Genomic DNA, 114,941 nt, shown 5'->3' with positions numbered 1-114,941 from the left:
CCGGCGAGGTCCTGGCGCTGGTCGGCGAGTCCGGGTCCGGCAAGACCACCGCCGGGCTCGCCGCACTCGGTCACTTCCGGCGCGGGCTCAAGGTGACCGGCGGGCGGATCACCGTGGGCGACACCGACGTCCTTTCGCTGGATTCCGGGGGCCGTCGGAGGCTGCGCGGCAGCACCGTCGCCTACATCCCGCAGGACCCGGCGCTGTCGCTCAACCCCGCGTTGCGGATCGGGCGGCAGATCGCCGAGGTCCTCGAGACCCACGGGTTCCCGGGGTCGGTCGACGAGCGCGTCGGCGCGGTGCTGGCGGAGGTCGGGCTGCCGTCGGACCCGGCGTACCGGCGCCGCTACCCGCACCAGCTCTCGGGCGGGCAGCAGCAGCGCGTCGGCATCGCGATGGCGTTCGCGTGCCGGCCCGCCGTCGTGGTGCTCGACGAGCCGACCACCGGGCTGGACGTCGTCACGCAGGCGCTGGTGCTGAAGACGATCCGGGCGCTGACCGCCGAGCACGGCGTCGCGGCGCTGTACATCACCCACGACCTCGCGGTGGTCGCCGAGATCGCCGACCGCGTCGCGGTGATGTACCACGGCTCGATCGTCGAGTGCGGCCCCGCGTCGTCGGTGCTGCGGACGCCGTCGCACGCCTACACGCGCCGGCTCCTGGACGCGGTGCCCGACCCGGACGCGGCTTGCGTGCCGCCACCGCCCGAAGATCCGGTGCTCGCGGCGCGGGACGTGTCCGTCTCCTATGGACAGAACGTGGTGCTGCGCGGGGTCGACGTCGCGGTCGCGCGCGGCGAGTGCCTGCTGCTGCTCGGCGAGTCCGGCTCCGGGAAGACGACGCTGTCGCAGTGCATCGCGGGGCTGACCGCGTCCTACGGCGGGACGGTCTCGCTGGCGGGGACCGGACTGGCGGTGTCCACGCGGCACCGGACGGACGAGCAGCGGCGCCGGATCCAGTACGTGTTCCAGAGCCCGTTCTCCTCGCTCAACCCGCGCAAGACGGTCGCGCAGTCGATCGAGGTGCCGTTGACGCGGCTGACGTCGATGTCGCGTTCCGAACGTCGCGCGCGGGTCGCCGAGGTGCTCGACCGCGTCCGGCTCGGCCGCGCGCTGGCCGACCGGCTGCCGGACCAGCTCAGCGGCGGCGAGCGCCAGCGGGCCGCCATCGCCCGCGCGCTGGTGACCACCCCGGACGTGCTGGTGTGCGACGAGGTGACGTCGGCGCTGGACGTCTCCGTGCAGGCGACGATCGTCGAGCTGCTGGGCGAGCTGCGCCGGGAGCTGGGGATGGCGATGCTGTTCGTGACGCACAACATCGCGCTGGCCGGTGAGGTCGCCGACCGGATCGCCGTCCTGCAGGGCGGCGCGATCGTCGAGGAGGGTCCGGTCCGGACGGTGCTGGACGCGCCATCGCACGCGTACACGCGCGAGCTGCTGGCCGCGACCCCGCGCCTGTGAAGGGCGCGGTGGCGCCGGGGTTCGAGCCGGTGCGCGACGCGTTCGCGTCGGTGCTGGCCCGGACCGACGGCGGAGCGGCGTTCAGCGTCGTGCGCCGGGGCGCGGTCCTGGCCGAGCTGTGGGGCGGGCCGGGCTGGACGCGGGACACGCTGGTCGTGCTGTTCTCCGGCACCAAGGGCGTGGTGGCCACGGTGATGGCGCTGCTGGGGTTCGACCCGTCGGCGCCGGTGTCGCGGTACTGGCCGGAGTTCGCCGCAGGGGACGTTTCGCACGTGCTGTCCCACACCGTCGGGCTGCCGTACGTCGAGGCGGAGGTGTCCTTTCTGGACAACCGGGCTTGTGCGCACGCGCTGGCTTCGCAGCGTCCCTTGTGGACGCCGGGTTCCCAGGTCGCCTACCACGCGGCGACGTACGGTTACCTGTGCACGGAACTGATCCGGCGGGCGACGGGCCGTTCCGCGGGGTCGGTCGTGCGTTCCCTGCTGGGCGAGTTCGACATCCATCTCGGCACACCGGCAGCGGAGGACCACCGCGTCGCGCGGTTGACACGGTCGCCGGACTACCGGATCAGCACGTTCCTGCACGACCCCGTCCGGCGCCGGATCGTGGAGAAGATGTACCGCGGGCTGCTGGAGCCGGCCACGATCAACTCACCGGAGTACCGCAGGGCAGAGCTGGCGGCGGGCGGCGCGACGGGCACGGCGGCGGCGATGGCCCGGCTGTACGACCGGATCTGCTCGGGGCTGGTCCCGGCTCCGGTCCTGGCATCGGCGACGTCGACGTGGTCCTCGGGCACGGACGCGATCAACGACCGCCCGGTCCACTTCGGCCTGGGGTACGAGCTGGCCGACTCGCTGGGAACGTACGGCCCGGCGAAGGTGGCGTTCGGCCATTCGGGAGCAGGCGGCGGCCGGCACGGGGCGTGGCCGGAGGAGGAACTGGGGTTTTCGTTCACGACGAGTGAGCTACAGCCCGAGGACACCGACCACCGGGGCTCGCTCCTGTTGGAGGCCCTGGCCGACTGCCTCTGACCCGGGCGGCGCCCGCCCGCACCGGCTCAGGCGACCGTCGCGATCGTCTCCCCCGCCACCGGTGGGCACGTCAGCAACCGGTGCGGCGACGGCTCACCCGCCCCCGGCTCGACCAGCGACGCCAGCAGCCGCACCGCCGCCCGTCCGAGTGCCCGCCTCGGCACCTCGAACCCGCTGATCTCCGGCCCCGTCACCCCACCAGGAGGCCGGCCCAAAACCGCCAGCGAGACGTCGCCAGGCACCGAGATCCCGGCCTCGTCCAGGGCCTGCCACGTCGCCTGGAACACCGCGCCCGTGTCGGTCTCCTCCACCACCAGTGCCGTCACGCGGTCGTCGAGCCAGCCGCGGAACATCGCCGGGGAAAGATCCGGGCCCGGCGTGCGGGTCACCGTCAACGACAGGCCCGCGTCGGCCGCCGCCGCGCGGACTCCGCGTTCGCGGTCCCACGATGACGGCGCGTCGTCCGGCTCGCGCAAGTACCGCACGCGCCGGTGGCCCGCCCGCGCCAGCCGCGTGATCACCTCCGCCGACGCCGACACGTAGTCCGCTCCCACGTGCGGGATGCGGCCGCCCAGTTCCGTCCGGCGTCCGATGTAGACGATCGGGAAGCCGGCGGCCAGCAGGTCGGCGATCGCGTCCACCGGGACGTGCCGGCCGAGGAACAGGCAGCCGTCGGCCAGCCGGGTGCGGCGGATCCGGTCCGGAGCCGCGCTCGACGCCGTGAACATGATCAGGTCCTTGCCGAGTGCGGCCGCCTCGGCCTCCACCCCCGCCAGGATCGGGTAGTACGCGTCGGCGATGTCCGGGAACGCCGGCGTGAACGTGTACACCCCGAGCAGGTTGTTGCCCGTCGACGCCAGCCGCGACGACGTCGGGTCGGGCACGTACCCCAGCCGTTCGGCCGCCTCCAGGACCCGCAGCCTCGTCCCCTCCGACAGCCGGACCCCGGTGCGGTTGCCGCCCAGCACCACCGACACCGTCGCCTGCGAAACCCCGGCCACGCGGGCGATGTCGGCCTGCCGGACCTTGCCCATCGCCACCTCGCCGGGAGTCAGCTGATCCGATTCAGCGTGCGTGCCCCCGAGGGGACCGTCAACCGTTTTGCCCGAAACACCAGCAAACCTGTCCCGACCGTACTAATACGTATTACTCCATTGACCACGCCGTCGGACGCGTGCCACCGTCGCCGGACACGAGACCTCGAAGGAGCGGTCATGACCCTCACCCGACGCGGCCTGCTGGCCGGCGCGGCCGCGCTCGGCGCCGGCGCGCTGATCCCGGCACCCGCCCTCGCCGCCCCCGCCGGCTTCCCCGACTACCGGTACCAGCGGCTCGCGCTCGTCAAGAGCAAGCTGCGCTACAACCCGACCGGCGAGCTGATCTTCCCGTGCGTCCGCGGCACGAAGGACCGCATCCCGAACGCCCTCGGCGCGTACTACCTCTACTACGCGCCCCACGACGCCCCGGGCGGGATCTGCCTCGCCTACGCGAACTCCCTCGACGAGGAGTTCACCGAGTACGCGGGCAACCCGATCATCAAGAACTCCTGGCCCGGCCAGTACTCCGTCAGCCACGTGTCCTCCCCGCACGCGCTGTGGAACGACGACGTGAACCGCATCTACCTGTACTTCCACGGCGAGAACACCGTCACGCGCCTCGCCAGCTCCGCCGACGGCATCCACTTCACCTACGAGAAGGAGGTCCTGTCCACGCGCCTGCAGCCCGCGGGCACCACCGAGACGTCCTACGCCCGGGTCTTCCGCCAGGACCTGCCGTCGAAGAACGCCCGCTACGTCATGGTCTTCATGCTCAACAACACCACGAACCACCGCGACATCGGCTGGGGCTGGTCACCGGACGCGCTGAACTGGACGTTCTCGCAGACGCCGCTCGTGCGCCACACCGACGTCGGCGCGAACGACATCGGCGGCCCGCACCTGCTCTACCGCAACAACAGCACCTACGTCGTCTACAACACCGACATCGCGCACGGCGGGAAGCTGATGATCACCGAGGTCGGCAACGACTTCTCGAAGCGCACCCACCTCGGCACTTTCCACACCCCGCTCGCCGGCGCCCCGGACAACGGCCGGTCCGCGGCCCCGAGCTTCGGCACCTACCAGGGCCGCGAGTACATGATCTACGAAGCCGGTGAGCGGCTGGCCGGGAACATCGCCATCGCCCGCGCGGTCTGACTGTGCCGTCGGTTCCCGATCCGACGGCAGCCACGGCGGAAACAGTTGCCTCGTGCGGATCGGCGGCGGACCGTGTCCGCCTACTTTCGGTCGGATCGGGAACTGGGGTGGCAGGATGCGGCCATGCGCTCCCTGCCCCTCGGTTTGCCCCTCGACGGCGTCACGGTCGTGTCCTGCGAACAGGCGGTCGCCGCGCCGCTGGCCACCCGGCACCTGGCCGACCTCGGTGCCCGGGTGCTCAAGATCGAACGCCCGGGCACCGGCGACTTCGCCCGCGCGTACGACGAAACCGTCCACGGTCAGTCCAGCCACTTCGTCTGGCTGAACCGGTCCAAGGAGAGCGTCACGCTCGACCTCAAGAGCGACGCCGCGGGCCCGGTCATGGCGGCGCTGCTCGACCGGGCGGACGTGTTCGTCCAGAACTTCGCCCCCGGCGTCGCCGAGCGGCTCGGGCTCGGCGCGGCGGCCCTGCGCGCCACCCGGCCCCGGCTGATCACCTGCTCGGTGTCGGGCTACGGCTCGAGCGGGCCGTACCGCGACGCGAAGGCGTACGACCTGCTGATCCAGTCCGAAGCCGGCCTGGTTTCGGTGACGGGGTCCGAGGCCGAGCCGGCCAAGAGCGGCATCCCGGCGGCGGACATCGGCGCCGGGATGTACGCGTTCTCCGGCATCCTTTCCGCGCTCTACGACCGCGAACGCACCGGGCAGGGCACCGAGCTGGAGGTCAGCCTCTTCGACTCGCTGGTCGAGTGGATGGGGTTCCCGCTCACCTACGCCGGCTACGGCGGCACGCCCCCACCGCGGACCGGCACGAGCCACCCGGCGATCGCGCCGTACGGCACCTTCGCCGCGGGTGACGGGACCGAGCTGGTGCTGGCGGTGCAGAACGAGCGCGAGTGGGCGGCGTTCTGCGAGCACGCCGTCGAGCGGCCGGAGTGGGTGACCGACGAGCGGTTCGCCACCGGCAGCGCCCGCGTCGCGCACCGCCCGGCCCTGGAGCGCGAGATCGACGCGATCTTCGCCAAGCTGACCGGCGCCGAGCTGGAGGAGCGGCTCCGCGCGGGCCGGATCGCGCACGCGCGCCGTCGCGAACTGCCCGATGTCCTGACCCACCCGCAGCTGACGGACCGCGACCGCTTCGCGGACGTCTCGACGCCGGGCGGGCCGATCCGGGCCACGCTGCCGCCGATCACGGTGCCCGGCCGCGCGCCGCGGATGGACCCGGTGCCGGCGCTGGGCGAGCACACCGACGCCGTGCTGGCCGAGTTCGGGTTCGACGCGGAAGCGCTGCGGCGAGGTCAGGACGGCGGGTAGCGCAGGGCGATCTTGTGCGGCCGCGGGCGGCCGGTCTCGACGAAGCCGATCCGTTCGTAGAAGATCTTCGCGCGCTTGTTGACGTCGAGGACTTCGAGCACGACGGCCTGCCCGCGCGACGCCGCTTCGGTGACCAGGCTCAGGACGACGTGCCCGCCGAAGCCGCGGCCCTGGTACACCGGGTCCAGCTCGATCCGGCCGAGGACGACGTCGGTCCCGGTGTCTTCGACCGTCAGCGCGCCGGCGTCGTGGCCGTCGACGGTGATGATCTGCGTGTGCTCCGCGTCGAAAGTCTTCTCGTGGAGCTCGCGTTGCGCCGCCTCGTCCCAGCCCCAGATCGCCTCGACGTACTCGCCGAGCGCGCTGCGGTGCACCTGGAAGCAGAACTCGTCGTCGCCGGACCGGAGCCGGCGCAGCGCGACCTTGTGCGTCTTGCGGACCATGCGCTCAGTCTCCCAGGATCCGCCGGGCCCGGGCGAGCACGGGCTTGTCCACCATCCGGCCGTCCACAGTGGACGCCGACTCCCCCGCCGTGAGGACACTGCGCGCCCACTCCCGCTCGGCTTCCGTCGGCGCGAATCCGGCTCGGACCGGCGCGATCTGGCGCGGGTGAATGCACAGCTTGCCGCCGAAGCCCATGCGGCGCGCGTAGCGGACGTCGGCCTCGAGCGTGGCGTCGTCGCGCAGATCGGTGGTGACGCCGTCCACCGGCGGCGCCAGCCCGGCGGCCGCCGACGCGATCACCAGCCGCAAGCGCGCGTAGGCGAACGGCTCCGGGTCTTCGGGCGCGACGCCGAGCTCCGCGGCCAGGTCGACGCTGCCGAACGCCAGGCGCGTCACCGACGGGACGGCGGCCAGCTCACCGGCGCGTTCGACGCCGCGTGCCGTCTCGACGAGGGCCACGACGTCGCGGAAGCCGGCGAGCACCCCGGGCGTCTCGGCTTTCGGGACCACCACCGGGATCCCGCGGGCGGTGATCAGGGCGGCGTCGGCCTCGAACCAGGGCGTGCCCGGGGCGTTGATCCGGACCATGGCTTCGTGGTCCTCGAGCCACGCTTCGACGTGGGCGCGCGCGGAGTCCTTGTCCGCCGGGGCGACGGCGTCCTCGAGGTCGAGGATCACGACGTCGGCCCCGCTCGCGGCGGCCTTGCCGAAGCGGTCGGGGCGGTCGCCGGGGACGAACAGGAACGCGGTCGCGGGCACGGCGCCAGCGTAATGCTCTGCGGGTATCAGAGCGACCGGAAAGGGTCTTGGACGCGGGGGCTCGCGGCGCCGAGAGTCGGAAGGGAACCACCACGACCACGAAAGGTCCCACGATGAAGGTCTTCCTGACGGGCGGCTCCGGGTACGTCGGCCGCCCGACGGTCCGGGCGCTCACGCGGCACGGTCACGAAGTGAGCGCCCTGGCCCGCAGCGACGCTTCGGCGCGGGTGCTCGCCTCGCTGGGCGCGTCCCCGGTCCACGGCGACCTGACCAGCCTGTCCGTTCTCCGCTCCGCGGCCTCGGCCGTCGACGGCGTTATACACCTCGGCCAGCACTACGGCGACGACACGGCGGAGGTCGATCTCGCGGCGGCGGAGGCGATGCAGTCGGGCCTGGGCGACCGCGGGCCGTACGTGCACACGGGCGGGGTCTGGGTGTACGGCGACACGGCGGGCGTCGTGGACGAGGACGCGCCGCAGAACCCGCCGGCGATCACGGCGTGGCGCCGGGCCAACGAGGAACGCGTGCTGTCCCACGGCGGGCACCCGGTGCTGGTGATGCCCGGCCTGGTGTACGGCCTCGGCGGCGGGCTGATCGACACGTTCTTCCGGGCACCGGTGCCCCTCATCGGCGACGGCGAGAACCACTGGGCGCTGGTCCACGCGTCCGACATCGCCGAGCTGTACGCGCTGGCCCTGCAGGCGCCGCCGAAGTCGGTGTACGCGGGGGTGAGCGGCCAGAACGTGCGGCTGGCGGACATCGTCTCGGCGCTCGCGGCGGGCGGCCCGATCACGCACCTCAGTCTCGCCGAGGCGGTGGAGCGGATGGGCCCGATCGCGGAGGCGTTCGCACTGGACCAGCAGCTGACCCCGGCCCGCGCGCGCCGCGAGCTGGGGTGGACGCCCCGGCACCTGGACGCACTGAGGGAATTGCGCGGGTAAGGGATCGCAGCGGGTCCGGAAGTACGCGATCACCCGATGCGGCGGCGGTCCCCTCAGGATGAAAGTGGGGTTCCTCGGAAGAACGACGTGAGGAACGGCCATGCGAGGCGACTGGATCTACGACTGGGTGCGGGTGGAGATGGAGTACCGGGCGGGGCCGCCGCCGGCGGTCCGCGCACCCCGCCCGGCACCCCGGCATTGGGCGGCGTTGTGGGCAGGGTTGTTCACGAGCCACCGCGCCGAGGTGCGACACGGGAGTTCGCCGGCAGGCTGCTGACGGCGCGAGGGCGGATTGCCCGGGCGAGCACGGAGGAACCACACCGCGACGGCTGGCCGCCCGCGCGCGGCAGCCGCCCAGGCTCAGAGGTCGAGCAACCCTCGGCGAGCGCGCTCCAGGTGGTCCCGCATCTCGGCCTCCGCGCTCGCCGGGTTTCCCGAAGCGATCGCCTCCAGCAGCCTCCGGTGCTCCACCGCCAGCTCGGCCGGATCCGGGTACGAGCCCCGCAACCGGGCCAGGCACAGCTGCATCTCCTCCTGGAGCGGCGGGTAGATCCGGCTCAACCGCACACTCCCCGCCGCGTCCACGAGCGCCAGGTGGAACGCCGTGTGCGCCTCCACCCGCTCGCTCCAGCCCGCCCCCGGCGGCAACGCCTCCAGCGCCGACAGCGCTGCCCGCACCCCGTCCAAGGGACGCCCGGCGAGCAGCCGCACCGCCGTCAGCTCCAGGGGCAGCCGGACCGTGAACAAGTCCCGGACGTCGGCGTCCGTCACCACCGGCACCCGCAACGACCGGCCGTCGGAACGCTCCACCAGGTGGCGGGCGACCAGCTCCTGCAACGCCGACCGCACCGTCGGGCGCGCCACCCCGAACGTCGTCGCCAGGCCCTGCTCGGTCAGCGGTGTCCCGGGGGCCAGCACGCCGCTGAGGATCTGGGCGCGCACCTCCGCCACCAGCGCGTCGCGGGTGTTCGTCGTCTGCAGCACCATCAGGACGCGTGCACCCGCTCCACCGTCGCGACCAGGTCGGCGAGGCCCGGCAGCACCGCGTCGGCGATCGACGGGTCGCTCGGGTCCGCGTGCCGGTTGACCCAGACCCGCCGGATGTCGAGCGCCTGCGCCGGCACCATGTCGTGGAAGTGGCTCTGCGCGATGTGGACCCAGTTGTCGCGCGTCGCATCGAAAGACGAAGCGAAACGCGTGAAGTGCGCGTAGCCGGGCTTGTACGACCCGACGTCCTCCGCGGTCACGACCGCGTCGATCGGCACGACGAGCCGGCGCTGGGTCTCGCCGATCAGGTCACGGTCGCAGTTCGTCAGCAGCGCGAGCCGCCAGCCCGCTTCCCGCAACGCCGTCAGCGCCGGCCGGACGTCGGGGAACACCGGCCAGTACGGCAGCCCGGTCCCGAGCACGGACGCGTCGTCGGGCACCAGCTCGACACCCGCTTCGGCCGCGGTCCGCCGCAGCGACTCCGCGAGCACCTCCCGGTACCGCCGCACCGGCTGTTCGGCCTGCACGTGCGGCTCGATCCGGTTGTAGACCTCCAGCAGCTCCGCGCCCCGCCCGGGGAACAGCAGCTCGATCCCGGTGGCGATGCCGTGGCGCCAGTCCACCAGCGTGCCGAAACAGTCGAACGTCGCCCAACGAGTCATACCGTCAGACTGCTATACGGTTATACCGAAAGCAAGTCGGCCATCGCGAAGACGAGCGGCGACCGCCGGGCCGCGACCCACGCCAGGCACACCTCGTTCGGCGGCAGGTCCTCGACCGGCACGTGGGCGACGCCGGGCCGCGTGTAGTACTCCGACGTCGACAGCGGGATCACCGCGATCCCCCGCCCGGCCGCCACGTGCTCCAGCTTCTCCTCGACGCTCCCGAACTCCCGCCGCCGCGGCGCCGTCCCGTCCCGCAGCTCGACCGCGACGTCGCGCCACTCCGGCACCGCGTCCGGGTCGTTGAGCACGTGCTCGCCGGCGAGGTCCCCGACCAGCACCGACTCTTTGCCGGCCAGCCGGTGGTCCGCCCGCAGGACCGCCACCCGCGGCTCCCGGAACAGCGGCCGCAGGCTCAGCCCGCGCCGGTCCACCGGCAGCCGGACCACGCTGACGTCGGCGCGGCCGTCGTGGAGGACCTCGGTCTGGTCGGCCCACGTCGTGCGGAGCAGCTCCACCGTGACGTCCGGATACCGCGCGGAAAGCGAGCGGACCGCGTCGGTGACGATGATGCCCGGCATGAACGCCACGGTGAACGTCCCGCGCGCGGCCGTCGCGACCCGCCGCCGCAGCGCCGACGCCGAAGCCAGCAGCGGACGCGCGTCGTCCAGCAGCTGACGGCCGGCCTCGGTCAGCGACGTGGACCGCTTGTCCCGCACGAACAACTGCGCGCGCAACTCACCTTCGAGGGCCCGGATCTGCCGCGACAGCACCGGCTGCGCGATGTGCAGCCGGGCCGCGGCGCGCCCGAAGTGCAGCTCCTCGGCGACCGCGACGAAGTACCGCAGCTTGCGCAGATCGACGTCCACCCGACCTCCCTGGTACCCCCAGGGTATTACGCGTGCGCGCCGAGGAACCTGGTCAGCGCCGGGTTCACCTCGTCCGGGTGGGTGTAGCTGAGGAAGTGGGCACCGCCGTCGACGACGACCAGGGGGTCGGCCGCGGGCAGCGCGTCCGCCAGCTCCGCGGCCCGCTCCACCGGGTACGCGAGGTCCGCCGAACCGTGCAGCACCAAGGCCGGGCACGCGATCTCACCCACGCGCGAAAGCACGGAGTCCCGGTCGACGAGCGCCCCCATGGTCAGCTTCAGCTGGTCGGGCGCGACCGAAGCCCAGCGTTCCTTCCACTCGTCCACCGGAAAGCCGCCGAAGCAGATCTGCGCGACGCCGTCGAGCACTTCCGGCGGCGCGCCACCGCTCACCCACGCGTCCAGCACCGCCCGGTACCCGGCGGCGACCGCGGGATCTTCCGCGGCCGCCGACGTCCCGAGCACTGCGAGCGCGGTGACCCGCGCAGGCGCCAGCAGTGCCATCCGCAGCGCGACGAACCCGCCCTGGCTCGTCCCGACGACCGCCGCGCGCGAGACGCCGAGTTCGTCCAGTACCGCCAGGACGTCCCGGGCCACGTCCCAGTAGTCGAACGGCCCGGTGGCGGGTGTCCCGCCGTGGCCGCGCTCGTCGACCGTGACGCACCGGAAGCCGGCGAACGCCGCGAGCTGCGGGGCGAACATGCGGCCGTCCATCAGGAAACTGTGCAGCAGCACGACCACCGGGCCGTCGCCGCCATGATCGGTGTAGGCGGGAAGCGTCATCGGTCCTCCGAACTCGTCAGCCGGCGAACCGGCCGATCGCGACGAACGCCGCCAGCACCAGCAGCACGACGTTCATCGGCAGCGCCTTGGTCTCCTTGCGCCGTGCGTGCACGATGATCGCACCGATCTGGATCACCGCCAGCCCGGTGGCGGCCAGCGGGGTGAGCACCGGCGCGATGTCCAAGGCCTGCGGCAGGATCAGCCCGAGCGCGCCGAGGATCTCGACGGCGCCGATGGCCTTCACGCCCGCGTCGGAGAAGTCCGCCGTCCAGCCCATGTTCGGGTTCTCGAGCAGCTTCTCCCGCGGCGTCGCGAGCTTCATGCCGCCGGCGGCGAGGTACAGCGCGGCGAGCAGACCCGCCACGACCCACAGGACGACGTTCACGGTGAACCTCCGGTCCGAGGAAACTGATTGAACACTGCATCAGTTTCCGGAGGCTACACCTCAACTTGGCTGGACCGTGACCGACTGCCCGGGCCGCAGCGAGATCGTGCGACGCCACTTCCCCGCGCGCACCTCCGTCCGGGTCCCGCCGACGCTCCGGACCACCGCCCGCGTCACCTTCCCGTCGCGCCAGGACAGGTCGACCTCGAACCCGCCGCGCGCGCCGATCCCGGTCACCCGGCCCGACCGGGCCCACGCCGAGGGCAGCGCCGGCAGCAGCTCCAGCACCCCCGGCCGCGAGTAGACGAGCATCTCGACCATCGCCGCCGGCGCGCCGAGGTTGGCGTCGATCTGGAAGATCGTGTAGCTGCCCTGGCTGTACATGTCGAAGAAGTTCGGCGCGGTCCCGTTGCCGTTGGCGACCGACGGCCGCATGACGGTGAGCAGCAGCTGGTAGGCCTTGTCGGCGTCCTTGAGCCGCGCCCAGCACGCCGACCGCCACGCGCACGCCCAGCCGAAGCTGTCCATCCCGCGTGCGACCAGCAGCTCGCGGATCCCGTCCAGCAGCTCGCCCGGCGCGGTGTCGGTCGCGATCCGGTCGCCCGGGAAGAAGCCGATCAGCGGGGACAGGTGCCGGTGGGTCGTCTCGCCGAGGTTGTCCGGCGACATCCACTCCTCGAGCCAGCCGGTCGTCGGGCTCACCTTCGGCAGGTACAGCTTCTTCTGCAGCCCGGCGATCCGGTCGCCGTACGCGCGGTCCCGGCCGAGGACCGCGACGGCTTCGCGGTAGTGCGCGAAGAGATCCCAGACGATCTCCTGCGAGTAGGTGTTTCCGCGGGTGTCCTGCGGGCCGTGCTCGGGCGACCAGTCGTGGTCGTCGACGAGCACCTCGCGGCCGTCGACCGTCATCGGGACCAGCCGCGCCTCCCAGAACTCGGCCGCGCCCTTGAGCAGGGGGTAGATCCGCGCGAGGTACGCCTTGTCCTGGGTGAACGCGTAGTGGTCCCAGAGTGAGTTGCACAGCCACGCGTTGCCGGCGGGGTGCCACCACCAGCCGGAGCCGCCGTAGATGTTCGTCGAGAACGCGATCGCCCAGCCGCCGATCTTGCCGCTGGTGTTCCGGAACCGGTTGCGCGGATCGTTGAACAGGCGTTTCGTGTTGTCCGTCCACACGGGAAGCTGCGCCAGGCAGTAGTCGGCCAGTGCGGTGAAGCTCCCGGGCAGCGCCGCGCGGTCGGCCAGCCAGTAGTTCATCTGGAGGTTGATGTCGGTGTGGTAGTCGCTCATCCAGTCGGGCGTGTTGTTGTTCTGCCACAGCCCTTGCAGGCCCATCGGCAGCCCGTCGCGCGAGCCGGTGATCGTCAGGTACCGGCCGAACTGCAGGTAGCTCGCCTCGAGCTCCGGATCCGGCGTGGCGGGGTCGTCGTGGCGGGCCAGCAGCCGCGCCCACGAGTCCAGCGCCCGCTTCGCCGGCGGCGACTGTCCCAGGTCGACGGTCATCCGGTCGTAGAGCCGCCGGTAGTCGGCGGCGTGCGTGGCCAGCAGCGCCGCTCCCCCGGCCCGCAGCGCCTTCGACGCCTTCTGCTTCGCGAGCGCCAGGGGGTCGAGCGACGCGTCGAGGAACTTCCGGGCCGCGTCGGGCACGTAGTTCGTGCCGCCGCTGACGACGATGACGACCTCGCGGCTCCCGCTGAAGGTCACGCCGCCGGCCACCGTGCACGCGTACTTCAGGCCGTTGGCGAAGGTGCCGGTGAACGCCGTGGTCCCGGCCATGGTCTCGCCCCGGGTGGGCTCCAACGAGACCGAGCCGGTCATGGGCCCGCCGCTGAGCCGGATCACCACGACGTCGTCGGGGTGGCTCGCGTAGTACTCGCGGCGGTACCGGACGCCTTGGTGCCGATAGGTGATCAGGACGACGCCGTTGCTCAGGTCGAGCGTGCGGCGGTAGTCCGTCACGCCGGTGTGCGCGGGGACGGAGATCCGCACCTTCGCCAGCAGGCCGAGGGTGCCGAACTTCTCGCGCTCGTACGGGAACTGACCGTCGTCCTCGAGGACGTCGTTGGCGCCGCCGGTCCACAGTGACGCGTCGGCGAGGTAGAGGAAGTCGGCGGCCGGGTCGCCGCCGACGAGGGCACCGATCCGACCATTGCCGATCGGCAGGCCCTGCTCGATGATCTTGTCCTCGGCGGCGGGAGCCGGGTACCACAGCGTCGTCGCCCGGCTGTCGGGAACCAGCTCCGCGTCAGCCGGGCGGACGACGTCCGCGCTTGCAGTGAAAGGAGGAACGCCACTCAGGGCGATCCCGGCGCCGACCGCGCCACCGAGCTTGAGGAAGGTGCGGCGCGAGGGCGGGAGGGAAGGGTTCGACATGTCGGATCCGTTCGGCGTTGAAGGCGGGGACCGGCGTGCAGCCCGCCAAACATATGACCTATCCGGATCCGAGGTCAAGATTCTTCGTAATTAATCCGATTACATACGAGACATCAGCAGTTCCGCGGCGCGGGCTTCCCGGCCAGCCGGTCGTGGACGTAGGCCAGCGCGCCGGGCGCGCCCTGGACCGCGACCGTCACGTGGTCGCCGATCGGGATCCGGTCGTACTGGATCGTCACGCCCTCCGCGCAGTACTTCCGCACGAGCGCGTCGACCGGCGGCGTGAGCGCCAGTTCGTCGAAGATGCCCTGGTAGAAGTACGTCGGTGAGCCCGGTTTCCGGGTGCCCATCACGTTCTGCGCGATCACCTGCCGGACCGCGGGGACGTCGAGCAGCTGCGGGACGGTCGTGTAGTCCGCCATCCGCCGGAACGCCTGCGTGACGCTGAACTGGCTGATGCACTGCTTCCCGACCTCGGCGAAGGCCCGCTTCCCGCGGTCGTTCAGCAGCGTGGCCGTGTCGATCTCGGGGTAGGCCCGGCTGAGCCCGACGGCGGCGCCGATGTAGACGCCCGAGAGCGGCCCGCCGTCGATCCGGCGCGCGACGTACTCGATGTCGGCCGGCACGCCGCCCGCGGCGACCCCGGCGAACGTCAGCTCCGGCGCGTACGACGGCTGCACCTCGTTCGCCCACTGGCTGGCCAGCGCGCCGCCCGAGTAGCCCATCAGCGCGGTCGGCGTCGCCGCCCCGGCCAGGCCGGCGGGCGCGAAGGACTGGGCCGCGCGGATGCCGTCGATGACGCCGTGCGCGGTGTTCAGGCCCGCGGTCCACTCGGACTGCGGGCCCTCGTAGTCGGCGGTCACGACGGTGTGGCCGGCGGCGAGCAGCGGCACCACGAGCGCCAGTTCCTCGGCGGGCAGCGCGGTCCCGGTGGCCAGCACGTACGACGGCGCGCAGTCGAGGCTGAGCCCGTCCTGCGCGGTCTGGTAGGAGACCAGCGTCCGCGGTCCCTTCGGTGGCGAAAGCGGCTGCATGATCGTCGCGACGTCGGCGATCGCGGCGCCCCGGGTGTCCGACGAGCGGTACTTGACCTGCCACGCGCGGATCGGGACGGGCAGGGCGAGCGCCCGGATCGTGATCGGGCGCGAGTCGAGGACCGCGCCCGGGGCGACGTCCGGGAACGGCGAAGGCTGGGCGTAGAAGGGATCCGCGGCGGGGTTCGGCGGCAGCCCGGCGGGCGTCGCGGCGGAAGCGGCGGGTGCGGTGAGCGCCGCGGCGGCCAGGACGACGGCGGCGACGAGGGTTCGGCGTGTGTCGGCGTTGACAGTGAGCACGGGACCTCCCGGTTTCGATACCGACCGGTATCGGGTGAAGGAATTACCACGTGACGCCGATCACGGTCAACGAATCAGCTCCGCGCGGGCGAGGTTGTACCGTTGCGCCCCATGACCGGCCCGCAGCGCCGCCGCCCGAGCCGCGCCGAGACCCGGCGGCGGATCATCGACGCCGCCACCGCGGTGTTCGCCCGCCAGGGCATCGCGGCGACGTCGCTCAACGACATCGCCGCCGAAGCGGGCCTGACGAAGGGCGCCGTCTACTCGAACTTCACCGGCCGCGACGACCTCGTGCTGACGATCATGGAGGAGCACCTGGTCGAGCGGATGGACCGCGCGACAACGGCGTTCACCGACCTGGCCGACCTCGACGAAGCCACCACCGAAGCCGGCGCACGCCTCCTGTCGGGCATCGACGCCGACGCCACCTGGCACCGGCTGCTCCTGGAGTACTGGGGCTTGGCGATGCGCAACCCGACCGTCCACACCGGACTGGCCGAGCGCCGCGCCCGCCTGCGGGAGGCGGTCACCGCCGCGATCAGCAAGGCCGCCGCGTTGCACGGGGTCGACCTTCCGCTGGCACCGGAGCACCTGGCGGTGGTGGTGCTGGCGCTGTCCAACGGCTTGGCTGTCGAACGCGGCGTCGATCCGGCGGCGGTTCCGCCGACGCTGTTCAGTGACGTGCTCAAGCTGCTGGTCACGCCCCGCGGCGAGAAGCCATGACATCCGGAGTGGGCGGTCGGCTCCTCGAGTTCCAGGCGACCACCACGTGGACGGCGGCGGTCGCCTGGTCGAGGTGGCAGACGACCGTCGCCGTCGAGCCGCGACGCCTGCTCGACTTCGAGGAGCGGGATCCGGTGACGGCAAGCGCGCTACCTACGACATCGCGCGGGATGAGCAGCACGACTTCGCCGACGAGATCGAACGCGACATCATCGAGTTCCTCGACAACCTGAGACAGGGAGCTCTTCTGCGCGGGAACGGCGGGGCGAAGGTCGTGCTCGCCTCTCCCCTGGACGGTTCCTGACCGGTGCGTCCAAGCACCCCGGTCTCGCCTCCGCTCAGCTCGGTGGTGACTACATCCCCGTCGAGTGACGGTTCCGGTAGCGCAGCACGCCCGCGTCAGCCTGGCCGGCCAGGTACTGCCCGAACGTGATCGTCCCGTCGCGGTGGTCCGGTGCCAGGTGGCCGCCGCCGGCGTACGCGCGGAACGTCTCGCCCGGCACGCTCACCGGCACGATCTTCCGTCGCCGGCCGCTCGCCTCCGCGACCGCCTGGGCCAACTCTGCCGCCGCGATGATCTCCGGACCGCCGAAGTCGTCCACCCGCCCCGCCGGCTCACCCAGCGCGAGGTCGGCGAGGCGCCCGGCGACGTCCCGGACGTCCACCGGCTGGAACGAAAGCCGCGGCACAGGCAGGACCGGCAACCGGGACGCGCCGGCGAACAGCGTCCGGACCAGTGCGTGGAACTGCGTTGCCCGCTGGATCGTGTACGGCAGCCCGGACGCGGCGATGAACTCCTCGGTCTCGAGCTTGCTCCGGTAGTAGCCGAGCGGGACCCGGTCGACGCCGACGATCGAGACGTACACCAGGTGCGGGCCGCCCGCCCAGCGCGCCGCCTCGGCGAGTGTGCGCGCGAAGTCCGTCTCCCGGCCGAAGAAGTCGGTGGCGCAGTGGACGACGACGTCCACCCCCGCCACCGCGCTGTCGATGCCGCGGCCGGTCCGCAGGTCGCCGGGGACGACGCCGGGTGCGGGCCGCCGGCTCAGCACGCGGACCTCCTCCCCCGCCGCGCGCAGGCGGTCCACGATCGGTCTGCCGAGCTGTCCGGTGCCACCGGTGACCAGGATCCGCACGAGCCGCCTCCCGCCGTGAAGCCGTCCAGGCCACCTTACGGGTGACACGCACCCGCAAGGTGGCCCGAGCGTCAGTTGCGGTTGATCGTGAAGGTGGACGTCGTGTTGCGGATGTCCTGGTCGTTGTCGCTCAGCGTGAGCCCGGTGAACGTCGCCGACCCGACGGCCGGGCCCTGACCCGGTTCCGGCAGCTCGTTGGCCCAGATCCCGATCCCGGACTTGGCGTCGAACTGGTCACCGCTGCGGTGGGCGCCGGTGATCGACACGTTCGTCAGCACCGTGTCCTGGACCGTGTTCTGCGGTTGCCCGCCGACGTAGTTGGTCTGGAACATGATGCCGCTGTAGGTCGGGCTCTGGATGTCCACGTCGGACACCCGGATGCCGCGGAACTCCTTCGACGCCGAGAACAACCAGATCGCCGGGAACGTCTGCTGGCCCCAGAAGTGGCCACCGTCCCGGACGAGCGAGGCGTTCTGGACCGTCGTCTGCTGCGGCCCGAACCCGAGGAACGGGTAGCCGAAGTCGAGGGAGCTGATCGTGATCGCCGAGTACGTCAGCGTGTCCGCGATGTAGAGGTTGCGGAAGGTGTTGTTGTACCCGCCGTAGACCGCCAGCCCGGCCGCGCGCCACGGAGTGAGCGAAGTCAGATTCTCGAACACGTTGTCGTACTGGTTGCCCTGGTTGATGTCCGTGGCGGCGAACAGCGCGAAGCTGTCGTCCCCGGTGGACCGGGCCTCGACGTTGGTGACGTGGTTGCCGGTGCTCCCGTTCGTGAGGTTGATCCCGTCGGCGAAGGTGTCGCGGATCCGGGAGTTCTTGATCGTGGTGTTGTCCACGTTGGTGCCCCAGACCATGACCACCTGGTGCTCCACCCAGATGTTGTCGATCGTCAGGTTGGCGACGTTCGCCAGGTTGAACACCTTGCCGGGGCCGTCGATGCGGGAGGTGTAGTTCCCGAACACCGCGAACCCGCTGATCGTCGAGCCGTTCGCGGTCGCCTGCACGTCGATGCCGATATCGGTGTTCTCCTGACCCGAAGGCGCGGAGAACTTCGTGAACCACGGCCCGGCGCCGGTGACCGTGACGGCCTTGCCGTAGACGTTCAGCTTGCTCGACAACGCGTAGTTCCCGGCCGGCAGGTAGACGCCGGTGAGCGTCGTGTCCTGCCGGACCTTGTCGAGCGCGGCCTGCACGTCCTGCTGCGAGAACCCGGCCGGGACCGCGAAGTGCGCCGGGTCCGGGTTCGCGGTCGCGGTGGCCTGCTCGAAGTTCACGAAGTCGATCGCGTAGTTCGTGCTGTTGGCCGCGTCCTTCTGCAGCTTGATCTTGTGCCCGGCGGGCACGGTGGTGCCGAGCATCGCACTGGCCTCGTCGTAGATGTGGCGCGGCCCGGCGCCCGGCGAGTTGCCCGGACCGGTTTCGGCGCCGTAGAGCCACGCGTAGTGCGAGGTCAGGTCGATGGCCTTGAGGAACGTGCCGTCGACGTAGACGTTCAGCGTCGAGTTCTGCCCGCCGCCGCCCGCGGAGTCCGGGATGGAGAACCGGGTGACCAGGGTGTTGGTCGACGCGCGGGTCGTGAACTCCACCGACGAGCCGGTCGAGTTCAGCGTCACGGCCTTGCGGCCCGACGCCTCGCCCGCGAGGTCACCGATCGTGCGGTTCGGCCCGACCACCGACGCGCCGCCGGCGACGACGCCGTCCTCGGCCTCGTACATGTCGTAGGGCATGTTCGCGCCCCGGCCGACGAACAGCGCCTGCGTGCTGGTGTTGTTGGCCTGCTTCACCGGGAGCTCGTTGGCGTCGTTCGCGACGACCGTCTTGACGGTGTACCGGCCGTTGGCCGCGGTCCAGGTGCCGACGTTCACCGGCGAAGCGGTGGCTCCGGCGGCGATGGCGCCGGTGTACGTCCCGCTCAGCGTCTTGACGACGGTGCCGTTCTGGTCGGCGATCGTCACCGTGACGCCGTGGGCACCACCCGCCGAAGCGACCGTGCCCTGGTTGCGCAGGGTCGTGCTGAACGTGACCGTGTTGCCCGCGGACGGGTTGTTCGGCGACCACGCCGTGGCCGCGACGAGGTCGGAGCTCTGCACCGGGCTGACGACCAGCGCCGTCGACGCGGTGTAGGAGTTGTTGGCCTCGTTCTGCTCGATGACGGCGTTGGCCTCGTCGACCTTGGCCGTCAGCTGGTAGCTGCCCGCGTCCCGGGTGCCGATGTTCGCCGACACCGTCGCCGACGCGCCGGCGGCCAGCGCCCCGACGTTCGCGGTGCCGACCTTCGTCGTCCCCAGGTAGAGGTTGACGTTCGTCGCGCCCGAGTCCGCCGTCCCGGCGTTGCGGACGGTCGCCGACGCCGTGATCGCGTCGGTTTCGACGGGGTTCTGCGGCGACCAGGACACGCCCGAGACCGTCAAGTCGGGGTTCGGCGCGGGGACGCCGAAGACCTGGAACTCCGCGGCCTGCCCGCCGCCGGCACCGGAGTTGGCGGTGACGCGCAGCCGGACGTCGGCGGCCCGGCCGCTCAGCGGGATCGTCACGGTGTTGCCGGACGACGGGTTGAAGCTGTAGGTCTGCGCGGCGGACAGCGTGGTGAACGCGGTCCCGCTCTGGTCACGGCCTTCGACGGCGATCGTCTGGGTCCGCGGGCCCCAGGACGCGTCCGGGTTGAGCTTCACGACGACCTGGTTCAGGTCGGCATTGGAGCCGAGCGCGACGGTCAGGAGGTTCGGATACGTCCCGCCGCCGCCCTCCCAGTAGGTGCTGGTCGAGTTGTCGTTGGCGTTGGCCGCGACGAAGGTGAACTCCGTCGAGGACGCCGTGATCGGCTTGCCCACCGCGAGGTTCGTGCCGGCCTGAGTGCCGGTGCGCGTCACGGTGTTGCTGGTACCCGACTGGTTGCCGGCCGCGTCGCGAGCGCGGACGTAGTAGGCGACGGTCGTGCCGTCCGGCTGGCTGTCGGTGTAGGTCAGGACGGTGCCGGCGACGCTGCCGCGGAGCTGGCCGTTGGCGTAGACGTCGTAGCCGGCGACGCCGGTGTTGTCGGTGGACGCCGACCAGGTGAGCCGGATCTGGCCGCTCGCCGGCTGCGTGTAGGCGAGGTTGGCGGGCGCGGACGGCGGCTGGGTGTCCCCGCCGGCCGGGCCGTGCACTTCGAACTCCGACAGCTGCGCGGCGGGCCAGCCGGTGTTGGCGCTGACGTTCAGCCGGACGTACCGGGTGTTCCCGGTGACGTCGACGGTCACGGTGTTGCCGGTGGCGGGGTCGAACCGGTAGCCCGCCGAGGCCTTGAGGTCGCTGAAGGTGGTGCCGTTCGTGCTGCCCTGCACGTTGAAGGTCTCGGTGCGGGCCTCCCAGCCGGCCGGCAGCTTGAGCACGAGCTGGGCGACGTTCGTGGCCGCGCCGAGGTCGGCCTGGACCCACTGCGGGAACTGGTTGTTCGCGCTCTCCCAGTAGGAGGCCTGGTTGCCGTCGCCGACGTTCGAGACGGGGTAGCCGGCGAGCTGGCTGCTCGCGGTGTAGGTCGCGGCAGCCGCCTCAACAGCGACACCGGTGGGAGCGGGCGTGGCGGCCGGGGCGCCGCTCGCGGCCACGGCGGGGGTGGCCAGCAGGAGGGACAGGGCGGCGTAGGTCGCCGCACGCGACAGAAGTCGCTTCGTTCTCATGGGTTTCCTCTGATCCGGGGAGGAGGGAGACGCGTCGGGACGGCACAACCGGGGAACGGGACACGCGCGGACCGGGTCCGGGGGCGCACGCGGGCAGCACGGAACAGCCGTCATGGGCACCTCTTCGTCGAGGGCTGGGCGGGATCTTCCTGACGCCTGCCGCGATTTCTCGCTCGGCTGTCAGGTTCTTGCACTGATTCGTTCAAGAGTTACCGTGACGGCGGTCTCAAGTCAACGCCCAAACGTCGAAAAGGCCTCCTCGCGGGGGATGCGAAGAGGCCTTTTCGGAGAACGAGGTCAGTGCACGGCACCCAGCCGGATCGCGTGGGTTCCCGGCGTGTTGACCGGGTCGCCGCAGTGGGCGCAGACGGTCGCCGGTTCCAGCACCTCGCCGCAGGCGTGGCGCCACAGCGTCGGCGGTTCGCCCTGGTGGACGTACTTGTCGCCCCAGGCCATCAGGCCGAGCAGGATCGGCTGCAGCGCGCGGCCGGCTTCGGTCGGGTAGTACTCGTGGCGCGGCGGGTGAGCCTCGTACTGGACCTTCTCGAGCACACCCGCGTCGACGAGCTTGCGCAGCCGCGCGGCGAGGATGTCGCGACTGGCCCCGGTGTTCTCGGCGATCTGGTTGAAGCGCCGCTCCCCCAGCATGATCTCCCGCAGCGCGAGCAGGCTCCAGCGTTCGCCGACGACCTCGAGCGCCTCGGCGACCGAGCATTCGCGACCACGCCGGACCATGCCACCTCCATGGGGTTGAAAATCCAACCTAGCACGTCAACCTCCTGTGACGTGCCGAACAGGTCAGTTGTGGTATCCAACTCACCCGGCGTATACCGAACGTATCCCCGATCTGCGAGGAGGCAGACGCCATGACGGACGCGGTGATCGTCGACGCGGTACGGACCCCGATCGGCAAGGGCAAGCCGAACGGAACACTCGCCGGGGTGCACCCGGTCGACCTGCACGCCCACGCCCTGCGCTCGCTCGTCGAGCGCACCGGCGTCGACCCGGCCCGGATCGACGACGTCATCAGCGGCGCGGTCGGCCAGATCGGCGAGCAGAGCATGAACACCGCCCGCTGGGCCGCGCTGGCCGCGGGCCTGCCGGAGTCGGTGCCGGCGGTGACCGTCGACCGGCAGTGCGGCAGCAGCCAGCAGGCCGTCCACTTCGGCGCGCAGGGCGTCATCGCCGGCGCGTACGACGTCGTCATCGCCTCCGGGGTCGAGTCGATGAGCCGGGTGCCGATGGGCAGCCAGGTGGCCGGGCGCGACCCGTTCGGCCCGCAGGTCGCCGCGCGCTACCCGGACGGCCTGGTCCCGCAGGGCATCAGCGCGGAGCTGATCGCCGCGAAGTGGGGCTTCACGCGGGCGCAGCTCGACGAGTTCTCCGCCGAGAGCCACCAGCGGGCCGCGAAGGCGTGGGCCGACGGGAAGTTCGCCGGCGAGGTCGCGCCGCTCAAGGCGCCCGGGCCCGACGGCGTGCTCGTCGACGTCACGACCGACGAGACGGTCCGGCCGGGCACCACCCCGGAGATCCTCGCCGGGTTGAAGCCGGCGTTCCGCGCCGACGTCTGGGAGCAGCGGTTCCCGGACCTCGGCTGGCACGTCACCGCGGGCAACTCGTCGCCGATCAACGACGGCGCCGCCGCGCTGATGATCACCAGCAGCGAGACGGCGAAGGCGCTCGGACTGCGGCCGCGGGCCCGGATCCACAGTTTCGCCGTCGTGGGCGACGACCCGCTGTACATGCTGACCGGCGTCATCCCGGCGACCCGCAAGGTACTGGCCCGGGCCGGGCTTTCGGTGGGAGACATCGACGCCTTCGAGGTCAACGAGGCCTTCGCGAGCGTCGTGCTCGCCTGGCAGGCCGAGATCGGCGCCGACCTGGCGAAGGTCAACGTCAACGGCGGCGCGATCGCCCTCGGCCACCCGCTCGGCGGCAGCGGCGCGCGGCTGGCGACGACGCTGCTGTCGGTGCTGGAGCAGACCGGCGGCCGCTACGGCCTGCAGACGATGTGCGAGGCGGGCGGCCTCGCCAACGCGACCATCATCGAGCGCTTGGACTGACCGAGGTACTCCCGCAGCGCCGCCACGGCTCCCCCGGGATCCGCGGCGGCGACCGGGAAGACCTCGTCGTAGCCGGACGCGAGCAGGTCCGCGCGCGGGCGGTCCAGCCGGCCGCCGAGCACCACGGGCAGCCCGGTCAACGCCGGGTCGGCACGCACGCGGCGGAGCACGTCGAGCCCCGAAGCGCCCTGGGTCGTGGACAGCACCAAGCAGTCCGGCCGCTCCCGGCGGCACGCCTCGAGCGCTTCGGCCGCCACGCACACCTCGTGGCCCGCGCGTTCGAGGACCACCTGCAACGCGACCACGCTCCACGCGGCCGCGTCCAAACCGGACAGCACGATCTTCACCTCGGGCAGATCCGCGAACCCGCCCGGAAATACGTCAGTCTTCGGGCGGTTCCTCGACGCCGTCGCGGTCGGCCCACTCCAGCAGCGGGTCGAGGGAGAAGACGGCGTCGTCGATGCCGGCGTGGAGGTCGCCCAGCTCGGCGAAGCGGGCCGGAACGGTGGCGATGGTGAAGTCGCCGGGCTCGGCGGCGTCGATCTCGTCCCAGCGGATCGGCGCCGACACCGTGCCTTCCGGGTTGCCGCGCACCGAGTAGGCACTGGCGACGGTGTGGTCGCGGGCGTTCTGGTTGTAGTCGACGAACAGCAGCCGCGGGTCGCGGTCCTTGCGCCACCAGGTCGTCGTGACGTCGTCCGGGGCCCGGCGTTCCACCTCGTGCGCGAAGGCCAGCGCCGCGCGCCGGACGTCCTTGAAGCCCCAGTTCGGCTCGATCCGGACGTAGATGTGCAGGCCGCGGCCGCCGGACGTCTTGGGCCAGCCGACCGCGCCGAGCTCGTCGAGGATCTCGTGCGCGACGTGCGCGACCCGCCGGACGCGGTCGTAGCCGCAGTCGGGCATCGGGTCGAGGTCGATGCGCCACTCGTCCGGCTTCTCGGTGTCGGCGCGGCGGGAGTTCCACGGGTGGAACTCCACTGTGGACATCTGCACCGCCCACGCGACGTGCGCCAGCTCGGTGACGCACAGCTCGTCGGCGTGCCGGTTGTAGCGCGGGAAAGTCACCCGGACGGTTTCCAGCCACGGCGGCGCGCCGTTCGGGACGCGCTTCTGGTGGACCTTCTCCCCCGCCACGCCGGACGGGAAGCGGTGCAGCATGCACGGCCGCTCGCGCAGGGCGTTGACGATGCCGTCGCCCACGGAAAGGTAGTAGTTGACCAGGTCGAGCTTCGTCTCGCCGCGGGCCGGGAAGTACACCCGGTCCGGGTTCGAGATCCGCACCGTGTGCGGGCCGACCTCGAGCTCCACCGCCGCCGACTTCTGTGCCATGCCCCAGACGCTAGCCCAACTCCGGCGTTACGGTGGGAATCATGAGCCTGCCGCCGGACGGTCACGTCCACACCGAATGGTCGTGGGACACGGTCACCGGCTCGATGACCGGTTCGTGCGAACGGGCGCTGGAGCTGGGACTGCCGTCGGTCGCCTTCACCGAGCACGCGGACCTGACCCCGTGGCTGATCCCGGAGCCGGTCCGGCCGCTGCTCCCGGACCACTTCCGGGTGCGGCTGCGCGCGGACGGCGTCCTCGAGCCGCCGGATCTGGACGTCGCGGGGTACCTGGCGTGCGTCGACGAGTGCCGGCTGCGGTTCCCGTCGCTGCGGATCCTGTCCGGGGTGGAGCTGAGCGAGCCGCACTGGCATCGCCCCCGCGCCGACGCGCTGCTCGCGGCCCACGACTTCGACCGGGTGCTCGGCTCGGTCCACTCCCTGCCCGGCGACGGGCACCACCACCACGAGATCACCGTCATCTCGGGACGGCCGCCCGGCGAGCTCCTGCGGGCGTACCTGGCCGAGGTGCTCGGGCTGGTCGAGTCGACGGCCGACTTCGCGGTCCTCGCGCACATCGACTACGCGCTGCGCTCGTGGCCGGGCAAGGGACCGCCGTTCGCCGCGGCGGACTTCGAGGAGGAGTTCCGGACGGTGCTGCGCGCGCTGGCCTCGAGCGGCCGGGCCCTGGAGGTCAACACGAAGGTGCCGCTGCCGGGCGAGGTGGTCCGCTGGTGGTTCGAGGCCGGCGGCGACGCGGTCGCGTTCGGCAGCGACGCCCACGAGCCGGGACTGGTCGGCCACGGCTTCGCCGACGCGGCGGCCATGGTCGAGGGCTGCGGCTTCCGGCCGGGCCGCACACCCCACGACTTCTGGCGCCGCTGACCCGCGGGTCAGGCCAGGGCGTGCCGCCCGTGGGTCCGGACCTCCGCGCTCTGGTCCAGCAACCTCGCGGCGACCCGGCCGATCGCCGCGTCCAGTTCGGCCCGGTTGCCCGTGCCCCAGTCGCCGAGCCGGTCCGCGAGCCAGTCGTGCCACGCGCCGACCACCTTGCCGAACTCGGTACGGCCGGCGTCGGTCAGCTCCCAGTGGTCACGGGCATAACGCAGGTGACCGGTCAGCTCCAGCCGGTTGAACGCCGGTTCCAGCACCGACGCCGGCACGCCGAAGTACTCGCCGATCGCCTTGAGCGTCGCCGGCTCGCCGCGGCGCCGGCGCAGGTGGACCTGCAGCAGGCACCAGATCCCGCCCTCGTCGAGGTCCGACCCGGCCCGTTCGACGATCGCCGGGGCCACCTCGCGGCGCTCGCGGAAGAACAGCGTCGCGACGGCGCGTTCCAGCTCGCGGTCGTCCGTGCGGGCCTCCGGCATCGCGAAGCCGTCACCGAGGTCCGGTGCCGCCGCCCGCGCCGTGTCGCGCAGCGGGACCTCCTTCAGGAAGAACGCGAGGACGAACGCGACCAGTCCGACCGGCGCCGCGGCGAGGAACACCACGTGCAGGGAATCACTGTAGGCCTGGATCACCGGCGCGGACACGGCGTCCGGGAGCGCGTGCAGGGCGGTGGGCACCTGGATCGCCCGCGGGTCGACGCCCGGCGGCAACGGGTGCGCGGCCGCCGCCGCGGCCAGGTTCGGCGTCAGCTGGTTGGCGTACACCGTCCCGAAGATCGCCGCGCCGAACGAGCTGCCGATCGACCGCAGGAACGTCACGCCCGAGGTGGCGACGCCGAGATCGGCGTAGTCCACGGTGTTCTGCACGGCGATGGTCAGCACCTGCATGCCGAGCCCGATCCCGAGGCCGAGCACCGCCATGTACGCCGACGCCTCCCAGAACCCGGTGTCGGTGTCGAGCCGCGAGAGCAGGTAGAGCCCGATCGTCATCCCGGCCGCGCCGACCAGCGGGAAGATCTTGTAGCGCCCGCTCTTGCTCACCGCGTTGCCCGCGGCGATCGACGCGACGAGCAGCGCCAGCACCATCGGCAGCAGCCGGACCCCGGACGACGTCGCCGACGTGCCCTGGACGTACTGCATGTACGTCGGCAGGTAGGACAAAGCGCCCAGCATCGCGAAGCCGACGACGAAGCTCATGATCCCGCCGACGGTGAACACCGGGTTCCGGAACAGCCGCATCGGCAGCATCGGTTCCGCGGCTCTGAGCTCCACGAAGACGAACGCCCCGAGCAGCACCACCGAGCCGATCGCCATCCCGATGATCGTCGGCGAGCCCCACGCGTACTGCGTGCCGCCCCAGCTCGTGACGAGCGTCAGACCCGTCGCGGCGAGGCCGATGAGCAAGATCCCGGCGTAGTCGATCACCGGCTTGATCGCCGCGCGGGCGTTCGGCATCGCCGAGGACGCGACCACCAGCACCACGATGACCAGCGGGATGTTGACGTAGAACGCCCACCGCCACGACAGGTGGTCGACGAAGAACCCGCCGAGCATCGGGCCGGCGACGGTCACCACGCCGAACACCGAGCCGAGGACGCCCTGGTACTTGCCGCGCTCGCGCAGCGGGACGACGTCGGCGATGAGCGCGGTCGAGGTGACCATCAGCCCGCCGCCGCCCAGCCCCTGCACGGCGCGCCAGATGATCAGCCAGGTCATGCTGTCGGCGAAGCCGGCGCAGAACGAGCCGATGCCGAACACGACCACCGACAGCTGGAACATCAGCTTGCGGCCGAACAGGTCGCCGAGCTTGCCGACGACGACGGTCATGATCGTCTCGGCCAGCAGGTAGGACGTGACCACCCAGGACAGGTGCCCGGCACCGCCGAGGTCCCCGACGATGGTGGGCAGCGCGGTGCCGACGATGGTCTGGTCCAGCGCGGCCAGCAGCATCCCGAGCAGCACGGCGCCGAACACGGCGTTGACCCGCCCCTTGCTCAGCGGGGCGGGCCCCGGCTGGTGGGCGACCTCCGCGGTGGCCGTCATCCGCACCCTCCTCGCTCGGCCTCCGAGGCTAGTGCGCGTAGTCCACTGTGGATAGCCACCCGTTCCGGTGGTCCGGGCCGGTCAGAGGGTCCAGCGATCCGGCGGCGGTGACTCGAGGACGAGCTCGCCCTCGACCGCCGCGGCGATCTCCTCGACCGTCCAGACGTCCTGGTGCAGCACCGGCCGGATGATCGCGGGCTGGCGCACGGCATGCAGGTGGCCGTCCGCCAGCCGCAGCACCTGCCCGGTGATCCCGGCGGAGAGGTCGCTGAGCAGGTACGTCACCAGCGGCGCCACCCGTTCCGGCGGGTGCGCGTCCGGGTTCCCGTGCGGGTCGGCGGCCATCAGCCGGGTCCAGGCGATCGGGCTGACGGCGTTGACGCGGATGCCGCGTTTGGCCAGGTCGGCCGCCCACGAGTACGTCATCGACGCCACCGCGCCCTTCGACGCCGAGTACGCGGCGGCGCCGCGCTGCCCGATCATGGACCCCGAGGTCACGTTGACGATGACACCGTTGCCCTGGGCAACCATCACCTTGGCCGCCGCCGTGCCGCAGTGCAGCGGGCCGAGCACGTTGGTCTCGACCAGTGCGCGGGTCCGCTCGGCGTCGTCGTCCTCCCACGGCCGGGCGTGGTAGCCGATCGCGGCGTTGTTCACCAGTCCGTCGAGCCGGCCGAACCGGGTGCGGCACAAGGTGATCAGCTCTCGCGCGTACACCGGGTCGGCCACCGAGCCGACGCTCACGACGGCCGTGCCGCCGTCCGCTTCGATGGCGGCGACGGTCTCGTGCGCCGGGGCCGCGTCGACGTCGTTGACGACGACCGCGGCACCGCTGCCGGCCGCGTGCCGCGCGAAGGCCCGCCCCAGGCCGCGGCCGGCCCCGGTGATGACCACGGCCCGGCTGTCCAGGATTCCCATGGTCCCAGTGTGGACCGGGAAAGGTCCGGACCGCAGCACTCAGGCCGGACGCGACAGCCGCATTTCGAACGGCCGGAAGCCCTGCGCCCGGTAGAACGCGATCCCGCCTTCGTTGCCCGCGTACGCCTGCACGACCAGTTCGTTCGCCCCGCGCTCGCGCGCCCACTCCACGAACGCGGACACGAGTTCCTCGCCCACCCCTTCGCGACGCCGGTCGGCCGCGACCCGCATGCTCTCCAGCGCGGCCCGCACCCCGCCGGGACGCAGCGAGCTGGCCGGCAGCATCCGCCCGATCAGGTGGCCGGCCCCGGCCGGGGCGAGCAGGCACAGGCAGGCCGGATCCGTGACCAGGTCGCCGTAGTAGGCCGCGCCTTCCCGGGCCGGCCAGCCGAGGTCCATGAGCGGGTCGTGGCTCCCCGCGTCTTCGGCGAACAACGCCTCCGCCGACTTCACCAGTTCCGGAACGTCTTGGACGGTACACACGGAAACAGTCATGTCTTCGACCGTAACCGCGTGTTTTTTCGAAGTAAATGCCGACTTCAGAGCTTCAAATGGGCCAGGCTTTCCAGGGCGAGCTGTTCCAAATGGCCTGCCGCGGCGGCACTTCCGCCCGCCGCGTGGAACGACGTCGCGACGGTTTCCGCCGCCCGCCGGTACGACGGCTCGGTCAGGACCTCCTCGACCGCCGCGGCGATGCGGTCCGCGCCGGCCCGGCCGAACCGCAGCCGGATGCCCGCGCCCGCGGCCACCACCTGGGCCGCCACGATCGGCTGGTCGTCGCGGATCGGGGCCACCACCAAGGGAATGCCGTGCCACAACGCCTCGCACACCGTGTTGTGCCCCGCGTGGCACAGCACCGCGTCCACCCGGGGCAGCAGCGGCAGCTGCGGGACCCGCGGGCGCACCAGGACGTTCGGTGGCACCGGTCCCAGCACCTCGCCGGGGTCGACGACGATCGCCCGCGCCTCCATCCCGGCGAACGCCTCCGCCGCGGTCGCGAGGAAGCTCGCCCCCGCTTCGGTGTTGGCCGTGCCCAAGGAAACCAGCACGGTCGGCCGGAGCGGGTCGAGCCACTCCCACGGGAAGTCCGTTGTGGACGGACGGGAACCCAGTGCCGGTCCGACGAGCCGCACCCGCGGCGGGAGCGCGGTCGCGCCCAGCAGCTCGCGGGTGGTGAACGCCAGCACGCCGTGCGGGGAGAACCGCGGGTCCGCCGAACCGCGGCCGTCGGCGATCCGCGTCCGCAGGCCGTCGACGAGCGAGCCGACCCACTCGGCGACCTTCGGCATGCCGGAAAGGGGGTCGATCAGCTCGGCGGACGTCGTCGCCGAGGTGACCCACGGCAGGCCGCGTGCCTCGGCCAGCAGGCCGCCGGCCAGTGCCTGCTGGTCGGCGACGACGACGTGCGGCGCGAACGCGTCGATCGCCGCGGCGACGCCCGGGGCCATCGCGTCGGCCAGCGGGACGAGGAAGTCCTCCCAGAGGAACCGCAGCGCGGCCGGTCCCTTCAGCCCGGCCGGGCGCGCGGGGGCCCCGGCCGGCAGGGCGCAGGAGAAGACGAGCGCGTCCGGGCCGGCCAGCTGCCACAGCAGCTCGTCGTGCCCGGCCCAGGCGACTTCGTGGCCGCGCGCGGCGAGTTCGGCCGCGACGCCGGCGGCCGGGTTGATGTGCCCGACCAGCGGCGGGACGACGAACAGGAACCGGGCCACTACCGCACCCGCAGCGGGACGCGCGAGGTGTCGCGGACCCAGTCGAAGATCAGGTCGATCGTCTCGGCGGTCCGCTCGACCAGCACCGAGTGGCCCTGGTCGGGCAGCACGACGCAGCGGCAGGGGTCGAGGTGCGACTCGAAGTGCGGCACCTGCTCGGCGAGGCCCGAGTCGCCGCCGAAGATCGCGAACACCGGGCAGCGCACGGCCGAGAGGTCGGCGGCGATGGTCGCGCTGCGCGGGATGTCCTCGGCGATCGTGGTGGTCTGGAGGATCTTGTTCGCCGCCTTCGACAGCCGCGCGGTGTGCGCGCCGTGGTTGTCGGCGATCCAGCCGATCACCTCGTCGATCGCGAGCCGGGTCTTGGCGTCGGCGAGCCCGTCGGCCATGTGCCGCGCCCACTCTTCGGTCGGCGGTTCGCCTTCGATCACGATGACGCTGGCGACCCGGTCGGGCCGGGCGGCGGCCAGCCCGAAGGCCACGGACGCGCCGAACGAGTTGCCGACGACGTGCACCGGCCGCGTGACCCCGCTCGCGTCGAGGACCGCGACGAGGTCGCCGACGAACTCCTCGAGGTGGTAGCCGGACGCCGGGCGCGTCGTGCGGCCGTGCCCGCGCAGGTCGTACATCAGCACGTCGAGCCCGCGTTCGGCGAACGCCGGGCCGAGGGTGAAGTAGTAGCTGGCGAGACTGTCGGTGAGCAGCCCGTGGACGCACACGACGATCGGCGCGTCGCCGTCGAGCGGGACGTCCGGGGAGAGTCGCTGGACGTGCACGTCCAGCTCACCGGCACGGATCTTGCTCACGCCGTCGCCCGCAGGGAGGCGACGATGTAGCGGACGAGCTCGCCGACGGTCAGCGCGATGATCTCCTCGAGGTCGCGCTCGGCGATGAACGTCGCGAAGTTGACGCGCTCGCCGTAGTGCTCGCGCAGCTGCCCGGACAGGGCCACCAGGTCGACGCTCTCCAGCTCGAGGTCGTCGTGGAACGTGGTGTCCATGGTGATCTCGGCGTCGTCGAGGCCGTACTCCTCCAGCAGCTCCTGCAGCATCCCGCTGAGCCGCGCGAGCACGGTCGACTCGTCCGTTGCCGTGGTCTCGATGCTCATTCCGCGGTCTCCTTCATCTCTTCGGTCCAGGCGACGACGTAGTGGCGCGGTGGCGCGCCGGGCAGACTGTCGACGTCGGCGCAGTGCACGGCGTGGTCGGTTCCGGCGGCGCGCACGGTGAGCGCGTCCGCCGCCGCGGCGACGACTTCGAAGTTCCGGGGCTCGCCGCGCAGGCCGGTGCCGAGCAGCTTCGCCACGGCTTCCTTGGCGGTCCAGAACCGGGCGAACCAGCGTTCCGGGTCGCCGGTCAGGCCGGCGAACAGGGCCTGCTCGCCGTCACCGAGTGCGGCGTCCACAGTGGACTCCGCGCGCGGGGCGACCTCTTCGACGTCGATGCCGCAAGGTCCATTGCGGGCGATCGCCACGCCGACTTCGCCGCGGTGGGCGAGGGAAACCGTCAGCGGGGGCAGCTCACGGCCGTACGCTCCGGTCGCGTGGGGACGGCCCGCGTCGTCGTTGCCGATGCGCAGCTCCGCCGGGAACATCTCGGGTTCGCCGCCGGCCCAGAGGAACTGGCGGACGGCGTCCTTCGCCGCGATCCGGCCGAGCAGCCACTGGCGCCGTCCGCGCGGCGGCCGCTGGTCGTAGGCGTCGCGCTCGGCGCCGGCGAGGTAGTTGCGCATGATCAGCTCGCGGGTCGCCAGGTCGGGCCACTGCTCGTGGACCAGCGCCCAGCCGCCCGGCTGCTCCCGCGACAGCGTCGAACGCTCCGGCGTCCGGTCGGCCTGGCGGATGTGCGGGGTGCTGTCGAACCGGCGGTCGCGCCAGCCGGTGAACTCGGCCCAGACCCGTCCGTCGTGGACGAGCTGCATGTCGGCGTCGAGGAACTCGCCGGTCAGCGCCGTGATCTTGACCAGGCACTCGAGCCGCTCCCCCGGCGCCGGCCGCGGGCCGTGGAACCGGATCTCGCGCATGCCGACCGGGAAGACGGTGGTGCGTTCGGCCAGCCGGGACATGATCCAGTAGCCGAGCACCTGGCCGACGTTGTCGAGCAGCGCGCCGGGCGCGGCCGGCGTCGTCAGCACGGCGCGGACGTGCCGTTCGCCGACCGCGGTCAGCTCGCTGACGCCCTGGAAGAGCGGGCCGTGGAACATCCAGCGTTCGTCGTACAGCTGCGCCGCCGTGGTCTCCGGCACCTGCTCCGCCGACGCCGGGAACCGCCACGGCGCGGGCGCGTCCGCCGGGTAGGCCGGGGCGAGCTCGACGGTGGCCTGGGAGTACCCGTCGACGACCGCGAGCACGCGGCCGGGGCCCTGCGCCCGGACGCGCACGCCGACGGTGACCGCCGGCACGGCCGTGATCCACTTGGTCAGCCGGACGTCGTGCACCGCGACCGCGCGGCGGCCGGGCGCGGCCTGCTCGGCGAAGCCCATCAGGTGGTCAATGACCGTCGTCGCGGGCACGACCGGCCAGCGGTCACCCGGGTCGGCCTGGGCCGGCTGCTTGAAGAAGCAGTGGTCCAGCAGGTACGGCATGGTCTCGATGGACACGGCGAGCGTGGTGTCGAGGTCCTTCGGCGGCGGGAGCTGCTTCTTCGGGGCAGAACGGCCGGAGAGCACGGTGGACGCCAGCTCGGCGGTGTCGGCGAGCAGCGCGGCGAACTCGGCGGCGAGCGGCCCCTTGCCGGCCAGGCTGTCCACAGTGGACGTACGGGTGGCCGGCAGCGCGATCCGCGCGCGGACCTCGTCGTCGAGGGAGATCAGGCGGCCGCCGAGGTCCAGCTTGACGGCCCGCTGCGGGGCCGGGCGGTCGCCGGGCAGCCGCGAGAAGTCGATGTCGGCGCCGTCGGCCCACAGCGCCGTCGCGACCCGCCGCAGCTGGGCCAGACCGGGCCGGTGCGCGGAGTGCGCGGCCACGACGAGATGGTCTTCGCCATGCAGGGTGTCGCCGACCAGTGAGCCGAGCTGTCCCGCGCCGACCTGCACGAACGCCCGGAACCCGGCCGCGTGCAGGGCGCGCACCAGCGGCCGGAACCGGACCGGTTCCAGGAGGTGCCGCACGAACAGGTCTCGGATGTCCGCTTCGGCGACCGGGTACTCCGCCACCGTGGTCGCCGACCAGATCGGCAGCGTCGGCGGGTGCAGGGTGAACCCGGCGGCGGCCTCACGGATCGGGTCGAGGTAGGGCCGCAGCATCGGCGTGTGGAACCCGGACCGGAATGGCAGCACCTGGGCCACGATCCCGGCGTCCCGGAAGCGCGTCACGAGCGTGTCGACCGCCGCCGCCGGACCGCAGACCATGGCCTGGTTCGGCGAGTTGTCGTGGGAGAGCACGACGTCGTCGCGGCCCGCCAGCTCGTCGAGCACGCGGGGCGCGGGGGCGCCGATCGCGGCGAAGGCGAGGCCGGGGACGACGAGCGCGTCCGGGTCGAACCCGGCGAGGAACGCGTCGACCTCGGCTTCGGCGTGCAGGCCGGCGACGGCCATCGCCGTCCACTCCCCCAGGCTGTGGCCGGCGACGGCGTCCGGGGTGACGCCCAGCCGGCCGAGCGCGGAGTTCAGCAGGCGGCCCAGTTCGAACACCGCGGCGCCCTGGCGGCCCACGTCGCCGACCTCGACGTCGTCGTGGTCCCACGGCAGCCCGAAGTGGCGGGCGACGTCACCGCAGTTGAGCGCCAGTTCCGACTCCAGGCCGGGGAACAGGAAGGCGACCTTGCCGCCGCCCGGCCCGAGCAGCGGGCGGTCGGCGAACCAGACGTCGTTGCGGCCGCGCCAGGGCCGGCCGCGGGCGATCGCCTTGCGGGCCAGTGCCAGCCGCTTCTCCGTCGGGTCGACGATGCCCAGCCGGACCGGACCGTCGCCCGTCCCGCGCGATCCGGGGCGGTCGAGCAGGTCGCGCAGCTCGTCGACGCTCCGGGCCGCGAGCCGCAGCACGCGTTCGGGCTCCCGGACGACGACCGGCGTCACGCGCCCGGGCGCCTGTTCGAGGACGACGTGGGCGTTGATCCCGCCGAACCCGAACGCGTTGACCCCGGCCCGGCGCACGTCGGCGTCCCACGGGCGCGCGGTGTCCAAAGTGGAGAACCGGGTCTTCGCGAGCATCGGGTGCGGGTCGTCGCAGTGCAGGGTGGGCAGCAGGACGCCGTGGTGCACGGCCAGCGCGGCCTTGACCAGGCCGGCGATCCCGGCGGCGGGCATCGTGTGCCCGATCATCGACTTGACCGAGCCGAGCACCGCGGCGCCCGCGCTGCCGAAGACCTCCGCGAGGGTCGCGAGCTCGGCCGCGTCGCCGGCCGGGGTCGCGGTTCCGTGCGCTTCCAGGAGCCCGATCGAGTCCGGCGCGGCCGGGTCCAGGCCCGCGGCCGCCCACGCCTGGCGCACCGCCCGGACCTGGCCGCCGGAGTCCGGGTTGGCCAGGCTCGCGGTGCGGCCGTCGGAGGCGACGCCGGTGCCGCTGATCACGGCGTAGACGCGGTCGCCGTCCCGTTCGGCGTCGGCCAGGCGCTTGAGCACGACGACGCCGGTGCCCTCGCCGATCAGCACGCCGTCGGCGTCGCGGTGGAACGGCCGGATGCGCTCGGACGGCGACAGCGCGCCGAGCTGGGTGAACACGCTCCAGAACGTGATGTCGTGGCAGTGGTGGACGCCGCCGGCCAGCACGACGTCGCAGCGGCCGGTGGCGAGCTCCCGCACGGCGTGGTCGACGGCGATCAGCGAGGACGCGCAGGCGGCGTCCACGGTGTACGCGGGACCGCGGAGGTCGAGGCGGTTGGCCAGCCGCGACGCGGCGAGGTTGGGCACGAGCCCGATCGCGGACTCGGGGGCTTCCGGGCCGAGCTGGTCGGTGAAGGCCTGGCGGACGGCGTCGAGCCGCTCTTCGTCGAGATCGGGCAGCAGCTCGCCGAGCGTGCGGACGAGCTGGCTCGCGGTCCGGACGCGCTGGTCGAGCCGGACCAGCCCGGGCGTCAGGTAGCCGCCGCGCCCGAGGACGACGCCGACTTTCGCCCGGTCCGCAGGGAGCCGGCCGGGCCCGCCCGCGTCCGCGATGGCCTGCGCCGCGACCCGCAGCGCGATCAGCTGGTCGGGTTCGGTGGCGGACACGGAGTTCGGCATGATCCCGAACCCGGTGACGTCCACTTCGGCCAGTTCGTCGACGAACCCGCCGCGCCGGCAGTAGACCCGGTCGGCGCGGCGCTCGTCCGGCGCGTAGTGGACGACGTCCCACTTCTCCGGCGGCACCTCGGTGATCGCGTCGACGCCGCCGGCGAGGTTGCGCCAGTACGCCGCGAGGTCGGGGGCGCCGGGCAGCAGCACCGACATCCCCACGATCGCCACGCGCATGTCCGTCACCAGCCTGAAGCGGTGTGGACGACGGCGGAGACGTCGGGGCGGCCCCAGGCCAGCTCGCGCAGCAGGCCGAGGGTGCCTTCCTCCGGGTCGATCAGCTCGATGCCGCGGCGGGCGTAGTCGCGCATCAGCGCGGGGGTCACCATGCCGTCGTGGTCGCCGGTCGGCGCCCACGGTCCCCAGTGGACGGTCACCGCGCGCCCGGCCGGCCACCGCCGGCCGAGGGATTCGAGGGCGTCGTTGGCGGCGGCGTAGTCCGATTGGCCGCGGTTGCCGAGGGTGGCGGCGATGCTGCCGAAGAGCACGACGAACTTCGGCTCGTCGGGCAGGTCGGCGGTGGCTTCCAGGAGGGTCCTGGCACCGTCCACTTTGGTGGTGTAGACGCGGGCGAACGACTCCGGGGTCTTGTCGGCGAGGAGCTTGTCCTCGATGACGCCGGCCGCGTAGACGATGCCGTCGAGCCGGCCGTACTCGGCGTGGATCTCCTTGACGGCGCGGTGCACGGCTTCGGCGTCGAGCATGTCGACGGACTGGTAGCGGACCGGGCTGCCGAGGGCGTCGAGCTGCCGGAGGGTCGTCCGGACTTCGCGTTCGCTCTCGATGCGCCGGACGGCCTTCTCGATCTCGGCGGGGATCTTCAGCCCGGCTTCGATGAGCGCTTTTCGCAGTTCTTTGGCGTCCCTGGCGTGCGGGTATGCGTCCTCGTCCGGCGGGACCAGCGTCCGGCCGAGAAGTTCGACGCGGCAGCGGGTGGCGGCCGCGAGGGTGCCGGCGAACCGGGCGGTGATGCCCTTGGCCCCACCGACGAGCAGGACGACGGAGTCACGGTCCAGGCCGATGGCGGCCGCTTCGGCGGCACCGTCGCCGGCCGGGCCGGCACCGCTGCTGCCGAGGAGGCCGAGATCCTGGGCGGCGGGCTCGAGTCCGCGCCGGGCGCGGCCGTCCCGGATGACGACGGGCTCACGGTCCACAGTGGACAGTTCGGCGACGAGTTCGGCGGGTCGTGCGCCTTCGACGACCCGGGCGAGGGTGTCGGGGTACTCGCGGGAGACGCTGCGGTAGAAGCCGCGGAGTCCCTCGGCCGGCCCGGCGGTGAGCAACCACCGCGGCCGTTGGGCGAGGGCGGCTTGGTACAGCGGGAAGGCGGCGGGCAGGACGGAGGTGCCGTCGCCGTCGGGGAGGTGGAGGTAGCCGTCGAAGCCGGGCCGGACGTCGTTGCCGAGGTCGGCTTCGGCCCCGTGGGCGGTGAGTTCGGCCTGGAGGGCTTCGGCTCGCGGGCCGGTGCCGAGGATGAGGAAGCGACGGCCGTCGATGTCGGGCGTGGTGGCGGGGGCGAGATCGACCTCGGTCATGAGGTACCGCTTCGGCGCGACGATCACCGGCTGCGGTTCCGCGGGGTTTGCGGCGGGCTCGCCTATCGCCGGAGGGGGGTTGGGGACGTTCGCGGCGGCTTCGCCGACATCCGACCGCGGGCCGGAGCCGTTGGCGGCGTCCCGACCGACTTCCAGCCCGGAACCGTTCGCGGCGACCCTGCCGACCACCGGCCCTGCACCATTCGCAGCGGCCTGGCCGACCGCCAGGTCGCGCCCGGCACCGTTGGCGGCGGCCTGGCCGACCACCGGCCCGGCGCCGTTGGCTGCGAGCCGGCCGACCGCCGCATCCGTCGCGGCGAGGTTCGCGGCGGAACCGGCGCCCAGCAGCTCGGCGATCCCGGCCGCCGTGCGGGCCTTCGCTATATCCTCGACCTCGCCGATGCCCAAGCGGATCGTCAGCTCGCCCGCGATCTCCGCCCGCTTGATCGAATCAATGCTCAGATCCGCTTCCAGATCCAGGTCCGGCTCGATCATCTCCACCGGGTAGCCCGTCCGCGACCCGATCACCTCGACCACGGTGCCCAGCACCGACGGCGCCGCCTCGGCGGGTTCCTCGCCGATCAGCTCCGCGATCGCCGCCGCCGTGCGGGCCTTCGCGAACTCCTCCACGTCGCCGCCCGCGAGGTCCAGCCGGGTCGCCAGCTCGCCCGCGATCTCCGCCCGCTTGATCGAGTCGATGCTCAAATCGGCTTCCAGATCGAGATCCGGCTCGATCATCTCCACCGGATACCCGGTCCGCTCCCCGATCACCTCGACGATCGTCTCCAGCACCGACCGCCCAGTCGAAACCGGAACCGGAACCACCGCTGGGACCGCCGAAGCGACCGGAAACGCCGGAACCGCCTCGACGACCCGTGCCATCGGTGCCTCGCTACCCAGGAACCCGAGCAGCACGTCGCGCTGAGCGGCGATCATCTCGCGGCTCGTCCGCAGGAAGTCGGTGACCATCGACTCCGCCGTGCTGTCCGCCGGTGCCGCGGGCAACCCCAGGGAAACGCGGGAAGCCGGCTGGAGAGCGCCCGCCGGGATCGATCCTTCCGCCGTGCGGAGGAGGTGACCGTCCACCGTCCACCCGGGACGCTTCGCCCGCGGGACGGAAGCCGCGTCGACCGCGTCGCGGCCGCGGAACAGCCAGCCCGTCTCGACCGGGACCCCCGCCGCCGCCAGCTGGGCCAACGCGGTGAGGAAGCCCGGCAAACCACGACGGCCCGGCTGCTCGAACCCGACCGTCCGGTGCGGACGGTCGCCGAGGATCGCGCCGACCTGCCTGGCCAGCACCGCACCCGGCCCGGCCTCCACGAACACCCGCGCTCCGGCCGCGTACATCGCCTCGACCTGCTCGACGAACCGGACCGGCGAGCCCACCTGCGCCGCCAGCTCGTCGCGGATCGCCTCCGGCAAAGCCGGGTACGGACCCGCGGTGCGGTTGCCGTACACCGGGACGACCGGCTGGACGACGCCGATCGCCTCCAGCGCACGCCCGAACGCCGGGCCCGCCTCGGCGACCAGCGGACTGTGGAACGCGCACGCGACCGAGATCCGTTTCGCGCCGAGCCCCGCCGCGCGCAGCTGTGTGACCGCGGCCTCGACGTCGGCCGTCGGGCCGGAGATCACCGTCTGCTCGGGTGAGTTGTGGTTGGCGAGCACGACCGCGGACGACGTGAGTACCGCACTTACCGCGGCCGCCGACGCCGCGACCGCCGCCATCGCGCCCGGGTCCCCGGCCGGGATGGCGTCCAGGATCGCCGCCGCCCGGGCGTGGCTCGCGTGCAGCAACGCTTCCGGCGTGAACGTGCCCGCCGCGGCCAGCGCCGTCAGCTCGCCGTAGCTGTGTCCGCCGACCATCGCCGGCCGCACCCCCGCGCGGGTCAGCAGCCGGAACGCGGCCAGCCCGGCGAGGCCCAGCGCGGGCTGTGCGACGCGGGTGTCGGTGACACGGTCGGCCAGCTCCTGCCGCGCCGCCTCGCCGAACACCGCCGGGCCGAACACCACGTCCGCCGTCGGCGGGTCCAGGCGCAGGTACCGCTGCAGCTCGGGGAAGGCGACGAACAGCTCGGCGAACATCCCCGGCCGCTGGCTGCCCTGGCCCGGGAACAACACCGCGACGTCGCCGGGTTCGCCGCCGCCGGCGCGGTGGAGGCCAGGCGCGTCCTCGCCCGCGAGAGCCTGCCGCAGCAACGAAACCAGCTCGTCCACAGTGGACGCCACGACGGCGAGCGTGACCGGCCGCCCCTGAGCGCGCACCGACGCCGACAGCGCCAGGTCGCGCAGCCGCCACGGCTGCCGGCCCGCCGGGACGTCCGAGGCGAGCGAAAGGAGGTCGCGGACCGCCGCGTCCGTCGTGAAGAGGAACAGCTCCGCCGGCCATTCGTCGGCGGACAGAGCGGGCGGGACGCTGTCATGCGCGCCGAGCACGACGTGGAAGTTGGTGCCACCGAAGCCGAACGCGCTGACCCCGGCGATCCGCTCGGCGGCCGGCGCGGCCCACGGCCGAGCCTCCGTCTGGAACACGAACGGGCTGCTCGACGCGTCCCACGCCGCGTTCGGCGCCGTGAGGTGCAGCGTCGGCGGTTTGACGCCGGTGTGCAGGGCGAGCGCGGTCTTGATCAGCCCGGCCAGGCCCGCGGCGCACTTCGTGTGCCCGATCTGCGACTTCACCGAGCCGACCGTGCAGCCGCCCGGCGCGGCGCCGGCCTCGGTGAACACCTTCGTCAGCGTGCCCAGCTCGGTCCGGTCGCCGACGACGGTCCCGGTGCCGTGCGCCTCGACCAGCCCCACGTCCGCCGGCGACACCCCCGCGTTGCGATAAGCGCGGGTCAACGCGTTGTGCTGGCCTTCCGGCCGGGGCGCGGTCAGCCCGAGCGCCCGCCCGTCCGACGCGGCCCCGACGCCCTTGATCACGGCGTAGACGCGGTCGCCGTCGCGTTCGGCGTCGGCGAGCCGCTTCAGCGCGACGCAGGCGACACCCTCGCCGAGTGCGATGCCGTCGGCCGCGCTGTCGAACGTCGCCGAGCGCCCGGTCGGCGAAAGGGCGTGCGCCGAGGCGAACAGGAGGTAGTCGTTGATGCCGTTGTGCAGGTCCGCGCCGCCGCAGAGGACGAGGTCGCTGGTGCCGGCGGTCAGTTCCTTGCAGGCCACGTCGACGGCGGTCAGTGACGACGCGCACGCGGCGTCGACCGTGTAGTTCGCGCCACCGAGGTCGAGCCGGTTGGCGATCCGGCCGGCGATGACGTTGGCCAGCACGCCCGGGAAGGAGTCCTCGGTGATCCGCGGCAGCCGGTCGTCCAGTTCGGACGGCAGTTCGCCCACATAGGACGGCAGCACGGTGCGCAGGCTCATCGCGTTCGACAGGTCGCTGCCCGCCTCGGCGCCGAACACCACCGACGTCCGGGCGCGGTCGAACGCGCGGTCTTCGTAACCGGCGTCCACCAGAGCGCGGTGCGCGGCCTCCAGGGCCAGCAGCTGCACCGGCTCGACGCTGGCCAGCGACGACGGCGGGATGCCGTACTTCAGCGGGTCGAAGCCGATCTCGGGCAGGAAGCCACCCCAGCGCGACGGCGTCTTCTCGCCTTGGCCTTCGGGGTCGTAGTAGAGGGAGGTGTCCCACCGCTGCGGCGGGACCTCGGTGACGGCGTCGGCGCCGGCCAGGACGTTCGCCCAGAACGTGGCCAGGTCGGGGGCCTGCGGGAACATGCAGGCCATGCCGACGATCGCGATGTCCAGCGGTTCGGGCGCCGGGGGCTCCGGCGTCGTGATGCCGAACGCGGCGGCCCGCTCGCGCAGGACGGCGTTCGCGCCTTCACCGACGGCGTGGTGCAGGTCGGCGATCGTGGTGACGGCCGAGCGCAGCACGGCGACCTCGCCCGCCATGAACATGCCTTCGGCGAGCTGCCGGTCTTCGCCGACGTCCCGCAGTTCGGCGCCGACGCGCTCGATGCCCTTGCTCGCCAGGCGAAGCCGGCCGACGTTGAGCTGTTCCAGCCGCTCCCAGGCGTCGCGGCTCGGCACGCCCCGCTCGGCCAGGTCGGCCTTGATCGCCGCGTACTCCTCGGTGAACGGGCTGCGGACGCACCGCGTCGCGTGGCCGGGCGCGGTTTCGAGGAGGTCGGTGTGCTCGGCGCCGAGGAGGCTCCGCTGGAACAGCGGGAGCACGGCGCCGGCGTCGACGGCCTCGCGCGTGAAGAGGTAGGCGGTGCCCATCAGCACCCCGATCGCGGCACCGCGCGCCGCCACCGGTGCGGCGAGCGCGGCCACCATCGCGGCCGAGCGCTCGTCGTGGATCCCGCCCGCGAACAGCAACCGCAGGTCCGCGGCAGCGTCCGGAGTGGACGCGAGGAAGTCGGCGAGGACGCCGAGCTGCGCCTCCCACAACGGGAAACTCGTGCGCGGCCCGACGTGGCCGCCGCATTCCGAGCCTTCGAAGACGAACTTGCGGGCGCCGGCCTCGAGGAACTGCTTCAGCAGTCCCGGCGAGGGCACGTGGAGGAAGGTGGCGATGCCGGCCTCCTCCAGCGCCGCGGCCTGCGCGGGGCGGCCGCCGGCGATGATCGCGTGCGTCGGGCGCAGCTCGCGGATCACCTCGAGCTGCGCGGCTTTGACGTCTTCGGCGGCGAACCCGAGCACGCCGACACCCCAGGGCGCGCCGCCGACGGATTCGCGGGTCCGTTCCAGGACGTCGCGGGTCTGGTCCGGGCCGGACAGGGCCAGCGCGATGAACGGCAGCGCGCCGCCCGCGGCGACCTCGGCGGCGAACGCGGGCTGGTCGCTCACCCGGGTCATCGGTCCCTGCGCGATCGGCAGCGCCGTGCCGAGCGCGCGGCTGCCCGCGCTGCCGGGCCCCAGCACCGGAACTTCGACGCGCAGGGCTGCTCCGATCGCGTCGCGGAGGCCACGCACCGCGGCGGTCACGTTTCCCCAGCGGTCCCGGAAGCGGGTGGCGAGGAAGACGTCCTGGCCGGCTTCGACCGGCTCGAAGCCGTGTCGGGCGAGGCGGCGGACGCCGTCGACCACCGTCGTTTCGGAGCCGTCCAGCCCGGTCAACGCGCGGGTGAGCGCGGACGGGAGTTCGGTTTCGGGCAGGAGGGCGAGCTGGGTGTCGACGACCACGCCGGCCGCCCCACCCGCGATCGCGGCGGCCGCGGTGTGCGGGCCGATCCCGCCCGCGGCCCACACCGGGACGTCGACGGAAGCGAGCAGGGCCTGCAGCAGCACGAACGTGCTCAGCTCACCCGTCCGGCCGCCGCACTCGTGACCGCGGGCGATCAGGCCGTGGGCACCGCCGGCGACGGCTCGCGCCGCGGACTCCCGGCCGGTGACCTCCGCCAGCACCCGGCGGCCGGGGAAGTCCGCCGCGGTGCACGGGGAGTCTTCTGTCAGCAAGACGGTCGTCGCGGCTTCGGGCAGCTCAGTCGCCGGGCCGCTCACGCGGACGCCGAAGGCAGGGACGCCCCATTCGCCGAGCAGCGCGAGCTCATCGTTCTGGAACGGACTGGCGGCCCCGCCGGTCAGGTCGAGCACACCGAGCGCGCCCCCGCGCGCGGCGGCCGCGACCCCGCGCGCCGACGGCCACCGCACCGGCGACACGGCGACGATCAGGTCGGCTTTCGGGACACGCATGGGCACTCCCGCTACGCACGAATGGGTGATGGGTAACGGGGTGTACTTAAGCGGGTTCCGACGGGTTCCGTCAACAACCCACCACGATTTCGTCGTGATGGTTCAGAAAATTCGGGATCGACCAGCCGGAGGACGCAAGAATTTAACGTCGCCGTCACGTTCCGCACTCCGGAAGGCACGCCGGATTGCCGTTGTACGGGGGACAACGGCCGGCCACAGTGGCCGGACCTGCGCCTCGCTTGGCACACGCGCCCAGATGGGGCAAGCCTTCTCACCCGGTGGACGGAGTGCGACTGGCCACACCGGACCACGACGTTCGGCGGTCCGATCGGTTTCCGGCTGCCCACCACAAACTGTCGTGACGGTGAATCCGGTCACGACTCGTCGATCGCCGGCAACGCGGAAACGTCATTATTCCCGATTGTCCGGCCGCTATTTCCCCGGCAGTTTTACCCACAGCCGAAAGTAGTACCCGGAACGCGTCCGATTACCCCGGCGGGATCGCACAGGTCCACTGTGGACCGCTTCGCGACCCGGGTTCCGCGTGCTCAAACGGCCCACGGCGGCTCCGGGTCCCGGACGCCCCGGATCGCGGCGGCACCCGTCGCGACCAGGACGACTCCGGGTATTCGGCCGGACACCATCGGTACCTCCAGTCTCCCGCGGCGATCTTCGTCAGGGATTTTCCACACTCCGGTGACAGATTTTCCTTAGAGAAAGCTGAAAGCGTTTCGCGTACCAGTCGGTAACTATGGACGTATCGTCTAGACTTCGACTATCTGTCCAGCAACGGAGGTGGTCGTGGAGTACTGGTACGCCGACGAGCGTTCGGGGAAGCGCTACCCGGGTGACCCGCTGCGGTGGCGCGGCGACGGCGGCGCGCCGCTGTCCGTCGCCCCGCTGCCCGGGCTCGCTCCCGGTGACGTCGACACCGGCGTCCGGTCGCTCTGGCGGTACCGGGCCGCGCTGCCCGGCGACCTGCGCCCGGTCTCGCTCGGTGAGGGGTGCACGCCGCTGGTCCCCCGCCCCTGGGGCGACGGCGACGTGCGGTTCAAGCTCGAGTGGTTCAGCCCGACCGGCAGCTTCAAGGACCGCGGGTCCAGCGTGATGATCTCGGCACTGGCCGGCGCCGGGGTGACGGAGCTCCTGGAGGACAGCTCCGGCAACGGCGGCTCGTCGGTGGCGGCCTACAGCGCCGCCGCCGGGATCGCGGCGACCGTGCTGGCCCCCGAAGGGACGTCCGCGGCGAAGGTCCTGCAGACCCGCGCGTACGGCGCGCAGGTCGAGCTCGTGCCCGGCACGCGCGACGACACCGCCGCCGAGGCCGTCCGCCGCTCGTCCCGCACGACCTACGCCAGCCACAACTGGCACCCCTTCTTCCTGCAGGGCACCAAGACGCTGGCCTACGAGCTGTGGGAGGACCTGGGCTTCCGCGCCCCGGACGCGGTGGTCACGGTGGCCGGCGCCGACAGCATCGTGCTCGGCTGCGACCTGGGGTTCGGCGAGCTCCTGGCCGCCGGGTCGATCACCCGGCGGCCACGTCTGCTGGTCGCCCAGCCACGCAACTGCTCCCCCATCGACGCCGCCGTCCACGACCGCCCGCCCCCGGCGTTCGCCCCGACCGTCGCCGAGGGGACCGCCATCCGGCACCCGGTCCGGCTTCCGGAGGTCGTCGCGGCGATCCGCCGGTCCAGCGGCGACACCGCGGCGATCGAGGAGGACGCCATCGCCGCGGCCGCCCGCCGGCTGGCGTCGCTCGGCCTCTACGCGGAGCCCACCAGCGCGACCGCCGCCGCGGCGATCGACGTCTTCCGGGAACGCGGCGCGATCCGGCCGGACGAGACGACCGTCGTCGTCCTCACCGGCTCCGGGCTCAAGGCGCCCGACAAGCTGCGGGAGCTGCTCGGATGACCGAGGACGAGCTGCTGCTGCGCGAAGCCGAGAAGATCGCGCGGGCCGTCGCCCGGATGTTCCCCGGGCTGTGCGAGGTCGTGCTGCACGACCTGCGCGACCCGGCCCACGCGGTGCGCGCGATCGAAGGCGGGCTGTCCGGGCGTGCCGTCGGCGACCCGGCGACCGAGCTGGGCCTGGCCCGGATCGCCGACCCCGGTTTCCCGGACGTGCTGCAGAACTACCCGAACCGCTTCCCCGACGGACGGCCGGCGAAGAGCACGTCGATCGGCCTCCGCAACTCGGGCGGCGAGTACGTCGCCGCGCTGTGCCTCAACCTCGACGTCTCCCTGCTCGGCTCGGCCGCCCGCGCGCTGACCCGGCTGGCCCGCGCCGACGAGCCGGCCCCGCTGACGGAGTCGCTGCGCGCCCGCACGGCCGACGAGCTGCGCGCGCTGGTCGAGGATTACGCGACTGAGCGCGGCCACACCCCGCGCAGCCTGCCGGCCACCGGCAAGAAGGACCTGGTCCGGACGCTGAAGGAGCGCGGGTTCCTGGAGGTGAAGAACGCGGTGCCGGCGCTGACCGACCTGCTCGGGATCTCCCGCGCCAGCGTCTACAACTACCTGCGCTGAAAGGGTGGCCTCCCCGGGAGGTCGGGGTCTCCCGGGGAGGCCGGCTTTCTACCCGAGCGGGGTGCGTTCCCGCCGCTTCGATACCACGCGCCAGCCCACCGCCAGCACCACGACGAGCACCGGGATCGAGTAGAACGCGACCTTCTCCGCGCCGTCCGAGAAACCCATCAGGACGACCACCAGGGCCAGGAACGCCAGCGTCGCCCAGCCCGAGTACGGCGCCCACGGCATCCGGTACGACGGCCGCTCCAGCTCGCCGCGCAACGCCGCCTGGCGCAGGCGCATCTGGCAGAAGACGAGCGTCGCCCAGGTGGTGATCACCCCGAGTGAGGCGATCGCGATCGCGATGTCGAACGCTTCGCTCGGCACGAGGTAGTTCAGCACCACGCCGAGCAGGTAGGCGATCGAGGTGAACAGGATGCCGCCGTAGGGCACGTGCCGACTGCTCATCCGGCCGACGAACGACGGCGCTTCGCCCTTGTCCGCCAGCGAGCGCAGGATCCGGCCGGTGGAATAGAGGCCGGAGTTGACGCTGGAGAGCGCCGCGGTCAGCACGACCGCGTTCATCACGTCGCCGATGCCCGGGATGCCGAGCCGGCTGAACACCGTGACGAACGGGCTTTCGTCGCCGTTGTAGAACGGCCAGGGCAGCAGCATCGCCAGCATCAGCACGGACCCGACGTAGAACACGCCGATCCGCCACACCACGCCGTTGATCGCCTTCGGCAGGACCTTGCGGGCGTCCTTGGTCTCGCCGGCCGCGATGCCGACGACCTCGATGGCGGAATAGGCGAAGATGACCGCCTGCAGCGTCATCAGCGCGATGCCGATGCCCGCCGGGAAGAATCCACTGTGGTCGGTCAGGTTGTGCACACCGGCGGGGGTGCCGCCGATGTCGGCGCTGGTGAACACCAGGCCGAGCGCGGTGATCAGGAAGACGACGATGGCCGTCACCTTGACCACCGAGAACCAGAACTCCAGCTCGCCGAACAGCTTGACGCTCAGCAGGTTCACCGCGATCAGCACGCCGAGGGCGACCAGCGCGGTGATCCACTGCGGCACGTCCGGGAGCCACTTGTGGACGTAGATCGCGACCGCGGTGATCTCCGCGATCCCGGTCATCGCCCAGTTCACCCAGTACATCCACCCCGAGGCGAAGCCGGCCCACGGGCCGATGAACTTCCGCGCGTAGGTGACGAAGCTGCCGGAGCTCGGCTCGTGCAGGACGAGCTCGCCGAGCGCGCGCATCACGAAGTAGGCGGCCACCCCGCAGATCGCGTAGGAGAGGACCAGCGACGGGCCGACCTGGTGGAGCTTGCCGCCGGCGCCGAGGAACAGCCCGACCCCGATCGCGCCGCCGATGGCGATCATCTGCACCTGGCGGTTGCCCAGTGCTTTCGAGTAGCTTTCACCTTTTTCGGTGAGCAGCGAGGAATCCATGGTTCACGGACGCTAGAGCCGTGTGCGGCAGGTCACCAAGCGGGCTAAGGAAGAATTAAGGTGTGCCGGAGATCACCGGTGGCATTTCGCTGGTATTCGCCAGTTTCGATTTGACAGGGCCGCTGTTCGTCCCGCCGGACGCGGCTTCTACGCTACGGCCGTGGACCTCGCGGCGCTGCTGGACCGGATCGCCGTCGACGTCGCGCCCGAGGTCGGCCGCGGCGCCGTCGCGGACTACATCCCCGCCCTGGCGCGGATCGAGCCCCGCCGGTTCGGCATGGCGGTGGCCGAAGTGGACGGTTCGCTGCACGGCGTCGGCGACTGGCGGCAGCCGTTCTCGGTGCAGAGCATGTCCAAAGTGTTCACTCTGGCGCTGGTGCTGTCCCGCGGCGACGGCGTGTGGGCGCGCGTCGGACGCGAGCCGTCGGGCGATCCGTTCAACTCGCTGGTGCAGCTGGAACACGAGGACGGCATCCCGCGCAACCCGTTCATCAACGCGGGCGCGCTGGTGGTGACCGACGAGCTGGCCCGCCACGGCGACGCCGTCGACGCGCTGCTGGCGTTCCTGCGCGAGGAGAGCGGCCGCGCGGACATCGGCGTCGACCCCGAGGTGGCCGAGTCGGAGGCCGGTCACGCGGATCGCAACCGCGCGCTCGCGTACTTCATGGCGTCCTACGGCAACATGCGCCACCCGGTGCCGTCGGTGCTCGACCAGTACGTCCGCCAGTGCTCGATCGCGATGAGCTGCGCGGACGTCGCGCGCTCGGCGCTGTTCCTGGCCCGCCACGGCATCCGCAACGACGGTTCCCGGCTCCTGGAGCTGAGCGCGGCGAAGCGGATCAACGCGGTGATGCTGACGTGCGGCACGTACGACGCGGCGGGCGAGTTCGCCTACCGCGTCGGCCTGCCCGGCAAGAGTGGCGTCGGCGGCGGGATCGTCGCGGTGGTCCCGGGCCGCTGCGCGGTGTGCGTGTGGAGCCCCGGCCTGGACGCGCGCGGCAACTCGGTGGCGGGCGTGTCGGCGCTGGACCGCTTCACGACGCTGACCGGCTGGTCCGTCTTCTGAGGCACCCGCTCGGGTAGCGCGCGGGACGGAGACGGGCATACTCGTCCTCCGGAGCAGGAGGTGGGCGTTGTCCTCGAGCACGGAACCCCGGCGCGTGACGATCCACGACGTCGCCCGCTCGGCCGGGGTCTCGCGGCAGACCGTGTCGCGTGCGCTGAACGACAAGGCCGAGATCGACGGCTCGACCAAGCAGCGCGTCCTCGACGCCGCCCGGGAGCTCGGGTACCGGCCGAGCCGGTTCGCGCGCGGGCTCGTCCGGCCGGACACCACCACCATCGGGCTCGTCGTGCCGGACCTGCTCAACCCCTTCTTCACCGAGGTCGCCTCCGGCGCGCTGCAGGAGGCCCGGGCCCGCGGCTGGCACGTCGTCGTCTACGACACCGCCGACGACGTCGAGCAGGAGCTCGCCACCCTCCGCGTCATCGGCACCCAGGTCGACGCCGTCGTCGGGTACTTCAGCCGGTCCGACGAGGACCTCGACCGCTGCACCCCCGGCATCCCCGTGGTCCTGATCGGCCGCGAACCCCGCACCCCGCGGTTCAGCGGCATCTCGATCGACGGCGAAGAGGGCGTCCGCGAGGCCGTCGCCCACCTCGTCGAGCGCGGCCACCGGCGGATCGGGATGCTCGACCACGACCGCCGGCCCGAGCCCAGCATCCGGCAGACCTGGTTCCTCCGGGCCGCCGCCGAGCACGGCATCGCCGTCGCGCCCGGGTGGATCGCGCGCGCCGCCCAGACCGTCGACGGCGGTGGCGCGGCACTGGCCACCCTGCTCGCCGCGCACCCCGACGTCACCGCCGTGTTCGCCTTCAACGACGTGATCGCCATCGGCGCCCTGCGCGAGGCCCGCCGGTTCGGCCTGCGCGTGCCCGCCGACCTCGCCGTCATCGGGTTCGACGGCCTGGCGCTCGGCACCCTCGTCGAGCCGGAGCTCTCCAGCGTCGCCATCGACACCCGCAGGCTCGGCGCGCTGGCCGTCGACCAGGCGGCGCGGCTCGTGACCGGTGCCGCACCCCTGGAATCCGGCGAGCTGATCGTCCGCGCGGCTCTCCACCTGCGCGAATCCGCCTGATCCCTTGACACCCGGTCGCGCCGCGAAGCACACTTCCGAGCGTTCCGTGAACGTTCACGGGAGCGTTCACGGCAGACTGCCGGAGGGTCCTCGATGACGCTGACTCGACGTGGTTTCCTGACCGCCGCGACGCTGGGCGCGGCGTCGCTCGGAGTCGCTTCCTGCACCAGCCCGACGACCGCCAACCCCGGCAAGCTCACGCTCTGGTACACCAGCGGCGGGCTCGCGGACACCGTCGTCGCCGACGCCGGGAAGCGGTTCGGTGAGCTGTACCCGTCCCAGGTCAGCGGCCAGCTCAAGCAGCGACTGCTGGCCGCCCTCGCCGGCGAGGCGTACCTGCCCGACATCACGATGCTCGGCGACGACATCGCGACCTACTTCGCCGACACCGCCCACTTCACCGACCTGCGCACCCTCGGCGCGGACGCCCTCAAGGACCAGTACCTGCCCTGGAAGTGGCAGGCCGGCACGAGCCCGGACGGGTTCCGGCTCGGCTTCCCGATCGACATCGGCCCGGCCGCCCTCTACTACCGGCACGACCTCTTCGCCCAAGCCGGCTTCCCCAGCGAGCCGGACGACGTCGCCGCGGCCGTGCCGACCTGGGACGCGTACTTCGACTTCGGGAGACGGCTGCAGGAGAAGCTGCCCGGCCGGCACCTGATCACCGACACGAAGACCGTCTACACGTACTCGATGGCGCAGGAGCCGCAGAAGTACTTCACCCGCGACAACGCCTACCTCGGCGACGCGCCGCAGGTCCGCCGCGCCTGGGACCGCGCGCTCACCGCGTTCCGGTCCGGGCTGACCGCGGGCTACGCCGGTTCGCAGGACCCCGGCAGCTCGGTCGAACGGCACGCCGCCTGGAACTCCGGCAAGGAGCTTAGCTTCGTCAACGCGTCGTGGATCGTCGGCGAGCTCAAGAAGTCCGCGCCGGGCACGGCCGGGAAGTGGCGGGTCTGCCGCGCTCCCGGCGGCGCGGGCAACCAGGGCGGGTCGTTCCTGGCGATCACGAAGTACTGCCCGCGCCCGGAACGGGCGTTCGAGGTCGTCCGCTGGCTGCTCTCGCCGGAAAACCAGCCCCGCTCCTACCTCGAGGCCGGCCTCTTCCCGACCAGCCCGGCGGCGTTCACCGACCCGCGGCTCCTGGAACCCGAGCCGTTCTTCGGCGGGCAAGCCACGATGGCCGTGCTCGGCCGGGCCGCCCGCGAGGTCAAGCCGGCCTACTTCAGCCCATGGGACATCGCGATCAGCGACACCTTCACCGACGAGCTCACCAACGTCGAACTCGCCGGGAAGGACCCCGGCCAGGCCTGGGACGACGCCCGCCGCGCCGTCGACCGGCTGCTGACCCGGCAGGGGGTGCTCTGATGGCCACGCTCACCCGTCCCGAAGCGCCGGTGCGCGTCACGACTCCCCCGCGTCGCAGACGGCTCAAGTACCTCCCGCAGTACCTCGCGATCTCGCCGTTCTTCGTGCTCTTCGCCGTCTTCGGCCTCTACCCGGTGCTGTACTCGCTGTACCTCGCCCTGCAGCGCTGGGACGGCGTCGGGCCGATGAAGTTCGTCGGCCTCGGCAACTTCCAGTTCCTGGTGACCGACCCGGTGTTCTGGGACTCCCTCGGCAACACCCTGGTCATCTGGGTGATGTCGACCGTCCCGATGACCGCGCTGGCCCTGCTGATCGCCGTCGGGCTGCACTCCTCGATCCGGTTCAAGGGCGCGCTCCGGATCGCCTACTTCCTGCCGAACGTGACCTCGATCGTGGCGATGTCGCTGGTCTTCGGCTCGATCTTCAGCAGCGAGTTCGGCATCCTCAACTGGTTCCTCGGCCTCGTCGGCATCGACCCGGTGCAGTGGCTGACCGACCCGTGGGCGATCCGCGGCGCGATCTCGATCATGATCGTCTGGCGCTGGGTCGGCTACAACGCGATCATCTTCCTGGCCGGGATGCAGGCGCTGCCGTCCGATGTGTACGAAGCCGCCCGCGTCGACGGCGCGGGCCCGGTGCGGACGTTCTTCCGCATCACGCTCCCGCTGCTGCGCCCGGTCCTGCTGTTCTCGGTGGTGATGTCGGCGATCAGCGGCCTGCAGATCTTCACCGAGTCGCAGATCCTGCTCGGCAACCGCGGCGGCCCGGACGAGGCGGGCCTGACGATGGTCCTCTACTTCTACGACAACGCCTTCGTGAACAGCGACTTCGGCTACGGCGCCGCGATCGCGTGGGGCATCTTCGTCGTGGTGGTGCTGTTCGCGGTCCTCAACTGGCGGCTGGTCCAGCGCCCCGGCTTCCTGAAGGCGGGCCGATGACCGGACGCGCCGTCACCTACACCGCGCTGATCCTCGGTGCGCTGATCACGCTGTTCCCCTACTACTGGCTCGTCGTGATGGCGTCGAACACGACCGCGGACATCTACTCGTCGCCGCCGACGTGGACGTTCGGCGGCGAGTTCTTCCACAACATCGGCCAGGTGTTCGCGAAGATCGACTTCTTCGGCTCGCTGCTCAACACGCTGCTCGTCGCGGTCGTGACGACGCTGCTGGTGCTGTTCTTCGACTCCCTCGCCGCGTTCACCTTCGCCAAGTACCGCTTCCCCGGCGCGAACCTGCTGTTCGGCGTGGTGCTCGCGACGTTCGTCGTGCCGACGCAGCTCTCGGCGATCCCGCAGTTCACGACCATGGCGCACCTCGGCTGGGTCGGCGACCTCAAAGCGCTGATCGTGCCGGCCGCGGCCAACGCGTTCGGCATCTTCTGGATGCGGCAGTACGCGCAGACCGCCATTCCGGACGAGCTCCTGGAGGCCGCCCGGATCGACGGCTGCGGCTTCTTCCGGACCTACCTTTCGGTCGCCCTGCCGGTGCTGCGTCCGGCGCTGGCGTTCCTCGGCATCTTCACGTTCGTCAACGCCTGGAACGACTACCTGTGGCCGCTGGTCGTGCTGATCGACTCGAACCACGTGACGCTCCAGGTCGCGCTCTCGCAGCTGAACGGCCTGTACGTCAAGGACTACAGCGTCGTCATGGCGGGCACGCTGGTCGCGATCGTGCCGCTGGTCGTCGTCTTCACCTTCGGGGCCCGCCACTTCGTCCGCAACATCGCCGCCGGTGCCCTCAAGGGCTGAAAGGACTCCATGTCGTACGTCGAAGACCCGGGCCCAGGCCACGGTTCGGTGCCCCCGCGCGCGGCCTTCAGCTCCGACGCTCCATCGCTGTCCTTGAACGGCACGTGGCGCTTCCGGCTCTCGCCGAGCCTCGCGGCCGCCCCCGACCCCCTCGACGCGGACGACTCGGGCTGGGACGAGCTGCCGGTGCCGTCGCTGTGGCAGCTGCACGGGCACGGCAAGCCCGCCTACACCAACGTGCACTACCCGTTTCCGGTCGACCCGCCGCACGTGCCGTCGGAGAACCCGACCGGCGACCACCGGCTGCGGTTCGACCTGCCCGCGGACTGGCCGTCCGGCTCGGCGCTGCTGCGCTTCGACGGGATCGACTCCTGCGGCCGGATCTGGCTCAACGGCACCGAGCTCGGCGTCACGAAGGGCAGCCGGCTGCCGTCGGAGTTCGAGGTCGGGCCCCTCCTTCGGCCGCGGGACAACGTCCTTGTCGTGCGCGTGCACCAGTGGTCGGCGGGCAGCTACCTCGAAGACCAGGACATGTGGTGGCTCTCCGGCATCTTCCGGTCGGTCACGCTGCTGGCGCGGCCGCTGGGCGGCATCGGCGACTTCTGGGTCCGCGCGGACTACGACCACACGACCGGCCTGGGCACGGTCCGGGTCGAGGCCGGCGCCGACGTCGTGCTGGACATCCCGTCGCTGGGCGTCGCCGGCCACCCGGCCGGAGAGCCGCTGGAACTCCCCGTCGAGCCGTGGAGCGCCGAGACGCCCCGCCTGTACGACGGGACGCTGTCCACTGTGGCCGAACGCGTGCCGGTGCGGATCGGCTTCCGGACGGTGTCCATCGAGGACGGTCAGCTCAAGGTCAACGGCCGCCGCCTGCTGCTGCGCGGGGTGAACCGGCACGAGCACGACCCGCGCACCGGGCGCGTCGTCTCGCGCGAGACCGCGCTGGCCGACGTCCTGCTGATGAAGCGGCACAACGTCAACGCCGTCCGGACCAGCCACTACCCGCCGGACCCGGCGTTCCTCGAGCTGTGCGACGAGTACGGCCTGTGGGTGGTCGACGAGTGCGACCTGGAGACCCACGGCTTCGGGCCGCTCGGCTGGGACCGCAACCCGAGCTCCGAGCCGATGTGGACGGACGCCTACCTGGACCGGATGCGGCGCACCGTCGAGCGGGACAAGAACCGGCCGAGCGTGATCCTCTGGTCGCTGGGCAACGAGAGTCACACCGGCGACAACCTCGCGCGGATGGCCGAGTGGGTGCGCCACCGCGACCCGACGCGACCGGTGCACTACGAGGGCGACCACGACTGCTCCTATGTGGACGTCCACAGCCGCATGTACGCGACACCGTCCGAAGTGGAGCGGATCGGCCGTCGCGACGACGACAACGAGCGGCGCCGGGACCTGCCGTTCGTGCTGTGCGAGTACGCGCACGCGATGGGCAACGGGCCGGGCGGCCTGCTGGAGTACCGCGAGCTGTTCGAGCGGTACCCGAACTGCCAGGGCGGGTTCGTCTGGGAGTGGATCGACCACGGCCTCGCCGCGCCGGGCCACTTCGCGTACGGCGGCGACTTCGGCGAGCCTATCCACGACGGCAACTTCGTCATCGACGGCCTGCTCTTCCCGGACCGGACACCGTCGCCGGGGCTCACGGAGTTCGCGAAGGTCATCGAGCCGGTCCGGATCTCCGCGGACCCCTCCGGTGTCTTGATCGAGAACCACTACGACTTCGCCGGCACCGGGCACCTGCGGTTCACCTGGGTGCTCGAGGACGAGGGAACCGCCGTCGCCCGGGGCGTCCTCGATGTTCCGGCGGTCCACTCCGGACAGAGTGCGACTCTGGCGCTGCCGTCGTTGCCGCCCACCCGCGGCGAATCCTGGCTGACCGTGTCGGCGTCGCTGGCCTCGTCGACCGCGTGGGCGCCTGCCGGGCACGTCGTCGGCTGGGGGCAGCTGCCGGTGTCGGCGGCACCCGCCCGGCCTTCGCCGCCGGCGCGCGGGCCGGTGTTCCGCACGTCCGGGCAGCTCGTCCTCGGGGCCGGCGAGTTCGACGCGGTGACCGGCCTGCTGACGTCACTCGGCGGGCATCCGATCCGGGGTCCGCGGCTCGACGTCTGGCGCGCGACGACGGACAACGACCGCGGGTCGTCCCCCGGGCCGTCCGAGGCGTCGCAGTGGCTCGAAGCCGGGTTGCACCGGATGCAGCACCGCGTGATCACCGTCGATGCCGACGGCGACGAACTCGTGGTGCGGACCCGGGTCGCCCCGCCGGCCCAGCCGTTCGGCCTGTTCGCGGACTACACGTGGACGGCGTTCGACGGCGGCCTGCGACTGCGCGTGGACGTCACCCCCGACGGCGACTTCCCCGGCACGCTCCCCCGGCTCGGCCTGGCGATGGCGGTCCCGGGCACGTTCGGCTCGGCGGAGTGGTTCGGCGACGGCCCCGGCGAGGCGTATCCGGACAGCTGCCAGGCGGTGCGGATCGGGCGGTTCTCGAGCAGCGTCGACGGCCTGCAGACGCCGTACGTCTACCCGCAGGAGAACGGAAACCGCACCGCGGTGCGCTGGGCCGCCCTGACGGACCCCGATGGCACGGGCCTCCGCGTCGACGGCGACCCCACGTTCGACTTCACGGCGCGCCGCTGGACGGCGGCGGCCCTGGAGGCGGCGCGGCACACGGACGAGCTGGAGTCCGGGTCGCTGGTGCACCTGACGCTGGACGCGGCCCAGCACGGGCTCGGGACGGCGGCCTGCGGGCCCGGGGTGCTGCCGCCGTACCGGCTGGTGCCGCAGAAGACGTCGTTCACCCTTTCGCTGCAGCCCGTGGCGGGTGGTGTCGCAAATTGAGACCCCGGGACGCTCCCGGATGCGGTGTCGTTGACGGATGTCCTCTTCCACGACCGCCCCGTCGAGCGCCCGGCAGCTCACCACGCCCGGCGCGCTGGGCCTGGCCGACCTCGTCGCGATCTTCGACGACCTGCAGTTCACGCTCAAGTGCTGCGAACGGCTGGTGGCGGAGCTGGCCCACCCGCGCGTGGACGCGGTGCTCGTCGAGGCGCTGTGGGTGTCGGCGCTGAACTCCTACGCCCGGTGTTTCCGCACCGGCGACCGCGGGATGGGCCTGACCGTGGACGACGTCAAGGCCACCGAGGTGCCGGGCGAGATCGCCGAGTGGCACGCGCTGCTCGGCCGGATCCGGGACTTCTCGATCGACGGACCGGTCAACCCGCGCGAGACCTACTCGGTGGGCGTCTCACAATCCCCGGCCGGGGAAGCCTCGGGAGTGGTCATCACGTCGGCGGTGCGGCCGCTGGTGGACGACGTCACGGTCCGCCAGACCGGACGGCTGGCCTTCGAGCTGAGCCGCCGGGTGGACGAGCGGATCAAGGAGCACCAGCAGAAGGTCTTCGAGGCGGCGTCGAAGCTGACCTCCGCCCAGCTGGCGGCGTTGCCCGCCATCGAGGTGACGTCTCAATAAGTCTCATTAAGGCGTCTCATTATTCGACGCCGGGCAGGTGCCGGTAGATCGTGGCGCGGGAGACGCCCAGCGCTGTCGCGATGTCGGCCGGCGCGTGGCCCGCGTCGTAGAGGCGGCGGGCCGCCTCAATGGTCTCCGGGCTCATCACCGGCGGCCGGCCGCGGCGGGCGCGGGGCCGGTCCGCCGGCTCGGCCGGCGCGTACAGGCGGTCGACGCCGTCGAGGACCGCGGCGCGCAGCTCGTCCACCGGGGCGTCGGCGAACAGGACCACCGGGTCGCTGAGCATCGCGATCGCCTGCGCCGCGCGGACCCGGCCGGCCAGGTCCGCGTCCGGGCCCGCCACCAGCTGGTTCGCCTGGAGCATGCCGTCGCGGAACCGCTCGAACACGACCTTCGACGCGGTCATCCCGAGGTCGCGCAGGTTCATCCGGAGCAGGTAGCGGTGGTCGAGCCACACGCCGAGGAGGCCCTCGATCGCCGCCGCGCGGGGGTCGGCGGCGTCCGCGGCCTTCGTCATGGTCGCTTCGAGGTCGTCCAGGAGGGGTTGGGCCAGCGCCGTCACGATGTCGGCCTTGCCGGGGAAGTGGTACAGCACCGCGGTCTTGGTGACGCCGACGCGTTCGGCCAGCTCCCGGACCGACGTCGCGTGGAAGCCGCGCTCGGAGAACTCCTCGAGCGCGGCGCGCAGGATCCGGGCGCGGGTGTCGTCGGTCATGGACCGAGCCTAACCCCCTTGCCTGACCGTCGGACAGGAGCGTACGGTCGGCACTGACCGATGGTCAGGACCTTGATGGGGGTAACCACCATGACCGAGCAGACCGTACTGATCTCCGGCGCGGGCGTCGCCGGGCCGACGCTGGCGTACTGGCTGGCCCGCGCGGGCTTCCGGCCGACCGTGGTCGAGCGCGCCGCCGGGCTGCGCTCGAGCGGCAGCCCGGTCGACGTCCGCGGAGCAGCCGCCCACGTCGCCGACCGCATGGGCATCACCGCGAAGCTGCGGGAAGCGGCCACCGCCGTGACGTCGTTGAAGTTCGTCGACGACGCGGGCCGGCGCACCGGCCGGGTCACGATGGGCGGCGACGCCGGCATCGAGCTGCCCCGCACCGACCTCGCGGCGATCCTGCACGGCGCCGCGCGGGAAGACACCGAGTTCGTCTTCCACGACTCGATCACCGAGCTGCACCAGGACGACGGCGGCGTCGACGTCACGTTCGAGCGAGGTGCTCCGCGGCGCTTCGACCTGGTGATCGGTGCGGACGGCCTGCACTCGGCCGTGCGGCGGCTGGCGTTCGGCCCGGAGCACGCGTTCGTCGAGCACATGGGCGTCTACATCGCGACGCTGCCGCTGGCCGAGCCGCCGGCCGACCGCACGGAGCTGGTGATGTACAACTCGCCCGGCCGCGCGGTCGCGGTGCACCCGGCGCGCGGCAAGGGAATCGCGGCGTTCATGTTCCGCGGCGACGCCGTGCCGGGCTTCGACCACCGGGATGCGGCGCTGCACAAGCGCATGCTCGCTTCGGCGTACCAGGGGGCGGGGTGGCGGGTGCCGGAACTGCTGGAGCGCGTGCGCGAGGCGGACGACCTGTACCTGGACTCGGTGAGCCGCGTGCGGATGGACGGCTGGGCGAAGGGGCGGATCGCCCTGGCCGGCGACGCGGCGTCGTGCGTGTCCCTGTTCGGCGACGGTTCGACGCTGGCGATGGCGGGCGCGTACACCCTCGCCGAGGAGCTGGGCCGGACGCCGGGTGATGCGGCGTCGGCGTTCCGCCGGTACCAGGAAGCGCACCGGAAGCTGGTGGAACCCAAGCAGCGCAACGTTTCCACGGCCGCGGCCCTGCTGATCCCGGCGACGCGGGGAGGGCTGGTGGCCCGCAACTTCGGAACGCGCCTGCTGCCCTTGGTGACGGCCGCACGGCGGCTGGTGCCCGCCCGCGCCGCCTAGGGCCGATCAGATCGGCTCGGCCCGTTTCGGCGGACCGGGGAAGGGGCCCGCCGAGTCCTGGTCGGGCGGTACCGGGCCGGGCTCGGTCAGGTCGTAGCCGCGGCCGCGCAGGGTGCGGATCGCCTCGTCGCGGTCGGTGATGCCGGGCCACCACGGCACTTCGCCCCAGGGCCGGTAGCGGTAGGTCGTCATCCCGTCGTAACTGGAGCCGCCGTAGCGGCGCAGCAGCACGCCGTCGGCACGCAGGAGGAGCTGTCCCCACACCCAGCTCTCGGCCGTGTCGGCGGCGAACCCCCAGTGCGCGATCGGCTCGGCCTTACGGTCACCCACGGCAGTCCCCTTCTCCGGTCAGCTTCGCAGCATCGGCGGGTACAGCAGCTCCGCCTTCCCCCGCCGGTACAGCTGGGCCGGCCGGCCGCCGTCGCGGGTCGTCGTGTGGCCCGTCGGCTCCAGCAGCCCCTCGGCGCCCGTGACCTTGCGGTGGAAGTTGCGCGGGTCCAGGCGCGTGTCCCACACCAGCTCGTACACTCGCCGCAGCTCGGCCACCGTGAACTCCGGTGCGCAGAACGCCGTCGCCAGCGGCGAATACTCGAGTTTCGCCCGGGCCCGCTCGAGGCCGTCGGCGAGGATGCGGTCGTGGTCGAACGCCAGGTGCTCGCCGGTCAGGGACCGCACCGGGGTCCAGCGGGCCTCCGCCGCGTCCGTGCCCGCGCTCGGGGTCGGCAGGTTCGGGGCCAGCGCCAGGTAGGCGACCGTCACCACGCGCATCCGCGGGTCCCGGTCCGGGGCGCCGTAGCCGGCGAGCTGTTCGATGTGGACGGTCCCCGGCGCCAGTCCCGTCTCCTCCGCCAGTTCCCGGCGCGCCGCGTCCGAGAGGTCTTCGTCCGCGTGGACGAACCCGCCCGGCAGCGCCCACTCCCCTTTGTACGGCTCGACTCCCCGGCGCACGACCAGCGCGCACAGCTCGTCCCCGGTCAGGGTGAGCACGACGAGGTCGACGGTGACGGCGAACGGCGGGTGACCCATGCCACCACCCTACCCGCTAATCGTCAGCTTGACGATTAGGGCGTGTTCCGCATATCGTCACACCGACGATAAGAGGAGGGCTCATGGCCGACATCGACCGCCGCTTCGGGTTCCGGCACCTGCGTGGCGCACCCACCGTGCACATCCGCCACTACCGCCGCGGCAAGCTCGCGCACGACGGCGTCGGGCTGTCGTTCTGGTACCGGCCGCTCACCGCGGTCGTCTCGGAGGTCCCGGTCGACGACCGCGAGCTGCCGCTGCTGTTCCACGCCCGCACGGCCGACTTCCAGGACGTCACCGTGCAGCTCGCGCTGACCTTCCGGATCGAGGATCCCTCGCTGGCCGCACAGCGGATCGACTTCTCCATCGACCCCGACACCGGGCGCTGGAGAAGCGACCCGCTCGCCCAGATCAGCGGGCTGCTCACCGAGAACGTCCAGCAGTACGCCGTCGAGGTACTGACCCGCACTCCCCTGGAGACCGCGCTGGTCGACGGCGTCCGGGCGGTCCGCGACCGGATCCGCGCCGGGCTCGCCGAGGAGGACACCCGGCTCGCGCAGACCGGCTCGGCGGTCGTCGACGTCCGCGTCGTCGCCATCCGGGCCGAGCCGGAGGTCGAGAAGGCGCTGCAGACGACCGCGCGGGAAAAGGTGCAGCAGGAAGCCGACCGGGCGACCTTCGAACGGCGCGCGCTGGCCGTCGAACGCGAACGCGCGATCGGGGAGAACGAGCTGCAGAACCAGATCGAGCTGGCGCGCCGCGAAGAGCAGCTGGTCACCCAGCGCGGCGCGAACGCCCGCCGGCAGGCCGAAGAAGCCGCGGCGGCGAACCGGATCGAGACCGAGGCGCAGGCGTCGCGCAAGGAGCGGCTGACGCTCGTGGAAGCCGAAGGCAAGCGGCTGCTGGGCGAGGCGGAGGCGGCCGGCGAGACGGCGCGGCTCGCGGCGTACCGCGACCTGCCCGAGGGCGTGCTCACCGGGCTGGCGCTGAAGGAGCTGGCCGGCAACCTGCCGCAGATCGACAGTCTCACGGTGACCCCGGATCTGCTCGCCCCGCTGCTGACCAAGCTGGGTGTGCGGTCGTGAGCCTCGCCCCGCGCGTCGTGCTGGTGCACCGGCGCACCGAGCTCGACGAGCTGCTCGCCCGGCACGGCACGCGCGGCCAGGCGGAGTTCTTCCTACGCACGCGCGGCCGTGACCTGGCCGAGGTGACCGAGGCGGACGCCGCCGTGCGCGCGGCGCTCGCCACAGCGTCGGCGGCGATCCCGCTCGACTGGCGCCGCGGCGAGGTCGAACGGGCGGACCTCGACCGCTTCCTGTTCACCCCGGAGGACGTCGTCGTGGTGGTCGGGCAGGACGGGCTGATCGCCAACGTCGCCAAGTACCTCGACGGCCAGCCGGTGATCGGCGTGACGCCCGGCGCGCCCGGCGTCCTCGTCAAGCACCCCGCGGCCGCCGTCGCGAACCTGGTGCGGTCCACCGGCGACGTCGAGCACCGGACGATGGCCGAGCTCACCGCGGACGACGGCCAGCGGCTGCTCGCGCTCAACGAGATCTACCTGGGCCACGCCGGGCACCAGACGGCCCGCTACCGGCTGGGGGTCGGTGGCGGGCCGGCGGAGCGCCAGGCGTCGTCGGGAATCCTGGTCGGGACGGGCACCGGCGCGACCGGCTGGTGCGGCTCGGTGTGGCGGGAACGCGCGAGCGGGCTCCGGCTGCCCGCCCCCGGCGAGGCCCGGCTGGTCTGGTTCGTGCGCGAGGCGTGGCCGTCCCCGACGACCGGAACCACGTGCACCGAAGGAGACCTGACGTCGGCGCCGCTGACCGTCGAGGTCGAATCCGACCGCCTGGTCGCGTTCGGCGACGGCCTCGAAGCCGACAAGGTCGCCCTCACCCGCGGCCAGACGGCGACGTTCGTCCCCGCCGCGAAGACTGTCCACTTGGTCCGGTGACCGACCGGGACACAATGCGGCAACGTTGTCACACTCGCGGCCACCGGCAGCCAGAATGATCTCCTCGCCGGAGATCGGAGGTGGCCGGGATGACGTGGGTGGTGTGGGTGCTCGCCGCGGTGGTGGTCGCCGTCGCCGGGTTCGGCGTGGTCGCCGTGCCGCGGTGGCGGGATCGGGACCTGCGCCGGCGGACCGCCTGGTCGGCCGCGCGGGCGGCGATCGACAGCGCCGCCGTGAGCCGCGACGCGGCGGCCGCTCCCCTGCCGGAAGCCGAGCAGCTGCTGACCCGGGCAGAGACCATCGCCGCCGCGCACGGCGGTCCGCGTGCGGCCCAGGCGGCCGAAGACCACGCGCGCCGCGCCGACGCGCTCTGGCGGACGGCCGCCCGTGGCTGACCGGATTCGCTGGGTCCTGCTCGCCGCGGCCGTCGCCGTGCTGGTGACGTTCCTCCTCGTGCAGCAGCAGAGCACCGCGGTCAGCTACGGCCAGGCACCGGCGGCGACGGACCCGATCCCCGAAGGTTCGGCCGGTGAGCTGAGCGGCGCGACCGTGCCTTCGGCCGAGCAGCTGACGGCGATGGTCAAGGCCTCCCCGGTCGTGCGGCTGCCGGGCTCGATCGCGACCTGGGACGACCAGGCCGTGAAGGCCGCGGCCGGCGGCACCGCCTACCGGATCCTCGTCGCGCCGCCGGGCCTGCCGAAAGAGGCGCGTGACCGGGTGCGGGACGTCGACGACGCGACCGTCCGCGTGATCGGCACCGAGGTCAGTGGCGGGTTTCTCCAGGCGTCGGCCGATCGCGGCACCGAGTGGATCCGCCAGTTCGCCACCGGCGACGTCACCGAGTCGCTGACGACGCTGATCGCCCACCTGAACCACCGGCCCGAGCCGCCGGACCAGGCCGCGATCGCCCGGCGCGACCCGACGGCCGAGGAGCTCGCCACGGCCACCACGGCGCTGCGCGGCACCGGCCGGTTCATCGCGCCGGGAGCGACGCTGAAGGACGCCCCCGCGACGACGGCCGCGTTCCCCGGCGCACAACCGTTGTACGTCGCGCTGCCGCAGCAGCCCGCCGACCGGCCGTTGGTCCACTTCGGACCGGCGCTGGCGCGGGAGTTCCCCGGCCGCCCGATCGTCGTGCTGTACGGCTCGTGGGTCGAGTACGACGGGCCGTCGGCCGCCGCCTTCTCCGACGTCGCGACGGCGAGCTTCTACGGCCAGTTCGCCGACCGGCTCAGCGAGTACGCCTACCCGCAGCGCAACGTCCTGGGCGCGTGGCTCGACCGGGTCACGGCCATCCGCTACGCCGGGCTGTTCGACCGGCCGCTGCCCTACACCCCGTTCGACCCGCTGCGGGTCGCGCTGCCAGCGCTGCCGTGGCTGTTCGCCGGCTGCGCGGTCGGGTTCCTCGCGCTGTCCGCCCGGCGGGTGCTGCGGCCGGGCCGCCGGCTCGTCCGGACCGGCGTCCCGGCGCGGCTGGCCGGACTGACCGCGCTGGCCGTCGAGATCTCCGGGCTCACGGACGGGCCGTCCGCCGCGGCGCTCACCCGCGGGATCACCCAGCTGACAGCCGCCCGCGCAGCGTTCGACGACAAGCTGCCGGACCGGCACGTGCACGGCCTGCTCGACCACGCGGAGTCCGAATTGGACACCGCGGCCGGGCTGCTGGGCCGCGCCGACTACCGGCCGGCGGCGTTCCTGCAGGGGAGGCTGGCGTGAAACGGCTCTTCGGTTCCGCGTTCGGCGTCGCGGTGCTCGGCTGCCTGGTCCTCGCCGGCTGGGCGGTGTGGTCGGCCGGGATCTTCGACGGTCCGGTCGCCCGGCAGCTGCGGACGGCGTCGGTCTACACCGCGCCCGGAGTCACCCTCGACCAGCCCGCCGCCGAACGCGTGATCGGCAACCGGCGGCTCGTCGTCGCGTTCCTCGAACCGGGCACCGACCTGAGCGAAGCGTGCGACAGCCTGGGCGGCGCGGCCGACGGCACCCTCGCCGTGATGCTCAGCCGCGACGGTGACGACTACAAGAAGTACGGCTGTTCCCGGCTGCCCGGCGGGGACGACGAGAACTTCGGCAAGGCGTTCGTCGCGGAGTCGATGATCGGCAACGGCATCGACGCGTTCACCGACCGGCCCGTCGACGCGCTGAAGGTGATGGTCGTCAACTACGACCTCCTCGTGAAGACCGGCTCGATCCCCGACGGCGGCCGCACGGTCAGCCCGTCGCTGCCGCGGTACCTCGTCGCGGCGGCCGCGGTCGGGGCGGTGCTCCTGGGCGCGGCGGCGCTGTACCTGGCGTCCCGCCGAGCCGCCCGGACCGCGCTCGCCCGCCGCGAACGCCGTGACGCCGAGGCGGACGCCCACACCGAGCTGGCCGCGGCGGCCGCCGTGCTGGCGCAGGAGATCATCGACCTGGACCGGCGGTACGCGCGCGACCGGGGCAAGAGCAAGTTCGCGCGCGGCTACCGGACCCTCGTGTCCGACTACACGAACCTGCTGCCGGATCTCGGCCGGGAGACGCCGGAGCTGCGGGCCCGGGTCGAGAAGCTGCTGACCCGGACCCGCAAGCTGGCCGCTCAGGTGCCGTAGCGGGTCTTGACGATCGACGGCGTGTCGAGGTTGTGGCCCGCGTCCATGCTCTGCGCGAGCCGCAGGTACTGACCCTCGGCCCACATCAGCGGCCCCGCGCTGCCGGTCGGGCGGCCGAGCCCGAAGCACCCGACGTCACCGCGGTCCCAGACCTGCTCGGGCACGAAGTACCCGTCGTTGGCCGAGTCCGCCATGGACTTCAGGTACACCACCGCCGAGCGGCCGTTGGCGAGTTCGTACTGCCCCCGCTCCCCCGACAGCACCGGCCACAGCCGGCCGAACCGCTGACTGCCGCCCGCGGGCCAGCCGTTGCACGTCGTCGTGCTCTCGCCGTAGTTGTCGTGCGGGTAACGGTGGAAGTAGACGTCGCCGTTGGGCAGCGTCACCTGCATCGACGCGTTGCCGTCGGACGCCGCCGCGGTCGGGGCGACCGAATTCGCGATCGTCGCGTCGCCGGCCGGGCGGATGCCGAGCCGCACCAGGTCGAGGAAGCCGAAGTCCGTGACGTCGTGTTCGTAGAAGCAGCCTTCGTCGAAGCAGATCGTCGCGCCGTCGTTCGGGTTCCCGGCGCGGTCGAGCCGTTCGTAGTAGGTGTGCCCGCCCCAGTAGCCGGACGTCGTCACGGTCCAGCCGGCCAGGGAGTTGCGCCAGGAGTCCGCTGTGGACTCCCACGACGTCGCGCTCGCGGTGTCGCCGTTGGCCCGGCCGATCGCGCCCGCGGCGATCAGCCCGGCGATCTCGGCGGCGACCGACGACGGCGACTTGCCGTACTGCTCTTCCCACCGCTCGGTCGTGTCCGGGCCGGTCGCGGTGATGTGGTTCGCCGTCGTCTTGACCTTGGCGTACGTCGAGGCGTCGGTGACGCCGGTCAGCCAGGCCAGCAGGATCGCGTCGGCGTCCTGGTCGAGCTGTTCGCAGCAGCCCAGCTGCTGGGGACTGGCTCCCGTGACGCCGGAAACCGGGCTGTAGCGGGGGAAGGAGCCTGCCGGGTAGGTCATGCCGTCGCCGGCCGTCGGGCTGCCGATCCATTGGGAGTTCCAGAGGAACTGGGCCATGCGCTTGGCCTGGGCGCTGTCCCCGGCGGCCAGGAGGCCCGTCGCCTGCTGGTAGAGGTCACGGCCCCAGACTCGGTGGTAGCCGTCGTTGAGCTGGTCGCCGTTGGTGAAGTTGCCCCATGGTGTCGCGAGGCCTGCGACGCTTGCGCCCGGGTGCTGTTTGTCCTCGGCGGTTTTGAGTGCCATTGCCGCGACGTAGTAGGAGCGGCGTCGTTGCGTGTCGCCGGAGACGCTCGCCGGGGCGGGTTTCAGACTGCTCACGTACGAGTTCCAGCCGCTGCGGTAGGACGTTGCCACCGTGGAGAAGCCGCTGCTCAAAGAGCCGGTCGCCGCTGATGTGGCTGCTGTTGCGGTGGCGCCGTAGCCCAGTGCGACCGTGAACGTCGTGTCCGTGCTTACCGGGATCTGGCCGCACTGGACTGCGTTGCCTGTTCCGGAGATGTTGTCGAACTGGTTGTTCAGGGTTTTGTCTGCGCGTAGGTCGGTTAGGCAGTCGCTCGCCGCGCCGGTGTAGCCGTTGTCGTGGGCGGTGAAGCCTGTCGAGACGCGTAGTGCTGAGACGACCGTGGTGGCTGTGCCGCCGAATAGTGTCTCGGTTCCGCTCGCGATGAGGCCGGTGCCGTCCCACCACGCGTTGTCGTTCGCGCCGCCGCCGGCCATTGATGGGTTGGCCAGGAGGTAGAGGCGGTAGGTTCCGCCGTCCAGGGACTGGAATCGGGTGTTCCGGACGAGCGTCGCTCGGGCCGGGTCGGTGATGTAGTCGGTGGTGATGCGGTATTTGCCGCTCTTCGCCGTGTTGGTGACCGTGTACTGGAGGGCTTTCTCGTCGGGCATCGTCACTACGTGGTTGGTGGCGTCGCGCTCCAGGTCTACGAACGTTGTGCCGTCGGTGATCACGAACTGCATGTCCTGCATGTTCGGGATGTCGGCTCGGGGGTAGAAGACTTCGGATGTCACTCCGTCGGCGATCGTGAACCAGACTGGGCTCGATGTTGTCGTCGAGGTGCCCAGGGCTGATTTGTTGCCCGTTGCCCAGGAGGCTCCTCCGCCGCAGCAGTCTGTTGCCGTGCCCGTCGCTTGGGCCGTTCCTGGTAGGGCTGCGGCTAGGAGGATTCCTGCTCCCGCGCAGGCCAGGACTGCTTTCCACCTGATCATCGAGACCCTCCGACGGCGTTGTCGTTCGATATGTTGTGGGCCGCAACATATTGGGCTCTTTGGGGATGACAGGCAATGTCCGATCGGGCTGGATCGATTCAGGTCTCGGGGACCTTCTGGGTTCTCCGCCACCCCGATGCCCGATTGTGACTACGGCCGGCGCGACCGCGTCAAGGCGGGAAAGATGCCTTGACCCGGTGGCGGCGGCCGTGTTGGGGCTTCGGATCGGGGTTGCGGGGAGGGTCTGGGTGCCCGCCCGGTGCGTGCTTAGGCGTCGGCTATGCGGTCCAGCCACTCTGCCATCAGGACTCGCTCCGCTTCGCTCAGCGCCTTCGCGCCGTCCAGGCCTGCTCGCAGTGCTATTGCTCGCTCTGGCAGGTCGGAGCCCTGTGGCTCCTCTGCTCCTGTCAGGATTCGGGTCAGTACCGTCTCTCGGGCCGTTGGCGACAACTCCTGGTCGCGCTCCCCCTCCGGCGTTGCGATCAGGTTCAGGACCACTCCCATGCCCGTTGCGTGTACCAGTCTTGCTGCGCGTTCGACGCTCACCCGCAGGCGTCCTGCCTCCGCTACTCGCTCGACGATGCTTCGCAGCATCGCCTCCGCTTCGCGTGCTGCCGGCGATGTGCGGCCGGGGCGCGCGTCGCCGTACATCAGTACGTAGAACTCCGGGCGGGACAAGCCGAACTCGACGTGGAGGTCCCAGCCTCGGCGGAGATCCTCTACCGCGTCGCCCGTCGAACCCAGTTCTCGCTTGCTTGTCAGGTACTCGTCGAACCCGTACGCCGCTACCGCGTCCAGTAGGCCGTCCTTGTCGCCGAACAGGCGGTACAGCGCCGGGGGCTGGACGCCCGCCGCCGCGCTCACCGCTCTGGTCGACAGGCCGTCGCGGCCCTCTGCCACCAGGAGCGCCGCTGCTGCTTCGAGGATTCGCTCGCGGGTGTCCAGTGCCGTCTTCGTTGCCATGGTTCCGATGATAACAAATCCTGAGTAGCACTCGTTCGGTATCGGTGATACGGTCGGTCGGGTAACAACGGAAACAGGGAGAACCCATGCACACCCGCACCCTCGGCCGGACCGGTCCGACCGTCAGCGCCCTCGGGCTCGGCCTGATGGGCATGTCCGACCTCTACGGCCCGGCCGATGAGACCGAGTCGGTCGCCACCATCCACGCCGCCCTCGATGGCGGTGTCACCCTGCTCGACACCGGTGACTTCTACGGCATGGGCCACAACGAAATGCTGCTGCGCGATGCCCTGCGCGGCCGCAACCGGGACAAGGCCGTGATCAGCGTCAAGTTCGGCGCGCTGCGTGGTCCGGATGGTTCTTGGCTCGGCAATGACAGCCGCCCGGAGTCCGTCAAGACCTTCCTCGCCTACAGCCTGCGCCGCCTCGGTACCGACCACGTCGACGTCTACCGGCCGGCCCGGCTCGATCCCGCCGTGCCGATCGAAGACCAGGTCGGCGCCTTGGCCGAGCTGGTCAAAGCGGGCTACGTCCGGCACATCGGCCTGTCCGAGGTCGGTGCCGAGACGCTCCGGCGTGCTGCCGCCGTGCACCCGATCTCCGATCTGCAGATCGAGTATTCGCTGCTCTCGCGCGGGATCGAGGCGGACATCCTCCCCGTCGCGCGTGAGCTGGGCATCGGCGTCACCGCTTACGGCGTCCTGTCCCGCGGCCTGCTCAGCGGCCACTGGACGCCGTCGCGGGAACTCACCGCGGGCGACTTCCGCGGCTACAGCCCGCGGTTCCAAGGCGAGAACCTCGACCGCAACCTGGCCCTGACCGACGCCCTCGGCAAGCTCGCCGCGGGCAAGGGCGTCACGACCGCGCAGCTCGCCATCGGGTGGGTCGCCGCCCAGGGCGAGGACATCGTCCCGCTGGTGGGGGCCCGCACCCGCGCCCGGCTGGCCGAGTCACTGGGCGCCGACCTCGAGCTGACGGCCGATGACCTGGCCGCGATCGAAGCCGCCGTCCCGGCCGGCGCCGCCGCGGGTGACCGCTATGCCGCCGCCCAGCTGGACCACCTCGACAGCGAGAAGTAAGCCCGTGGGATGGCACATCGAGACGCTCTCGATGTGCCATCCCCGCTCAGCGGAAGAGCGCCTCGACGCCGTCGACCGCGAAGTACACCGCGAACACCAGTGCCAGCAAGGAAAGCAGCCAGCCGGCCTCGCGCCACTTGCCGCGGCCGATCTTGATCAGCACGAACGCGATCAGGCCGGCGCCGACGCCGTTGGTGATCGAGTAGGTGAACGGGATCAACGCGGCCGTCAGGAACACCGGGATCGTGTAGTCCGGGTCGTTCCACGGGATGTGCCGGCACTGCGCGACCATCATGCCGCCGATGACCACCAGCGCGGGTGCCGCCGCCTGGGCCGGGACGACCCCCGCCAGCGGCGTGAACAGCAGCGTCCCGGCGAACAGCAGCCCGGTGACGACGCTCGCGAGACCCGTCCGGGCGCCTTCACCGACGCCCGCCGCGGACTCCAGGAACACCGTGTTCGGCGACGAACCCGTGACGCCGCCGGCGATCGCACCCGCGCCGTCGACCAGCAGGATCCGGCCCATCCGGGGCACCTTGCCGTTCTTCGACAACCCGGCCTCGTCCGAGACGCTGGTGATCGTGCCCATCGCGTCGAAGAACCCGGACAGCACCAGCGTGAACAGGAACACCGTCGCCGCGAGCGCGCCCGCCGAGGCGAAGCCGCCGAACAGGTCGATGTGGCCGAAGAGCCCGAAGTCCGGTGCCGCGACGACGTGGTCGGGCAAGGCCGGGGTGGTGAGGCCCCAGCCGCCGACGCCGAACACCTGGTGCAGCACCACGGCGAACACGGTGGAGACCCCGATGCTGATCAGCACCGCACCCGGGACCTTGCGGGCCATCAGCACGATCATCAGCAGCAGACCGAAGCAGAACACGACGATCGGCCAGCCGTGCAGGTGCCCGCTCGCCCCGAGGCGCACCGGGACCGTGGTCTCCGCCGAGTCCGGCATCCGGGTCACGAATCCGGCGCTGACCAGCCCGACCAGGGCGATGTAGAGCCCGATCCCGACGGTGATCGCCATCTTGAGCGGCCGCGGGATGGCGTTCATGATCCGTTCCCGGACACCGCTGACCGCCATCAGCACGATGCACACGCCTTCGAGCACGACCAGCCCGAACGCCTGCGCCCAGGTCATCGACGGGGCCATCTGGAAGGCGACGATGCCGTTGATGCCGAGGCCGGCGGCCAGCGCGAGCGGCGCGTTGCCGACGACCCCCATCAGGATGGTCATCACCGCGGCGGCCAGCGCGGTCGCCGTGGTCACCTGCGCGGCGGACAGCCGGGCGCCGGTGATGTCGGCGGAAGCGCCGAGGATCAGCGGGTTGAGGAGCACGATGTACGCCATCGCGACGAACGTCGTGACGCCGCCACGGACTTCGCGCCCGACCGTGCTCTGCCGTGCCCGCAGCTCGAACACGCGGTCCAAGAACGTGCGGCGGGCGGGTTCGGGTACTTCGTCGACTTCGGGTTCGTGGATTTCTACCTGGGTCATGCGTCCTGCCCTTGCCGGTGGGTGTGCTCGGCCAGGCCGAGGCACAACGCCGTGCCTGGGCGAGCGGGACGTGCTGGGGTTGTGGGTGCTCCGGTCAGCTGGCCTCGTGGGTCAGTAATCCGTGCGGTCGCTCTTGTCGAGCCAGGCCGCGAAGGGCGCGAATCCGTCCGTTGTGGACAGTCGCGTGACGGGAACCGTCCAGGTCTCGCGAGGACGGTCGAACAGCTCGTAGAAGGCCCGGTCGTCGAAGCCGGCCTTGGCCGCGTCGTCGCGGTCGGCGGCGTAGACGATCTTGTCCACCCGCGCCCACAGGGACGACGCGAGGCACATCGGGCACGGCTCACAGCTCGACACGAGCACGCAGCCGTCCAGCTTGAAGGTCCCCAGCGCCTGGCAGGCCGCGCGGATCGCGACGACCTCCGCGTGCGCCGTCGGGTCGAGGTTCGCGGTGACCCGGTTGACGCCGGTCGAGACGATCCGCCCGTCGTGGACGATCAGGGCGCCGAACGGGCCGCCGCCGTTCGCGACGTTCGTGGCCGCGATGCGGACGGCTTCCGCCAGCCACTCGGTCTCGGTGGTCAGGGAGGTGGTCACGTCAGACTCCGGTGATGTGTTCGGGACGGATGGGGACGCGCGGCAGCTCGAGGCCGGTGGCCGCGCGGATGGCGTTGGCGATCGCCGGGGTCGCGGAGATCGTGGGTGGTTCGCCGACGCCGCGGACGCCGTAGGGCGCGTGCGGGTCGGGCCGCTCGAGGACGTCGACGCGCATCGGCGGCATGTCGAGGATGGTCGGGATGAGGTAGTCGGTGAACGACGGGTTCCGCACCTTGCCGTCCTTGACCAGGATCTCCTCCATCACGGCGAGGCCGAGGCCCTGCGCCGAGCCGCCCTGGATCTGGGCGACGACGGCGTCGGGGTTCATCGCCTTGCCGACGTCCTGGGCGCAGTCGAGCTGGACGACCTTGACCAGGCCGAGGTCCACGTCGACGTCGACCACCGCACGGTGGGCCGAGAAGCCGTACTGGACGTGGGCGTCGCCCTGCCCGGTCTCCGGGTCCAGCGGGTAGGTCCTGCGGTGGTGGAACTCGCGGGTCTCCTCGATCGCGGTCTCCCCCAGCAGCTCCACCAGGTCCGCGACCACCTCACCGTCGGCCGCGACGACCTTGCCGCCCGTCAGGGACATGCCTTCGGCGGGCACCCCGAGCAGCGCGTACACGGCCTCGGCGACCGCACGGCAGGCGTTGCGGACCGCGCCACCCGTCACGTAGGTCTGGCGCGACGCCGAGCTGGAGCCGGCGTCGCCGACGCTCGTGTCGGCCGGGTGCACGGTCACCCGCGTCAGGCCCAGCTCGGTGCGGGCGATCTGCTGCTGCAGCGTGACGAGCCCCTGGCCGACCTCGGCCGCCGCGGTGTGCACCATCGCCACCGCCTCCCCGCCGAGCACCTCCAGGCGCACGCGCGCGGTCGAGTAGTCGTCGAGGCCTTCGGCGTAGGAGATGTTCTTGATCGTGACGCCGTAGCCGACGCCCCGGACGACGCCTTCGCCGTGCGTGGTGTTGGACGCGCCGCCGGGCAGCTCCCGGATGTCGCGTTCGCCGGCCGGTTCGGGCGGCAGCGGCAGGTCCCGCAGCCGCTGGATCAGCTCGGCGACCGGCGCCGGGAAGTCGACGACCTGGCCGGTGACCACAGTGGACCCTTCGCTCAGGGCGTTGAGGATCCGCAGTTCCGCCGGATCCATCCCCAATGCCGCCGCGAGTTTGTCCATTTGGGACTCGTACGCGTACGTCGGCTGCACCGCGCCCAGCCCGCGCATCGCGCCGCAGGTCGGGTTGTTCGTGTAGACGCCCCAGCCCTCGATGTGCGCGTTCGGCACGTCGTACGGGCCGACGCTGAGCGTGGTGCCGTTGCCGACCACGACCGGGGTCTTGGACGCGTACGCGCCGCCGTCGAAGTACATCTTCGCCCGGACGTAGACGATCTTGCCGTCGCGGGTGGCGCCGTGCTCGTAGTACATCTTCGCCGGGTGGCGGTGGACGTGCCCGAAGAACGACTCCAGCCGGTTGTAGCTCATCTTCACCGGCCGCCCGGTGCGCAGCGCGAGCATGCACGAGTGGATCTGCATGGACAGGTCCTCGCGGCCGCCGAACGCTCCGCCGACGCCGGACAGCGTCAGCCGCACCTTCTCCAGCGGCAGGCCGAGGGCCTTCGCCGTCTGGCGCTGGTCGACGTGCAGCCACTGGGTGGCCAGGTAGAGGTCGACGCCGCCGTCCTCGGCCGGCACCGCGAGGCCCGATTCGGGCCCGAGGAACGCCTGGTCCTGCATGCCGATCTCGTAGACGCCGGAGACGACGACGTCCGCGGTCGCGGTCGGGTCGCCCTTGACGATCCGCTGGTGGCGCACCAGGTTCCCGTCCGGGTGCAGCTTCGGCAGGGTGTCGTCGTGCGCGGCCCGCTCGGGGTCGGTGATCGGCTCGAGGACGTCGTACTCGACGACGATCTCCTTGAGCGCCTGCCGCGCGATCTCCGGGTGGTCGGCCGCGAGGATCGCGACCGGCTCGCCCTGGTAGCGGACCAGGTCCGCGGCCAGCGCCGGGGTGTCCTGGTACTTGAGGCCGTAGACGTTCTCGCCGGGGACGTCCTCGTGCGTGAGCACCGCGTGCACCCCCGGCTGGGCGAGCGCGCGGGAGACGTCGAGGCGGACGATCCGGGCGTGCGGGTGCGGGCTGCGCAGGGTGGCGCCCCAGAGCATGTCCTCGTGCCACAGGTCCGAGGAGTAGGCGAACTCGCCACGGACCTTGAGCGTGCCGTCCGGGCGCAGCGGGCTCTCGCCGATGCCGCCGGCGATCGTGTCGTGCAGCTCCTGCGGGGAATGGGCCGGCGCGCTCATCGGACGGCCTTTTTCGCGGCCGCGTCACGGACGGCGTCGAGGATCTTCTCGTAGCCGGTGCAGCGGCAGAGGTTCCCGGCGAGGGCCTCGCGGATCTCGACGTCGCTGGGGTCGGGGACGCGCTCGATCAGGTCGTGCGCGGCGACCAGCAGTCCGGGCGTGCAGAACCCGCACTGGACGGCACCTTGCTCGACGAACGACTCCTGCACCGGGTCCAGGGCCTCGCCCTCGGCGAGCCCTTCGACCGTGACGACGTCGCGGCCCTCGGCCTGCCCGGCCGCGACCAGGCACGCGCACGCCGGGACGCCGTCGAGGTAGACCGTGCAGGACCCGCATTCGCCCTGCTCGCAGGCGTTCTTCGAACCCGGCAGGCCGAGCCGCTCGCGCAGCACGTAGAGCAGGCTCTCGCCTTCCCAGACGTTGTCCGCCCGGCGGGACTCGCCGTTGACGGTGACGTTCACGCGCACTTCGCGCTCCCTTCGCAGTATTCGGTCCAGGCCCAGGTCAGCGTCCGGCGCGCCATCACACCCAGGGCGTGACGGCGGTAGGCCGCACTCCCCCGGACATCGTCGATCGGCGACGCGGCCCCGGCGACCAGGTCGCCGAAGCGGCGCTTCACCGAGTCGTTGAGCGCCCTCGGCGAGTCCCAGTCCAGCTCTCCGGCCAGGAACTCCTCGGCTTCGAGGGCACGCCGCGGGGTGGGCGCGGCCGAGCCGACACCGGTGCCGACCCGCTTCTCCGCGGGGTGCAGGGCCAGCCCGAAGGCGGCCACGGCGATGACCATCGCGTTGCGCGTGCCGATCTTGCTGAACTGCTGCGGCCCGGTGGCCGGTGCCAGCAGCACGCCGGTGATCAGCTCGTCCGGCTCGAGGACGTTGCGCTTGACCCCCACGTAGAAATCCTTCGCCGCGACGATCCGCGTGCCGCGCACCGACGCGATTTCGACCTCCGCGTCGGCCGCCAGGAGCGCCGGGTGCGAGTCGCCCGCGGGCGAAGCCGCGCCCAGGTTGCCCCCTACGGAACCGCGGTTGCGGATCTGCGGGGACCCGACGGTCCGCGCGGCCATCGCGAGGCCGGGCAGCTGTGTACCCAGCTCGGCGATGATCCGGGTGTAGGGCACGGCCGCGCCGATCCGGATCCGGCCGTCGTCGGTGCCGTGCTCGTGGAGCTCGGCGACGCGGCCGAGGTCGAGCAGGGACTCCGGACGGCGGTGGTCGAAGTTGAGCTCGACCATCACGTCGGTGCCGCCGGCGATCGGGACCGCACCGGGGCTCGCGGCCTTCGCGGCGAGCGCGTCGGCGAGCGTGGCGGGTCGGAGGAATTCCACTGTGGACGTCCTTTCGGGGCTGCTTCGTGAAGAAGTACACACGCTGAGGTGTGGCCGCGACCACGGCAAAACCCCTGAAAGACGGGTGAATTTACGGCCCCGGTTTGTACTTTCCGACAACCGCTTGATCGAAGACGCGGAAAGGCCGTCGCACGAGGTCAGGGTCTCGTACGACGGCCGTGGTCACGCGGGCTCACGCCCGGCCTTATAGGGCGTTATACAGTAGCCGCCGGAACGCGGCCCGACAGCTGTTCGACGACCTTCAGCAACGCCGAGTGGTCCAGGGAGCCGTGGCCCATGGCGCGACCGGCGGCGACGAGCTGGGCGACCAGCCCGGTGAGCGGGAGCGCGACGTCGGCCTGCCGGGCGGCGGCCAGCGCGATCCCCATGTCCTTGTGGTGCAGGTCGATCCGGAACCCGGGCGCGAACTGACGGTCCACCATGGACTTGCGCTTGAGCTCGAGGATCCGGCTGCCCGCCAGTCCCCCGGCGAGCACGTCCAACCCCGTCGAAGCGTCCACACCGGACGCTTCGAGCAGCACGATCGCCTCGGCGACCAGGCCGTAGATGCCGCCGACGACGAGCTGGTTCGCCGCCTTCACGACCTGGCCCGCGCCGTGCGGGCCGACGTGCACGATGGTCTTGCCGACCGCTTCGAGCACCGGCCTCGCGGCCTCGAAGTCTTCTTCGGATCCACCGACCATGATGGACAGTGCCGCCTGCTCGGCGCCGGCCTGGCCGCCGGACACGGGAGCGTCGAGGACGCGGATCTTCCTGTCCCGCGCGGCTTCCGCGATCGCGATCGACGTCTCGGGCCGGATCGTGCTCATGTCGATCAGGAGCGTGCCGGGCTCCGCGGCGTCGAGCACGCCGCCCGCCGCCAGCACGACCTCCTCGACCTGCGGGTGGTTCGGCAGCATCGTGATCACGACGTCCGCCCCGGCCACCGCGTCGGCCACGCCGGTCGCGGCGCGGCCGCCGGCGGCCCGCAGCTTCTCCCCCGCGGCGGGGGTGACGTCGTAGCCGCTGACGTCGTGCCCGGCCGCGACCAGGTGCGCGGCCATCGGCGCACCCATGACGCCCAGTCCGATGAATCCCAGTTTCATGCTCGTCCCCTTCGGGTGATCGGCAGCCAGTTCAGCGAGGTGACGGTGTCGGGTTCCGGGACGTACTCGATCCCCACGAACCCCGAGTAGCCCGCGTTCTGCAGCTTCGCGAGGTGCCCGTCGAGGTCCAGGGAGCCGGTGCCGGGCTGGTGGCGCCCGGGTGCGTCGGCGATCTGCACGTGCCCGATCCGGGAGATGTGCGTCGTCGCCAATGCGTCCAGGTCGTCGCCGTTGACTGCCAGGTGGTAGAGGTCGGCCAGCAGCCGCACGTTGTCGCGCCCGAGGTCGTCGAGCACGGCCACGGCGTCCGCGGCGGTCTTGAGCGGGTAGCGGTCCGCGCCGGAGAGCGGTTCGAGGACCAGCTGCGCGCCGATCTTCGCGGCGGCCTCCGCGGCCGTGGCGAGGTGGACCAGCGCGAGGTCGTCCTGCTTGGCCGGCTCTTCGCCGTCGAGCCGGTTGCCGTAGAGCGCGTTGAAGCTGCGGCAGCCGGTGCGTTCGGCGATGTCGAGCGCCACGACGAGGCTGTCGGCGAACTCGGCCTCGCGGCCGATCCACGACACCAGGCCCCGCTCCCCCGCGGCCATGTCGCCGGCGAAGAAGTTCAGCCCGCGCAGCCGCACGCCGTCCAGGCTCCGCACGAAGGCGTCGACCTCGTCGCGCGCGGGGACCGCGGTGTCGAACGGCCACCAGTACTCGACGTCGGTGAACCCGGCCTCCCGCGCGGCGGCGGCCCGCTCGAGGAGCGGTACCTCCTTGAACAGGATCGACAGGTTGGCGACGTACGGCAGGGAGTGACCCTCTTCTGGCATCGCGACCTCGAATTTCGCTATACGGAATCTTTCTTTCGCATATCGAGAATAGCCTCTGACATGCGACGAGGTCAACGGCGGCCCCGGTGCCGCTACTTCTTCTCGACGTGCTGCCAGCCGAAGCGGCCCTTGATGCAGAGGTTGCCGTGCGTCACCGAGCTTTCGTGCGGGGAGGTCACCTTGACGATCTCGTTGTCCTGGACGTGCAGCGTCAGGTTGCAGCCGACCCCGCAGAACGTGCACACGGTCGTCGTCGCCGTCTGGCGGGACTCGTCCCAGGTGCCGTCCTCGCGCTTGTCGTACTCGCGCTTGAAGCTCAGTGCCCCGGTCGGGCAGACCTCGACGCAGTTGCCGCAGTACACGCACGCACTGTCCGGCAGCGGGTTCGAGAACTCCGTCGAGATCCGCGCGTCGAACCCGCGGCCGGCCACGCTGATGGCGAACGAGTTCTGCCACTGGTCGCCGCACGCGTCGACGCACTTGTAGCAGAGGATGCACTTCTCGTAGTCGCGGACGTACAGCTCGTTGTCCACCAGGGCCGGCTGCGCGACCGTCGCCGCGTCCGGGCCGAAGCGGTCCGGTTCCGCGCCCGCGGCCTCCATCCACTCCGCGACGCCGGGGGTGGTCGACAGATCCGTCGCGGACGCCAGCAGTTCCAGCACCACCTTGCGGCTGGTGCGCGTCCGCTCGGAGTCGGTGTGCACCACCATGCCCGGTTCGGCCTTGCGCGAGCACGACGGCACGAGCGTCCGCGAGCCCTCGACCTCCACCATGCAGACGCGGCAGGCGTTCGCCGGTTCCAGGGTGTCGCCGTAGCACAGCGTGGGGATGTCCTTGCCCGCCGCCGTGCACGCGTCGAGGATCGTCGAGCCCTCGGGTACGCGGACCGACTCACCGTCCACAGTGAACTCGACCAGCCGGCGCGGGATCCCGATGTCCACAATGGTCATTGCAGCGCTCCCAGCCGGTCGATGGCGGATTCGATGGCGTTCCACGCGGTCTGGCCGAGGCCGCAGATCGACGAGTCCCGCATCACCTGCCCGACCTCGCGCAGGAGGGGCCGTTCGTCCGATCCGGCCGACAGGACACGCTGGATCGCCTCCTCCTGCCGCACCGTCCCGATCCGGCACGGGACGCACTGCCCGCACGACTCGTCGCGGAAGAACGACGCGATCCGCAGCAGGAACCCGCCGAGGTCGGCCAGGTCGTCGAGCACCAGGACGACACCCGAGCCGAGGGTCGTCTTCGCCGCCCGCGCGTCCTCGAACGTGAGCGGCAGGTCCAGCTCGTCGGGCCGGACGAACCCGCCCGCGGCACCGCCGAGCAGGATCGCGCGCAGCGAACGCCCCTCCGGCACTCCCCCGGCCAGCTCGAGGAGCGAACGCAGCGTCGTGCCGAACGGCACCTCGTAGACGCCGGGCCGCTCGACGTTCCCGGACAGGCAGAACAGCTTCGGCCCGGCCGAGGCCTCGGTGCCGAGCGCCCGGTACGCGGCCGCGCCCTCGGTGAGGATCAGCGGCACGTTCACCAGCGTCTCGACGTTGTTGACCACGGTCGGCTTGCCGAACAGCCCCTTCTCGACCGGGAACGGCGGCTTCGTGCGGGGTTCGCCGCGGAAGCCTTCGATCGAGTTGAAGATCGCGGTCTCCTCGCCGCAGATGTACGCACCCGCGCCGCGCCGGATCTCGACGTCGAACGAGAACCCTTCGTGGCCCATGATGTCCACCCCGAGGAACCCGCGTTCCCGGCAGACGTCCAGCGCGTTGCGCAGCAGCCGCAACGCCCGCGGGTACTCGCCGCGCAGGTAGACGTAGCCCCGCCGGGCGCCGATCGCGAACGCGGCGATCGTCATCGACTCGACCAGCGCGAACGGGTCGCCTTCGAGCAGCACCCGGTCCTTGAACGTGCCGGGCTCGCTCTCGTCGGCGTTGCACACCAGGTAGTGCGGCCCGGCGGGCTGGGCGGCGGTGGCCGCCCACTTGCGCCCGGTCGGGAACGCGGCGCCGCCCCGCCCGAGCAGGCCGGAGTCGGTGACCTCGCGGATCACCGCGGCCTCGCCCATGCGCAGGGCATTGCGCAGTGCCGCGTACCCGCCCGCCGCGCGGTAGTCGTCCAAACTGGACGGATCGACCACGCCGACTCGGCGCAGCAGCCGCAGTCCGTCCTTTTGGTGGATGACCGGCGGCGAGCCGTCTCCCGCGAGCTCCCGCTGCGCGGCCAGCACGGCCGACGCGCCGGTCGCCGGGGCGAGCAGCTCGGTGGTGGCCGGTTCGCCGGCTTGGAACGTCAGCGCCGCGGGGGCTCGTTCGCAGACGCCGACGCACGGGCTGCGCAGCCACGTGACCCCGCCCCGCGCCTTCCCCGCGGCGCCGACGTGCTCGGTGAGGACGTCGCACACCGTGTCCGCGCCCTTGAGCCGGCACGCCAGGTCGGTGCACACGTGCACCACCCGCTCCGGCCGCTCCTCCAGGGCGAACAGCGAATAGAAGCTCGCCACGCCGTACGCGTCGGCGGGCGGCACGTGCAGCGCCTCGCAGATGAGGTTGAGCGCGCCCTGGCTGATCCAGCCGACCCGGTCGTTGACCGCGTGCAGGGCGGGCAGCAGCTGGTCGCGCCCGCCACCGGCAAACGCCGCGACGGCCTCCCGCTCTTCCCGCGACGCGACGGCGTCCAAGAGCTTCAGGTCCACTTCAGACCTCCACCGGCAGCTTGTCGACGCGGATCGCGGCGGCCTTGTACTCGGCGGTCCCGGCGATCGGGCAGGTCGCCTCGATGGTGATGACGTTGACGTCGACCTCGTCCGGGAAGTGGAACGTCATGAACGCCAGCCCCGGCTTCAGGCCCTTGTCGAGCCGCACGGGCGCCACGATCTCCCCGCGCCGCGAAGAGATCCGGACCAGCTCCTCGGGTGCCACGCCGAGGGCACGCGCGTCCTCGGGGCAGAGGTCCAGGGTCTCGCCCTGCCGCAGCGGCGACGGGAACCCGCCGGACTGGACGCCGGTGTTGTAGGAGTCGAGCCGCCGGCCGGTGGTGAGCCGGATCGGGAACTCCTCGGTGAGCAGGTCGACCGGCGGGCTGTGCTCGATCACCGTGAACGGCGCCGGGCGGCCGCGCTCGGCGGGGTCCTCGGCCCACAGCCGGCCGTGCAGGAACGTCGGCTCGAGGGTGTCCTCGGAGTAGCACGGCCACTGGATGCCGCCGAGTTCTTCGAGGCGCGCGTAGGACATCCCGGCGTGCATCGGGGACAGCGACCGCAGCTCGTCCCAGACCTCCTCGCCGCCGGTCTGGTGCCAGTCGTGGCCGAGCCGGCGGGCCAGCTCCGAGAGCAGCTCGATGTCGTCGCGCGCGCCCGCCGGCGGGTCGAGGGCCTTGCGGACGCGCTGGACACGGCGTTCGGAGTTGGTGAACGTGCCGTCGCTCTCGCACCAGGCCGCCGACGCCGGCAGGACGACGTCGGCCAGCTGCGCGGTCTTGGTGAGGAAGATGTCCTGCACCACCAGGTGGTCCACGTTGGACAGTCGCTTGATCGTGTGTTCGCAGTCCGCTTCGGACTGGACCGGGTTCTCGCCGATGATGTACACGCAGGTCAGGGCGCCGCGTTCCATCGCGTCGAGCATCTGGGTGAGGTTGAGGCCCTTGTGCGGCGGGATCGACGAGCCCCACGCGGCGTCGAACTTCGCCCGGACGCCGGCGTCCAGGATCTCCTGGAAGCCCGGCATGCGGTCGGGGATGGCGCCCATGTCACCGCCGCCCTGGACGTTGTTCTGGCCGCGCAGCGGGTTCAGCCCGGCGCCGTAGCGGCCGACCTGCCCGGCCAGCAGCGACAGGTTGATCAGCGCGAGGACGTTGTCGGTGCCGTTGTGGTGCTCGGTGATCCCGAGCGTCCACGACAGCTGGCCGCGGTCGGCCCGCGCGTAGGTGTGGGCCAGCTCGCGGATCAGCTCGGCCGGCACGCCGGTGGTCTTCTCCGCGACCTCCAGCGTCCACGGCTCGACCGACGCGGCGAACTCGGCGAACCCCTCGGTGGCGCGCTCGATGAACGTCGTGTTCGCCAGTCCGGAGTGGATGATCTCGCGCGCGATCGCGTGGGCCAGCGGGATGTCGGTGCCGACCTCGAGCTGCAGCTGCCGGTGCGCCCACTGCGCGGTGCTCGTCCGCCGCGGGTCGACGACGAAGAGCTTCGCTCCCTTGTGGACGGCCTTGAGCACGTGCTGGAAGAAGATCGGGTGCGCCTCGCGGGGGTTGCCGCCCCAGATCACGATGACGTCGGCGTCCTCGATCTCCTGGTAGGACGACGTCCCGCCGCCGCTGTCGAACACCCGCGCCAGCCCGGCGACGCTCGGCGCGTGGCAGGTGCGGTTGCACGAGTCGACGTTGTTCGTGCCGATCACCGCGCGGGTGAACTTCTGGGCGACGTAGTTCATCTCGTTGGTCGCGCGGGCGCACGAGAACATCCCGAACGCCTCGGGCCCCTGGGTCTCGAGGGTCCGGCGGATCCCGGCGGCGGCCCGGTCGAGGGCTTCGTCCCAGGTCGCCGGCCGCAGCACGCCGGAGTCACGGACCAGTGGCTGGGTGAGCCGGACGTACGGCTCGGTCTTCTTGCGCTTCACGGGCACCTCCGGTTCAGTGCGCCCCGACGGGGACGGGCGGGTTGCTGGTGTGGTCGAGCAGCGAGATGGCGGCGTGGACGTGCCGCAGCGCCGGTGCGGGCACCCCGGTGAGGCCGGCCAGCTCCACGACCGCGCCGATGATCGCGTCGATCTCCAGGGGCTTGCCGGCTTCGAGGTCCTGCAGCATCGACGTCTTGTGGTGGCCGACGCGCCAGGCGCCGTCGATGCGCTTCTCGACCGAGACGCCCGGGTCGCTGCCCGCCGCGCGGGCGATGGCCAGGGTCTCGGTCATCATCGTGGCGACGAGCGCGCGCGTGTCGTCGTGCTCGCACATCTGCGCCATGGTCGCCCGGGTCAGCGCCGAGAGCGGGTTGAAGGCGACGTTGCCCATCAGCTTGATCCAGATGTCGTCGCGCAGCCGTGGTTCGACCGGTGCCTTGAGCCCGCCGGCGATCATCGCCGCGCTGAGCACCTTGCAGCGCGCGGAGATCTCGCCGTCCGGCTCGCCGAGGGAGAACCGGGTGCCTTCGAGGTGCCGGATCACGCCCGGCTCCTCGATCACCGTCGAGCAGTAGACGACGCAGCCGATCGCGCGCCGCAGCTCGAGCACGGCGGTCACCGAGCCACCCGGGTCGACGGTCTCGACGCGGTGCCCTTCGAGCGGGTGCCCGGTCAGGCCGTGGAAGTACCACCACGGGATGCCGTTCTGCGCGGCCACGACCGCGGTGTCCGGGCCGAGCAGCGGGGCGAGCAGCGGCTCGCACGAGGCGTAGGAGTTGGCCTTCAGGCCGAGGAAGACGAAGTCGACCGGGCCGACTTCGGCCGGGTCGTCCGTGACGTGCGGGTGCGCCGTGAAGTCGCCGCGCGGACTCAGCACGCGGACGCCGTGCTCGCGCATCGCGGCGAGGTGGGCCCGCCGGGCGATCAGGTGCACCTCGGTCCCGCCGCGGTGCAGCGCGGCCCCGACGTAGGCGCCGATCGCCCCGGCCCCGAGAACTGCCACCTTCATGATGTGCCTCCCACTTCGGTCCAGCACGTTATTGCATACAGTATCCTGGATCCGGTATTGAGACCAGGTTTTCCTGGCCGGCGACCGCGTGAAACTCCCGACAGGGTGAGTTCTGGGATTTTGCATACCAAAACCTGTATCCTGATCACAGATCTTCGCGTTCCTCTCCCTATCGAGGTGTCCCGTGAGCCAGCCCGCTTCCCCGCTCCAAGACCGCGGCCCCGGCGGCCGCCGCACGGCCAAGGGCTCGCTCAGCTCGACCGCAGCGAAGCGCGTCGAACGCCCCGCCCCGCTGCGCCAGGTCGTCTACGAGGCGCTCGCCGAGCTGATCATCAACCGCACGCTCGAACCCGGGCAGCACCTGGTGGAGGCCGACCTGGCCGAGTACCTCGGCGTCAGCCGGCAGCCCGTCCGCGAAGCCCTGCAGCGCCTGCAGAGCGAAGGCTGGGTCGACCTCCGGCCCGCGCAGGGCGCGTTCGTGCACCTGCCGACCGACGAAGAGGCCGACCAGCTGCTGAGCGTCCGCAGTGTGCTGGAGACGCACTCCGCGAAGCTCGCCGCCGGCAACGCGACGGCCGACGACGTCGAACGTCTCTGGGAGCTGCAGAAGGCGGGCATCACGGCCCTGAAGGCCGAGGACACCGAAGGCCTGGTCGCGGCCAACGCCGCCCTCCACGCGTTTATCACGCAGCTGTCGGGGAACGCCGTGCTGGCGGAGATGATCGGCCTCGTCGACCGACGGGTCCGCTGGTACTACACGCCGATCGCCCGCCCGCGCGGAAAGGACGCGTGGAACGAGCACGACGAGCTGATCAACGCGATCTCGTACGGGAACGCCGAAGCCGCGGAGGAGATCATGGCCAGGCACACCGAACGGACCCGCCAGGCCTACCACGAACGTCCGGAGGCTCCCCGATCCTGATTGAGGCAGGACCGGGGAGCAGGCAACCGGATCAGCCGCCCGCCGTGGCGGATGGTCGCGCAACCAGCTCGGTTTCGGCGAGCTGGTTGCGCGGCCGGCCCGGCTGGCGCAGGAACAGCGTCAGCACCGCCGACAGGAGCGCGATGCACCCGGCGAGGATGTACGCACCGGTGTAGCCCCACGCGCTGATGACCCCCGCGGCGAGACCGCCGCCGCCGACGCCACCGACCAGTTTCGCGCTGTAGACCAGGCCGTAGTTCGACGCGTTGTTGTTCTCGCCGAAGTAGTCCGGCACGAGCGCGGCGAACAGCGGGTAGAAGGCCCCGCCGCCGAACCCGGTCAGGAACGCGAACACCATGAACAGGAACAGGTTGTGCGTGTTCCCGGCGTACAGCACGCCGAACTGCGCCAGCGCCGCGATCACCAGCACCAGCGTCAGCGTCTGCTTGCGCCCGAGCTTGTCCGACGCCCAGCCGACGACCGCCCGCCCGGTGCCGTTCACGATCGCCAGCACGCCGGCCGACGAAGCCGCGACGAACGCGCCGAAGTGGCTTTCCTTGGCGAACGGCACCTGGAAGTTGATGCCGAACAGCGAGACGCCGCCGATGATCACCAGGCTCACCCACATCAGCGGGAGCATGCCGGTCCGGATGGCTTCCATCGGCGTGAACTGCCGGACCGCGGGCGGGTTCTTCGCCAGCGTCTTGATCCCGGTCCTGTTCTTGGCCCAGGTCAGCGGGTCGACCTCCTTCGGCCACCAGCTCTTCGGCGGGTCCTTGAACAGGAACCCGCAGACGCCGACGACGATCAGCATGTAGAGGCCGATCCCGTCGAGCACCCCCGTGACGTTCTCGTGGCCGAGGAACGCGCTGAACAGGTAGATGAACGGCACCGAACCGTAGGCGAAGCCGCCGTTCACGAACCCGGTCCGCGCACCGCGCTTCTCCGGGTACCACTTGCCGACCATGTTGATGCAGGTCGCGTACACGAGCCCGGCGCCGGTGCCGCCGAGGACCGAGTACCCGATGAACGCCAGCGTCAGGTTCCCGCTGTGCGCGATGGTGAAGTAGCCGATGCCGCTGCAGACGGCACCGATCAGCATCGCCGTCTTGGCCGAGACGAGGTTCTTCTCCCTCAGCCGGCCCGCCGGGAACGCCACCCCGGCCTGGAACACCGCCCAGATGCTCGCCAGCCAGAACGCGTCCGACAGCGACCAGCCGTACTTCTCCTCGAGGGTGCCTTCGACGGCGCCCCAGCCGTACTCGAACACGCTGACCGCCATCATGGCGATCCAGGGCAGCCAGACCATGAAGCTCCGGGAGCGCCCCATGATGTCGTGCGGTGACTCCCCTATCCGGTACACCCGTCCGTTCTCGTCAGTGATCTCCTGGTACGTAGCTGCGGTCATAAGAGTTCTCTTTCGTCACCGTTGACTCATGTCCCTCTGTTGCCGTCGTGCGGTGGATCTTCGTCCTTTCTCGTTCGGCGAGCCAGCCCCTGTGGAGGACGCTCAAAGCAGGCCCGCGGCCCGCGCCCAGCGGTACTTCGCACCGAGCACCGCGACGGGCTTTTCGGTGGTGTACGGATACGCGACGACCCCGTGGTCGTAGAGGTAGTCGCTCGCCTCTTCGACCTCGACGTCACCGGAGAGCGACGCAACGACGGGCTTGTGGATCCCCTTCGCGCGGTACTCCTCGACCACTTGCGCGACGAGCTCCGCGAACACCATCGGCGGGGTGACGATGGTGTGCCAGTAGCCCAGGATCAGGGCGTGGACGCGGTCGTCCTCGAGGCCCAGCGCGATCGTGTTGCGGTAGGTCGAGGGCGGCTCGCCGCCGGTGATGTCCACCGGGTTGCCGGCCGCGCCGAAGGGCGGGATGAACTTCCGGAACGCCGTGTCGAGGTCCGGCGGGATCTCCATCAGGTCCAGCCCGTTGTCGACGCAGGCGTCCGAGAGCAGCACGCCCGAGCCGCCGGCACCGGTGATGATGACGACGTTCTCGCCCTTCGGCGCCGGCAGCAGCGGGATGCCGCGGGCGTACTCGAGCATGTCGTTCAGCCCGGGCGCCCGGATCACGCCGCTCTGGCGCAGGATGTCGTCGTACACCTTGTCGTCGCCGGCCAGCGCGCCGGTGTGCGAACTGGCCGCCTTGGCGCCCTGCGACGTCCGCCCGGCCTTGAGCACCACAACCGGCTTGCGCTTCGAAACGCGCTTCGCCGTCTCCGCGAACGACCGGCCGTCCTTGAGGTCTTCGAGGTGCATCGCGACGAGCTGGGTGTTGTCGTCCTGCTCGAAGAAGGTGAGCAGGTCGTCCTCGTCGATGTCGGCCTTGTTGCCCACGCCGACGATCGAGGACACGCCCATCTTCGCCGAGCGGCTGAACCCGAGGATCGCCATCCCGATCCCGCCGCTCTGCGACGAAAGGGCCACGCCGCCCTTGACGTCGTACGGGGTGCAGAACGTCGCCGACAGGTTCTCCGGCGTGTAGTAGTAGCCGTAGATGTTGGGCCCGAGGATGCGCACGCCGTGCTTGCGCGCGATCGCGACGACCTCGTCCTGCAGCTCGATGTTGCCGGTCTCGCCGAAGCCGGACGGGATGAGGATCGCGCCGGCCGCGCCCTTCTTGCCGACCTCTTCCAGCGCCGCGGGGACGAACTTCGCCGGGATGGCGAACACCGCGACGTCGACGTCACCGGGCACGTCGGTGATGCTGGCGTAGGCCTTGCGGTCGAGGATCTCGGTGGCCTTGGGGTTGATCGGGTGGATCTCCCCCGCGTAGCCGCCGTTGACCAGGTTCTTCATCACGGAGTTGCCGATCTTGCCGGCTTCGGCCGACGCGCCGATCACCGCGATCGACGCGGGCTTCATGATCCGGTTCATCGAGGCGAGGATCTCCTCCTGGGTGAACCGGACCGGCTCCTTCGCCGCGTCCGGGTCGACCAGGATCCGGACGTCGACCGCGGTGGCCCCGGCCGCCGTCGCGAGCACCGGGTTGAGGTCCACTTCGGACAGCTGCGGGAAGTCGGCGACCAGCTGCCCGAGCCCGGTGATCACCGCGGCGAGCGCGTCACGGTCGACAGGATCCGAGCCACGGACGCCCCGGAGGATTTCCGCCGCCTGGATACCGTCGATCATCGACAGCGCTTCTTCGGTGCTCGTCGGCGCGAGCCGGAAGGTGACGTCCTTGAGCACCTCGACCAGGACGCCGCCGAGGCCGAACGCGACGATCTTGCCGAACGTCGGGTCGGTGACCGAGCCGATGATCACCTCCTGGCCTTCGGTGAGCATCTGCTGCACCTGGACGCCGAGGATCCGCGCGCCGGCGTTGTACGCCTTCGCGTTCTCGATGATCTTCTCGAAGCCCGCCTTTACAGCTTCGGCGTCCTTCAGGCCTACGAGGACACCGCCGGCCTCGGTCTTGTGCAGGATGTCCGGTGAGACGATCTTGAGCACCACCGGCAGCCCGATGTCCTGGGCGTGGGCCACGGCCTCGTCGGCCATGGCGGCCAGGCGCTCGGCCGGGGTCGGGATGCCGTAGGCCTCGCAGACCGCACGCCCCTCGGGCGCGGTCAGCGAGGACCGCCCCTCGGCCGCCGCCTGGTCGAGGATCTTCTCGACCGCCGTGCGATCCGCCACTCAGATCACCCCCGCCGCACGGAACTTGTCGAGCTCCGCTTCGCTGTAGCCGAGTTCGGACAGGACCTCGTCGGTGTGCTCGCTCAGCAGCGGCGAGCGTTCGATGTCGACCGGCGAGTCGGACAGCTTGAGCGGGCAGCCGACGGTCTTGAAGCTGCCGCGCTCCGGGTGCGCCACCTCGACGACCGAGCCGAGCTCGGCCAGGGTCTCGTCCTCGATCAGTTCCTTCGTGGACAGGATCGGGCCGCAGGGGATGTTGCAGGCGTTGAGCTTCTCGAGCACTTCCCACTTGGTGTGCTTCTCGGTCCACTCCTCGACGAGCGCGAACATCTTGTCCAGTTTGGACAGGCGGACCTCGGGCGTGGCCCAGGCCGGGTCCTCGGCCAGCTCGTCCTTGCCGATCAGCCGGGCGAGTGGCGCCCAGCCGGGTGGCTGGACGATCACGTAGATGTAGTCGTTCGGCCCGCCGGGCGCGCACTTGACCGCCCAGCCGGGCTGGCCGCCCCCGGAGGCGTTGCCCGAGCGCGGGACCTCGTCGCCGAACTGGTCGTTCGGGTACTCGCCGAGCGGGCCGTGGGTGAGCCGCTGCTGGTCGCGCAGCTTGACGCGGCAGAGGTTGAGCACGGCGTCCTGCATGGCGACCTGGACGCGCTGGCCGCGGCCGGTGGTGGTCCGCTGGAACAGCGCGGCGAGGATGGCGGCCACCAGGTGGATGCCGGTGCCGGAGTCGCCGATCTGCGCGCCGGTCGCGGTCGGTGGGCCGTCCTCGAAGCCGGTGGTGCTCATCGCGCCGCCCATGGCCTGCGCGATGACCTCGTAGGCCTTGAAGTCGGCGTAGCGGCCGGGGCCGAACCCCTTGATGGAGGCGTAGATCAGCCGCGGGTTGAGCGCCGAGAGCTTGTCCCAGGGGTAGCCGAACCGGTCGACGACGCCCGGGCCGAAGTTCTCGACCAGGATGTCCACTCCGGACACGAGCTTCTCGAAGACCTCTTTGCCTTCATCGCTCTTCATGTTGAGCGTGATGCTGCGCTTGTTGGAGTTCAGCATCGTGAAGTAAAGACTGTCGACGCCGGGGAGGTCGCGCAGCTGGCCGCGCGTGATGTCGCCCCGGCCGGGGGTCTCGAGCTTGATCACGTCCGCGCCGAGCCAGGCCAGCAGCTGTGTCGAGGACGGTCCGGACTGCACGTGTGTCATGTCGAGGACGCGCACGCCCTCCAGTGCCTTACCCATGCCTAGGCCTCCGCTCACTTGTACATGGTCTGGTTCATGGTTCCGGGGGCGTACACGTCGGGATCGACCCAGACGTTGATCAGCGACGGCTTGCCGGACTCGCGTGCCCGCTGCAGCGCCGGCGCGATGTCGGCCGGGTCGCGGACCTCTTCGCCGTGGCCGCCGAGCATCCGCGCGAACTCGTCGTAGCGGACGTCGCCGAGGGTGTTGCCGATGCGTTCGCGCGGCAGGCCGTACTTCGCGGCCTGGCCGTAGCGGATCTGGTTCATCGACGAGTTGTTGCCGACGATCCCGACGAACGGCAGGTCGAACCGCACCAGCGTCTCGAAGTCCCAGCCGGTGAGGCTGAACGCGCCGTCGCCGAAGAGCGCGACGACCTCCTTGTCCGGCCGCGCGTGCTTGGCCGCCATGACGAAGGGGATGCCGACGCCGAGTGTCCCGAGTGGACCGGGGTCCATCCAGTGGCCGGGCGACTTGGGCTGCACGACCTGGCCGGAGAAGGTGACGATGTCGCCGCCGTCGCCGATGTAGATCGAGTCCTCGGTCAGGAACTCGTTGATCTCGTGGACCAGCCGGTACGGGTGGATCGGGCTCGCGTCGGAGTGCTGCAGCGGCAGCCGCTTCTGCTTGGCCTTCTCCTCGACGGCCTGCAGCTCTTCGAGCCAGGCCTTGCGGCCGACGGCACCGTTGTCGGTGCGCCCGGACGCGGCTTCGGCCACTGCGGCCAGGACCTGACCGGCGTCGCCGACGATGCCGAGGTCGATGTCGCGGTTCTTGCCGACCGTGCGGTAGTCGAGGTCGACCTGCACGACGGTGGCGTCCTTCGACAGCCGCTTGCCGTAGCCCATCCGGAAGTCGAACGGGGTGCCGACGATGATGATGAGGTCGGCGTTGTCGAAGGCGTACCGGCGCGAAAGCTGGAAGTGGTGCGGGTCGCCGGGCGGCAGGGTGCCGCGGCCGGCGCCGTTCATGTACGCCGGGATGTTCAGCGTGCGCACGAGGTCCACGGCGGGTTCGGTCGCCCGCGTCGTCCAGACCTGGCTGCCGAGCAGGATGGCCGGCTTCTTCGCGTGCACCAGCAGGTCGGCGAGCTTCTCGATGTCGGCCGGGTCTCCCGCGTTCCTCGTCGACGCGCGGTAGCGGCCGGCCTCGGGGATCCTGGCGTTCTCGAGCGGCACGCGCGCGTCGAGGACGTCCCGCGGGATCTCCAGGAACGACGGCCCGGGCGCGCCGGCGTAGGCCTCGCGGAAGGCCATGCTCACGAGGTCGGCGACCCGCGCGGTGTGCGGCACGGTGGCGGCGAACTTGGTGATCGGCGTCATCATGTCCACGTGCGGGAGGTCCTGCAGGGACCCCATCTTGTGCTGTGTCAAGGCACCCTGGCCGCCGATGAGCAGCATCGGGCTCTCCGCGCGCAGGGCGTTCGCGACGCCGGTGACGGCGTCGGTGGTGCCGGGGCCGGCCGTGACGACCGCGCAGCCGGGCTTGCCGGTGATCCGCGCGTAGCCGTCGGCCGCGTGCGCCGCGACCTGTTCGTGGCGGACGTCGATGACCTGGATGCCTTCGTCGACGCAGCCGTCGTAGATGTCGATGATGTGGCCGCCGCACAGGGTGAAGATCGTGTCGACCCCCTCGGCCTTCAGCGCTTTCGCCACCAGGTGGCCGCCGGAGATCTCGGCGGGCGCGGGCTCGGCGCCGTTCGTCGCTCGGGCACTCTCCCCCGCGGTGGTGCCGGTCGTTGTCAGCGCCATTGCTCAACTCCTCTGGTCCGCCGCCGGATCTCTCTTGTCCGGCGCTCCGTATCCGGTCCGCTCATCGCCGCTGCCGGCGTCCGTCGAGGTCAGCGGCCTCTTCGCGGCAGACTGTAGATTGCATACCGTATGGGGTAGGCATATAGTCACTCCTCAAGCAGCCCGTGTCCAGGGCTATCCGCAGGGTTTTTCCGGGCCTCGCTCCCGCCCTCGCGGACCACCACTTCACGCCCTTGCCCTGCCCCGCCACGGAAAGGACGCCCCCGCATGGACCTCTTCGAACACGAAGCCCGAGATCTCTTCGAGAAGCACGGCGTACCCGTCCCCCGCGGCCGGGTCGCCGCCGATCCCGCCTCGGCCCGTTCTGCGGCCGCTTCACTCGGCGGGCCGGTGGTGGTCAAGGCCCAGGTGAAGACGGGCGGGCGCGGCAAAGCGGGCGGCGTCCGCGTGGTGCGGACAGCCGACGACGCCGAGCAGGCCGCCGACGACATCCTCGGCATGGACATCAAGGGCCACACCGTGCACCGCGTCCTGGTGACCGAAGCGAGCGAGATCGCCGACGAGTACTACATCTCCTTCCTGCTCGACCGCGCCGGGCGGACGTTCCTCGCCATGGCGTCGACCGAAGGCGGGATGGAGATCGAGGAGGTCGCGGCCACCCGCCCGGACGCCCTGGTCCGGGTGCCGGTCGACCCCCTCTCCGGCGTCGACTCGGCCGCGGTCGCCGCCGCGTTCCCCGCCGACGTCCGCGGCGAGGTCGCCGGCGTCGTCGAAAAGCTGTGGGACGTGTTCGTCGCCGAGGACTGCACACTCGTCGAGGTCAACCCCCTGGCCAGTACGTCGACCGGGATCGTCGCGCTCGACGGCAAGATCACCCTGGACGACAACGCGTCCTTCCGCCGTTCCGGCTCTTACGACGACCCGCTGGACGGCGACCCCCGGGAACGGGAAGCGCATTCCCTGGGCCTCAACTACGTCAAGCTCGACGGCGACATCGGGGTGATCGGCAACGGCGCCGGCCTGGTGATGTCCACTTTGGACGTCGTGGCGGCGGCCGCTCTCGAAGCGGGCGCGCGCGGGCCGGCGAACTTCCTCGACATCGGCGGCGGCGCGTCCGCCGAGGTGATGGTGAACGGGCTGACCGTGATCCTCGGCGACCCGCAGGTGCGCAGCGTGTTCGTCAACGTCTTCGGCGGGATCACCGCGTGCGACGCAGTCGCGACCGGGATCGTGCGGTCGCTGGAGATCCTCGGCTCCCGCGCCACGAAACCCCTCGTGGTCCGGCTCGACGGGAACAACGTCACCGAAGGCAGGCGGATCCTCGCCGAAGCGGCCCACCCCCTGGTCACCGTGGTGGCCACCATGGACGACGCCGCCCGCGAGGCGGCGAAGCTCGCGATCGCGGAGGTCTGACGTGGCCATCTTCCTGGACGAGACCAGCCGGATCGTCGTCTCCGGCATCACCGGGTCCGAAGGCGCCAAGCACACCCGGCGGATGCTGGCCGCCGGCACGAACGTCGTCGGCGGGGTGAACCCGCGCAAGGCCGGGCAGCACGTGGAGATCTCCGGTCGTTCGCTGCCCGTGTTCGGCAGCGTCGCGGAGTCGATCGCGTCGAGCGGGGCCGACGTCTGCGTGCTGTTCGTACCGCCGCCGTTCGTCGAGGACGCCGTGGTCGAGGCGGTGGACGCCGGGATCGGGCTCGCGGTGGTGATCACCGAGGGCGTCCCGGTGCACGACACCGCCCGGCTCTGGTCGCACGCCGTCGCGGCCGGCGGGCGGACCCGGATCATCGGGCCGAACTGCCCGGGCATCATCTCCCCCGGCAAGTCCAACGCCGGGATCATCCCGGCCGACATCACCGGCCCCGGGCGGATCGGGCTGGTGTCGAAGTCGGGCACCCTGACCTACCAGCTCATGCACGAGCTGCGCGACATCGGGTTCTCGACGTGCGTCGGGATCGGCGGCGACCCGATCATCGGGACGACGCACATCGACGCCGTCGAAGCGTTCGAAAAGGACCCGGAGACCGACCTGATCGTGCTGATCGGCGAGATCGGCGGCGACGCCGAGGAGCGGGCCGCGGAGTTCGTGCGCGCGAACCTGTCGAAGCCGGTCGTCGGGTACGTGGCCGGGTTCACCGCGCCGGAGGGCAAGACGATGGGCCACGCGGGCGCGATCGTCTCCGGCTCGGCCGGCACGGCGTCGGCGAAGAAGGAAGCGTTGGAGGCGGCGGGGATCCGCGTCGGACGGACGCCGAGCGAGACGGCGGCGCTGGTCCGGGAGGTGCTGGGCTGATGTCCGCGAAGCCGCGGCTGAAGCTGGCGGTGCTCGCGTGCATGGACGCGCGGTTCAGCGTCCACCGGCTGCTCGGGCTCGGCGAGGGCGACGCGCACGTGATCCGCAACGCGGGCGGCGCGGTGACCGACGACGCGATCCGTTCGCTGACGGTGAGCCAGCACCTGCTGGGCACGCGCGAGATCGTGCTGATCCACCACCGCGACTGCGGCATGCGGACGTTCACGGACACGGAGTTCGCCCGGCGCCTGGAGTCGTCGACGGGGATGCGGCCGGGCTGGGCGGCGGAGACGTTCACCGACCCGGCCCAGGACGTCCGCCAGTGCATCGCGCGGCTGCGGGCGTCGCCGTTCCTGTCTCATACGGAGGTGGTCCGCGGCTACGTCCTGGACGAGCGGACCGGGGCGCTGGACGAGGTGCCGTGATGGAGCTGCGTCAGCTGGCGGTGGTGGTGGCGGTAGCGGAGGAAGGTGGCTTCACGGCGGCCGCGCACCGCCTCCGGACGGTCCAGTCGACGGTGTCCACAGTGGTCCGGGCGCTGGAGCGCGACCTGGGGACGCCGTTGTTCCACCGCACGACGCACCGAGTGGTGTTGACGCCCGCCGGCGAGGCGTTCCTGCCCGCCGCGCGGGCGGCCCTGGAGGCGGTGGCGAGGGCCAGGGCGGCGGTGTCCCCGGTGGGCGGCCGGGTCCGGTTGGGGGTGTGCCCGGGGTTGCTGGCGGACTGGCACCGGGTGCTGGCCGCGTTGCGGCACGTGCACCCGGGGTTGGTGGTGGAGGTGCGGCAGGTTCAGGCCGGTGAGGTCGAGCGGGCGCTGGCGGAGTGCACGGTGGACGTGGTGCTGACGGTGGGTGCGGGGTGTGGTGCGGCCGCGGATTCCGCGAGCTTGAACGGGTTTGCGGCTGTGCCGCAGGACGCCGGGCTTGCGGCCGGCTCCGCGACGCGCGATCCCGGCCCCGCTGTGGCCAGCGATCTCGCGGCCGGGTCGGCGGCACGTGATGCGGCACCTGGCCTCGCCGCGCCCTGCGATCTCGCGGCCAGGTCGGCAGCACGAGATCCGGCACCCGACCTCGCCGCGCCCTGCGACCTCGCAACCGGGTCAGCGACACCTGATGTCGCACCTGGCCTCGCCGCACCCTGCGACCTCGCAACCGGCTCGGCGGCACGAGATCCGGCACCCGGCCTCACCGCGCCCTGCGATCTCGCGGCCAGGTCGGCGGCACGAGATGCGGCACCTGGCCTCGCCGCGCCTTGTGACCTCACAACCGGGTCGGCGACGCGCAGCCCCGCAGCCGATCCCGCCGTGGCCCGCGATCTCACTGCCGGGTCAGCGTCGCCTGGCCCGGCGCCCGATCCTGCGCCCCGCGACCGCACGCCCGGGCTGGTCGCCACTCCGCTCCCCGCGGACGAACTCGTCCTCGCCACCGCGCCCGGTGGGTCGCGGTCTGCTCCCGCCGATCTCTCCGAACTGTCCCTTGTGGACTTCCCGCTCGGCTGGGCCATCCGGGAAGCCGTCGACCGGGCTTTCCCCTGCCGGCGGCTCTCGCTCGAAGTCGATGATCTCGGCGTCGCCGCCGGGCTCGTGCGGGCCGGGCTGGCCGCCTGCGTTCTACCCGCGTCGGCGGCAGCGCGGTTCCCCGATCTCACCGTCCGGCGGTTCGATCGGCCGCCGTCGTGGCAGCTTGCCGCCCTGCACCGGGGCGATCCCTCCCCCGCGATCGCCGCGCTGCTCGCTCAGCTCGGCTGAAAGCCCAGCCGGTCGGGTCGTGTGTAGACGTTCATCGATGTGCCGCGCAGGAACCCCACCAGCGTCAGCCCCAGCTCCCCGGCCAGGTCCACCGCCAGTGACGACGGTGCGGAAACCGCTGCCAGCAAAGGTATCCCCGCCATCGCCGCCTTCTGGACCAGCTCGAACGACGCCCGCCCGCTCACCATCAGCGCCGTCCCGGACAGCGGTAGGCGGCCGTCGCGGGTCGCCCAGCCGATCACCTTGTCCACCGCGTTGTGGCGGCCGACGTCCTCGCGCAGGCACAGCAGCTTCCCGTCCGCGTCGAACAGCCCCGCCGCGTGCAGGCCGCCCGTGCGGTCGAAAACCCGTTGTGCCGCGCGGAGTTCGTCCGGCAACCCGGCGAGCGTCGCCGGGTCGATGCTGAACGGGTCGTCCGCGATCGGCCACGTCACCGTCGTCCGGACGGCGTCCAGGCTCGCCTTGCCGCACAGGCCGCACGAGGACGTCGTGTAGAAGTTGCGCTCCACCGACGCGTCCGGCGGCGCGACATCCGGCGCGAGCACGACGTCGAGGACGTTGTACGTGTTGCCGCCGTCGGCCGTGGCTCCGGCGCAGTAGCGGATCGAGTGAACGTCCGGAGCCGCCCGCACCACGCCCTCGCCGACCAGGAACCCGGCGGCGAGGTCGAAGTCGTCGCCGGGGGTCCGCATCGTGATCGACAGCGCTTTCCCGGCCACCCGGATTTCCAGGGGCTCCTCGACGGTCAGCGTGTCCGGGCGCGCGGTCGGCACGCCGTCGCGGACGCGCAGCACCCGGCGTCGGCTGGTCATCCGCCCCACGTCAGGCCGCCGGCAGCAGCGACTTGGGCCGGCCCGGCTGGGTCAGCCGCCCGGACAGGACCGCGCCGGCCAGGCTCAGCACCCCGGCCGCGGCGAACGCGCCGACGAACCCGTGCGACGTCACGACGAGCGCGGCGAGCCCGATCCCGACCACCGCACCGACGGCCTTGGCGGAATAGAGGATCCCGAAGTTCTGCGCCGGCGACTCCTCGCCGAAGAACTCGCGCACGAGGCCGAGCAGCAGCGTGTAGCAGCAGCCGTTCCCGAGGCCGGCGAGCGCGACACCCAGCAACAGCCCGACGGCGTGCCGGTGCTCGCCCGAGTAGAAGAGGACGAACTGGGCGACACCGCCCGCGAGCAGCGCGAACCGCAGGATGCGGTGCCGGCCGAGCCGGTCGGCGAGGCGGCCGATGAGGACCCGCCCGCTGCCGGTCGCCGCGGCGAGCAGCGCCAACGCGGCCGCGGCGAGCCCGGGCCCGCTGCGCTCGGCGACGAAGGTCGCCAGGTAGGCGAGGTCGAACAGCAGTACGGCGGCCGCGAGCACGATGACGAGGTACAGCGCGAGGGTCGTCCCGCACCGGAACAGCTCCGCCGGCCGGTAGTGCCGGACGGCCGGACGCCGGTTGTGCGCGCGGTCGAGCGCCCAGGTGCGGGGCTCGGGCGTCGCGGGCCACCAGTGCCGCGGCGGGTACCGGAGCAGGACGGCGCACCCGGCGATCACGGCGAGCACGACGCCCGCGGTCACGTCGAGGAGCACCGGCCGCGCGCCCGGCAACGCGGCGGCGAGCACGACGAACGGGACGCTGCCGTAGGCGAACGCGCCGCTCACGATGCCCGCGCTCGGCGCCGTCCGGTCCGGGAACCAGGCCAGCACGGCGCCGACGCAGGTGGCGTAGACGAGACCGGTGCCGAGCCCGCCGAGCACCGAATAGCCGAGGAAGACGGCGGGCAGGCTGGTCGCGTGCCCGAGCGTCACGAGCCCGGCGGCGCACAGCACCGCGCCGGCCGCCATCGCCGCGGGGGCCGGAAGCAGGCCGCGTTCCCGCAGCCAGGCGGCCGGGAAAGCCGTGCCGGCCTGGCAGATCGCCCAGAGGGCGAGCGACAGGACGATCCCGCCGAACGTCCAGCCGTGGTCCCGGCTCAGCGCGGGGACGATCGCCCCGAAGCCGTACTGCTGCACCCCGGCGGCGAGCATCGACGCCGCGGCCAGCCACGTGATCCACGTCCGCGGCCGGCCGAGCAGCTCCCGGTCGGACTGCCCGACGCGGTACCGCCGTCCGTAGACGTCCCGGAGCTCGCGGACTTCGGTCATCGCGACCGCCTCCTCAGAACCCTCGACTGAAGTTTGTATACAGTATGGAGTAGTCTGAGTGTGCGCTCGTCGCGGTCGATTGTCTACAGAAATGCCCGAACGGCGGCACGCGAGAGGCGGAAAGCGCTTCGCGGCGACGGTGCCCGGCGGGGCGAGAGTAAGGCGGCCCGGTGGCCATCGAGGGAGGAGGCGGCCACCGGGCCGTGCTCCGGCGCGGTACCGGCCGCGCGGAGCACTGCCAGTCTGGCCATCGGACCCACCCTCCGACAAGCTTTACCGGCCGGGAAATGTCCGCTCGCCGCGTTTTTTCGCGCCGGCGACACGAATCGGAAGATCCACACGCGACGGAAGACCGGTCGCGCGCCCCAGGACGAGCCGATCAGGACAGTCGCCGGCGAAGCCGGCCCGGTGGGAAACAAACAAACGAGCATGCGTATCGCGCCCGGGATCTCCCCGACCCCGGGCGCGCGAGACAGCACTACCGCACGGCCGCGAGAACTCCTTGTCCCGCAACCGGTTCCGGCGTCAGGCCTTCTTGCGCGACGCCCGCTTGCGCGCCGGCTTGGCTTCGGCTGGCTCGGCGGCCGCGGCCTCGTCCGCTTCGAAGCCCGCGATGATCTCGCTCGACAGACGGCCCCGCTCCGCGACCTCGTAGCCGTTGGCCTGCGCCCATTCGCGGATCTGGCGGTTGCGCTCGCGGTCGGTGCCCGAGCTCGACGAGCCCGACAGCGACTGACCGGTCGCCAGCCGCACCTTGCGGCCGCCGATGCGGCGCGCGACGGCGACGTAGCGGGCGAGCTCGTCCCGGAGCGCGGACGCGTTGTCTTCGGAAAGGTCGATCTCGTACGTCACGCCGTCGAGGCTGAAGGGGACGGTCTGCGAAGCCTCGCTCCCGTCGAGGTCGTCCACCATCTCGACGTGCACCCGTTGTGCCATGGTTCGTGGTTCCTCATCTTCTCCAGAACACGGTCGGACAGACCTTAACCTGTCGAATCCCGTCCGGCACGCCCGACACCCGCGAAGCGTCCACAATGGTCGCCCGGTGGCCGCCTCGCCCTCGTCCAGGATGACCGCAACCTAGCCGAAATGCGCGTCATCTTGTTGAATATTTGTTTTTGTGATATAGTCGAAATCGAATCGGTACCGTGTGCGCATGACCACTGCCGATTTTCCCGGTATTGCGCCTCGCGTCAGTCGCACGGCGTTCACCGCGGCCGCCGCGCGGGCGGCACATTTGCTCGTCGACGCCGAGCCGATCGTCTTCTCCGACACCCTCGCCGCGGCTCTCCTCGGCGCGCACGCCGAAGAACTCCTGGCCTATCACCACCTCCACGGTACCCATCCCGTCCTGGCCGGCGCCCGCGCCCAGGCGGTGTGCCGGAGCCGGTTCACCGAAGACCGGCTCCGGCGCGCCAATTCCGGTATAGACCAGTATGTGATTCTGGGCGCCGGGCTCGATTCGTTCGCCTATCGGGACGCGCCCGCACGATTCCGCGTGTTCGAGGTCGACCGGCCGGCGACCCAGGCCGCCAAACGAGAACTGCTCGGGGGCGCCGGCGTCGCCGTGCCCGCTTCGGTCACCTTCGTCCCGGTCGACTTCGAAGCCGATCCGCTCCGGGAACGGCTCGTCCAGAGTGGACTCGACCCGTTTCGCCCCGTGTTCGTCAGCTGGCTCGGTGTCACCATGTACCTGACCCGGAAGGCGATTCTCGCCACATTGACGGATCTCGGCGGTTTCGCACCCGGATCGGAAATCGTCACCGATCACCTGCTTCCCGCGGAACTGCGGGACGCGGCCGGAAACGGCTACGCCGAAGCCGTCGCGCCGGTCGCGGCGGAACAGGGCGAGCCCTGGCGCACCTTCCTCTCCCCCGCGGCGATGGCAGGCTTCCTGCGGGAAGCCGGTTTCGAAGTCGTCGAACAGGCGGGCCAGCGCGAGAGCGTCGACCCCCGGCTGTGGAACCGCACCGACGCGCTGCGGCCCGCCGCGCTTTCCGCGCTCGCGCACGCCCGCATTCCCGATCGGCCCGGAATGGCGGATGGCCGGAGCTGAAGCGCTTTCGGGCGTCAATCCGGCAGCAGGGGCACTTCGAGGTCGTCCGGGCGGCCGAGCAGGACCGCCCGGGTGACCGCCGCCTTGCCGAACCGGTCCCGCACCGCGTCCAGCGCCGTGTCGAGCTCGGTCGCCCGCTGCCGCTCGAACGGCAGCGCCAGCTGGAACGGGTCTTCGTCGGCCAGGTTGGACAGCGCCGCGCCCAGCAGCGTGATGCCGCGGTCGGCGATCATCGGCAGCGCCGCCACGAGCAGCTCCCGCGCCGCGGCGAGCAGGACACCCGTGCCCGCGGTCGGTTCGTTCAGCGTGTGGGAGCGCGTCACCCGCGTGAAGTCGGCGAAGCGCAGGCGGATCGTCACCGTCCGGCAGACGCGGTGAGCGGCGCGCAGCCGCCGGGCGATCCGGTCGATCAGGGCCACCAGCACGACGTCGAGCTCGGCCGGGGTCCGCCGGCCGCGCCCGAGGGCCCGCTGGGCGCCGATCGACCCGCGGCGCCGGCCGAGCTCGACGCGGCGCGGGTCCCGGTTGTGCGCGAGGGCGTGCAGGTGGCCGCCGGCCGCCCGGCCGAGCATGCTCACCAGGTCCACCGGCTCGGACGCGGCCAGCTGACCGACCGTCGTGATCCCCCGCGCGCGCAGCTTTTCGGCGGTGACCTTGCCGACGCCCCAGAGCGCGCCGACCGGCAGCGGGTGCAGGAACTCCAGCTCCGCGTCGTGCGGGACGACCAGCAGACCGTCCGGCTTCGCCACGCGGCTGGCGACCTTCGCGAGGAACTTCGTCCGCGCAACCCCTACGGTGATCGGCAGCCCGGCGCGCTCGGCGACGGCGGTGCGCAGCCGTTCGGCGATGTGGCTGGGCCGTCCGCCGATCCTGGTCAACCCCCCGACGTCGAGGAAGGCTTCGTCGATCGAAAGGCCTTCCACCCACGGGGTGGTGTCGTGGAAGACCTCGAAGACGACCTTGCTCGCGGCCGAATAGGCCGACATCCGCGGCGGCACGACGACCGCGTGCGGGCACAGCCGCCGGGCCTGCGCACCCCCCATCGCCGTGCGCACGCCATAGGCCTTGGCCTCGTAACTCGCGGCCAGGACCACCCCGCCGCCGACGATGACGGGCCGCCCTTTCAGCGCCGGATCGTCGCGCTGCTCGACCGACGCGTAGAACGAGTCGAGGTCGGCGTGCAGGATGGGCCCCTCGTCCGTCATAGAACATATGTTCGCATACACGGGGGGCGAAGTCCGCTCATCCGCCCGCCGCGACACCCCTGCCGCTGGTCGAAACTGAGCGTTTTCCCGGTTGTCCACCCTCTGTTGCCGCGGTCACACTCGACGGATCGAACCACCCGACCACTGGGGGCGACATGTCCGAGAAGTGCCGATGCGGCGACCACCACGCGTGGGCCAGTCCGAACCCGCAGGACCGGCCCGCCGCGGCGCGGCAGCCACTGCTCGCGGCGACGCTGGCCGGCGAAGACCACGCCGAAGACGACGGCCGGATCGACCCGACCGACCGCGTCACGTGCCGCACGCACCGCCGCTGGCTGCACGACTGCGTGTCGTCCCCGGTGCACACGAACCCGGCGATCGGCTACCGCTGGTGCCGCAGCTGCGACCACCAGGCGCTGGTCGCGGTGGACGAGCTGACCGGCGACGTCGTGATCGAGTGCGGGCTCTGCGGCCGCAGCCCGCGCAGCCGCGCGAACCTGGAGCTCGTGGAGCTGTGCCGGCGCAGCCTGGCCCTGGCCCGCGACGGGCGGTTCTCGGAGAGCGCGGCCGCCTGACTGCCATGATGCGGGGGTGCCCGAAACCGGAACCACCGCGCTGGTGATCCTGCTGCCCGCCGCCGAACCCGCGCTGGACGCGGCTCGGCTCGTCGACCCCGCTCTGGTCCGGCCCGGGTTGCCCGCGCACGTGACGGCGCTGTACCCCTTCTTGCCGGATGCTCAATTGACTTCCACGGTGCTGGACGCGGTCCGGTCGCTCGCCTCGGCCGTGTCGCCGACCGAGGTGCGGCTCGGCGAGTTCCTGAGCGCACCGGGTTTCGCGGCGCTCCCGGCTCCGTCGCTCCAGCCGATCACCGACGCGGTGTGCGCTCGATGGCCGGAGATCTCGCCCTACGGCGGACGGTTCGGGCCTCGCCCGCCGGCGCACGTGACCGTCGCGATGGGCGGCGATGACGAGACCCTTTCGCGGGTGGGTGACGAGGTGCGGCCGCTGTTGCCGCTGACCGGGCGCGCGACGGCGTTGCAGCTGGTGGCGCTCACCGACCGCGGCTGGGAGCCGCGGCTCGAGGCGCTTTTCGCCGGCTGAGCCGCGTCACCGGGCCGAGCTGGTGACCACGTCCACCGCCCCGCCGTCCACCTTGCGGTACGCACGCGCGATCGCCCGCAGCCGGGCGACGTCCGCGGCGAACGGCTCCGCCTGAGCGACCGGCGGGGCCTCCTCCCCCGGCTCGTCCGGGAGGTCGCGCACCAGCCTCGCCGCCGTCGGCGGCGCCAGCTCCGGCGTCACCCCGGCCAGGATCAGGCCGTCGTTCGTTTCGCTCATCGCCGTCAGCAACCGCTCACGGCGGGACGGCCCGCCCGGGTCGATGCGGACGATCTCCGGGAACCGCCGCGTCAGGTGCTCGCGCAACGGCCGGATCAGGCGAAGCGTCTTCGCGTCGCGGCGGCCGGCCACGAGCCCCGGGATCGACGGGATCGTCAGCCCCACCACGATCAGCAGCACCGAGACGGCCGGGAAGCCGACGTCGAGCGTGCACGGCAGCGTCGAGAACGGCCCGCGGCACAGCGCCTTCGCCGGGTGGTCGTCCTGCAGTGCCCGGATCGTCGCGACGATCTTCCCCCCGAGGTAGGCGACCGCGAACGCCGACGCCAGCAGCAGCAACGTCAGCCCCGCCCGCAGCGCGCCGCCGCTCGCGCGGATCGTCACGGCCGCCACCACGCCGATGTCGAGAACCGCGAGCCCGAGGTACACCGTGTAGACGAAGACGTAGACGACGAGCGTCGGGTGCGTGCGGTAGAGCTCGTCGAACAGGCCGATGCCACGCGGCAGCCCCGACGTGCTGAAGAACATCACCGTCAACAGGGTCAATGCGACGCCCAGCGCGACGAGCCGCGTGCGCCGGCCGCGGTCGCGGGTGCCGCTGATCTCGGCGACGGTCAGCCCGATCCCGTAGGCCGCGACCATCGTCGCGAGGTTCGACAGCAGCCGTCCGAGGCTGGGGTGGATCTCGCTCTCGAACACCTGCGCGCGGTTCGACAGGAAGCAGAACGCCGCTCCGAGCGCGATGAGCGAGACGGCCAGGCCGATGCCCGCGCCGGTGCGCCGGGCGCGGACCGCCCGCCAGATCCCGATGGCCAACGCGAAGAGCCCGACCCCGACGAACAGAATGTCGATCACGAGACGCGACTATCCCAGGAGTGCGGCCAGCCGCCTAGCCTGATCCGCCGCCCGGCCGGACGCGCCCGGCTGAACGGCGGGAGGTTCGCTCGTCGCCGCGCTCATCAGGAGCACCGCGATCAGCTCGGCCTCGTACTCGTCGGTGCCGGTCGTCACGCGGGTCAGCAGGTGCGACAGCGCCCGCGGCGCCAGGTCCGGGGCGAGCTGCGCGGCCTCGGTCTCCGAGATCTGGCAGGTCCCGGTGTGCGCGCACAGCATGTGGGCGAGCTCGTGGGCGATGATGTGGTCCTGGTGCAGCGCCGACGTGTGCTCGACGTAGGCGATCAGGTCGTAGTCCGGGCGGGCCTGCCACGCGCCGGAGGGCCGGCCGGGCCGGTACTCCACCGGCACGAGGTCGATCTCGCGCCCGCGCCACGCCTCGAGGCCGTCGACCCACGCGTTCATCGACCACGGCCGGGGCAAGGGGACGGCGGCGAGCACCGTCCGCACCCGCTGCCGGGCCCGGACTCGGAGGTCCGTCAGGCCGCGCTCGTCGATGGGTCCTCCCCGGTCACCGGGCGCCAGCCGGATGCACCGGGGCGCCAGCACGGACGAGGTCATCGTAGCCGACCTTCCGCCGTCACTCGGGCTTCCGCCGACGATCGCGGCGCCGGGTTTCGTCGTAGCCGGCCAGCTGGTCGAGCAGGGCCGTCACGGTCTCGCGGTCACGTGGCGACAGCTGCATGGCCCGCTGCGCCAGGTTCCGCGCCTCGCTGTCGCGCCACGCCACGACGTCCCCGACCTGGCGATCGACCTGCCCGGCGACCTCGTCGTCGAAGAAGTACGTCACCGGCACGCCGAAGAACTGGGCGAGCGCCTGGATGTGCGAGCGCTTGGGATCCTTGCGCGCGCCGACGGCGAGCTGCTGGACGTGGGTCGCCGACATCGTCACGCCGGTCTGCTCGGCGACGCCGTGCGCGATCTCCCGGTAGGAGTACGGCTTGCGGTCCGGCGGGTGCACGGTCGCGATCAGGTGCGCCAGTCGTTCGGCGAAACTGCGCTCATCGCTCACCACACACCACCTTCATCCAGGAAACGTGACAACCGTCAGCGTAGCTGTTCCGAAAACTTGACACAGCCTGTCCCGGAAAGACTACGATACTCCCGTTCGGTGTTTCGAAAACAGGACATCGGACCCCGGGGTGGCGCAGCGGCCGCGGGGCGAAGTCACGTGGCCGCTGGGGGTGGCCACGCGCCCAGCTCCCGTTCCCGCCGCGCCGCCCCACCTCAGCGCACTCCCAAGGCCGCGGCCAGCTTCGTGAAGTCGTCGCGCAGGCCCGGTACCGCGTCGTCGGTGACGCAGCCCGTGGAGAACTCGATGTAGAGGTCGTCGTCTTCGGGGATGTCGAGCTCGAAGTCGAGGTCGTCCGGGCCGAGCCGGTCGAGGTACTGGCCCGCGTCCATCCCGGCCGCCTGCCGCAGCCGCGCTTCGACGGCGCCGGCCTGCACCGTGCGGCCCTCGAGCTTCAGGTGCAGATCGGCGGCGCCGGGGTCCGGCCCGAGAATGAGGTCGTTCGTGCGGTCGCAGGGCCACTCGGTGAAGTCGCGGGCGACGCCGGGCAGCGGCGCGAAACCGGAGAGGTCCGAGGTCAGCCGGGTGATCGCGGCGGACGTCGGTCCCGCCGGGTAGGGGCCGCGATCGAGGGACTGGTCGAGCAGCTGCACCCCGAACCAGCTGCCGAAGAACAGCCAGAGCCCGAGCCCGAAGGCGAGAAAGCCGCCGCCGGCACCCAGCCGCGGCGCGTGGTCCCGCGCGTAGATGCCGGCGTCGACGCCGTAGCGGACTTCGAGGTCGGGCCGTTTGTCGTGCAGTGCGGCGAGGAACGCTTCCGCCCCTCGGTAGTGACGCCAGCGCGTACGCAGCCGCGCGCCGCGGCCGGTGTGCAGTTCGACGACTTCGCGGTCGAAGTCCCCGGATGACCGGAGCGCGACGATCAGCCCGATCACCAGCGACGTCGGCAGCCAGAAGGCGAGCCAGAACGGCTTGGCCGACACGGCTCCCCGCCGGACCTCGGTGATGTCGGCGTACGGGAGTTCGTCGTTGTCGAAGGCGATGACGTCGGGGCGGAAGCGCGCCACCGGCGGCCAGGCACGGCCCAGCAGCCAGGCGACGACGCCGACGAAGACGTCGAACGCCACGCCGAGCCAGAAGAAGGGGCGTTCCGGTGCGACGGTGATGCCGTAGCCGTGCCAGACGCCGTACGCGGCGGCGACCCCGACGAGCACCCAGGTCCAGCGGCGGGCGCGGGAAAGCGGTACCTCGGGAGTCGGGGTGTCCGCCATGGATCGGAGCGTAGAGAGTCGGATTTCGGGGCGGTGCGGCAAAAGTACCGTCCTGGCAACGGAGTCCAGTCGGGTGCGGTGCGCAGCGGGATGGGAACGGTCCGTGCCCGGAGGGGCATCTCGCGTGATTGGGCGGGCATCGGGCGTGATTGGGCGGGCATCTCGCGTGATTGCGGGGGCATCATGCGTGGTCGGCGCCACCGGGCTGGTGGCGCCGACCGGGTGTCAGCGGCGGTAGACGCCGAACTCGTACAGCGAGTAGCCGTACGCTGTGCCGCGCTGGGTCGCGGACATGCGCACGTACCGGGCCGTGGCCGAGATCGCCAGGTCGTCGGCGCCGCCGTCGCCCGTCGTCGTCGCGTAGACCGACCGCCAGTTCGCCGCGTCGTCGCTGACCTGGATCTCGTAGGCCTTGCCGAAGGCGGACTCCCAGACCAGCTGGACGTGGTCGAACGCCTGCCGGCTGCCCAGGTCGACCTGCAGCCACTGCGGGTCGGCCCACGCGCTCGCCCAGCGTGTGGCGGTGTTGCCGTCCGTCGCGGCCTGCGGCGGGTAGGGCGCGCCGGGACCGTCGGCCTGGTACGTCGACGCCGTGGTCGCCGCGCCGCGGGCCAGGTTCGTGCCCGGCACCGGCGGGGCGACCACGCGCAGCGAGCGCGTCTCGATGCCGACGTTGCCGTGGCCGTCGCGGGCGTAGAGGTAGATCTTCCAGACGCCCAGCTGCTGCGGCGCGGTGACGGTGAACGTCCCGGTCCCGGTGAACTGCGCCGGGATCAGGCCGGCCGCGTCGTTGATGTACTTGCTGTTGTAGCCCATGGTGTAGGTGATCGGGTCACCGTCCGGATCGGACACCCCGGCGGTCAGGGTGAACGTGCCGCCCGCCGGGACGTCGGTGGTCCAGCTGAGGTTCATCGACGAGATCACCGGCGGCGTGTTGCCGCTCGTCTGTCCACTGTAGAGCCGGCGGACGGCGTACCAGGACAGCCGCTTCTCGTTGCCCGTGGTGATGTTGAACCAGACGCCGCCGAAGTCGCCCTCGGTGCCGTAGTGGAAGAGCGTCGCGCCCAGGGCGACGCCGGGGTGGGCCAGGACGCAGTTCCAGGCGTTGACGTACCCGTCGCGCTTCTGCTGGTCGGTCGGCTCGGTGGGCACGCCGTTCACGTCGTTCGGCACCTCCCACTCGCCGGCCGGGCCGGTCTCGGTGATGATGTACGGCTTCGTGTAGCCGCCCGCGAGCCAGTCCTGCTTGACCTGGCAGACCTGGGCGTAGGAGTTGACGGAGTAGAGGTCGAGGTTCGGCGCGTACGCCTTGTAGTACGGCCACGCGCCGGTCCAGGCGTCGGTCGAGGTTACCGGGTGGTTCGCGTCGATCGCGTGGATCGCCTGCGCGGCCTGGTCGACGAAGCGCGTGTAGGCGATCCGGTTCTGCTCCAGCAGCGTGCCGGAGTAGCAGTTCTGCATCCCGAGAATCGACTCGTTGCCGACGTTCCACATCAGCACGCCGGGGTTCGCCTTGTACGCGGTGACCCATTTCTGGATCTCGGCGAGCATCGTGTTCTTGTAGTTCGTGTCCGTCGTGTAGTCGACGCAGCCGCCGCTGCCCGGGCCGCCGCCGGGTTGCAGCCAGAAGCCGGCGACGACCTTGATCCCGTTGGCCGCGGCGGCGTCGAGCAGGGGCTGGGTCGTGCCGTCGGTGCCCCAGGTGCGGACGGTGTTGACGCCGATCGCGTGCAGCTCGGGCATCCGCGTGGCCGCTTCGCCGACCGGCGGTCCCCAGGTGAGGCCCTTGACGGTCCACGGCGCGCCGTCGACGCTCAGCTGCCAGTTGCCCTGGCTGCCGGTCACCTTCGTGACGCCGGGGCCGCCCGGCGTCGACGTGCCGGGGGTGCCGCTGACCTGGAACTCCCAGAGCGAGTAGCCGTAGCCGCCGACGCGATGGGTGCCGTAGAAGCGCACGTACCGGCCATGACCGCTGACGGCGAGGTTCTGGATACCGCCGGACGCCGTCGTCGTGCTGTACACCGTCTGCCAAGACGCGGCATTGTCCGAAACCTGGATCTCGTAGGCGGTCGCGTAGGCGGCTTCCCAGTTCAGCGTGACCTGGCTGATGTCGGCCGGCGCGCCGAGGTCGACCTGCAGCCACTGCGGGTCGCTCCAGGCGCTCGCCCAGCGGGTGCCGGCGTCGCCGTCGACCGCCGCCGACGCCGCGGTGCCGGCGCCTTCGCTGCTCGACGCGGTCGCGGGTCTGCCTTGGGAAAGCAGCGTGGCGGCGTGCGCCGGGGACGGGCCGGCCAGCAGCCCCAGCACCAGCAGGGCCACCAGTGCCGGGACGGCACGGAGGAGCGACGGTCGGTCCACGATGACTCCCGTACGACAGGGGACGGAGATTGGAGAGCGCTCTCCGGGACTTCCGATGGTTCGTCACCGCGCCTCGCGTTGTCAAGATCCCGGCCGGGAATCGGACAATGGCTGTCCGGTCGTGCATCCGGGCGGTCCTTGACACGGCGGCGGCTCGCTGCGCATGCTGTGGGAGAGCGCTCTCCCATCCTTGGCACCTCACCGTGGAGGACCCTTGGCAACGAAAGCCGCGCTCCTCGCCTGCACCGCCGCCACCGTGCTGGCAGGCGCCTTCCTGACCGCGGCCACCTGGTCGCCCGCCGGGGCCGACGACCTGGTGACCCACCACGAGTTCCAGGTCAACTGCTCCCCCAGCCACCACCAGCCGGACGACCCGATCGTCTTTCCCGGGCTGCCCGGCGCGTCCCACGACCACACCTTCATCGGCAACAAGACCACCAACGCGGCCACGACCCTGCAGTCGCTGCAGAACTCGGGCGTCGGCAACACCACGTGCCTGGCGCCGGACGACCTGTCCGCGTACTGGTTCCCGACGGTCTACAACGGGAACCAGGTGGTGCTGCCGAACTTCGCGCAGGTCGTCTACTACAAGTCCGGCATCCTCGACTACACGAAGGTCGTGCCGTTCCCGCCCGGCCTGCGCTACGTCGCCGGCAGTGTCACGGCGACGCAGGACGAGTTCCAGCACGCGCCCGGCGCCATCGAGGGCTGGGAGTGCGGGGACAGCTTCCACAACTGGGACATCCCGGTGCAGTGCACGCCGGGCAGCCAGCTGAACATCCGCTACCAGGCGCCGAGCTGCTGGGACGGCGTCCACCTGGACTCGGCCGACCACAAGAGTCACATGGCGTACCCGGACCGGGCGACGCTGACGTGCCCGGGCGACCACCCGGTGCCGGTGCCGATGCTGGAGTTCAAGATGGCGTTCCCGGTGAGCGGCGACATGTCCGCCGTGCACCTGGCCAGCGGACGCGGGTACTCGTGGCACTACGACTTCTTCAACGCGTGGGACCCCGCGACACTGGCGGCGCTCGTGACGCACTGCATCAACGGCGGGCTCCAGTGCGACCCGCGCGGGTTCGACCTGTACAAGCCGGACCGGGGCACCGTGCTCGGGCCGAACTACCGGCTGCCCGGCCGTCCGTGAGACGGCTGCTCCTGGTGGGGGCGGCGGTGGTGGCGACCATGGGCGGGTGCGCCACCACCGGCCCCGCCCCCACCGCCGGCCCCGCGTCGCCGTTCAACCCGACGGACGTCGCGTGGCTGGAGCTCGTGGTGCCGATGACCGAGAACGCCCTGGCGGCGGCCCGGCTGGCTCCCGCCCACGCGGCCGACCCGGCGGTGCGCTCGGCCGCGGAGTCGGTCGCAGCACCGTCGGAGCGGTTGCTGACGCGGTTGAAGGCGGCTCGCGACCGGGCCGGGCTGCCGGCCTCCGACGTCCACAGTGGACACAAGATGCCGGGCATGGTCACCGCAGCGGACCTGGTGGCCCTGCGCACCGGCGGCGGCGCCGAGTTCGACCGGCGGCTCGTCGCGTTGCTGCGGGCCCACGCGGCGCAGGTCGTGGTCCTGGCGAAGGGCGAACAGACCTCGGGTGCGGACGCCGAAACGAAGCGGCTCGCGGGCGAGACCGGCACCGAAGGAACGCGACTGGAGAAAGTGCTGACCGGGCTCGAGTGACCCGGCGACGAAGCAACGGCCCGAGCCGCGCGTCGAGCACGCGCGGCTCGGGCCGTGGAGGCCACTCAACCCACAGGGTGGCCGAGCCGGGCGCCGTCGAGGCCACCACCCCACGTGGTGGCCTCGACGGCCATACCGGCTCCGCCCGCCGGTAGTCTCAGTACGCCACGGTCACCGGCCCGTGCCCGCCGTGGGCCGTCACCGTCAACGTCTGCGTCGCCGCGTCCCACTTCCAGCTCCGCGACGGTGCCCAGCCCTCGCCGACCCGGACCCGCGACGGTGCCGAGGTCACGCCGAGGAACTTGACCGTCCAGTCCCGTGAAGCGACCTGGGACCGGCCCCGCGTCGGCTCCACCGTCACCGTGTGGGCGCCGCGCCGCTCGGTGTAGGTGATCCGGGTCGTCGAGCTGTGCTTGGCCGAAGTCCCGTCGTCCTCGTACAGCGAGAACGACCCCGACGAGCCCGGCGCCACCGTGATGGTCGCCTGGTTCAGCGGGCTTTGGACGTCGTTGGGGACGTCGGCCGTCCGCGTCACCGCGATGCCGCCGGCCCGCACGAACACCGGCATCGTGCCGAGGTCCGACGTGACCTGCTGCGTCGTGCCGCCCGCGTAGGACTTGCCGCTGAAGTAGTCCGTCCACTGGCCCGGCGGGAACCAGACCGACGTCGTCGCCGACGTCCCGGCGGACGTCACCGGCGCCACCAGCATGTCCGGCCCGTAGAAGTACTCGCTCCCGGCCGCGGCGTACGCGGCGGGCTCGTCCGGGTACTCGACGTACGTCGGCCGCACCACCGGGACACCGGTCGTCGCCGCCTGCTGGGCGAGGGTGTAGGTGTAGGGAACGAGGTTCTCGCGCAGGTTCAGGAACTTCGTCGCCGACGCCTTCGCCGCGTCGCCGTACTGCCACGGCAGCCGGTCGCTGTGGTTGCTGTGCAGCCGGTCGATCGGCTGGAACGTGCCGAGCTGGACCCACCGCGCGTACAGGTCGTCGGGCAGCTTGACCGTCTGGTGCTGTTGCCCGCCCGAGGTGTAGGTCTCGCTGCCGCGCAGGCCGGTCGTGTCGTTGTGGCCGCCGATGTCGTGGCTGATCGGCGACAGGCCGGTCGCGGCCGACTCGGCCGGGGTGATTCCGACCTCCATCCGCAGCGTGCCCCACGTCGACGAGGTGTCGCCGGTGAAGTGGACGGTGCTGCGCTTGTCGGCCCACGGTCCCGTCGACAGCCCGACCGGGCCGCCGTAGCCGCCGGCCTGCAGCGAGCCGTACGCCCGCGACGTCACGAAGCCCCGCTCGACCGCCGGTGCGGAGAGCTCGGCGTACTTCTGGTTGATCCACGCGTCCGGCGTGACACCCTGCAGGCTCGACTTCGCGGCGTCACAGCACCAGTCGAGCCACCAGAAGTCGTTGCCCTGCTTCATCATGTCGCCGTGCAGGTCGAGGTAGGCCTTGAGCTGGTCGGGGTCGCCCCAGTCGAAGACGTAGCAGTCGGTGCCGCACCCGGACTTCGCCAGCTTGCCCTTGGCCGTGGCCTGCGCGCGGGCGAACTGCGGGTCCGAGCCCATGATGCTCGGGTGGATGTTCAGGGTGTTGTGCAGGCCCTGGGACGCCGACCAGGCGAAGAACCCCGCCGGGTCCGGGAACTTGTTCTTGTCGAACTGCCAGCCGTTCCACGTGTCCGGCGCCTTGAAGTCGGTGTCGGTCACCAGGACGTCCAGCGGGACGCCCTCGCTGCGGAACTTCGGCAGGATCTTGTCGCGGTAGTCGGCCGCGGTGCGGTCGATGTACTCCGAGTACCAGACGCCGTAGGCCCAGCGCGGCAGCAGCTCCGACGGCCCGGTCAGGGTCGCCAGGTCCCGCAGGCCCGCCTTGTAGTCGTGGCCGAAGGTGAAGGCATAGCCGTCCTGGTAGGGGTTCCCGCCGTGCGACGGCCGCTGCGTCACCTTGCCGGCCGCGGTGTCGTAGAGCGCCGAGGGTGTGTCGTCGAGCAGGTACCAGCCGTCCTGGTGCAGCAGCCCTTCGGTGAGCGACGGCGTGCCGTTGTCGCCGTTGACGCCGTCGAGCCCGCGCCGGTAACCCCCGAGCGTCAGGTGCGGCTGCGGGACCGCCGCCCCGGCGCGGGTGACCGCGACGGTGTCGATGTTGACGTGGCAGCTGGCGTCGTCCGGGCAGCCGAGGACGACGTCGTTCGTGCCGGCCTTGAGGTCGACCGGGACCGAGGCGCTCCCCCAGGTGTCCCAGTTCGCGGTGGCGGGCATGGACAGCGTCCGGGTCACGCCGGACGCGGCGACCGTCGCGGTCCGCGTCTGGTGCAGGCCGTCGCCGCCGGTGCCGTTGGCGTAGCGGACGTCCAGCTGGTAGGTGCCGGCGGACGGGACGGCCACGACCCGGTGGGTCAGCGCCGAGCCGCGGTTGAGCTCGGCGACGAACCCGCGTCCGGCGTACCCGGCGTGGTCGGTCGCGACCACGGCCGAGCCCGCGCGGAGGGCGGCTTCGGCTTCGCAGCTGACATCGAGGGCGCACCCGGTGAAGGCGCGGGCCGACGCGGGCGGGAAGGCCGCACCGGCGGTCAGCACCGCGAGGGCGTCGATGTTGACGTTCCCGGAGTCGGTCGCGGTCCGCTCGAGGCGGAGGTTGTGCCGCCCCGCGCCGAGGGCGACCGGCACGGACGCGGTGGCCCAGCTGTTCCAGTCGGCCGTCGTGGGCAGGGTGAGCTTCTGCGCGGCGCCGCCGTCGACGGACACGCTCAGCGTGCGCGTGACGTGCTGGCCGTCCCCGCCCTGGCCGTTGGCGAACCGGGCGGTGACGTTGTAGGTCCCGGCCGTGGCGGCGAGGACGTCGGCGGTGGCCGAGGTACCGGTGCTTTCGAAGCCGGCGAGGAAGCCTTCCCCGGTGTAGCCGGGGTGGTCGGCGGCGACGCCCAGCCCGTCGGCGGTCAGGTCTTCGGCCTCGCAGAGGGCGCCGGTCGCGCAGGTCAGGTGACGCCAGGGTGCGGCGGTCACCGGAGCGCCGGCCGTGGTGCGGATCTGGAGGTTCGAGGAGTCGAAGGGGCCGGAGTCCAGCTTGTAGGTCAGGGTCGTCGCGCTGGTGCGGATGGTCAGCACGCCGTTCGAGGTCGTGGAGGTGAACGCGGGAGGTGTGAACGAGCCGCGGCCGACGGCGTTGAAGGTGGCGGCATCGGTGAAGCGGCCGTCGCCCGCGTACTCCGTGCGGATCAGGGTCGGGGAGAGGACCTGGAAACGCGCGTTTCCGGCGGTGACGGACTGCCGCGCGGCAGGCCCGGCCTCGGCCGGCGTCCCGACGGCGACCACCGCCGCGGCGACGGCCAGGACGCTCACTAGATGGAGGATTTTCGGTGCTCTCGTCCGCACGGCGGAACTCCGTTCCGGTCAGGGGGACCCAGCCAGTTTTACAACGTTGGAAAAGGCGGTTTCGATCTGAGCACAGTGATCGGCCGGATGTCCAGACCATGGGGCGGAACTGTCCGGACAGGCCGGGTTCCTTGCCCGGCAGGCCACGCGGCCGGAGTATCGGACGGCGGTTGCGGGGGTTGGCGGCGCGGTGGCTGGTGGCCCGGGCTGGCCCGACGGCTGGTGACCCGGCGGTCGGCGGACTGGCGGCCGGTGGCTGGCGGTCGGCGGGCTGGCGGCCGATGGCTGGCGGCCGGTGGCCGGCTGCCCGGGCTCGCCCGACGGCTGGTGCCCCGGCCGCTGGCGGTCGGCGGGCCCGCGGCCGGCGGGCGGGTGGCAGGCTGCCGGTGGCCCGGCGGCCGAGGTTCGCGGCCGGAGCCGGCGGCTTGGCGGTGGTCGGCAGCCAGGGCTGGCCCGACGGCCGGTGGCCACGGCGACCCGGCGGCTCGCGGTCGGCGGGCCGGCAATCGGCGGCCTGGCGGCTGGCGCCCCGGCGAGCGGCAGCTGGCGGCGTGGCAGCTGGCGGCGCGGCGGCTGGCGTCGATGATCGGCATGTGGTGGCCCCGGGATGGCCGGCCGGACCAACCGGCCTCAAGCCGGGGACCGTACCGGCGCCGGAGCCGCGCTCAGGGCTCCGCGGGCCAAGCTGGGTCGGCGGCCTGTCAGCCGAAGTCGGCGGCCAGCGGCGCGGCGACCGAGGTCTGCAGCCGGAGTCGGTGGCTGGGCGGACCACCCATCCCCCACGCCGGGACCCCGACCGGCGCCATCCCTCACTCAACCCGAGTCGCGGACCACCAGCTCCGGGTCGAAGATCACCGACTCCGCTCGGCCCGCCGGGTCGGCCATGCGGTCCAGGACCATCCTCGCCATCGCCGCGCCCATCTCCTCCACCGGCTGGCGGACCGTCGTCAGCCGGGGGCGGCAGCTCAGGGCCACCCTGCTGTCGTCGAAGCCGATCACCGCCACGTCTTCCGGCACCCGCCGGCCCGCTTCGCGCAGTACCGTCAACGCTCCGTACGCCATCAGGTCGTTCGCCACGAACAGCCCGTCCAGCGCCGGTTCCTCCGCCAAGAGCCGCTCCATCGCGCGCTCGCCGCCGTGCTCGGTGAAGTCGCCCTCCGCGACCGCCACGTACGCGTGGCCGTGCCTTGCCATCGCGTCGCGGAAGCCCGCCAGCCGGTCCTGGCCCGCCGGCGTGCCCGCCGGGCCCGCGATCGTCGCGACACGGGCGCAGCCCCGCTCGACCAGGCGGTCCGCCGCGAGCCGGGCGCCGTCCTGGTGGGCGACGTCGACGTAGCTCACCGGGGCCGGACGGCCGGGCCGTGCGAACAACGCCGTCGGGACGTCCGCGTCGGTCAGCATGCGCGGCAACGGGTCCTCCGCCGGGTGCAGCGAAATCAGCAGCACCCCGCTCACCTGCTCCTGCCGCAGCTTCGCCACGAGCTTCTCCCGCTCCTCGTCGCTGTCGACGAGCATCAGCAGCGGGTGCATCCCCCGGGGACGCAGGTAGGCGACGACACCTTCGACCACCCGGCCGAAGAACGGGTCGCCGAACACGCCGCCGGTGAACGCCTCGACATGCCGCTCCGGCTCGGACACCACCAGCGCCACTCCACCGGTCCGGCGCGTGACCAGCGACCGGGCCGCGCGGTTCGGCACGTATCCGGTGGTGGCGATGGCGCGTTCCACGGTCTCCCGCAGCTTCGGGTCGACGTTGCGCACGCTGTTGACCACGCGGGACACCGTGGCCCGGGAGACACCGGCGACCCGCGCGACGTCCTCCAGGGTCGGCGGCGCCGGGGGCGGATGCGTCGTCACCCCTTCTTTGTAGCACGCTGTGAGAGCGCTCTCCCAGTGCCGCGCCGATGACAAATGTCATGGGCGGCCGCTGCGGGACGGCACTGCCGTCCGGACACCCCTCGCGACGAGCATTTCCGGCATGACCACCACGACTCGAACCGAACCCGTCCGCTTCCGGCCGGTGCTGCTGCTCACCGGCGGCTACGCCACGCTCTCCGTGCTCACCCTGATCGCGATCGTCCTCTTCCGGAACGACCACGCGATGGTGACCGACGCCGTCTGGGTGCGCGCCGTCCTCGTCGTCGCCAGCTCATTGCTGACGTTCGCCTTCGCCCGCAGCGCGGCCCGCGGGTCGCGCAAAGGACTGCTGAGACTGCGGATCGTCGCCGCGGTGATGCTCGTGGCGATCGTCGTCATCGTCGCCCTGCCCGGCTTGTTCCCGCTGTGGCTGCGGATCGAACAGGCCGTCTGCGGGCTGCTCCTGCTGGGTGTCACGGTGCTCGTCAACGGCCGGCGGGCGCGGGGCCGGTAGCGTGCCGGTGATGGACAGGACGGAACCGGCCGACGTGCAGCGCTGGGTGCGCGGCTGGCGGGTGATGGTGCTCGACGCGGGCATGCTCGTCTACCCGGCGGTGACCGTGCCCGGCGTGCTGCAGCACTCGACCGGCCGCGCGGCGGTCGCGGGCTGCGTGCTCGTCGCCGTCTTCGTCGGCTGCTACGTCTTCACGGCGCGGGCCGCGGCGCAGCGGGCGCCGCGCCGGTTCTGGCCACTCCTGGGGGTACTGGCCGTCCTCTTCGCCGCCGCACTCCCCTTCGCCCACGCCGAGGCGTTCTTCCTCGCCACCGTCGTCGTGTCCCTCGCCGTACCCCGCCTCCCGCGCCACTCCGGCGCGCTCGTGGTCGTCGCCGCGCTCGCGGCGCTGGTCGTCCCGTGGGTGGCGTGGGGCACCGCGGGATGGACGCAGGCGGTCGCGCTCGTGTTCACCGTGCTGGTCGTCCACGTCTTCGCCGAAGCCGTCCGGGCCAACGCCGCGCTCGTCGAGGCCCGGGCCGAGGTCGCGCGGCTGGCGTCCGAGGCCGAACGGACCCGGATCGCCCGCGACCTGCACGACCTGCTGGGCCACTCGCTGACCGCCATCACGGTGAAGAGCACCCTGGCCCGGCGGCTCCTGGACACCGACGGCCCCCGCGCCGGCGAGGAGATGACCGCAGTCGAGAACCTCGCCCGCCAGGCGCTGACCGACGTGCGCGCGGCGGTGTCGGGCTACCGGGACGTCACGCTCGCCGGCGAGCTCGCCCGCGGCCGTGAGCTGCTGCGCGCGTGCGGCGTCACCGCCGACCTGCCGACCGCGGCCGACGTCGTCGACCCGGCCCGGCAGGAGCTGTTCGGCTGGGTGGTCCGCGAAGGGCTGACCAACGTGGCCCGCCACGCGCGCGCGACGCGGTGCGCGGTGACGCTCACGGAGTCCACTGTGGAGGTTGTCGACGACGGCGTGGGCGGCACCCCCGAGGAGGGCTCCGGGCTGGCGGGGCTGCGCGAACGCGTCAAGGCCGCCGGCGGGCAGTTCCGGGCCGGACCGGTCCGGCCGCGCGGCTGGCGGCTGCGGGTGACGCTGTGACCATCCGCCTGCTGCTCGCCGACGACCAGGCACTGGTGCGTCAGGCACTGTGCGCGCTCCTCGCGCTGGAGGACGACTTCGAGGTCGTCGCGTCGGTCGGCCGCGGCGACGAGGTCGTCGCGGCGGCGCGGGAACACCGGCCGGACGTCGCGCTGCTGGACATCGAGATGCCCGGGCTCGACGGGCTCGCGGCCGCGGCGGTGCTCGCCGCGCAGGTGCCGGACTGCCGGGTCGTCATGCTCACGACGTTCGGGCGCGCGGGCTACCTGCGCCGCGCGATGGACGCCGGGGCGGCCGGGTTCGTCGTCAAGGACGCCCCCGCGGACGTCCTGGCCGACGCGATCCGCCGCGTCCGGAGCGGGGAACGCGTGGTGGACCCGGCATTGGCGGTCGCCACGCTGGCCGCGGGCGAATCACCGCTCACCGCGCGGGAACGGGACGTGCTCATCACCGCCCGGACCGGTGCCACGGTCGCCGAGATCGCGTCGCGGCTCTACCTGTCCGAAGGCACGGTCCGCAACTACGTCTCGGCGGCGATCACCAAGACCGGCGCGCGCAACCGCGTCGAGGCGGTGCGGATCGCGGACGAGCGCGGCTGGCTCTGATTGGCCCGGTCCGGCCCGCCGGAATTGGATCTTCTGCCGGGCCGCTCCCCCGCTTAGCGTGAGCCCGGTGAAAACCGTTGACCTGTGGTTCGACCCCGTCTGCCCGTGGGCGTGGATCGCCTCGCGCTGGCTGCTGGAGGTGGAGGCCGTCCGCGACGTCCGGACGCGGTTCCACGTCTTCAGCCTGGCTCTGCACAACGAAGGCCGGCCGGTGGACGACTGGTACCGGAAGTGGCTCGACGAGCGGTGGGGCCCCGCGCGCGTCGCGCTGGCAGCGTCGCGGGCGCACGGCGACGGGGTGCTGCGCGACCTCTACACCGCGCTCGGAACGCGGTTCCACCGCGACAAGGCGCCCGTCACGCGCGAAACGATCGTCGCCGCGCTCGCGTCGGTGGACCTGCCGGCGTCACTCGCGGACGCCGCCGAATCGCCGGAGCTCGACGCGGACCTGCGCGCCGGGAACCGCGCCGCGCTCGACCCGATCGGCGAGGACCTCGGCGTCCCGGCGATCCACGTCGACGGCAACGCGTTCTTCGGCCCGGTCGTCAGCCCGGTCCCGCGCGGCGAGGAAGCCGGCCTGCTGTGGGACGGCGTGCTGCTGGTGACCGGCACGCCGGGGTTCTTCGAGCTGAAGCGCGGCCGCAGCGGGCCGGTGACGACCTAGGCGTTCTCGTCGAACGGGATCCCGGACGGTTTCGCCTTGGCGAGGTTGCCGGCGAACTGGTCGTCCTTGATGCCGAAGGTGGCGCTGCCGAAGTTCGCCTGGGTCAGCTTGTCCCGGATCCCGGCGGGGTAGCCGTCCCAGCCGACGAGCGTCGGGTACTGCCACGTGCCCTTGTGGTTCTCCGGCGGGTCGTCGTTGCCGTTGGCGGCGCGGAAGCAGTGGGTCGAGCCGCCGTCCTTGTGGTAGACGACCTTCGCGTGCGTGCCCTCGAAGCGCATGCTGGCGCGGTCGTGGATCGCGAAGCCGCCGTGCTGCGACGTCGCGACGTACTCGACCTGGTTGTCCTTGACCCACACGACGACGTGCTCCCAGTCGTGGCGGTGGCCGGCGCTGCCCGGGCCGAGGGAGGCCTGGTCCTTCTCGAAGTAGAGGGTGAACATGACGGCGCACCAGCCGTTGTCGCACTTCTGGCGCGAGTAGGAGTTCGTGTTGTCGAGGTCCCAGGAGTCGCGGCAGTGGCCGTTGGTGTCGCCGCCGAGGGAGAGGCCGGGGGCGATGGTGCCGTCCGGGCCGATGGCGGGCGTGGGGTAGCAGCCGTCTTTGTCGTAGTCGAAGGCGGGCTGGAAGGTCTTTTCGAAGTCGGAGGCGTTGCCGGGCAGGGCACGGGGCGGATCGGCGGCGGCGACGCCCGGGAACGCCAGCGCGCAGAGGGCGGCCGCCGCGGCAGCGGCGGCCAGGGTGCGGGTTCGGTGCGCCATCGCGGTACTCCCTCGGTCTTGGTCGGAAAGTTTCCGACCGGGATCCGTGCTCAGGCTCGCCGCGGGCGCCTCGGGCCCGCAACCGTGCTGCGAGGAGTGTGCCCGGAAAGCGCGGGGAGAAGGGGACTTCCGCGCAGTTCTGTCCGGTGAGCGGCACTGCGGACAGAGGGTGCGCGAATTCGTGGGGTGGCGGTGCGGTGAACTACTCGCGGCCGGGACGGGGCCGGCCGAGCGCGGTCCGGGCCAGGCGGTGCGGACTGGGCGGGTCGGCCAAGTGGAGCGAGCGGGCCGGGCGAGTGGGGCGGGTTGGCAGTGCGAGCCGGCGGTTGGCGGGCTGGGTGGGCGGAGCGAGCGGACAGGCCAGGCGGTGCGAGGTGCGGACCGGTGCGGGCGGATCGGCCGGGGCGGGTTGGGCGGTGCGGCCAGACCGGCAACGCGGATGATGCGGCTGGCCGAGCGGGCCAAGCGGTGCGGGCCCGACCGGC

Annotated in this window: 96 protein-coding genes (1 of these 96 running past the window's edge); 40 read left to right on the top strand and 56 right to left on the bottom strand. The window is 71.9% G+C overall.

The window, feature by feature from the left end:
- Together ACZ7PG_RS38285 and ACZ7PG_RS38280 are read left to right on the top strand one after the other, a co-directional pair.
- Positions 1-1,460, top strand: partial view of an ATP-binding cassette domain-containing protein gene (locus tag ACZ7PG_RS38285; RefSeq protein ID WP_470244078.1) — the 3' portion only. It extends 88 nt beyond the left edge of the window; 1,460 of the gene's 1,548 nt are visible here — the last part of the coding sequence; its start codon lies beyond the left edge, outside the window; the stop codon is at positions 1,458-1,460.
- Complete coding sequence (locus ACZ7PG_RS38280) at positions 1,457-2,491, top strand: serine hydrolase domain-containing protein (protein WP_470244077.1); 1,035 nt, start codon at positions 1,457-1,459, stop codon at positions 2,489-2,491. The genes ACZ7PG_RS38285 and ACZ7PG_RS38280 overlap by 4 nt, the downstream gene beginning before the upstream one ends.
- Positions 2,492-2,517: 26 nt before the next feature.
- Here ACZ7PG_RS38280 and ACZ7PG_RS38275 read toward each other — a convergent pair whose 3' ends face one another.
- Entirely contained in the window at positions 2,518-3,525 is a 1,008-nt protein-coding gene (locus ACZ7PG_RS38275; RefSeq protein ID WP_470244076.1) for a LacI family DNA-binding transcriptional regulator, read from the bottom strand.
- 180 nt (positions 3,526-3,705) lie between these two features.
- On the opposite strand from ACZ7PG_RS38275, the gene ACZ7PG_RS38270 reads away from it, so the two are divergent.
- Complete coding sequence (locus ACZ7PG_RS38270; protein ID WP_470244075.1) at positions 3,706-4,686, top strand: hypothetical protein; 981 nt, start codon at positions 3,706-3,708, stop codon at positions 4,684-4,686.
- 123 nt (positions 4,687-4,809) lie between these two features.
- Complete coding sequence (locus tag ACZ7PG_RS38265; protein ID WP_470244074.1) at positions 4,810-6,000, top strand: CaiB/BaiF CoA transferase family protein; 1,191 nt, start codon at positions 4,810-4,812, stop codon at positions 5,998-6,000.
- On the opposite strand, the gene ACZ7PG_RS38260 is transcribed toward ACZ7PG_RS38265, so the two are convergent.
- Positions 5,985-6,443, bottom strand: a complete 459-nt coding sequence (locus tag ACZ7PG_RS38260; protein ID WP_470244073.1) for a GNAT family N-acetyltransferase — start codon at positions 6,441-6,443, stop codon at positions 5,985-5,987. The two genes, ACZ7PG_RS38265 and ACZ7PG_RS38260, sit on opposite strands and share 16 nt — an antisense overlap.
- 4 nt (positions 6,444-6,447) lie before the next feature.
- Positions 6,448-7,203: an HpcH/HpaI aldolase/citrate lyase family protein gene (locus ACZ7PG_RS38255; protein WP_470244072.1), complete on the bottom strand. Its 756-nt coding sequence runs from the start codon at positions 7,201-7,203 to the stop codon at positions 6,448-6,450.
- Positions 7,204-7,316: 113 nt separating this feature from the next.
- On the opposite strand from ACZ7PG_RS38255, the gene ACZ7PG_RS38250 reads away from it, so the two are divergent.
- Together ACZ7PG_RS38250 and ACZ7PG_RS38245 are read left to right on the top strand one after the other, a co-directional pair.
- A complete protein-coding gene (locus ACZ7PG_RS38250) occupies positions 7,317-8,144 on the top strand; it encodes an NAD-dependent epimerase/dehydratase family protein (protein ID WP_470244071.1) in 828 nt (275 codons plus the stop codon).
- Between the two features lie 100 nt (positions 8,145-8,244).
- On the top strand, positions 8,245-8,421 hold the full coding sequence (locus ACZ7PG_RS38245; protein ID WP_470244070.1) for a hypothetical protein: 177 nt from the start codon (positions 8,245-8,247) through the stop codon (positions 8,419-8,421).
- A gap of 83 nt (positions 8,422-8,504) precedes the next feature.
- On the opposite strand, the gene ACZ7PG_RS38240 is transcribed toward ACZ7PG_RS38245, so the two are convergent.
- The 7 genes from ACZ7PG_RS38240 to ACZ7PG_RS38210 form a co-directional block, all read right to left on the bottom strand.
- Positions 8,505-9,131 carry a GntR family transcriptional regulator gene (locus ACZ7PG_RS38240; protein WP_470244069.1) on the bottom strand — a complete coding sequence of 209 codons (627 nt, stop codon included), beginning with the start codon at positions 9,129-9,131 and terminating at the stop codon, positions 8,505-8,507.
- A complete protein-coding gene (locus ACZ7PG_RS38235) occupies positions 9,131-9,793 on the bottom strand; it encodes an HAD family hydrolase (RefSeq protein WP_470244068.1) in 663 nt (220 codons plus the stop codon). The genes ACZ7PG_RS38240 and ACZ7PG_RS38235 overlap by 1 nt, the downstream gene beginning before the upstream one ends.
- Positions 9,794-9,813: 20 nt before the next feature.
- Entirely contained in the window at positions 9,814-10,662 is an 849-nt protein-coding gene (locus ACZ7PG_RS38230) for a LysR family transcriptional regulator (protein WP_470244067.1), read from the bottom strand.
- Positions 10,663-10,688: 26 nt separating this feature from the next.
- On the bottom strand, positions 10,689-11,444 hold the full coding sequence (locus tag ACZ7PG_RS38225) for an alpha/beta fold hydrolase (RefSeq protein ID WP_470244066.1): 756 nt from the start codon (positions 11,442-11,444) through the stop codon (positions 10,689-10,691).
- Between the two features lie 16 nt (positions 11,445-11,460).
- Positions 11,461-11,829, bottom strand: coding sequence for a DoxX family protein (locus tag ACZ7PG_RS38220; protein ID WP_470244065.1), 369 nt, complete (start codon positions 11,827-11,829; stop codon positions 11,461-11,463).
- Positions 11,830-11,889: 60 nt separating this feature from the next.
- Positions 11,890-14,199, bottom strand: coding sequence for a glycosyl hydrolase family 95 catalytic domain-containing protein (locus tag ACZ7PG_RS38215; protein ID WP_470244064.1), 2,310 nt, complete (start codon positions 14,197-14,199; stop codon positions 11,890-11,892).
- Between the two features lie 113 nt (positions 14,200-14,312).
- Positions 14,313-15,533, bottom strand: coding sequence for a lipase family protein (locus tag ACZ7PG_RS38210; protein ID WP_470244063.1), 1,221 nt, complete (start codon positions 15,531-15,533; stop codon positions 14,313-14,315).
- A gap of 111 nt (positions 15,534-15,644) precedes the next feature.
- Between ACZ7PG_RS38210 and ACZ7PG_RS38205 the strand changes: the two genes are divergently transcribed.
- Together ACZ7PG_RS38205 and ACZ7PG_RS38200 are read left to right on the top strand one after the other, a co-directional pair.
- Entirely contained in the window at positions 15,645-16,256 is a 612-nt protein-coding gene (locus tag ACZ7PG_RS38205; RefSeq protein WP_470244062.1) for a TetR/AcrR family transcriptional regulator, read from the top strand.
- Between the two features lie 73 nt (positions 16,257-16,329).
- Positions 16,330-16,560, top strand: coding sequence for a hypothetical protein (locus ACZ7PG_RS38200; protein ID WP_470244061.1), 231 nt, complete (start codon positions 16,330-16,332; stop codon positions 16,558-16,560).
- Between the two features lie 49 nt (positions 16,561-16,609).
- Here the strand turns inward: ACZ7PG_RS38200 and ACZ7PG_RS38195 are convergent, their stop codons facing one another.
- The 3 genes from ACZ7PG_RS38195 to ACZ7PG_RS38185 all read right to left on the bottom strand — a co-directional run bounded on the left by ACZ7PG_RS38195 (position 16,610) and on the right by ACZ7PG_RS38185 (position 21,783).
- Positions 16,610-17,389, bottom strand: coding sequence for an SDR family oxidoreductase (locus tag ACZ7PG_RS38195; protein WP_470244060.1), 780 nt, complete (start codon positions 17,387-17,389; stop codon positions 16,610-16,612).
- 71 nt (positions 17,390-17,460) lie between these two features.
- A complete protein-coding gene (locus ACZ7PG_RS38190) occupies positions 17,461-21,048 on the bottom strand; it encodes a discoidin domain-containing protein (RefSeq protein WP_470244059.1) in 3,588 nt (1,195 codons plus the stop codon).
- 297 nt (positions 21,049-21,345) lie between these two features.
- Positions 21,346-21,783: a winged helix-turn-helix transcriptional regulator gene (locus ACZ7PG_RS38185; protein WP_470244058.1), complete on the bottom strand. Its 438-nt coding sequence runs from the start codon at positions 21,781-21,783 to the stop codon at positions 21,346-21,348.
- Positions 21,784-21,914: 131 nt separating this feature from the next.
- On the opposite strand from ACZ7PG_RS38185, the gene ACZ7PG_RS38180 reads away from it, so the two are divergent.
- Positions 21,915-23,111: a thiolase family protein gene (locus ACZ7PG_RS38180; protein ID WP_470244057.1), complete on the top strand. Its 1,197-nt coding sequence runs from the start codon at positions 21,915-21,917 to the stop codon at positions 23,109-23,111.
- Here ACZ7PG_RS38180 and ACZ7PG_RS38175 read toward each other — a convergent pair.
- On the bottom strand, positions 23,042-23,458 hold the full coding sequence (locus ACZ7PG_RS38175) for a hypothetical protein (RefSeq protein ID WP_470244056.1): 417 nt from the start codon (positions 23,456-23,458) through the stop codon (positions 23,042-23,044). The genes ACZ7PG_RS38180 and ACZ7PG_RS38175 overlap by 70 nt on opposite strands.
- Before the next feature lie 34 nt (positions 23,459-23,492).
- Entirely contained in the window at positions 23,493-24,440 is a 948-nt protein-coding gene (gene ligD / locus ACZ7PG_RS38170) for a non-homologous end-joining DNA ligase (RefSeq protein WP_470244055.1), read from the bottom strand.
- Positions 24,441-24,481: 41 nt separating this feature from the next.
- Between ligD and ACZ7PG_RS38165 the strand changes: the two genes are divergently transcribed.
- The gene (locus ACZ7PG_RS38165) at positions 24,482-25,321 is read left to right on the top strand and encodes a PHP domain-containing protein (protein WP_470244054.1); all 840 of its coding nucleotides are present in this window, start codon (positions 24,482-24,484) and stop codon (positions 25,319-25,321) included.
- An 8-nt stretch (positions 25,322-25,329) separates the two neighbouring features.
- On the opposite strand, the gene ACZ7PG_RS38160 is transcribed toward ACZ7PG_RS38165, so the two are convergent.
- From ACZ7PG_RS38160 to ACZ7PG_RS38125, 8 genes are all read right to left on the bottom strand, one after another.
- The gene (locus ACZ7PG_RS38160) at positions 25,330-27,369 is read right to left on the bottom strand and encodes a DHA2 family efflux MFS transporter permease subunit (protein ID WP_470244053.1); all 2,040 of its coding nucleotides are present in this window, start codon (positions 27,367-27,369) and stop codon (positions 25,330-25,332) included.
- Positions 27,370-27,450: 81 nt separating this feature from the next.
- A complete protein-coding gene (locus ACZ7PG_RS38155) occupies positions 27,451-28,287 on the bottom strand; it encodes an SDR family NAD(P)-dependent oxidoreductase (RefSeq protein WP_470244052.1) in 837 nt (278 codons plus the stop codon).
- 39 nt (positions 28,288-28,326) lie between these two features.
- A complete protein-coding gene (locus tag ACZ7PG_RS38150) occupies positions 28,327-28,782 on the bottom strand; it encodes a GNAT family N-acetyltransferase (RefSeq protein ID WP_470244051.1) in 456 nt (151 codons plus the stop codon).
- A 44-nt stretch (positions 28,783-28,826) separates the two neighbouring features.
- Positions 28,827-29,996 (bottom strand): glycosyltransferase, encoded by a 1,170-nt coding sequence (locus ACZ7PG_RS38145; protein ID WP_470244050.1) that lies wholly within the window; start codon positions 29,994-29,996, stop codon positions 28,827-28,829.
- On the bottom strand, positions 29,996-30,802 hold the full coding sequence (locus ACZ7PG_RS38140) for an alpha/beta fold hydrolase (protein ID WP_470244049.1): 807 nt from the start codon (positions 30,800-30,802) through the stop codon (positions 29,996-29,998). Before ACZ7PG_RS38140 ends, ACZ7PG_RS38145 begins: the two co-directional genes overlap by 1 nt.
- Positions 30,799-31,104 (bottom strand): acyl carrier protein, encoded by a 306-nt coding sequence (locus tag ACZ7PG_RS38135; RefSeq protein ID WP_470244048.1) that lies wholly within the window; start codon positions 31,102-31,104, stop codon positions 30,799-30,801. The genes ACZ7PG_RS38140 and ACZ7PG_RS38135 overlap by 4 nt, the downstream gene beginning before the upstream one ends.
- Positions 31,101-35,384 (bottom strand): beta-ketoacyl synthase N-terminal-like domain-containing protein, encoded by a 4,284-nt coding sequence (locus ACZ7PG_RS38130; RefSeq protein WP_470244047.1) that lies wholly within the window; start codon positions 35,382-35,384, stop codon positions 31,101-31,103. Before ACZ7PG_RS38130 ends, ACZ7PG_RS38135 begins: the two co-directional genes overlap by 4 nt.
- A 5-nt stretch (positions 35,385-35,389) precedes the next feature.
- Positions 35,390-42,379: an SDR family NAD(P)-dependent oxidoreductase gene (locus ACZ7PG_RS38125; protein ID WP_470244046.1), complete on the bottom strand. Its 6,990-nt coding sequence runs from the start codon at positions 42,377-42,379 to the stop codon at positions 35,390-35,392.
- Positions 42,380-43,180: 801 nt separating this feature from the next.
- Between ACZ7PG_RS38125 and ACZ7PG_RS38120 the strand changes: the two genes are divergently transcribed.
- The gene (locus tag ACZ7PG_RS38120) at positions 43,181-44,290 is read left to right on the top strand and encodes a threonine synthase (RefSeq protein WP_470244045.1); all 1,110 of its coding nucleotides are present in this window, start codon (positions 43,181-43,183) and stop codon (positions 44,288-44,290) included.
- On the top strand, positions 44,287-44,904 hold the full coding sequence (locus ACZ7PG_RS38115; protein ID WP_470244044.1) for a helix-turn-helix transcriptional regulator: 618 nt from the start codon (positions 44,287-44,289) through the stop codon (positions 44,902-44,904). Before ACZ7PG_RS38120 ends, ACZ7PG_RS38115 begins: the two co-directional genes overlap by 4 nt.
- A 48-nt stretch (positions 44,905-44,952) precedes the next feature.
- On the opposite strand, the gene ACZ7PG_RS38110 is transcribed toward ACZ7PG_RS38115, so the two are convergent.
- Complete coding sequence (locus tag ACZ7PG_RS38110) at positions 44,953-46,344, bottom strand: amino acid permease (protein WP_470244043.1); 1,392 nt, start codon at positions 46,342-46,344, stop codon at positions 44,953-44,955.
- A gap of 160 nt (positions 46,345-46,504) precedes the next feature.
- Between ACZ7PG_RS38110 and ACZ7PG_RS38105 the strand changes: the two genes are divergently transcribed.
- From ACZ7PG_RS38105 to ACZ7PG_RS38075, 7 genes are all read left to right on the top strand, one after another.
- Positions 46,505-47,410 carry a glutaminase gene (locus ACZ7PG_RS38105; RefSeq protein ID WP_470244042.1) on the top strand — a complete coding sequence of 302 codons (906 nt, stop codon included), beginning with the start codon at positions 46,505-46,507 and terminating at the stop codon, positions 47,408-47,410.
- A 67-nt stretch (positions 47,411-47,477) separates the two neighbouring features.
- Positions 47,478-48,482: a LacI family DNA-binding transcriptional regulator gene (locus ACZ7PG_RS38100; RefSeq protein ID WP_470244041.1), complete on the top strand. Its 1,005-nt coding sequence runs from the start codon at positions 47,478-47,480 to the stop codon at positions 48,480-48,482.
- 93 nt (positions 48,483-48,575) lie between these two features.
- Complete coding sequence (locus tag ACZ7PG_RS38095) at positions 48,576-49,850, top strand: ABC transporter substrate-binding protein (RefSeq protein ID WP_470244040.1); 1,275 nt, start codon at positions 48,576-48,578, stop codon at positions 49,848-49,850.
- Complete coding sequence (locus tag ACZ7PG_RS38090) at positions 49,850-50,788, top strand: carbohydrate ABC transporter permease (RefSeq protein WP_470244039.1); 939 nt, start codon at positions 49,850-49,852, stop codon at positions 50,786-50,788. The genes ACZ7PG_RS38095 and ACZ7PG_RS38090 overlap by 1 nt, the downstream gene beginning before the upstream one ends.
- Positions 50,785-51,600 carry a carbohydrate ABC transporter permease gene (locus ACZ7PG_RS38085; protein WP_470244038.1) on the top strand — a complete coding sequence of 272 codons (816 nt, stop codon included), beginning with the start codon at positions 50,785-50,787 and terminating at the stop codon, positions 51,598-51,600. The genes ACZ7PG_RS38090 and ACZ7PG_RS38085 overlap by 4 nt, the downstream gene beginning before the upstream one ends.
- Before the next feature lie 9 nt (positions 51,601-51,609).
- Positions 51,610-54,447: a glycoside hydrolase family 2 TIM barrel-domain containing protein gene (locus tag ACZ7PG_RS38080; RefSeq protein ID WP_470244037.1), complete on the top strand. Its 2,838-nt coding sequence runs from the start codon at positions 51,610-51,612 to the stop codon at positions 54,445-54,447.
- Between the two features lie 37 nt (positions 54,448-54,484).
- Positions 54,485-55,078 carry a hypothetical protein gene (locus tag ACZ7PG_RS38075; RefSeq protein ID WP_470244036.1) on the top strand — a complete coding sequence of 198 codons (594 nt, stop codon included), beginning with the start codon at positions 54,485-54,487 and terminating at the stop codon, positions 55,076-55,078.
- Positions 55,079-55,097: 19 nt separating this feature from the next.
- Here the strand turns inward: ACZ7PG_RS38075 and ACZ7PG_RS38070 are convergent, their stop codons facing one another.
- Positions 55,098-55,793, bottom strand: coding sequence for a TetR family transcriptional regulator (locus ACZ7PG_RS38070; protein WP_470244035.1), 696 nt, complete (start codon positions 55,791-55,793; stop codon positions 55,098-55,100).
- A 90-nt stretch (positions 55,794-55,883) separates the two neighbouring features.
- On the opposite strand from ACZ7PG_RS38070, the gene ACZ7PG_RS38065 reads away from it, so the two are divergent.
- Positions 55,884-57,020 carry an FAD-dependent monooxygenase gene (locus ACZ7PG_RS38065; protein ID WP_470244034.1) on the top strand — a complete coding sequence of 379 codons (1,137 nt, stop codon included), beginning with the start codon at positions 55,884-55,886 and terminating at the stop codon, positions 57,018-57,020.
- Positions 57,021-57,026: 6 nt separating this feature from the next.
- On the opposite strand, the gene ACZ7PG_RS38060 is transcribed toward ACZ7PG_RS38065, so the two are convergent.
- Positions 57,027-57,350 carry a hypothetical protein gene (locus tag ACZ7PG_RS38060; RefSeq protein ID WP_470244033.1) on the bottom strand — a complete coding sequence of 108 codons (324 nt, stop codon included), beginning with the start codon at positions 57,348-57,350 and terminating at the stop codon, positions 57,027-57,029.
- Positions 57,351-57,368: 18 nt separating this feature from the next.
- Entirely contained in the window at positions 57,369-58,046 is a 678-nt protein-coding gene (locus ACZ7PG_RS38055; RefSeq protein ID WP_470244032.1) for an NUDIX hydrolase, read from the bottom strand.
- A gap of 83 nt (positions 58,047-58,129) precedes the next feature.
- On the opposite strand from ACZ7PG_RS38055, the gene ACZ7PG_RS38050 reads away from it, so the two are divergent.
- The 5 genes from ACZ7PG_RS38050 to ACZ7PG_RS38030 all read left to right on the top strand — a co-directional run bounded on the left by ACZ7PG_RS38050 (position 58,130) and on the right by ACZ7PG_RS38030 (position 62,579).
- Positions 58,130-59,131, top strand: coding sequence for an SPFH domain-containing protein (locus tag ACZ7PG_RS38050; protein ID WP_470244031.1), 1,002 nt, complete (start codon positions 58,130-58,132; stop codon positions 59,129-59,131).
- Positions 59,128-59,997 carry an NAD(+)/NADH kinase gene (locus ACZ7PG_RS38045; protein WP_470244030.1) on the top strand — a complete coding sequence of 290 codons (870 nt, stop codon included), beginning with the start codon at positions 59,128-59,130 and terminating at the stop codon, positions 59,995-59,997. The genes ACZ7PG_RS38050 and ACZ7PG_RS38045 overlap by 4 nt, the downstream gene beginning before the upstream one ends.
- Positions 59,998-60,086: 89 nt before the next feature.
- On the top strand, positions 60,087-60,392 hold the full coding sequence (locus tag ACZ7PG_RS38040; protein WP_470244029.1) for a DUF6403 family protein: 306 nt from the start codon (positions 60,087-60,089) through the stop codon (positions 60,390-60,392).
- Complete coding sequence (locus tag ACZ7PG_RS38035) at positions 60,385-61,713, top strand: hypothetical protein (protein WP_470244028.1); 1,329 nt, start codon at positions 60,385-60,387, stop codon at positions 61,711-61,713. The genes ACZ7PG_RS38040 and ACZ7PG_RS38035 overlap by 8 nt, the downstream gene beginning before the upstream one ends.
- Entirely contained in the window at positions 61,710-62,579 is an 870-nt protein-coding gene (locus tag ACZ7PG_RS38030; protein WP_470244027.1) for a hypothetical protein, read from the top strand. Before ACZ7PG_RS38035 ends, ACZ7PG_RS38030 begins: the two co-directional genes overlap by 4 nt.
- On the opposite strand, the gene ACZ7PG_RS38025 is transcribed toward ACZ7PG_RS38030, so the two are convergent.
- Both ACZ7PG_RS38025 and ACZ7PG_RS38020 read right to left on the bottom strand, forming a co-directional pair.
- On the bottom strand, positions 62,567-64,789 hold the full coding sequence (locus tag ACZ7PG_RS38025) for a glycoside hydrolase family 15 protein (protein WP_470244026.1): 2,223 nt from the start codon (positions 64,787-64,789) through the stop codon (positions 62,567-62,569). The genes ACZ7PG_RS38030 and ACZ7PG_RS38025 overlap by 13 nt on opposite strands.
- A 267-nt stretch (positions 64,790-65,056) precedes the next feature.
- Positions 65,057-65,752, bottom strand: coding sequence for a TetR/AcrR family transcriptional regulator (locus ACZ7PG_RS38020; protein ID WP_470244025.1), 696 nt, complete (start codon positions 65,750-65,752; stop codon positions 65,057-65,059).
- 86 nt (positions 65,753-65,838) lie between these two features.
- Between ACZ7PG_RS38020 and ACZ7PG_RS38015 the strand changes: the two genes are divergently transcribed.
- Positions 65,839-66,831: an aldo/keto reductase gene (locus ACZ7PG_RS38015; protein ID WP_470244024.1), complete on the top strand. Its 993-nt coding sequence runs from the start codon at positions 65,839-65,841 to the stop codon at positions 66,829-66,831.
- A gap of 46 nt (positions 66,832-66,877) precedes the next feature.
- Here ACZ7PG_RS38015 and ACZ7PG_RS38010 read toward each other — a convergent pair whose 3' ends face one another.
- From ACZ7PG_RS38010 to ACZ7PG_RS37960, 11 genes are all read right to left on the bottom strand, one after another.
- Positions 66,878-68,326, bottom strand: coding sequence for an NCS2 family permease (locus ACZ7PG_RS38010; protein ID WP_470244023.1), 1,449 nt, complete (start codon positions 68,324-68,326; stop codon positions 66,878-66,880).
- 111 nt (positions 68,327-68,437) lie between these two features.
- Entirely contained in the window at positions 68,438-68,920 is a 483-nt protein-coding gene (locus tag ACZ7PG_RS38005) for a nucleoside deaminase (RefSeq protein ID WP_470244022.1), read from the bottom strand.
- 1 nt (position 68,921) lies between these two features.
- The gene (pucD, locus tag ACZ7PG_RS38000; protein ID WP_470244021.1) at positions 68,922-71,213 is read right to left on the bottom strand and encodes a xanthine dehydrogenase subunit D; all 2,292 of its coding nucleotides are present in this window, start codon (positions 71,211-71,213) and stop codon (positions 68,922-68,924) included.
- Positions 71,210-71,680: a (2Fe-2S)-binding protein gene (locus tag ACZ7PG_RS37995; protein WP_470244020.1), complete on the bottom strand. Its 471-nt coding sequence runs from the start codon at positions 71,678-71,680 to the stop codon at positions 71,210-71,212. The genes pucD and ACZ7PG_RS37995 overlap by 4 nt, the downstream gene beginning before the upstream one ends.
- Positions 71,671-72,540, bottom strand: coding sequence for an FAD binding domain-containing protein (locus ACZ7PG_RS37990; protein ID WP_470244019.1), 870 nt, complete (start codon positions 72,538-72,540; stop codon positions 71,671-71,673). Before ACZ7PG_RS37990 ends, ACZ7PG_RS37995 begins: the two co-directional genes overlap by 10 nt.
- A gap of 215 nt (positions 72,541-72,755) precedes the next feature.
- On the bottom strand, positions 72,756-73,646 hold the full coding sequence (locus ACZ7PG_RS37985; RefSeq protein ID WP_470244018.1) for a 2-hydroxy-3-oxopropionate reductase: 891 nt from the start codon (positions 73,644-73,646) through the stop codon (positions 72,756-72,758).
- Positions 73,643-74,455: a hydroxypyruvate isomerase family protein gene (locus ACZ7PG_RS37980; protein WP_470244017.1), complete on the bottom strand. Its 813-nt coding sequence runs from the start codon at positions 74,453-74,455 to the stop codon at positions 73,643-73,645. Before ACZ7PG_RS37980 ends, ACZ7PG_RS37985 begins: the two co-directional genes overlap by 4 nt.
- A 92-nt stretch (positions 74,456-74,547) precedes the next feature.
- On the bottom strand, positions 74,548-75,405 hold the full coding sequence (locus tag ACZ7PG_RS37975) for a 2Fe-2S iron-sulfur cluster-binding protein (protein WP_470244016.1): 858 nt from the start codon (positions 75,403-75,405) through the stop codon (positions 74,548-74,550).
- Entirely contained in the window at positions 75,402-77,144 is a 1,743-nt protein-coding gene (locus tag ACZ7PG_RS37970; RefSeq protein ID WP_470244015.1) for an NAD(P)H-dependent oxidoreductase subunit E, read from the bottom strand. Before ACZ7PG_RS37970 ends, ACZ7PG_RS37975 begins: the two co-directional genes overlap by 4 nt.
- 1 nt (position 77,145) lies before the next feature.
- Positions 77,146-79,065 (bottom strand): molybdopterin oxidoreductase family protein, encoded by a 1,920-nt coding sequence (locus ACZ7PG_RS37965; RefSeq protein WP_470244014.1) that lies wholly within the window; start codon positions 79,063-79,065, stop codon positions 77,146-77,148.
- Between the two features lie 13 nt (positions 79,066-79,078).
- Positions 79,079-80,074, bottom strand: coding sequence for a 2-dehydropantoate 2-reductase (locus ACZ7PG_RS37960; protein WP_470244013.1), 996 nt, complete (start codon positions 80,072-80,074; stop codon positions 79,079-79,081).
- Between the two features lie 184 nt (positions 80,075-80,258).
- On the opposite strand from ACZ7PG_RS37960, the gene ACZ7PG_RS37955 reads away from it, so the two are divergent.
- Complete coding sequence (locus tag ACZ7PG_RS37955) at positions 80,259-80,996, top strand: GntR family transcriptional regulator (RefSeq protein ID WP_470244012.1); 738 nt, start codon at positions 80,259-80,261, stop codon at positions 80,994-80,996.
- Positions 80,997-81,027: 31 nt separating this feature from the next.
- On the opposite strand, the gene ACZ7PG_RS37950 is transcribed toward ACZ7PG_RS37955, so the two are convergent.
- From ACZ7PG_RS37950 to ACZ7PG_RS37935, 4 genes are all read right to left on the bottom strand, one after another.
- Positions 81,028-82,404: an OFA family MFS transporter gene (locus ACZ7PG_RS37950; protein WP_470244011.1), complete on the bottom strand. Its 1,377-nt coding sequence runs from the start codon at positions 82,402-82,404 to the stop codon at positions 81,028-81,030.
- Between the two features lie 102 nt (positions 82,405-82,506).
- Positions 82,507-84,633 (bottom strand): acetate--CoA ligase family protein, encoded by a 2,127-nt coding sequence (locus ACZ7PG_RS37945; protein WP_470244010.1) that lies wholly within the window; start codon positions 84,631-84,633, stop codon positions 82,507-82,509.
- Entirely contained in the window at positions 84,634-85,863 is a 1,230-nt protein-coding gene (gene frc, locus ACZ7PG_RS37940) for a formyl-CoA transferase (protein ID WP_470244009.1), read from the bottom strand.
- A 14-nt stretch (positions 85,864-85,877) separates the two neighbouring features.
- Positions 85,878-87,614, bottom strand: coding sequence for a thiamine pyrophosphate-binding protein (locus ACZ7PG_RS37935; RefSeq protein ID WP_470244008.1), 1,737 nt, complete (start codon positions 87,612-87,614; stop codon positions 85,878-85,880).
- 267 nt (positions 87,615-87,881) lie between these two features.
- Here ACZ7PG_RS37935 and sucC point away from each other — a divergent pair, with 267 nt between their 5' ends.
- The 4 genes from sucC to ACZ7PG_RS37915 are packed head-to-tail and all read left to right on the top strand — an operon-like array spanning position 87,882 to position 91,657.
- A complete protein-coding gene (gene sucC / locus ACZ7PG_RS37930) occupies positions 87,882-89,027 on the top strand; it encodes an ADP-forming succinate--CoA ligase subunit beta (protein ID WP_470244007.1) in 1,146 nt (381 codons plus the stop codon).
- Between the two features lies 1 nt (position 89,028).
- The gene (sucD, locus tag ACZ7PG_RS37925) at positions 89,029-89,910 is read left to right on the top strand and encodes a succinate--CoA ligase subunit alpha (protein ID WP_470244006.1); all 882 of its coding nucleotides are present in this window, start codon (positions 89,029-89,031) and stop codon (positions 89,908-89,910) included.
- Complete coding sequence (locus ACZ7PG_RS37920; protein ID WP_470244005.1) at positions 89,910-90,335, top strand: beta-class carbonic anhydrase; 426 nt, start codon at positions 89,910-89,912, stop codon at positions 90,333-90,335. Before sucD ends, ACZ7PG_RS37920 begins: the two co-directional genes overlap by 1 nt.
- Positions 90,335-91,657 carry a LysR family transcriptional regulator gene (locus ACZ7PG_RS37915; RefSeq protein WP_470244004.1) on the top strand — a complete coding sequence of 441 codons (1,323 nt, stop codon included), beginning with the start codon at positions 90,335-90,337 and terminating at the stop codon, positions 91,655-91,657. Before ACZ7PG_RS37920 ends, ACZ7PG_RS37915 begins: the two co-directional genes overlap by 1 nt.
- On the opposite strand, the gene fdhD is transcribed toward ACZ7PG_RS37915, so the two are convergent.
- From fdhD to ACZ7PG_RS37900, 3 genes are all read right to left on the bottom strand, one after another.
- Complete coding sequence (fdhD, locus tag ACZ7PG_RS37910) at positions 91,645-92,478, bottom strand: formate dehydrogenase accessory sulfurtransferase FdhD (protein WP_470244003.1); 834 nt, start codon at positions 92,476-92,478, stop codon at positions 91,645-91,647. The genes ACZ7PG_RS37915 and fdhD overlap by 13 nt on opposite strands.
- 1 nt (position 92,479) lies before the next feature.
- On the bottom strand, positions 92,480-93,790 hold the full coding sequence (locus ACZ7PG_RS37905) for an OFA family MFS transporter (RefSeq protein ID WP_470244002.1): 1,311 nt from the start codon (positions 93,788-93,790) through the stop codon (positions 92,480-92,482).
- 525 nt (positions 93,791-94,315) lie between these two features.
- Entirely contained in the window at positions 94,316-94,726 is a 411-nt protein-coding gene (locus ACZ7PG_RS37900; RefSeq protein WP_470244001.1) for a histone-like nucleoid-structuring protein Lsr2, read from the bottom strand.
- Between the two features lie 217 nt (positions 94,727-94,943).
- Here ACZ7PG_RS37900 and ACZ7PG_RS37895 point away from each other — a divergent pair, with 217 nt between their 5' ends.
- Positions 94,944-95,843 carry a class I SAM-dependent methyltransferase gene (locus tag ACZ7PG_RS37895; protein WP_470244000.1) on the top strand — a complete coding sequence of 300 codons (900 nt, stop codon included), beginning with the start codon at positions 94,944-94,946 and terminating at the stop codon, positions 95,841-95,843.
- Positions 95,844-95,857: 14 nt separating this feature from the next.
- Here ACZ7PG_RS37895 and dinB read toward each other — a convergent pair whose 3' ends face one another.
- Positions 95,858-97,048: a DNA polymerase IV gene (gene dinB / locus ACZ7PG_RS37890; protein WP_470243999.1), complete on the bottom strand. Its 1,191-nt coding sequence runs from the start codon at positions 97,046-97,048 to the stop codon at positions 95,858-95,860.
- A gap of 155 nt (positions 97,049-97,203) precedes the next feature.
- Here dinB and ACZ7PG_RS37885 point away from each other — a divergent pair, with 155 nt between their 5' ends.
- Positions 97,204-97,623, top strand: a complete 420-nt coding sequence (locus ACZ7PG_RS37885; RefSeq protein WP_470243998.1) for a hypothetical protein — start codon at positions 97,204-97,206, stop codon at positions 97,621-97,623.
- Positions 97,624-97,639: 16 nt separating this feature from the next.
- Positions 97,640-98,152, top strand: coding sequence for a 2'-5' RNA ligase family protein (locus ACZ7PG_RS37880; protein ID WP_470243997.1), 513 nt, complete (start codon positions 97,640-97,642; stop codon positions 98,150-98,152).
- Positions 98,153-98,158: 6 nt separating this feature from the next.
- Here ACZ7PG_RS37880 and ACZ7PG_RS37875 read toward each other — a convergent pair whose 3' ends face one another.
- The 5 genes from ACZ7PG_RS37875 to ACZ7PG_RS37855 all read right to left on the bottom strand — a co-directional run bounded on the left by ACZ7PG_RS37875 (position 98,159) and on the right by ACZ7PG_RS37855 (position 103,924).
- On the bottom strand, positions 98,159-99,244 hold the full coding sequence (locus ACZ7PG_RS37875) for a hypothetical protein (RefSeq protein ID WP_470243996.1): 1,086 nt from the start codon (positions 99,242-99,244) through the stop codon (positions 98,159-98,161).
- 9 nt (positions 99,245-99,253) lie between these two features.
- Positions 99,254-99,844: a hypothetical protein gene (locus tag ACZ7PG_RS37870; protein ID WP_470243995.1), complete on the bottom strand. Its 591-nt coding sequence runs from the start codon at positions 99,842-99,844 to the stop codon at positions 99,254-99,256.
- Positions 99,845-99,863: 19 nt separating this feature from the next.
- Complete coding sequence (locus ACZ7PG_RS37865; RefSeq protein WP_470243994.1) at positions 99,864-100,295, bottom strand: XRE family transcriptional regulator; 432 nt, start codon at positions 100,293-100,295, stop codon at positions 99,864-99,866.
- Between the two features lie 215 nt (positions 100,296-100,510).
- Complete coding sequence (locus ACZ7PG_RS37860) at positions 100,511-101,566, bottom strand: hypothetical protein (protein WP_470243993.1); 1,056 nt, start codon at positions 101,564-101,566, stop codon at positions 100,511-100,513.
- A gap of 225 nt (positions 101,567-101,791) precedes the next feature.
- Entirely contained in the window at positions 101,792-103,924 is a 2,133-nt protein-coding gene (locus tag ACZ7PG_RS37855; RefSeq protein ID WP_470243992.1) for a discoidin domain-containing protein, read from the bottom strand.
- A 214-nt stretch (positions 103,925-104,138) separates the two neighbouring features.
- On the opposite strand from ACZ7PG_RS37855, the gene ACZ7PG_RS37850 reads away from it, so the two are divergent.
- The gene (locus tag ACZ7PG_RS37850; RefSeq protein ID WP_470243991.1) at positions 104,139-105,071 is read left to right on the top strand and encodes a DUF1996 domain-containing protein; all 933 of its coding nucleotides are present in this window, start codon (positions 104,139-104,141) and stop codon (positions 105,069-105,071) included.
- Entirely contained in the window at positions 105,068-105,604 is a 537-nt protein-coding gene (locus ACZ7PG_RS37845) for a DUF305 domain-containing protein (protein WP_470243990.1), read from the top strand. The genes ACZ7PG_RS37850 and ACZ7PG_RS37845 overlap by 4 nt, the downstream gene beginning before the upstream one ends.
- A 157-nt stretch (positions 105,605-105,761) precedes the next feature.
- Here the strand turns inward: ACZ7PG_RS37845 and ACZ7PG_RS37840 are convergent, their stop codons facing one another.
- Entirely contained in the window at positions 105,762-108,938 is a 3,177-nt protein-coding gene (locus tag ACZ7PG_RS37840) for a TIM-barrel domain-containing protein (RefSeq protein ID WP_470243989.1), read from the bottom strand.
- An 846-nt stretch (positions 108,939-109,784) separates the two neighbouring features.
- Complete coding sequence (locus ACZ7PG_RS37835) at positions 109,785-110,828, bottom strand: LacI family DNA-binding transcriptional regulator (protein ID WP_470243988.1); 1,044 nt, start codon at positions 110,826-110,828, stop codon at positions 109,785-109,787.
- A 121-nt stretch (positions 110,829-110,949) separates the two neighbouring features.
- On the opposite strand from ACZ7PG_RS37835, the gene ACZ7PG_RS37830 reads away from it, so the two are divergent.
- The 4 genes from ACZ7PG_RS37830 (at position 110,950) to ACZ7PG_RS37815 (ending at position 113,698) form a co-directional block, all read left to right on the top strand.
- Complete coding sequence (locus ACZ7PG_RS37830) at positions 110,950-111,342, top strand: hypothetical protein (RefSeq protein ID WP_470243987.1); 393 nt, start codon at positions 110,950-110,952, stop codon at positions 111,340-111,342.
- A gap of 10 nt (positions 111,343-111,352) precedes the next feature.
- Positions 111,353-112,429: a sensor histidine kinase gene (locus ACZ7PG_RS37825; RefSeq protein WP_470243986.1), complete on the top strand. Its 1,077-nt coding sequence runs from the start codon at positions 111,353-111,355 to the stop codon at positions 112,427-112,429.
- A complete protein-coding gene (locus ACZ7PG_RS37820; RefSeq protein WP_470243985.1) occupies positions 112,426-113,034 on the top strand; it encodes a response regulator transcription factor in 609 nt (202 codons plus the stop codon). Before ACZ7PG_RS37825 ends, ACZ7PG_RS37820 begins: the two co-directional genes overlap by 4 nt.
- Positions 113,035-113,101: 67 nt before the next feature.
- Positions 113,102-113,698, top strand: a complete 597-nt coding sequence (locus tag ACZ7PG_RS37815) for a mycothiol-dependent nitroreductase Rv2466c family protein (protein ID WP_470243984.1) — start codon at positions 113,102-113,104, stop codon at positions 113,696-113,698.
- Here the strand turns inward: ACZ7PG_RS37815 and ACZ7PG_RS37810 are convergent.
- Complete coding sequence (locus tag ACZ7PG_RS37810; protein ID WP_470243983.1) at positions 113,695-114,456, bottom strand: NPP1 family protein; 762 nt, start codon at positions 114,454-114,456, stop codon at positions 113,695-113,697. The two genes, ACZ7PG_RS37815 and ACZ7PG_RS37810, sit on opposite strands and share 4 nt — an antisense overlap.
- Positions 114,457-114,941: the final 485 nt, after the last annotated feature.

This window comes from Amycolatopsis sp. NPDC114504 (genome assembly GCF_055633595.1).
This window is presented reverse-complemented; position numbering and strand designations above follow the sequence as displayed.

What these genes read in the sequence shown, in the direction of transcription:
- ACZ7PG_RS38275 (WP_470244076.1), bottom strand. Translation starts at nt 3,525, where the DNA reads ATGGGCAAGGTCCGGCAGGCCGACATCGCCCGCGTGGCCGGGGTTTCG.
- ACZ7PG_RS38270 (WP_470244075.1), top strand. Translation starts at nt 3,706, where the DNA reads ATGACCCTCACCCGACGCGGCCTGCTGGCCGGCGCGGCCGCGCTCGGC.
- ACZ7PG_RS38265 (WP_470244074.1), top strand. Translation starts at nt 4,810, where the DNA reads ATGCGCTCCCTGCCCCTCGGTTTGCCCCTCGACGGCGTCACGGTCGTG.
- ACZ7PG_RS38260 (WP_470244073.1), bottom strand. Translation starts at nt 6,443, where the DNA reads ATGGTCCGCAAGACGCACAAGGTCGCGCTGCGCCGGCTCCGGTCCGGC.
- ACZ7PG_RS38250 (WP_470244071.1), top strand. Translation starts at nt 7,317, where the DNA reads ATGAAGGTCTTCCTGACGGGCGGCTCCGGGTACGTCGGCCGCCCGACG.
- ACZ7PG_RS38245 (WP_470244070.1), top strand. Translation starts at nt 8,245, where the DNA reads ATGCGAGGCGACTGGATCTACGACTGGGTGCGGGTGGAGATGGAGTAC.
- ACZ7PG_RS38240 (WP_470244069.1), bottom strand. Translation starts at nt 9,131, where the DNA reads ATGGTGCTGCAGACGACGAACACCCGCGACGCGCTGGTGGCGGAGGTG.
- ACZ7PG_RS38235 (WP_470244068.1), bottom strand. Translation starts at nt 9,793, where the DNA reads ATGACTCGTTGGGCGACGTTCGACTGTTTCGGCACGCTGGTGGACTGG.
- ACZ7PG_RS38225 (WP_470244066.1), bottom strand. Translation starts at nt 11,444, where the DNA reads ATGACGCTTCCCGCCTACACCGATCATGGCGGCGACGGCCCGGTGGTC.
- ACZ7PG_RS38215 (WP_470244064.1), bottom strand. Translation starts at nt 14,199, where the DNA reads ATGTCGAACCCTTCCCTCCCGCCCTCGCGCCGCACCTTCCTCAAGCTC.
- ACZ7PG_RS38205 (WP_470244062.1), top strand. Translation starts at nt 15,645, where the DNA reads ATGACCGGCCCGCAGCGCCGCCGCCCGAGCCGCGCCGAGACCCGGCGG.
- ACZ7PG_RS38190 (WP_470244059.1), bottom strand. Translation starts at nt 21,048, where the DNA reads ATGAGAACGAAGCGACTTCTGTCGCGTGCGGCGACCTACGCCGCCCTG.
- ACZ7PG_RS38185 (WP_470244058.1), bottom strand. Translation starts at nt 21,783, where the DNA reads ATGGTCCGGCGTGGTCGCGAATGCTCGGTCGCCGAGGCGCTCGAGGTC.
- ACZ7PG_RS38180 (WP_470244057.1), top strand. Translation starts at nt 21,915, where the DNA reads ATGACGGACGCGGTGATCGTCGACGCGGTACGGACCCCGATCGGCAAG.
- ligD (WP_470244055.1), bottom strand. Translation starts at nt 24,440, where the DNA reads ATGGCACAGAAGTCGGCGGCGGTGGAGCTCGAGGTCGGCCCGCACACG.
- ACZ7PG_RS38165 (WP_470244054.1), top strand. Translation starts at nt 24,482, where the DNA reads ATGAGCCTGCCGCCGGACGGTCACGTCCACACCGAATGGTCGTGGGAC.
- ACZ7PG_RS38160 (WP_470244053.1), bottom strand. Translation starts at nt 27,369, where the DNA reads ATGACGGCCACCGCGGAGGTCGCCCACCAGCCGGGGCCCGCCCCGCTG.
- ACZ7PG_RS38155 (WP_470244052.1), bottom strand. Translation starts at nt 28,287, where the DNA reads ATGGGAATCCTGGACAGCCGGGCCGTGGTCATCACCGGGGCCGGCCGC.
- ACZ7PG_RS38150 (WP_470244051.1), bottom strand. Translation starts at nt 28,782, where the DNA reads ATGACTGTTTCCGTGTGTACCGTCCAAGACGTTCCGGAACTGGTGAAG.
- ACZ7PG_RS38135 (WP_470244048.1), bottom strand. Translation starts at nt 31,104, where the DNA reads ATGAGCATCGAGACCACGGCAACGGACGAGTCGACCGTGCTCGCGCGG.
- ACZ7PG_RS38130 (WP_470244047.1), bottom strand. Translation starts at nt 35,384, where the DNA reads ATGCGCGTGGCGATCGTGGGGATGTCGGTGCTGCTGCCCGGCGCCCCC.
- ACZ7PG_RS38125 (WP_470244046.1), bottom strand. Translation starts at nt 42,379, where the DNA reads ATGCGTGTCCCGAAAGCCGACCTGATCGTCGCCGTGTCGCCGGTGCGG.
- ACZ7PG_RS38115 (WP_470244044.1), top strand. Translation starts at nt 44,287, where the DNA reads ATGACCGAGGACGAGCTGCTGCTGCGCGAAGCCGAGAAGATCGCGCGG.
- ACZ7PG_RS38110 (WP_470244043.1), bottom strand. Translation starts at nt 46,344, where the DNA reads ATGGATTCCTCGCTGCTCACCGAAAAAGGTGAAAGCTACTCGAAAGCA.
- ACZ7PG_RS38095 (WP_470244040.1), top strand. Translation starts at nt 48,576, where the DNA reads ATGACGCTGACTCGACGTGGTTTCCTGACCGCCGCGACGCTGGGCGCG.
- ACZ7PG_RS38090 (WP_470244039.1), top strand. Translation starts at nt 49,850, where the DNA reads ATGGCCACGCTCACCCGTCCCGAAGCGCCGGTGCGCGTCACGACTCCC.
- ACZ7PG_RS38085 (WP_470244038.1), top strand. Translation starts at nt 50,785, where the DNA reads ATGACCGGACGCGCCGTCACCTACACCGCGCTGATCCTCGGTGCGCTG.
- ACZ7PG_RS38080 (WP_470244037.1), top strand. Translation starts at nt 51,610, where the DNA reads ATGTCGTACGTCGAAGACCCGGGCCCAGGCCACGGTTCGGTGCCCCCG.
- ACZ7PG_RS38075 (WP_470244036.1), top strand. Translation starts at nt 54,485, where the DNA reads ATGTCCTCTTCCACGACCGCCCCGTCGAGCGCCCGGCAGCTCACCACG.
- ACZ7PG_RS38070 (WP_470244035.1), bottom strand. Translation starts at nt 55,793, where the DNA reads ATGACCGACGACACCCGCGCCCGGATCCTGCGCGCCGCGCTCGAGGAG.
- ACZ7PG_RS38065 (WP_470244034.1), top strand. Translation starts at nt 55,884, where the DNA reads ATGACCGAGCAGACCGTACTGATCTCCGGCGCGGGCGTCGCCGGGCCG.
- ACZ7PG_RS38055 (WP_470244032.1), bottom strand. Translation starts at nt 58,046, where the DNA reads ATGGGTCACCCGCCGTTCGCCGTCACCGTCGACCTCGTCGTGCTCACC.
- ACZ7PG_RS38050 (WP_470244031.1), top strand. Translation starts at nt 58,130, where the DNA reads ATGGCCGACATCGACCGCCGCTTCGGGTTCCGGCACCTGCGTGGCGCA.
- ACZ7PG_RS38040 (WP_470244029.1), top strand. Translation starts at nt 60,087, where the DNA reads ATGACGTGGGTGGTGTGGGTGCTCGCCGCGGTGGTGGTCGCCGTCGCC.
- ACZ7PG_RS38025 (WP_470244026.1), bottom strand. Translation starts at nt 64,789, where the DNA reads ATGATCAGGTGGAAAGCAGTCCTGGCCTGCGCGGGAGCAGGAATCCTC.
- ACZ7PG_RS38020 (WP_470244025.1), bottom strand. Translation starts at nt 65,752, where the DNA reads ATGGCAACGAAGACGGCACTGGACACCCGCGAGCGAATCCTCGAAGCA.
- ACZ7PG_RS38015 (WP_470244024.1), top strand. Translation starts at nt 65,839, where the DNA reads ATGCACACCCGCACCCTCGGCCGGACCGGTCCGACCGTCAGCGCCCTC.
- ACZ7PG_RS38010 (WP_470244023.1), bottom strand. Translation starts at nt 68,326, where the DNA reads ATGACCCAGGTAGAAATCCACGAACCCGAAGTCGACGAAGTACCCGAA.
- pucD (WP_470244021.1), bottom strand. Translation starts at nt 71,213, where the DNA reads ATGAGCGCGCCGGCCCATTCCCCGCAGGAGCTGCACGACACGATCGCC.
- ACZ7PG_RS37985 (WP_470244018.1), bottom strand. Translation starts at nt 73,646, where the DNA reads ATGAAACTGGGATTCATCGGACTGGGCGTCATGGGTGCGCCGATGGCC.
- ACZ7PG_RS37980 (WP_470244017.1), bottom strand. Translation starts at nt 74,455, where the DNA reads ATGCCAGAAGAGGGTCACTCCCTGCCGTACGTCGCCAACCTGTCGATC.
- ACZ7PG_RS37975 (WP_470244016.1), bottom strand. Translation starts at nt 75,405, where the DNA reads ATGACCATTGTGGACATCGGGATCCCGCGCCGGCTGGTCGAGTTCACT.
- ACZ7PG_RS37960 (WP_470244013.1), bottom strand. Translation starts at nt 80,074, where the DNA reads ATGAAGGTGGCAGTTCTCGGGGCCGGGGCGATCGGCGCCTACGTCGGG.
- ACZ7PG_RS37950 (WP_470244011.1), bottom strand. Translation starts at nt 82,404, where the DNA reads ATGACCGCAGCTACGTACCAGGAGATCACTGACGAGAACGGACGGGTG.
- frc (WP_470244009.1), bottom strand. Translation starts at nt 85,863, where the DNA reads ATGGGTAAGGCACTGGAGGGCGTGCGCGTCCTCGACATGACACACGTG.
- ACZ7PG_RS37935 (WP_470244008.1), bottom strand. Translation starts at nt 87,614, where the DNA reads ATGGCGCTGACAACGACCGGCACCACCGCGGGGGAGAGTGCCCGAGCG.
- sucC (WP_470244007.1), top strand. Translation starts at nt 87,882, where the DNA reads ATGGACCTCTTCGAACACGAAGCCCGAGATCTCTTCGAGAAGCACGGC.
- ACZ7PG_RS37920 (WP_470244005.1), top strand. Translation starts at nt 89,910, where the DNA reads ATGTCCGCGAAGCCGCGGCTGAAGCTGGCGGTGCTCGCGTGCATGGAC.
- ACZ7PG_RS37915 (WP_470244004.1), top strand. Translation starts at nt 90,335, where the DNA reads ATGGAGCTGCGTCAGCTGGCGGTGGTGGTGGCGGTAGCGGAGGAAGGT.
- ACZ7PG_RS37905 (WP_470244002.1), bottom strand. Translation starts at nt 93,790, where the DNA reads ATGACCGAAGTCCGCGAGCTCCGGGACGTCTACGGACGGCGGTACCGC.
- ACZ7PG_RS37900 (WP_470244001.1), bottom strand. Translation starts at nt 94,726, where the DNA reads ATGGCACAACGGGTGCACGTCGAGATGGTGGACGACCTCGACGGGAGC.
- ACZ7PG_RS37895 (WP_470244000.1), top strand. Translation starts at nt 94,944, where the DNA reads ATGACCACTGCCGATTTTCCCGGTATTGCGCCTCGCGTCAGTCGCACG.
- dinB (WP_470243999.1), bottom strand. Translation starts at nt 97,048, where the DNA reads ATGACGGACGAGGGGCCCATCCTGCACGCCGACCTCGACTCGTTCTAC.
- ACZ7PG_RS37885 (WP_470243998.1), top strand. Translation starts at nt 97,204, where the DNA reads ATGTCCGAGAAGTGCCGATGCGGCGACCACCACGCGTGGGCCAGTCCG.
- ACZ7PG_RS37870 (WP_470243995.1), bottom strand. Translation starts at nt 99,844, where the DNA reads ATGACCTCGTCCGTGCTGGCGCCCCGGTGCATCCGGCTGGCGCCCGGT.
- ACZ7PG_RS37860 (WP_470243993.1), bottom strand. Translation starts at nt 101,566, where the DNA reads ATGGCGGACACCCCGACTCCCGAGGTACCGCTTTCCCGCGCCCGCCGC.
- ACZ7PG_RS37830 (WP_470243987.1), top strand. Translation starts at nt 110,950, where the DNA reads ATGACCACCACGACTCGAACCGAACCCGTCCGCTTCCGGCCGGTGCTG.
- ACZ7PG_RS37825 (WP_470243986.1), top strand. Translation starts at nt 111,353, where the DNA reads ATGGACAGGACGGAACCGGCCGACGTGCAGCGCTGGGTGCGCGGCTGG.
- ACZ7PG_RS37810 (WP_470243983.1), bottom strand. Translation starts at nt 114,456, where the DNA reads ATGGCGCACCGAACCCGCACCCTGGCCGCCGCTGCCGCGGCGGCCGCC.